Raw genomic sequence first — 113,933 nt, 5'->3', positions numbered from 1 at the left:
ATCTAGATTCGTTGGCTTTGGATGAAGAGTGGCCCACCATTTCTTCAATTCATCGATAAATTCATAAAAGTAGCGTTCGAATCTTTCTGCCCATTCTGCCCCTTCATCACCAGAAGTCTTTTGCATCATACTCCAGGCCTCCATCGCTGTTTCGAAATACTCATCAATAATCCTCATGTGATGCTCCTTCCTGAATGCCATAGGGACGGTTCTCGTGGTTTTTTTACCAAAAGAACCGTCTTTTTCGCCATAAAATGATGATTTTCCGTATATGATATACTATTTAATCGTTTAGTTAAAACGGGCACAAACCCATTTATATAGCTATTTATTTCACAAATCGCATAAAAAGATTGTCGGCCAACCTTCCGCAGAATTCTCCTCTTATTCTACAAAATAATCCATATTTCTCTCAAATCGACTTCTATCTCTTTTATTCCTCCACATTCGAATGTAAACAAACGTTTAATTAAAAGAAGGGTGAATACTTTACATCAGTGGCGTAAGGCAAAAAAAATTGTCGAGATTGGCTACATCCTCATAAAAAAGTGCCACCAGAACCGTCCCCTTGGCACTCTGCATCACTTTAGACCCTTAGCTCGCCACGGAAACCCCTTGCAGCATAGTAGGATTCTGCTCCATTGTGGTACACAAAGACGGTGTCGTAGCGACGATCACAAAAGAGGGCCCCGCCAAGTTTTCTAATATTGTCAGGTGTTTGCACCCAGCTTGACGTTTTTAAATCAAAGTTTCCAAGTTTCTGCAGTTCCCGGTATTGTTCTTCCGTTAAAAGCTCAATGCCCATGGCAGTTGCCATATCCATCACGCTATTTTCTGGTTTATGTTGTTTTCTTGACTCCAATGCTTTACGGTCGTAACAAACACTTCTGCGACCTTTAGGACTTTCCGCTGAACAATCATAAAAAATGTATTCGCCCGTCTCTTGATCATAGCCAACAACATCCGGTTCACCACCAGTTCCCTCCATTTCATTGAGCGACCACAGTTTTTCCGTATGAGCCTCGAGCTTAGCTTGTACATTAGCCCATTCAAGACCTTCATGTCGGTTCATATTTTTCTCAAAACGGGCTTTCAATGTACTGAGTAGTTCTTCATGTTGTTCTAGTGATAACTCCATTTTTCTCTTTGTCATATTCGTTTCCTCCTTGTTTTTACTCATCATTGTTAAGGTCTTAACTTGTTGAAAGAACAAGTGTCATTACCTAAATTCTCCAAGCTTCTTTTAATAACTTAATTCCTGTAATGATTTCAGTTTCCGTTAGTCCCCCAAATCCAAGTAAGATTCTAGAACCTACGCTAGTTGTTCCGTTGTAATATATTGATAATGGATATACCTTTACACCAACATTCATAGCAGTGTTAATTAACTCTTCTTCCTTCATATTGTTTTTTACTTCCAAAACAATATGAAGTCCTGATTTTTCACCGATAATGTTTACTTTTTTTCCAAGAGAATTGTTAATGGCTACCATTAAGGTACTTTGCTTTTTACGATAAAGCGTTCTCATTTTATTTAAATGACTTTGCCAAAATCCTTCCTTCATAAAACGAAATAGAGTATCCTGGTGAAGACGCGAAACGGTCTGCTTATAAATCGTGAAGTGCTCCTGATACTTTATCAGCAGCGAAGATGGTAACACCATATAGCTAATACGGATTGATGGGATCAATGACTTCGAAAATGTTCCTAAATACACGACACTTTCTTTTGTACTCAGCCCTTGTAAGGACGGAATTGGCTTACCTTTATATCGATATTCACCGTCATAGTCATCTTCAATAATATATCCGTTACTTTCTTCTGCCCATTTTAACAAATCCATTCTTCTTGAAATGGGCATGATCATCCCATAAGGAAATTGATGAGACGGTGTCACATAAACAACATCGGCATCCGAATTTTTTAACTCGTTTATAATGATCCCATCTTTGTCGAGAGGGATAGGAACCGTATTTACTCCTAGATCTTGTAAAGTAATTCTCGTTCTATGGAAGCCAGGATTCTCAAGAGCAACGATATGCTCTTTACCGATTAACATACACAATAATCCAATAAGTACCTGGGTACCCGCACCAATTATGATTTGTTCGGCAGAGCATCTAACACCTCTAGAAGCATAAACATGAGCTGCAATTTCTTCACGTAGAAGCAGTTCACCTTGAGGATCTCCATTATAAAATAATTCTCCCTGATCTTCGTACAATGATTGAATGGTTAGTTTTCTCCAAGTAGAGTATGGAAAGTGTTCTAAATCAACATTACCCGAATTGAAATCTACCTTGGCATTGACTTCTACTTGCTGGCTTTTTGAATCCATTTTTTCAAGACTTTTTTGGTTAAAGATTATGTCGTTATCAAAGGTTGCAACAAATAGACCCTTTCGAGGTTGACTTTCTACATACCCCTCCGCACATAACTGGTCGTATGCGGACTGAATAGTATTTAAGCTTAGTGCAAGGTAATTCGATAAATTTCGTTTCGAAGGCAACTTTTCTTTTGGTTTGATTCTTCCGGATAAAATTTCTTGTTTAATATAATTGGCTAGTTGTAAGTACAATGGTTCACCGTTTTTACTATCCAAAACAGGTGTTATTTCAATCATATTTCTTCTCTCCTACAACGAAACTGGAACCATTAAAATTCTTCTAACTGGTACTTTAGATTATACCAGATTTTGATTTAATAATAGGTAAGAACCTTATAAGGAGATGAACAAAAATGCTAAATCAAACAGAAATTTTAATAAAGGATTTGAAAAACGAGAAGGAATGGAAAGAAGCCTATCCAGTGATGAAACAATTGAGGACCCGCTTAGATGAAGAGCAATTCCTTCAATTGGTCCAAGAAGCTATACAAAAGAACGATTATAAAATGGCTGCTTTATATGATAATGAAAAATTGGTAGCAGTGACCGGATTTATGCCTATGATCACCTTGTACAACGGAAGGTTCATCTGGGTTTGTGATTTAGTTACAGATTCAGATTGTCGTTCAAAAGGATATGGCGAAGCCCTCCTAGACTATGTACATAAGTGGTCAAAGGAAAATGGCTATGATATTGTCTCGCTCTCATCAGGTTTGCAACGAATTGAAGCCCATCGCTTTTATGAAAATAAGATGGAATATGACAAAGTTAGCTATGTTTATTTTAAAAGACTTTAATTCATAAGAAAAGCTTAAGCACCTTGGTCGGCCCCGACAGGCAAATGTTCTTCGGAAAGCAAAGTCGCTCTTTGATTTTTTTTGCCGAAGACTATTTGACCCGAGGGGCTAGGCGCTGGAGCTGGACAATTCTCGAAGTCATTTTTATACTTTCTGATTAATTAAGGAAAAAGACCCAAAGAGGGTCCTTGCATCTTGGAGTCTTTCTTGCATTATTTCTTTTTGTTTTTGAAGTTTTAATAATTCCTTCTATAGTACTTCCTAAGTAAACCAAATAAATAGTAAATAAAATAAATTGGCACATTTACAACAAGCAAAGAGGCAATTAGAGATAACAGATTTATGGACATAGGATTTTCCCAGGGAGAAGAAATAGACATAACATAAGGGAATGGTGGGTCATAACTGGATAGGTCTTGATTAACAAAAGGGAATGGAAAACCAAATACAGCATTTTTAAGATCATCATAATTGCTTACGGAACTTTTGCTGACAAATGGTGAAAGTAAAACTAAAAGGTTTGCTATTAAAAATAAAAGGACTAAAAATTTCCTCTTAATCATCAAACTTTATCTCCTTTCCACTTCCAAATATTACTTTTTCTTTCAAATAAATTATATCATTTATACAAAGAAATTCTGGGTACTTTTTGAATTTTCTTCAACTACCCTCCATAAGTAGAACAAGAAAAGCTGCCAATATGACAGCTCCAATCTTAACCTCTTGCATCCAGTTACTTCAATTTTTAAAGCCCCCTGTTTATTGAAGCATCGATATTTCCCTTTATTGTACATTTTTTTAAAATTATATAATTTTGGTAAAATATGAAGTTTGATCAGAAAAAAAAATGTACATTTTGTTTCTTTTATGTAATAATTTGGATATTTTTATATAATCAAATAAAGGATGGTGGTGTAATTTTGAAAAAATGGTTAATATCCTTAGGCCTGTCCTCACTGGCAGTTATTTTTACCCTTGTAGGTACTTATTTTTACATTGATTATATTACCTCTAGCATTTCATTAACATGGATATCATACTTACCTTTTTTCGGTATACTTTTTTTTGTAATCCTCTACAGCTTAGTTATCCGAAGACATTTCATAAAGAGTAATAACGATACAATAAGGTTTGTTTGCTCGATAATAGTGACGTTTATTATTGGTTATGGTGCATTTTTTTTTATATTTCTATAGTAAACTAGTACGATTAAATTACTTTGGGTCTGCCCTAGCCCCAATGTTCTATACGCCGCAGGACATCCTGTTAATTTAATGGGCCAGTCACTTCAAGGCACCTTCCATTATACGCATCAATCCTAACGGTTAGTTCTTCACCATTATTAGTTTTCAGCGTTACACTCAACTCACGTTGATTCGTGATTTGATTAAAAAAACCACTCTTTTTATCAATGGAAAATTTCTCCGGTGTAATGTCATTCCAATTAATATCCACGGTTTTTATTCCTAATCTTTTTGGTGGGGACTGCAAACACAGAGCTGCATAATCAGTGGCTTTCCCAGTTGTCAATATTGGCTTTTGGTATGCATATGCAAAACAAATGATAAGTAAAACTAAAATGTAAAAAACTTCTTTTTTCAAGTTTGTGGCCTTTAGCACGTTTCAATCACCCCATCCAATATCATATAAAACGTAAATATTTTCTTTCTCCAAGCAACTTAACCCATTAGTTGAACAGGAAAAAGATCCGGCTAATTTACTTTCGGATCATAAGTTCTTTGCCCGTTATTCTATATTCATAACGATTTCAAGACCTGTTGGTTTCTCCCTAAAGGGGTCGCTATATTCCCTAAAAACTAATTCCGCCTTTGAAATATCGTCAGGTAACGGTGGAGAGACGATGAAGTTGTATGTAAAATGTCTTGATGATCCTCCTGCTCGGTCCTGTCGGCAATCATATTGTTCTCCTAAAAATAACTCAAACAAAGAACATATTTGCTCATCGATTTTGATCAATCGTTCATCAGAATAATCTGTTGGTCTTTCAAAAGGCATTCGTTTCATTTTAATTCCCTCCCTAATCACCTTTATTTTACCACATATTTACAGATAAGGAGTTGCCTTTCTTCAACTAACTCCCATTACTTGAATAAAAAAAGAACGACCCTTCTTACTGAAGAATCGCACCCTTTTCAACAAAATATGAAAAATTACAACCCGTTTATTTCTCCCAAAGCTCGACCAGTCGACCTTCAGGATCTTCAATCCAAATAAACTTTCCAAATTCACTAATCTCTTTTTTCTTTGCAAGAGGTACACCAATTTGTTCAAGATGCTTAATAGTCTCGTTTAGATCATATACTTGGAAATTTAACATCACTTGCTGTTCTGTTGGAAAATAACTGTCATCTTCAGCAAAGAAAGAAAAAATAGTTTCATTTCCTGAATGGGGTTTAATAATAGTCATATTCCAATTATTAATTTCAATTTTCAACACTTCACTGTACCATTTTTTTATTACTTCAAGATTCTTAGTTCTCCAAAATACTCCTCCGAAACCTTTTATCATCTTATCTAACTCCTGTCTGTCATCAAATTTTTAGCTATTTCCTTTTTCAACAATACTGTTTCGTTCGTTTAATAACTTCAACAAAAAGGTGCGTAATCCTCCTCGGATCAACGCACCAGATAGTTTAAGCAAGTTACTTCACAATATCATCTCTGTATATTACACTCCCGGGATTACATAAAACAACGGGAAAACCAAACTGTTCCAAATAATAATTCAATCTATCTTAAGTCCCTGTCAAACGCTATTGGCGGGGATTCCACCCAGCCTTTATCAATTAAGATATTCATGCCGTCGTCAACAAATAAGCCAATGTTCTTAAGCGTTCTTCCATACAAGAAATTTATATCTCTTCTTGCCGTTACCGCCAGAGAGTTTCCAAATGACCTTATCTTCATGGCGAACATGTCCACTTTATGGAACAACATTATTTTATCGGAAAAAGGTGAATATGTAGATGTTGTAACCAAATGGTCTAGGAAAGCAGGTGATTGAAGGTGTTCTAAATGCAGTTTTTCTTTATACTGCTTCACCGCTTTATCAGTCATGTCTAACCCTCGTTTAAATAAAGCCTTTATCTTTTGATCTTGAACTGTCTGATGAAATCCCAATAATAATGCCATACTTGTTACGTTATTCTCAATGTTATCCCAAAGATGTATGAGTTCTAATGCCTGTAATGGTCGGACATCTCCAAAAAAACCATTTAAGTAACTTTGTTTATCAACTTTTTCAATTCCATCTGGTGTTGGTATGATTGGAGGTGCAGCAATGTACTTTTTTTCCATTAAAACATCATTAATTTGTCCTAAAAAGACCATAGTACATTGATTACAATAAATAAAATACTCCCTTATGTCCTCCCGCATGACCAATGGAACGGCTACTGCGTAAAGACTCATACCTGCCTTAGCAGCATATTTTAAATAGTGAACGTAAAATTCATCCTCGTATAAGCGGGGGGCACCAAGATTGACATCCTCTTTAGTAAATCCAATGGGGATAGGAAAATTTTCATTTTTAAAAAATCCTTCTATCCTCTGCGTGAAATCCTTTGATAAAGCTAAACCATTTTCCAATAGCATCTTAATATTTTCCTCCTCGCAATGCTGAAGAAAATAACTTAAGAGTTGTATAGACATACTGTTCCCCATATAGGTAGCCCAAAGTTTACCCATTTCAAAAGCCGTTAATGGTTGGGTCTCATCTAATATTTTTGGATTTATATTTAGTGGTTTCATCACATTCATTGGATTTAAATTTTTATCGGTGGTCATACCTAATCTCCTTTTCCCGCACTTTCGCTTAGGATAACCATTGTAAAAAAATTAAATTCAAACGCCGCCATATAATGGTAGTTAATATTTATATATCAAACTGACGTTTAAATTCAAAAATCTCATCAACAGCCCGGTGATATCCACCCGCTTTTTGCATGGATTCCTTTATATTTGAAACAGCTTTATGGAAAGATGGGACGTTTAACACATAATCTGCGGCTTCACGTAGCTGATTTGCAGTCAAGCCTTGCATATTTAATTTTATACCGGCTCCGATATTGGCAACTTGTCCGGCAATAATCGGCTGATCCGCACTTTGTGGGAGAACAATGAGCGGAACCCCGTAGTAAAGACCCTCATTGGTACTATTCATTCCACCATGTGTGATAAATAATTTAGCGTATTTTAGCACTTCCGTTTGTGGAACATAATTTTTTACAATGAAGTTTAGGGGAATCTCTCCTAATTCATTTAGTGAGGATTGGTTCCCGATCGACATGACCACCGTGTGATCGCAATTTCCAAACGCTTCAAAACAAAGCTTATAAAAATCAATCGCTTGGTTAAAGACAGTACCCAATGAGATGTAAATTACGCTTTTTCTCTTGATGGGTGTAAGGTCAAAGTTTTCTTGAATCCCGCGTGAAGCTATGGATGGACCTATAAATTTGAAAGTTTGGTCGAATGCTTCACCAGTAGGTTGAAACTCCCTAGTTGTATAAACGATGGTAAGTGGCGCAGGATTACAAAAAACTTCGTAAGGTGAATGGATCTCGATATTATATTTTTCCTTCACAATTGTGGTCAATCTTTGATATTCATCGTTTATTTGTTTAGCCACTTCTGGAGGAATATTTTTAGAAAGCTGTTCCAACATGTTATCGAATGATTCCTGTGTCTGTGCAAAAGAAGTACAAGAATTGATGGCCGGCAGCTTAAGGATTTGGGCAAGTAAATGTCCACAACCAAACATGGAATCATGGATGATGTAATCAAACTTTTCTCCCTCAATCTGTTCAAGTACGCTAGGTATGACAATATCTGCCGTTAGTAATAGACCGTTAATTCTTTCAACTAAATAATTTCTTCCACCTGAGATAAAGGCTTTTATAAATTTTTGACCGTCCAAGGTTCGTACAGTAGCTCCCGTCTTCTCCAGTCGCTCTCGGAAGGCTTCAATTGTAAAGTACACCACCTCTTCGCCGCGCGAAATAAGCTCTTGCACAACTCCAATAGTTGGATTGATATGTCCTTCCGATCCGGCATTAATAAATAAAACACGTGCCATTTTTTCCACTCCTTCGGTAAATAAAAAAGAGATCCTTTGTTATTGAAGGACCGTAAAGGTTTTACCAATTTTCGAACTAGATGGCCGTTCCTTTGACGCCCAAAAAGCCAATATTCGCTACAAATCCCTATGTGCTATACTACTCAAACGTTTGATTAAAAACGCTAGGAACTGCTTAATTTCTGTATTTCCCACAGAACTATGCGCAGAAGTTTGTCGCAGGAACTAGCAGATATCCCTCGAAAATTCTCCAAAATAAGTGAGATTTCTCGGGAAATGACTTTTTTCGTTGTCATTTTCCATTATTCGATACTAATCAAACGTTTGGTTAGTATCGGGCTGAACTAGAGTAAATAAAGATTTCTTGCCGTTTACGTATTAGAAAAAATGTCGAAGATTTGTTTTTAAAAAGAGAGATTTCAATATGTTGGTATGCCTATTCGGCTCAATTCGGCCGACTGTTCAGCATTAGAATGAAGAAGTAAATCATGCGGATTAACAAAGTAGCAAATGATTTCCTTAAAGTTGTAAATGTCTTTTCAGTTTAGCTAATTCTCTTTCATTTTTAGCTGCCTTTTCCCAGATATGATCCTGGTCAGCTCGCATATCGGTAAGGATACGATTTGTTACTACCTGTTCTTTTTTCACTTCTCCTACATCTTTTTTAACGTCTTGTAGTTCTTGCTTCATCACTTGAAAATCATTGCTCAAGGTACCTACAATTTTGATGAGATTTGTAAGCATGTCCTCCATTCGATCAAGTTGCTTCTGCTCCATGATTTCACACCTCCATTTTATATAATTATACTACTCATTTTCTCCAATATCTATCAAATCTCGACTAATATCCTTATAATGGGGACAGTCCTCCGGCGCTTTAAAGCAGCGGGGGACTGTCCCCAAATAAATAACATAAGGATTTTCAAGGAGTCGTACCGCGGTCAATTCAATTTGTAACAAAATTTATCCCATATAAAAAACAAAGTCTCTGAGCCAAAAGATCAAAGACTTTGTTTTATTGATACTATATTACATCTCAAGATCAGTGAATGCATAAGGTAATAATTCCTTTAAGGTCAATTCTAATATATCTTTCTTTTCATTGGTTAAATAGACTGGCATATCAGGTAAACAGAATTCTGCTAAAACTTGTCTACAAATACTACATGGTGGGAGAAAATCTACCGTATCACCAGCAACAGCTATAGCTAGGAAATCTCCCTTTTTATAACCATTTGTTATTGCAGTGAAAATAGCTGTTCTCTCAGCACAATTAGTTGCACCTAATGAAACATTCTCTACGTTTACGCCATTAATAACTGTACCATCTTTTAGTAACAATGCTACACCCACAGGAAACTTGGAATACGGTACATAGGCAGCTGTTTTCATCTTACGTGCACTTTCCATTAATTGTTCTTTGTTCATATCATCCATCCCTCTCAAACAAGAATGAACTTTTCACAGTCCCCTTAACGCCAACATTTCGTTGGCAGGACTTTTAATATAATATTATTGCAAATTGTTTGTCAATATCAATATAAGTGGATGGTGCTCAAAAACAGTTAAAATACGAATAAATTATATACCGCCATTCAAAAAAGGAATGACAACATTTCCCGATTGGCAAAATAAAAGAACTCCCATAGAAGGATAGTTTCTAACATGTTCTCTAATTTGTGGACAATTTTTAAAATATACCCATTTCGGTACCGTTCGATACTTTTTGCTATCCGTTAAGAGATAAGAATTAATATTCCAATCATTTTTGTACATACTATGAAAAAATAAAGGAGTATTGAGTAAAAATGGAGCATAACCCGAAACTTGTTTCATCAGAGGTTGCCGCATTGTGGAGTGCTTATATGCAGAATTCAATGGTTTATTGCATAATTCAACATTTTGGAAGTGTAAATGAAGATGCAAATGCTACAGACATTATTCAGACCGCTTTAACTAATTGTTTATATGTTGTAAATGAAGTCAAACAAATCTTTGAAAAAGAACATCATGCAATACCTATTGGATTTACACAAGAAGATGTAAATATAAAGGCGGGTCGATTATATTCCGACTTGTTTGCCTTGAGATACATAAAATACATGGCAGCTGCTGGAACAGCCGCAGCTGCAGCTTTACTCGAAGTATTGGCACGTAACGATATAAGAGAACTTTTTTCAAAAATATCCGAAATGTTCATGAAACTTTACAACGATGCTTGTGATCTGCTACTCAAGAAGGGTGCTTTTGTTCGTTCGCCTACCATCGCTCCGATGGAAAAAGCGGAATACCTTCAAAGTGAATCTTTTTTATCAGGTTTAATGGGTAAGCACCGACCTTTGACTGCCATTGAACTTGCCCATATTTCGAAAAATACAGAAACAAACTCCATTGGCAGAACTTTTGTAGCTGGCTTTTCCCAAACGGCTAAATCACCTGAAGTCAGAAAATTCATGGAGAGAGGGACCGAGATAGCATCAAAGCATGAAACTGTGTTTAGACAAATTTTAGTTGAAGATGGGGTACCGATGCCAAGCACTTGGGATTCGACGATTTCACAATCCATTGATGCCCCATTTTCAGATAAGTTAATGATGTTCCAAACCAGTAGTCTCACCGCCATCAGTGTAGCTGGTTATGGGGCAGCGATTGGGGCAAGCCTTAGAAAGGATTTAGGAGGCCATTACACAAGATTAGTGACTGAAATACTCCAATATGCAAATGATGGCATTAAATTGATGATTGAAAACAGATGGATGGAACAACCACCACAAAATGTTGACAGGGAAGCATTAAGAAATAGAAAGGTGTAATATTCAGTGATAAGGACGAAAACAGCGATTTGCATTGGCAGGTCGCTCTTAATTTTGTTTTACACCAAAATTGCAGATTGTGACTACCTTTTACTTAAACGAACGTGTGCTTAATTAAGCAAGAAATTGCGGCGGTTGGTCCCAACGATTAATGTCCCATTTTCACAAGAATTCGAAGTACCTCCGAGGTTAGAATAATGATGATGGGATATTTAAGAATTAACTCTAAATGGAGGCATATGTATGAATGACAAATTAACAGAAAGTGAGTTTCAAGAGATAATCCGTAGAAGAAGTACCGGCGAGATAAGCTTCCCTCAATTCTTAGATGAATTGTCCCAAAGCGGCATAAATGAATACGAAATAGATGTTGCTACGGGTCGTGCTACATATAAAGGAGTCCATTCGGAGTTTAAAACTGATCCCCAAGTAAGCTTGGTTATCTCAGATAAATTTAATAGAAGTAAGGTGCTTGAGGCAATTGCTGACATCTCTCTCCCATTTTTAGACTTTTTAAAAGAGATTGCTAAGGCTGGAATAGTAACCTATCGTGTGTACATAACTGAGAAAAAGGTTACTTATATTGGTATCGGAGAAGAAGAAATTGAAGAACTGCTTAAAGTCAAAGGATAATACATGTCATAACCATTATAAATGGAAAAAAGATCATACCTGTACAAAAGTAGATATTTCAAAAAAAATGACCTATTCACTTATGCGAATAGGTCTTCGTTTTCATATGCATTTTAACTTTTGTCCATCTAAAGAGAACTTTCTCCCCCGTTATTTAGTAAATAAAATCCCCATTAAAACAGGACTGACTATTACTCAGCCCTGTTATTCCTATTTCCCCCATCATAGCAAGAGCAATGGAACTAAAAAAGTTTCCTAAAGCCGCTAATACTTCCACCATTCTTGCCACATCTCCTTTTTTATTAATTCTCTTAAGCATCTTCTATTTAAAATTCTACGAATTTATTAGAAATACCTTTTCAATTTTTCCCCATTAATATAGAGGGTGATTTATTTTGTGACAGGCAAACTTGGACTTTCGTATAATGAACATGGATGGAATACGATCATAAATAAGAGGGTGAATTTGATATGAGAATAGATTTATCAGAGAGACAAATCATGGAAATAAAGCGAATAGTTCAAAAAGAATTTTTGATAAAAGGAATAGAACCAACAGATGAATATCTATTTATCCACTGTTTTTCGAAAGTAGAGAAAGAAACCGTCTATTATCATCTGCTAAGAGAAAATAATACGTTGGTAATCCGCTGCTATGCACGAGTGTTTGACAACATAAGTCTGAGCGTGAGTATTAGACGCTTAGCAAAAAATGTATTTAAATACCTTCAAAACCAAACCGGATTACAAAACACCATCTATATAGAAAACGGTAAAGAGGGTTAAGTTTCATATTACTGTCTGATAGGCTACTATTACTGTCACTTGGCTATCCATTATTTTCGGATGAACGCTTTAATCCAAAACTCGCCACCATTCCCTATGTGCTATATTATTCAAACGTTTGATTAAAATTGCTGGAGGTTGCCATATCACTGTATTCATAAAAAATAGAAATATATCATCCTGAAGAAGATTTATCTTTAAGAGAAAAATACCTTGAGAGTATATTGGAATGCCATTTCAGTATAATACAGATGTCTGTACAGCATTATGATGAAGGATAACACGTGGATTAACAAAGTAGTTTGTTATTTCATTAAAGATGTAAATGTCTTTTAAGTTTAGCTAATTCTCTTTCATTTTTAGCTGCCTTTTCCCAAATATGATCTTAGTCAGCTCGCATATCGGTAAGAATACTGTTAGTTACCGCCTGTTCATTTTTCACTTTTTCTATATCTTTTTTTACGTCTTGCAACTCTTCCTTTACATCTTGTATTTCTTCTTTCATACCTTGCATTTCTACCTTCATGCCTTGCATTTCTACCTTCATATCTTGCATTTCTACCTTCATCCCTTGAAAGTCACTGTTCAAGGTACCTACAATTTTAATGAGATTTGAAAGCATGTTTTCCATCCGATCAAGTTGCTTCTGCTCCATTCGTTCTCACCTCCCTTTTATATGATTATACTACTCATTTCCTCCAATATCTATCAAATATCGACTAATGTCCTTATATTCCCATTCTAAGAGGGGACAGTCCCCTCTAGTTCATCTCACTAACAGGTTTTCAAGGATTCTTTGTACCTCCGCCCCTTCACGAAAGGAGACAATAGAGGCGTCTTCATTATTTAGCTTTTTAACTATCTCATCAATAAAGATTTTTAGATGATTACCTTCCGATAATTGAATGGTTTCAGGTGATGATGTACTAGTTTTTATAGATAATGAACGCCAGTTTTCAAGAGCCATCACACCCTTATCCCCCATTATGGTAAAGGCGATCTCTTCCTTTTGACCGATTCCAGCTATTCCATTAAATAAGACAGGTATTTGACCATTAATCTGTCCATGAGCTATGAAACTCGTCTCGCATTTTTCCGTATCCTCCGGGAATGTTACCGATGAGTATTGAATGTCCATCTCACCAAACAACATTTGAACCATTTGGATATAGTGAGGGAACACTTCCCGTATAAATCCACCTTGCTCCCTTGAACTGATCCAGTTATTCTGTTGCCACGGTCTTGGCCATTCTGGAAAATAACATTGAATTTCGACCCTTTGCACATCCCCAATATACCCATTGGATAGATATTCTCTTAATGTGGAGAAGCATTGTCTGTAGATGGTTGGAAAATTCATCACATGAATAATATTTCTCTCTTTCGCTAATGAAAAAAGCTCCTCAGCTTCATCCAAGGAATTGGCCAATGGTTTCTCACAAATAACATGTTTATTTCTTTTGATTACCTCCATGGCTATGGAGTGGTGATACTTAGGCGGAACGGCGATATAGACAAAATTGATTCTTTCATCTTCAATAAGATCAATATAATGCTCAAACATAGGAACATTATATTTCTCACTTATTTCATTCAATCTGGATGGGGTTGTATCATAAATACCGATCACATCAGTTCTCGGATGATGTAAAAACTCCCTTAAAAGAATTTCCCCTACTCCGCCTACACCTATGACTCCTACTCGAATATCTTTTTGCATTTCTACTTCCCCTCACATTCTTCGGAACTTTGTTTAATCACATTCTCACATATCAATGGACTGATAAAAATCGAAAAGTCCGTTAATTATTTTCGAGTTTTTTTTAAAAGGCTTTGTTAAAGAACAGTGTTGATTTTTACACCCTGTTGATTGGAGCGAAAGGCACGAAGACTCCTGTGGGAATATGGTTCAGGGGAGACCCCGCAGGCGTAAGCGCCGAGGAGGCTCGCCGAAACACCCACGAACCGCTCGTGCCTGGAGCGGAAATCAACAGGCAAGTTTAACAGTGCCTTTTAAAAAGGATGGGTGTCTACGACGATACTCAGAATATCTTATTGTTTTTTACATAACATATGGACATTTAGGAGGTGAACAAATTGTCTAAACAAGAAAAAAATAACAAAAATGTTTCAGAAAACATTAAAAGTGGAGCAGGAGCCGTGTTTCATTCGATCCATAAAGGACTAGAAGCCACGGAAAATGCTGCAATGAATGCTGTTGACGCAACTGCAAACGCAGTTGACAACTTAACAGACAACGATAATCGATAGGACCGCAAAACATAAGACGCCAGTATTTGGCGTTTTTATTTTTCTACAAGCTTACCGGAGAAAAAGAGCAGGACGGTAACTTCGGAAGCTCTTCTAAAAGCAACATATTTTCCAACCACTCCTAAATAAAAAAAGCGTCCCTTTATAATAGAAACGCCTAAACTACACAGAAATTATTTTTATTGAAGAGCAATATCGTGAAATTCTTTAAAAGTAGCCAATTCTTTTGTTAAGGTTTCCTTCATTTTCATTCCGCATTTTTCACTACATATTGAAAATATACCATCAGTTCCTTGTAATTTGGCTTCTGATCCTTTCGCTGTGACAATCATAGGAACAGTAGTGTTTCGAATGCTTAGACCTATTTGAATGATTTTCCCTTCACTTTCAGTATAATCGATTCCCTCTGCGAACTTAACACTTAAACCAAATACTGGCCGGTTATTCTTTATGATTTTCATACACCAAGCACATCTCAGCATATAGACCCCTCCCATTACCTTAATAAATATATTTATAAATTGAAGAGGTCCAACTAGTAATGGTAATTGATTCTCTCTATATTATATCCATATCTTTAACAAAAAATAGGCCCAACATATATGGAGTGGTTTTTTGTAAAAAATAATATTGTTTAAGAATAACTGGAGGAGTACTTCTATGTAACAGGATCAACAACTTAATAGAATAGCCCCAATAAAATCTTAGAAAAAAATCTTATACAATAAAAATATCCCTCCAATAATTAAGGCTAAAAAGAGAAATAGAAGGATTAAGCCAGGTACACCAATATTTGAAAACATATTTATCCCCCTCAATTATCATGAATGATTCTTTTACTCAATAAGAAACGTTCATTCCAAATCCTATTTTACCTCTAAAGCGAATGCATAAGAGGCACTTCCATTTGAAAGATGTTCATCCTTTTCATCCATCCACCATACTCCGTAAGAATAATAATATATCCCTTTTTCAACAGGTGCGGTAAACCGATTCTTCTCTACATTGAAATCAATTTCGTGATTATTATTCATCTGAGTTAAATGGAATTCGTTTGGTTTTGGATGATAGTTCATCACAAAAGTTAACACTTCGCCAGGTCTTACTTCTATAGGCTTTTTCCCTTTTAATTGCTCAACTGGTCCAAGTGTATCCACGCATGTTCCTTGACCATTTGCATTCCAGCAATAAGACCCTAGCTTCATCTCATATGTTTGCTTCCCAATTTGAATCATAGATTTTGGAGGCTGATCTCCTTCCATTCCATTACTTGAACAACCCATGAGAGTAAATAGGATAAAAAGTACAGGTGCAGCTAACCATTTAGACAATAATTAATCCCTCCTATATTAATATAATAGACGTTGAGACCCAAATAATGTCACAAGGGATGTTCTTTACTCATTTTGATTCTTTCTATTTATCCTTAACTATCAACTTAGCAATTACTATACCAACAATAAACAGTCCACCTGCATACATACCGTGATATATTGGTTTATCCCATACTATGAATGCATACGAAATAGTAATTAACGTAATTACCCAAAACACCGTAATTAATAATTGTGGGATGCTCAGTTTCTTACTTAACACAACTCCCTCCCCCATTTTCAAATGACTTTTTATAATCAACCGGCCTCATAAATTCACCTAATTAAATCATATCATTTTTGTCATTTAATTCCATATAAAAAATAGGATAGCCGCAGCCATCCCATCTTTAACATAATGAATCCTTTCAGTTCCATTATAGGAGTGTTTTAGTCATGATAAAGTCCGTTTGTTCTTCATCACCCATATAAAAAGAATGGGCTCCAGTTTGAACGAACCCCATTTTCTTATAAAAAGCAATCGCATTTTCATTCTTTTCCCATACGCCCAACCAAAGTTTCTTTTTATTACGTTCCATCGCAAGTTCCATAGCTTGATTCAGCAGATATTTACCAAGCCCATGTTTTTGAAATTTACTCTTTATATAAATTCTCTCGATTTCGAGCGAATCGTCACCCATTTCTTCAGACTGAGCATCATTGGTATTGACCTTTAAATATCCAGAAACTTCATTATTAAAATAAACAAAAAAGAAGTGTGAAGAATGATTGGATAATTCTTTTTCTACTTGTTTTAAGTTAAATGCCCTTTCTAAGTAGGCATTCATATTCTCGGGTGTATTCTGGTGCTTAAATGTATCATTAAATGTTTCATAACTAATTTCTTGAAGTGTGTGTAAATCTTCAAAAGTGCACTTTTTTATATTGATAGTCATTTTTATATGCCGCTCCTTCAATAATTTCTCTTGTTTCCTTTTTTGACAAATTCCCAGTCTATTTCTACATTTTTTCTTACTCTTTGAAGAAGAGTAAAAATAGTTTCTACTTCTGTTTCAGAAAGTCCCTCTAATGCAACAATATTGGAATAATCATTTTCTCTTTTTATAAAAGGATAAACATTTTTTCCTTTTTCTGTAGGAAAAAGCTTTTTAATTTTTTTGTTATGTTGATCTTCTTTCTTTTCAATAAAGCCATTCATTTCAAGTTTTTGTATCGCACGAGCTGCCGTTGTTCGATCTACTTTTATCATCTCAGCTAGTTTTTCTTGAATGATGCCTGGGTTTTCACAAATTCGCACAAGGTACAAATACTGCCCTTTTGTAAGGTCATATTCTTTAAATTCTATATTACTGATAGAATCTAATGCCCTTGCAATCATTCCAATTTCACGAAGAATCTCCTTCATAATGAACTCCTTAGTGTGAATTTTTGTTGCAAATGCAATAAAAACTTCATACATTAAATTTAACCTACTTTTGTTGCATTTGCAACAAAATTAATGGATAAAAACAGGGACAGTCCCTCGCTGCTGTAAAGCAGCGGGGGACTGTCCCCAACTAACTAAAATAGTGACATAATAGATAGATAAATACATAGAACCGAACAAGCAAAAAAGAGGCTAGCTGTTTTAAAATTCCTTCTAAATTTAATACCGTACGCACAAAAGAAGATAGCGGCTGCTAATTTGGAGACACTTTGATAAAAAGCCGTATCTGCAAAAAATGAACTGCTTAAAATGATTGCGATAAGTAATGTTGTAGGAATAAGTATTTTAAACCACAAAGGCTCATATAGAAATTGTTTAAAAAAGAATTTCATCCGCTGCACGACTATATAACTCCCTTCATGAAACAAGTATTCCTTCTAAACATATGGTGTAAGCCTCAAACTATTAACTTATTTTACCATAAATAATAAACGATTTAAGAAAATAATAGCTGAGCAGCAAAAATAACGGTTATTCGTTCATTCTAATGCAGTCAGTTGGATTGGAAGTTAGTTTTCAGTTTTTGTAGAATCCCCTCTCTAATTTGTAGAATAAATTGAAACTTTGTAGAATTAGTCCTTAACTTTGTAGAATAACTCTGGCACTCTATCTTTTTGAGGTGAAGTTGGAAGTTTATTTCCTAACTTTGTAGAATCCTTCCACGATTTTGTAGAATTAATTAAAATTTTGTAGAATTCCTCTTCATTTTTGTAGAATTCCTCTTTCCATATATAGAATTCCTACAAAACCTTACTCAAACATATAAAATTCCACGAATCCGGCTACTTTCAATTTAAAAAAACCGACCTTTCTTATATAAAAGGCCGATTTCAAGCTTTAAAAATGAATATTAGCCACTTTGCTTTTCAACTGTCTGAAGGATGTGTTTAAAAGTAACTTCTGTAATGATAAATCGTCGCCGCCAATGTAATCACGGTATCATTTTGCCTTTTCTTTTCCACCTATACGTTCAGGAATGGGTGAACCCATCCATCACTTTTTAACTTTTACTTTCTTAGGTATAGTCGTCCAGTACTTGGGGTCTTCTAAGCCGAGCCGCCAAATCCCAATTCCTTGTAAGTTATATTTTTCTACAAGGTCAAGCTTAAACCGCAAACTATAGCTATTCTCAAACCATGCCTGGTGGCTATGATTTTTTTCATCAACATAACTGAAATGAGGTGTTTGCGAATGGGAGTCCCATATAACCTCCGCTTTATATTTTGTTTTCTGATCCATTAACTGTGAATAGGAGCTATACGTGGCTTTGTTTGTTGTTGTATCCCAGTCCCATCCATAACCAGCGATACCGAGTAACATTTTCGAGGATGGCACTCCCTGTTTCAACGCATAACGAATCGTTGCTTCTGTCCAATCGACTGATGCCGATGCCCCTGGTTTTGTTCTTGGGTTGTGCTCATCATATGTCATGATCATTAACCCATCAGAATATTGACCAAGCTTTTTATAATCAAACCACGGTGACCAGGGATTAGCCCGGGAATCACCTGTGTTTGCCGGGACTGAAACCGTCACTACTTTTCCATCACGATGAAGTGCATCAGACAAGTTTTTTATCATCAGACTAAAGGAATCTCGGTCAGTCAAATGCAAATTTTCCATATCAATATTAATACCGTCATATTTAAACTGATTCATTTCATTTCGTAGGTTCTGAATGAACACATTGCGGTTTGTACCATTATCGAGAACAGTACTCGCTACCTGCTTGCCCTTCTCCACGGTTTCATAAAAGAGATTATGTACAACCATATATACCTTCAGGTGGTTTTTATGGGCACTCTCAATAACCTGTCTCTTATGATCAGCTGTAACGGAAGCTATCAGGCTGCCCGGACGTTTATCGTCAAGCTTATACCAAAAGGGGGCAATAATGCTCAAATTGGCGAATTGCGAGTTCACTGTAGGTTGCGACCCTGGATACGTTCCTTCCTGCTCTGTGTAAAAACCTAAAACTTCACGGGGCGTTTTATTCTTATGATGTTCCTCTTTTCTTTGCACCTGATTACAGGATGACAGTAAAAATAATGCCATGCTCAAAGAAAGGATGGTCAATGACCAATAACCATTTTTCGCCATAATACACCTTCTTCTAATATGTATAGTTCTTAAGTTGGTATGAAAAGGGGTAACTTATTCACGAAATGAAAGGGTTCAAAAAACGGGGACAGTCCCCCGCTACTGTAAAGCGACAGGGGATTGTCCCCAAACCCGCAAAGTTGCGAGGTTATATGCAAATATTGTTAAATAGAAATAGTTACTTTTAATAGAATGTGAATTTAGAAATATTGGAGTGAAGAGTATGCACAGAAGTGAGAAGCTACACTCATTTTTATTAAGCAAAGCCCGACAATTAACAGAGGATTGGTATAACTCTTTAGATAAAAGTGATCCAAAGGGTGTATATGCCTCAAATGACCCAAAGGTGATTGAGAACTTAAAAAAAAAAAACTATGAGTTCCATTTACATGCATGTGAAATCTTTATCCTTAAGGAATGTGAGTTTTTTACCAATTTCCAAACGTGGATAGAGGAAGTGGCACGTGATACCGAACATCAAAGAACACCAATTCATTTTATTATTAGAGAATTTATGAGGACACGTGAACAGTATCTGGATTTTATAGATGAATATGTTTCACTATACAAAGAAGAAGTAACACCACAAGACGTGAAAACGTGGAATAGATTGATTACCAAGACGTTTGATACAGTGATTCTGCGTTTTGCAGAAGAAACACACAATGCTTCCACTTCCCAGCTTTTCGCACAACAAGAGCTGATCAATGAATTAAGCTCACCGGTGATTACCTTATCAAAGGACTCTGCCTTACTTCCATTAGTTGGGGACATCGATACGGCTAGAGCGAAACTAATACTAGAGAATACACTTGAACAATGCGCAAGTAAAAATGTGAACCAACTATTTATCGATTTATCTGGAGTCATCATGATTGATACCATGGTCGCTCATCAAATCTTTTTATTAATTGATGCCTTGAACCTAATAGGCGTGGAAACAACACTCTCAGGATTGCGCCCTGAAATCGCACAAACAGCCGTACAACTTGGACTCAACTTTAACAAAGTCACCATCAAATCAAATCTCTCAAAAGCACTTTCGCTTGATTAATGTAAAAAATGGGGACAGTCCCCCACTGCTGTAAAGCGGTGGGGGACTGTCCCCAAAATTTAAAGATTCCTATCTAATAATATCCCTACTTGTTCTGCCACGACTTGGGTCCGTTCAGATAATCCATTGGTGATCCATGCTTCTACTATCTCTACGATGGCTGCTCCAAAAAATTTAAGAACTAACTCCTTATTTAAACCTTGATTTATGCCTTCGGTTATATTTACATCACCCTCTAACTCCTCGATGACAAATTCAAGGAAATGACTTCGAAAAGCAGGGGCTCCTTTACTCGCTAACATAGTTGAAAAGAAGGAAGAATTACGTTCAAAGTATTCAAACCAAATCAGATTTCCCTCAACAAAACTCAAATCAGCTGCCGATTCGCACAATTTCCTTAGTTCGTTAATATGTTTTTCGATAAGCTTATCCAGTAGGTCATATTTATCCAAGTAATGAAGATAAATCGTTCTTCGGCCAACATTCGCCCTGTCGGCAATATCCTGTATCGTTATTTCATCCAAATTTTTTTCAGACATCAGTGCAATAAAAGCTTTTTTTATTGCTTCTTGAGACTTGATTATTCTTCTATCAACCCTAGACATGGTCAGCGTCACCAAACTTTCTTAAAAATAATACACAATTTTAATCGATTTGTGCGCTAATACACGAATCGTGGTCAATTGGTCATTGAAGACATCCTCATTGCGATTATAATTATACACAATTGTGCAGTAATGCAACAATATGCAAATTGATTCAAACATTAGATTTACTATATGTGGAAGATATTAAGAAAGGGTGTCATTGATTATGTCTACTATTCAAAATCAAGCGGTCATTATAACGGGGGCTTCTAGTGGGATTGGTGAAGCTACCGCAAAAGAACTAGCATCTAAAGGAGCAAAGTTGGTGCTAGCGGCTCGTCGGGAGGACCGATTAAAGAAATTGCAAGATGAGATACAAACGAGTGGTGGGCAAGCTATCTATAAAGTGACAGATGTAACTTCTCATGAACAATTGGAAGAACTCGCTGCCTATGCACTTAAAGAGTTTGGAAAAATCGACGTATTAGTTAATAATGCTGGAGTGATGCCCCAAGCTTTTCTTTTTAAGAAAAAAATTGAGGAATGGGATCAGATGATTGATGTCAATATTAAAGGTGTTTTGTATGCCATCGCCGCCGTTCTTCCATCAATGCGTGAACGTAAATCAGGTCATATCATTAACCTATCCTCTGTTGCTGGCCATAACATCTATCCAGGTGGAACAGTTTACTGCGGTACCAAACATGCAGTACGAGCGATTTCAGAAGGTTTACGTCAAGAAGAGGCAATGAGTGGCACCAATATCCGTGTAACGAATGTTTCTCCAGGGGCTGTTAACAGCGAATTATTAGAAACTACTACAGATCCAGAATTAAAAGCAGGCTTAGATGAATTTTACAAAGTGGCAATTGATGCGGACAGCATCGCTCGTGCGATTTCCTTTGCCATTGAGCAACCATCCGATGTAGCCATTAATGAATTGATTATTCGTCCAACTGTTCAAGTGGGTTAATAATTAAGAATTTTAGAAAGTAGGGATTTTATAATGAAAAATGAACATTTAAAAAATAGCACGATCTTCCCATTGGGACAAAAAGTAGATGCAAACTTTATCGGTGATGCCTACCTACAAATGGTGTTTTCCGATCCAACACCATTAAACACAGCCATTGGGAATGTAACCTTTGCTCCCGGAGCGCGCAATAACTGGCACTCTCATCATGCTGGCCAAGTTTTGATAGTTACTGGCGGTGAGGGGTGGTATCAAGAGGAAGGAAAACCAGCTCAATTACTAAAGACGGGTGATGTGGTCAATATTCCACCGAATGTGAAACATTGGCATGGGGCGACAAAAGACAGTTGGTTTGTCCATTTAGCCCTTACTCCAGGACCAACGGATTGGTTAGAATCCGTCGAGGACGAATGGTATACGAAATTATAAGTAGAACGGAAGCCGTTTTTCCAAGTTACTATCAATTCTTACCTTCTTTACCTTATGTGCAGTCCGCTCAAACTCTCGGGATACTCCGAGAGTTTTTTGTAAATAATAAGATAGTTAAACAATCGAGTAAGGAGGGCTTGTATGAAACAAAATCAACAAGCGAAAGAGAGTATGGGTTCTATCATGAAACCAGAATTCGCAGGAACGGATGCACAAGAAGTAAAAGGACAAATTCAAAAAGATGTTAGCCAAGGACAAGGGGCAATGACTTCCCGAGAGGCAGGATCCATGCGCGATTAAAAAACCACTCTGAGTGGTTTTTTTTAAAAACAAGTTTTCTTGTATCAGAAAAAGCGATCCTTCGTTAATTGAAGCATCGCACCGTTAATGTTTTAGGATTTAGCTTTGATATGGCTTTTACTTGGTGCAAACCAACCAATTAGAGCGATAGCAACTAATACTCCATAAAATATTAGTGTCCAAGTGGTACCGTGGGGGAAATGATGATCTAAGACACCAATATCCTCATGGGCAAGGGTAATTACTGCAAGTTTGACACCAACCCAGGCTACAATGGCATATGCTGTTGTTTCCAAAGCTGGGCGTTTTTCTAGAAGTTGCACAAACCAGGTTGCTGCAAACTTAATCAAGACAAGGCCAGCAATCCCTCCAAGAAGAACAACAATGAACTGTCCTCCATCCATACCCCCGAAATTGCCAAGCGGTGAATCTGTAAGTCCAAGGGCCAGAGCAACCGCAGCTAGAATCGAATCAATTGCAAAAGCGAGGTCAGCTAATGCAATCTTCCCTACTGTGGGCCAAAAACCTTTACCTACTGATTCCTTTTCATCGTCCTTATGAATATTCTCATTTTCTTTTCCGAACTGCGCCTTAATGACATGCTTTAATCCTAGGTATAGAAGATAAGCTGCTCCTATCGCCTGGATTTGCCAGACGTTTGCAATAAAAGAAATGACAAAAAGTGCAGCAAATCGGAAACTAAATGCCATAATGATTCCATAATTTATAGCTCTTTTTTTCTGATCTGCGGGTAAATGTTTGGCTATCACAGCTAGTACAAGAGCGTTGTCAGCCGATAACAATCCTTCTAATCCGATTAGAATTAACAAGGTCCATGCATATTCAAGCCATAGTGAATCCATCCACTTCTCACCTTTCAAAAACAAAAATGTCATGCAAAAATTTTGTTAACAATAGAATTCCCCATTGGGCTACAGGTAAACCTACTGATTATAGGCTATTTACTTGTTAAGATTAACTTTCGTGTTTTGGCATCATATATTTTATAACTAATTTCAACCATATGGTCTTTTGTAACTGTCACCTCACAATAATAAGGGATTGCCTTTCCATAGGCATCAAGTTCAGGAATATCTCTGAAGCTAAATATTTCATCTGTATCGGGCATTTCAAAGTCCGCTTCAGAAGAACGACCTGATGAATCTATTTCGATAACACATTTCCCACTGACGACATCGTATTCCTTTAGCACAACATATTTCAGGCTTGGGAGCGTAACTGCTAAAAGTAAAACACCTACTAATAAGCTTCCAAGGCTTTTACTTACATTTAAAAATGAATAGTCTCTATCACTATACATAACAATAAAGGCAATTACTGCGCCTATTACAAACAAGGCTCCAAGTATGAGCATTAAATAATAAAAGAACATTTTTTCACTTCCTATAATGATAAAACTAGTCTTGAATAAGCCTTTCAAATATGATCTCATATGACATAGGTTTCCCGTGTCCATTATATTCCAGTGGCAAGACCTGTACTAATTTCCAACCCTCTGATGCATAAGCATTAATGGTTTCTCTATGTTTTGGAGAAGAAAAAAATCCCCCAAGAGAAGTTTCTACAAACTTATATTCATACATACACTTCCACCTCCAAGTCACATATCTTTAATACGTTTTACCCTAAGAAATGTTTCAACTTATTATAATGCTAAACTGCATGTTAGCTTAATAAAAAAAGCCGCCAAAATGACAGCTCGATCTTCAACACAAGCACCCGCTATCTTAGATACAATAGTTCACAATCTTGCATTCTTGGATATAAAAGGTTTTTTGTTTAAATATTTTAAATATGTAAAAAAGCTTACTCAAAGAGTAAGCTTAACCGCTATAAACAGTATCACATGTTCCAGGTTTTGGTTCATAAAAACAATGTTCTTTAAATTGACCAGTATGAGGTTGACCGTACCATGTGGGTGGGCATGGAGCATGTGGATTAAAATACCAAAGGGCGAATTTCGCTGGGTGGTCTCTCCAATAATCCAAATTCTGTTTTGCTAATCTTCTTTCAGAAGTTCTTGCTCTTTGATAAAATACATTCCCTTTTTGAACAGCTTCAAAGGAAAAATTTCCTCCTTGTACTTGAAAAACAACTTGGTTAACTGTTCTTAAACCTTTAAAGTCTAAACAATTTGCTACAAGACGATTCACAATGACATTTCCAACATATAACATTCCCTGTTTTCCTTCACCTTCGGCTTCTGCTCTCATCATCCTTGCCATTAAGTCAACGTCTGAACTTCGGTAACTTACTCTTGGCATTTTACCACCCCCAAAATATAATATGAAAAAATGCCTACATTCATGTCAGTGTTTATATAATGAGAATGCCTAGTTTTTAAATATTTAGGGGACAGTCCCCCGCCGCTTTAAAGAGCTGGGGGACTGTCCCCACTATTGGTTCCAATAACAACTGTAGCGTCCCGTTCTGCGTCTCTAACTACTTTAGTGACCAATCCAGAATGAGCAAAAACCTCAATAGTTTGTGGTGCCTGCATTTCGCTCGTCTCGATGAGTAGGTGTCCTCCCGGAGCGAGCCAATCAGGGGCTTCTTTTACCACTCTTCTTAAAATGTTAAGGCCATCCACTCCTCCATCCAGAGCCAAATTTGGTTCATAAAGACGGGCCTCCAAGGGAAGCAGTTCCATTGCTTTCGTGGGAACATAAGGTACGTTAGCAACCAGTATATTTATACGGCCTCTCATCCATCGTGGTAAAGCCTCATACAAGTCTCCTTCAAAAACATGACCACCGAATTTAGTTACGTTTTTTCTTGCACATCGTGTTGCGATAGGGTCGATATCAGAACCATACAACATTATGTCTCCCATAGCAGCTGCCAGTGCGGCACCTATAGCCCCTGAACCACAACAGAGGTCAACGACGAGATCACCAGAACATGCTAGGTCTTCCGCCTGACGAACAAGAAATTCTGTACGGTGCCGAGGAACAAAAACTCCTTGTTCCACTTCAATCCGAAGACCACAGAACAGTGCCCATCCAATTACGTATTCAAGTGGTAAACCCTCGACTCGCATTTCGACCTTTTTTGTGAGATCCTCTAAAGATTGTGCTTCTGAAACAAGTAACTGAGTCTCCTCTTCTGCAAATACACACCCCGCACTACGGAGCTTGTAGACTATCGATGTTACCGTATGGTGGTCTACTAAAAAATTTATCCCAATCACCCTTTTAATTTTGGATTAACAATAATTTTTACAGACATTATGAAATTAGCGTTTTATCTTTTTGTTTAATAATGGAATGTACAATATGGATGGAGTCCCATTCTCCCGAGGAAAAAGACATAATAGGGTATTTTTTTGGAAACAAAGTATGATTAATCTCGTCTGGGTTCTTTCCTTCATCATGAAGCTTTAAAATCGTTCCTTGCAGATTCAGCAGATATTCCAGCTTTCTCTTTAACGCTGTACGCCCATTGCTTAAATATCCTGCGTGATTGCAAAACACATCATCAAAATCATAAGTTAAGACTTTTTTTAATGATTCGATAAGCACAGGGATATTTTCCTCTCTAAGAACAACCTTTGTTTTTTCCTGACAATAAAGGTCTCCCGTAAAGAGCTGACCTGTTGCTTCATTTAAAAATGCAAGATGATCAATGGAATGGCCTGGTGTTTTGATTACCTGCCACGTGGCATTTTGTGAATGAAAAGTTTCACCAATTGGTTCTGCGCGAAAGGGTCTACGCCTTCCCCAAAACAGTTGACGATATAATGGATAATCAGCCTTCTTCATGCAGGATTCAAGCATGATGCCATCCATGAAAAGGGGAACCTGGAGATCTTTCTGCAGGAAGGAGGCACAGCCTGTATGATCTTCATGAAAGTGGGTGATCACTACTTGATCAATATCAAGTTGCTTAAAATATGACGTAAAAAACCTTTCCAGTGACTTTGCTCCAGTATCAATTAAAACACCATCAATGAAAAAGCAATGAACATTTAACTTCACACTTTGGAAACATAGGGTTCCATTACCCATCTGCACCCCATTCACACTCTTTTGCTCAAAATTCTTCTTCATAAACATGAACTCTTCTCCCAACCTATTACAAAGTCATTAAAATATATTCATAATATTCAAATTATATCAATCATAAAAGTAGAAGTACACTTGTTAACAAAAATAAGGGGACAGTCCCCCGCTGCTGTAAAGCGCTGGGGGTCTGTCCCCAAACTCTTTATGTATACTTTTTCTCCGATAATCTTAAAATAACAATAAAAGAAACCTAAACAATAATTGGAGGCATTCCTTTTGGGGATTTTTAATAAGAAAACGAAGACTAATTTCTTAACGGTCTCAGAGGTTTCTGCTCTTTGGCTCCAATATATGGGCGACAGCATGGCCATCTGTATGTACAAATATTTTCTCAAAATTGTTGAACACAAAGACATAAAGGAAATAATTGAAATATCTTTACGATTATCCGAGACCCACATCAAGAAAATCACCGAATTCTTGAGGAGTGCTCATTTCCAAGTGCCAATCGGCTTTACAGAGGCGGACGTCAATTTGAATGCCCCGCGTCTGTTTTCTGATCAATTTATCCTTTTTTACTCCTATATTATGAGCCTACACGGGTTACCAGCGTATAGCTTAGCAATTACAACCTTAGAGCGACAGGACCTTCAAAATTACTTTTTTGAATGTACGAGACAAACGAACGAGTTGTTCCAAAAAATCCAGCAACTGGCGAAAGATCAACCGAAATTTTCAAGCGTTCCCTCCATTCCTTCCCCGCATGGACCGGAGTTTGTTGAATCAACAGGAATCATTGATAATTTAATCGGAGACAAAAGACCACTGAATAGTTCCGAAATCAGCACCCTTTTCTTTAATTCAAAAAAAACTGGATTTATCCGGTCGTTAAGTATTGCTTTTAGTCAGGTAGCAAAATCGGAAGACGTTCGAAATTTTATGATAAAAAACGTGAAATTGGCGGGGAAAGATGCGGATAGCTTTGACGCTATCTTAAAACAAGATCATCTACCTATTCCCGAAAAGTGGGATGTAGAGATTACAGATTCAACCATCAGTCCATTTTCGGACAAACTGATGATGTTTCACGCAGCGTTTTTGGTTAATGCAGCTCTGTCATATTATGGGGCAGCATTGGGTTCCAGCTTACGGTCGGATATCATGCTAAACTACTATAAAGTATTCACCCACGCCATGGAGGCCGGCACCTTCTGTTACACCATCCTCGTGAAACACGGCTGGTTAGAAAAACAACCCGAAACCATTGATAGAAAATCCCTGGCCAAGAAATCATAGTGAAAAATGGGGACAGTCCCCCGTCGCTTTAAAGCGGTTGGGGACTGTTCCCTTTGAATTTATAAATTTATAGAATTACCCTCGAAAAATCACCTTTTAAGACCTCTTTTTCATTCTGATTTTTACATAAAAAAGACGCAATAATAGCCGTTCTATTATTCTCTTGCCGTTCATATTTTTCAATTGTAACTTCACAAATGATGGTATCCCCCGTGAACACAGGTCGCAAAAACTCAAAATTCATATTTCGGGCCAGTACGTTATGATCCCCACCTACTTTTGTCGGTAGTGTTGCAGTCAACAGCCCTTGCACGACAAGCCTTCCCTGTTCATCTGGGATTATATGATGAATTCCTTCATCACCTGATACCTCCGAAAATAACTCAACATCCCTTACCGTAAAAATCCGTTCAAACGTAATGATATCTCCTACTTTTAATGGCATATAAATCTCCCCCTGTAGGTATAGTGATTATGAGTAACCCCAAAATTAGCCTTTAAAGGATAATCCTAGTTCCTTCAAAGCCGCCCTAAGTCTGGGCAACGAAGCCGGTCCCACACCATGAAACTGCAATATTTCCTTTTCACTATAGGTTGATAGCTTCTCTAGAGTAGTCACCTCATTGTTTTCCAAGGCCCGTCTTGCCGGTGCTGATAGCAATGCAAGAAACCCTCTTTCAGGTTTACGCTCCTTCTCACAAATAGGACAGGTTGGACAATCGCTACTCTTATAATAGGTATGGCCTTTGCTGCAAACCTTTTGATTCTTATTCGGATTGGTCATAGTAAGATGTCTCCTTAAATTTGACATTTGCTAGTTATTCATTATTTAGGATTCAACTTTGGTTTTACATTTCCTTCTTAAAATATATTGTGTTTTACCATTTTTCAGCAAACGATCTTGCCCTTCCTGTCTACTCATGCATAAAAAACAAGTTCATCACCATTCCATATGGACTATACTAATCAAACGATTAATTAAAAACGGGAGAAATATCTATATTACTGCTTTTCTCGTCACTTTAGATCTTTTACTCGTCTAAATTCATAAATTACTCGTCAACATCAAAACTTTACTCGTCATTTTCTCCATTTACTCGCCAATTACAACACCCACCCACTGTTAAGCAATTCTTAGGCAAAGAATAATATAATACTTCTCGAAAAAATTGTCATAAAATGGACAATACATATTCAATGTCTTTACTTTTAAAATAGTAATTAGGTCTTTCTTACCAATTTAATCATTCAAGAGCATGTGAAGGGGTACAATGATGAGCTTTTATCATGAGGTAATAGATACTTCTCTTATTACAGTGGTAGCGTTATTCTTTACATTTTATATTAAAAATAAATTTCTAGATAAAATTAGTCCTAATAATAAGCATCAGAATGAATTTGAAAAAAATTATCTGGATACCCTTAAAGATCTTCAGGATTTAAAATTTGCCTTAGACGAGTCCAATCTTGTTCAAATCGTCGATAAATCGGCCAATATCTTATATGCGAATGAGAAATTCTGCCGCCTTTCCGAATACTCCTTTGAAGAACTAAAAGGAAAAAACATGCGAATTTTAAATAGCAGCTATCATTCCAAAGAATTTATTAGAGATCTTTGGACTACTGTTACTCAAGGAAAAGTATGGAGTGGAGAAATTAGAAATAAAACAAAAAGTGGTACATACTATTGGACATCTACAACGATTGTTCCATTTTTAGATAAAAATAATAAGCCATTTCAATATATTGTCATTCGAAATGACATTACAAAAAGCAAGGAGCTGGAGAAAAAGCTAGAATACCTTTCAAATGTGGATGGGTTAACCTCCTTATTTAATCGAAGGTATTTTGATAAGATGCTGGATTATTATTGGCAGTCCCTCTATAAAAGCAAAAACTCTCTTTCAGTCATTTTGTTCGATGTCGATTATTTTAAATGCTACAACGATCACTACGGTCATTTATTGGGGGATCAGTGTTTAATAGATATATCCAATCGGGTCAAGGATATTATGAATTCGTATGAGGCCATCTGTGCAAGATATGGGGGCGAGGAATTTGCCATTATCCTGCCAAAAAAGGATGCACATGAAGCTCGTTTCCTAGCAGAAAGAATCCGACAAGAAGTTGAGCAATTAAACATTCCTCATGAATGGTCTAAGATCAATAACTCGGTAACCATGAGCTTTGGCGTGGCTTCCCTAATTCCCACCAAAGATAAGAATCCCCTGGAATTACTAGAATTAGCCGATAAAGCCTTATACCAAGCGAAAAATAACGGGAGAAATACAGTAGCTTAATAGGCAACAAAAAAGGGGGTCAGTCCCCCGCTGCGTTAAAGCGCCGGGGGACTGTCCCCCAAAAATTTATATTAGGCTCTCCACCTCTTCTTTGCTCGGCAGCGCGGAGATTGCTCCTTTTCCTGTTGTGGTGAGGGCGCCGCTTGAGTTCGCAAATCGGAGGATATCGGCTGCATTTCTTCTAAGTACTTCTTCCACGTTACCCGGGTTTGCCTGTAATTCTAGCAATTGATATAAAAATCCACCAATGAAAGCATCCCCTGCTCCGGTTGTATCCACCGGTTCCACCGTGTATCCGCTCGATTTAAAGATCTCATCCTTTAAATACAAATCCGCTCCGGCCGCGCCCTTTGTGTAAACGACGGCCTTCACGTTTCCAACGAACAACGATTGAATCGCATCGAACTCCCCTTGTATTCCCGTAATAAACGAAAGCTCTTCATCCGACACCTTGACGATGTCAGCTGCCGGTATAAATTCGAGAATGGCCTTCCGACAGTCCTCTGGGTCATCCCAAAGCGGAAGCCTCACATTGGGGTCAAAACTGACCAAGCCTTCCGCAGCAGAAACCGCCTCGATGGCTTTCGTATGCGCCTGCTTCATCGGGCTTTCCACTAAATCAACCGAGCAAAAGTGGAGGATATCCCCCGCTTGAAACCAATCCAGCTCGATTTCTTCCTCGCTCAACAGCAAATCAGCCGAAGGATTCCGGTAAAACGAGAAATCACGTTCCCCGTTTTCTTTTAACGAGACAAAAGCCAAGGCAGTATTCGCTTCCCCCGTCCGGTAAATTTTGTCCGTCTCCACACCCGCCTCGACAAGCTTCTCGACTAAAAAGTCGCCAAACGCATCGTTCCCTACTTTCGAAATCATCGCTGCTTTCTGCCCATATTTGGCAACGGCCGCAGCCACATTGGCCGGTGCACCCCCTGGCGCTCTCTCAAACGCAACCACATCCTTTAAGGCCGCTCCCTTTTGAAGAGGAATAAAATCGATTAACATTTCACCAATCGAAAAAAGCTTTCCCATTCTGTCACCTCTGTCCCTCTTTAATCTCCCATTTAACCGCCGTTACCTTCGTTTGGCCCCCACGAGCAAACACACGGATTCCGTTACTATTTTCACTAGGGAAAATCCTTCCTGTAAAAACTTCCTCTCCATCATTTACAAACACCTCAACAGAGGAAACATCCACAAAAATTCGGAACGAAATCGTCTCAGCGTCCAACGTACATTTTCGAACGGTACCAAACTCCTCAGCAAAGGCTTCGCCGGATTGCGTCCGATCAAACACAACCTTATTCTCCACTGCATCATATTTAATGACGGTTTTCTCATCTTCACCGACCCTGAGCTCCAAACCAAACTCCTCGGCAGTAAAATCAGAGAAATCCACAAGAAGCTCATACATGCCTCCCTCAAAATCCTTTAAAGCAACATGTTCATTCACGACCGTTTGGCTGTTTTCCACCTTTTTACCGCGAAGTAATTCAAGCTCAGTGACTGGCTGCTGAATCAGCTTTCCTTCACGAACCGAAAGTTCCCTAGGAAGGGTTAAACAGTGCGCCCAGCCATTTATATCAGTCGGATAGTCAATCTCCGGCAAACCCATCCATCCAACTAAAATCCGACGTCCCTCGGGATCCACCGTCGTTTGCGGTGCGTAAAAATCAAACCCGCGATCCAACTCATGAAAAGCTCCATGTTTTAGTTCGTTATTCTCTAAATCTATAGGACTTCCAATGACATACCCTGATTGATATATATTTTGATAGTGGTCGCCTTCCACTTGTAACCCTTGTGGAGAGAAAAGGAGCACGCCTTGCCCGTCCAACTCAAAATAATCCGGACATTCCCACATATAACCGAAGTCTTCACCTAAGCCAGTCTTCACTTCGCCTGCAAAATGCCAATTTTTCAAATCCGAAGAGTGATATAAAACGACACACCCCGTTTCATTTTCCCTTTGCGCCCCAATCACTACAAAGAAGGAATCCCCCTGCTTCCACACCTTTGGATCACGAAAATGGTCGGTATAGCCATTTGGAACCTCGCCAATCACCGGCGCATCCATTTTCTCGATGCTTCCATCCGGATTCATCACTGCCAGACATTGATACGGGTGTCGGTGCCACTGTTCATCGCGAGTGTTACCCGTGTATAGTAAGTATAATTTTCCCTCGTGCTCAATGCCGCTTCCGGAATACACCCCATGACGATCAAACTCATTCGACGGCGCAATGCCCATTCCGACCTCTTCCCAATGCACAAGGTCTCTAGACTTCGTATGGTACCAATGCTTCAACCCATGAACCGGACCGAGTGGAAACCACTGATAGAATAAGTGATATTCCCCATTAAAATAACTAAAGCCATTTGGGTCGTTTAGCAATCCTGTCACCGGCTGAATATGAAAAGCCTGACGCCACGGACATTGATTCACGAGTTTCGCTAACCCTTGAATTTCCTCTTCGTTCACATCGTCCATGCTTCTGTATCGTTGCTCTTTTGTCCATTCCATGCTGATACACTCCTAATACAGAAAGGAGAATCACGGGATTCTCCTCTTTTTTATTATGCTGCTCTTTGGTCAGATGATTGTTTCATGCCCTTTTTTTCGTTCCTTTTTGCTAAAACAATCGTGACAATAAAGGCGACGACAAATGCTATAGCCATACCGATAATATAAGAAATAATCGTATCCGGGCGAATGGAGATCACTCCTGGAATTCCAGCGGCTCCTAACGCCGTCGCTTTCACCTTGAACATCGTTACAAAGCCAGATCCGACGGCAGAACCCGAAATCGCCCCGATAAATGGATAGCGTAACTTTAAGTTCACTCCAAACATGGCAGGCTCTGTAATTCCTAACAACGCAGAGATTCCCGCTGCGGAAGCCGTTCCTTTGATTTTTGCATTTTTCGTCGTCTTAAGCACGGCCAGTGTCGCAGCACCTTGCGCAATGTTAGACATCGCCGCAATAACGAAAATGAATGATCCACCTGTTTTGGCTACATCGGCTAGCAATTGTGTTTCTACTGCTATAAAACTATGATGCATACCTGTAATAACAATCGGAGCATAAAGCAGGCCAAAGATAATTCCGCCAATGATCCCAGTTGTGTCATACAACCAAACGATTCCATCTGTTAATAGATTACCAGCTGATCGTGTAAGCGGTCCCACTAAAGTGAACGTTAAAATCCCGGTAATAAAGATCGAGAATAACGGGGTTAATAGATTGTCTAAAGCAGATGGGACAACCTTCCGCAGGTAGGTTTCAATTTTTGCTAAAATAAATGACGCGGCAAGGACCGGAAGAACGGTTCCCTGATAGCCTACTTTTTCAATTTCTAAGCCAAAAATTTTCCAAACAGGAACTTCATGTTTCAGTAACGCAGCACCGTAGCCGTACCCATTTAACAAGTCTGGGTGAACCATCAGCATTCCAAGTGTCGCGCCAAGGAACGGATTTCCGCCAAACCGCTTCGTGGCTGAAAATCCAATTAATATCGGTAAAAAGACAAAGGCTGCATTGGCAAAAGTATTAATGAGTGCCGCTAAATCCACCATTTCCGGATTGGCATCCACTAAGGATTTTCCCTCAATAAACAAGTCTGGGGCTGTTAAAATATTGTTGATCCCCATGAGTAAACCGCCAGCGACAATTGCTGGGATAATCGGAACGAAAATGTCTGACAGCATTTTGACAAATTGCTGAATCGGATTCAGTTTCTTCGACGCCGCGTCTTTCACATCACTCGTGGACATTTCTGTTTGACCTGACATCGCTGCCAAGTGCTTATAGACCTCGTTCACCGTTCCCGAACCTAAAATAATTTGAAACTGACCTCCCGTCGAAAAGGTCCCCTTCACTGCGTCCATTTGATCCAACGCTGCTTGATTCACGGCTGATTCATCTTGTAAAACTAAACGTAGACGTGTGGCACAATGCGCTGCAGCTGCTAAGTTTTCCTGACCACCAATAGCATCGAGTACTTCCCGTGCAATTTTCTTATGATCCATCTTAATCCCTCTCTTTTTTGTTTGGATTCGGTTTTAGGAACCGGTTCCATTTTGGCGCAAAAATAAAAAACTTTCGTTTGTGGAACCGGTTCCGTTTTTTGTTAAAAAAATATGAAATGAAAAGAGAAACCGAATCCGCTTGTGACCAAGTGATACGGTTCTCTCGTTTGGAACCGGTTTCGTTGTTTTTATTATAGGGTACGCTTAAAGCGATTGTCAACGCTTTCTCTTTCGACTATTTCAAATTTAGAAACAATTATTTTTTCCACATTGCGTTCATTGACTAACTCGACCATTTGCCTTGCAGCTGTTTCTCCCGCTTCCTTGTAAAAAAACTTCGCAGTCGTTAAGCCCGGATGGATGATTTCTGTCACATCATAGCCGCCAAAACCCGTTACCGCTAAATCCTCGGGAATTTTGGGCCCCTCAGTATACGCTGCCTTCAGAACCCCAAGGGCAATATTATCGGTCGCACAAACAATGATAGAGGGCTGGAATTCACGGATGATTTCCGTTGCACTCGCTTGCGCTGCTGGAATCTTGAACAAAGTCTCATAGAATCGAACCTCGCAATCCGCTACTTCTTGAATAGCCTTTGTAAAGCCCTGCTTTCGCTTCACCCCAACAGCAATATCCCGTTCGGTTACGCCTAGATAAGCAATTTTCCGGTATCCCTTTTCAAGGACATACCTTCCCATCTCATACCCAGCGTTGAAATCATCATGGATCAGACTATGAAAGTCCTCATGCTCTTGTCCAATTAACAGGACAGGAACGTTAACCGTTTCAAAGGCCTTGATATGCTGATCCGTGATTTCAGTCGCAAGCAAAATAATCCCCGCCATTTTTTGATTGGCGAAGCTATAAATGCTTTCAATCTCTCGTTCCAGACTTTGACTGGTATTGGAGATTAGCATTTGATAATTTAGTTGCTTTAATTGTTCATCGATGCCAATTAACGTCTGCGAAGAAGCATAGGAATCCAGCCTGGGGACAATCGTGCCAATAATATTGGTTTTCTTTGCTTTCAAGCTTTGCGCAAACGGATTGGGAGTATACCCGGTCTCCTTGATTGCCTGTTCAATTTTCTTTTTGGTCGCTTCCCCAACAGAACCACCATTCAAATACCGAGACACCGTACTCTTCGCCACACCCGCAAGCTTGGCAATATCCAAAATTGTACTCATGTTCCTCAACCTCGTTACATTTCAATTTCATATATCTATAATATCATAAAACGGGGACAGTCCCCCACTGCTCTAAAGCGGCGGGGGACTGTCCCCAAATTTTTATTTACCCATGGTCACCCAAAACATGGATAATGCCGGGAAGAAGGTGATGATTAGTAGGTCAACGACCATGACGACAATGAAGGGTGCAATCGATCGGACCAGTTTATCGTAGGAAATGTCGGCTATCCCTTTTACAACAAAGAGGTCTAATCCTACTGGCGGTGTGATGAGTCCGATTGATAGGTTAACGACCATAATGAGTCCAAAGAACACCGGGTCAATTCCTGCTGCTATAGCAATCGGCAGCAATAATGGTGTTAAGATTGTAATCGCCGCAGATGCGTTCAAGAAGCAGCCTGCGATAAAGAAAATAACCGTGAACATAAGCAGGATGAGATAACGATTATCAGAGAATCCAGTTACTAGATTAACAAGTAGCTGCGGAATTTGTTCAGCGGTTAGCAGCCAGCCAAATAGATTCGCAGCTGCAATAATAAAGACAACCATCCCTGTCATTTTACCTGCTTTAATAAAAGCCTCCGGTACATCCTTCCAATCCATATCCTTATAGACAAATTTATTGATAATAAAAGCATAGGCAGCAGCAATCGCACCAGCTTCCGTCGGAGTAAAAATACCTCCCCTTATTCCAAAGATGATAATTAATGGAAGGATTAAGGCCAATATTCCTTCAAAGAAAGTCTTTTTGAAAGAAGAGAATTCAAACTTCGTGTTCTCTTGAGAATAGTTATTCTTTTTTGTCAGCCAATAGTTTAGCATCATAATCGACAAACCAATTAAGATTCCAGGGACAATCCCGGCTGTGAACAAATCCCCAATCGAAACGCCTGCCGTTACTCCGTATACAATCATAGGAATGGATGGCGGAATAACGACTGCGATGGTTCCTGCACTCGCTACAGTAGCAGCGGCAAATCCTTTATCGTAGCCTTTTTTCTCCATCATTGGGATCATCATTTTACCGACAGCCGCCGTATCTGCTGCACCTGATCCCGAAATTCCTGCGAAGAACATACTTGTTAACGTCGAAACCTGTGCTAAACCGGCACGCAGCCAGCCGACCGATGCAAAAGCAAATCCCGCAATCCGTTGTCCCATACTGCCAGACATCATAAATTCACCCGTCAGCATGAAAAAGGGAATAGCTAGAAGTGGAAACGAATCTACAGAGGTTAATAATCTTTGAGGAACGACTTCTAATGGAACATAGTAGATACTAGATAAAAAACCGGAAATGGATGCTAATATTAACGAGATAGCAATAGGAACACCCAGAAACATCAGTACAAACAGGACAACCAGGACAATAACTGCTACTGTCATTCAACTTCCTCCTTTTCTATCCTATATGGGGATTCTCATTTGCCACTTCTACCTGAACAATCCGAGCCTTTTCCTCTTTTCCAACTACCAAATTAAGTATGTTAACAAAAGAATGAAGAAGACAGATGAGCGAACAGACGAGGACAGAGCCATAAATCAGCGTCATATTCAGTCCCATTGAAGGGGATATTTGTTGACTAGTAAATTTTAAGATGCTAAAGCCATATACGATTAAAAATAGAAAGACAGCGGAGTTGATGACTTCAATGAGGACTTGCAGCTTACCTTTCAATTTTTCAGGCAAATAATGAAGTAAAATTTCCACCTGTGCATGTTCCTTGCTTTTATAAACAATTCCGATCCCTAAAAAAACAATCCAGACAAACATGTAACGAATGAGCTCTTCCGCCCAGCTTAAATTAAATACGGAAAAATCAACCATTGGAAGCGTCTTTTGCACGATGGAACTCTGTAAAACGAACCGGGAAAACACTTGATACACCGTAGCCACGAAAGCAATAACGAAAAAGAAGATTAAGAGAAATTTGCTGGCTTTATCCACTTTTTTACTCAGTTCCGTCATAAACCCTTTCATTGAATGCACCTCCACATGATTATTTTAAGCTTTCTATTTTTTCCAGCAGATCTTTTCCAATGGAGCCTTCAAACTCTTTGTATACTGGTTTAACCGCTTCTCTAAAGGAGTCTAAGTCAGGGTTTTCCTCGATTTGAATATCTGTTTTTCTCAGGTCCTCAAGCAGTTGTTTCTCATCCTCTAAAGCTACTTTTCTCTCATATTGAATTGCCTCTTTGGATGCTTTGGTGATCACCTTTTGCAAATCCTTTGGCAGCGTGTCATAGGTGGTTTTACTCATAATAAAAACAGCGGCATCATAATTATGAGCGGTTAACGTCAAATACTTTTGAACTTCATTAAATTTGTTTAAATAAATCTGCGCAAGCGGATTTTCCTGACCATCTACGACATGCTGCTCGAGCGCGGTGTAAAGTTCCCCAAACGGTACCGGAACAGGAGTTGATTTCAGTGCCTTCACAAACGAAATATAGGGTGGCGATTCCTGGACTCTAATTTTCATACTTGCTGCATCTTTAGCAGTTTTAATTGGCTTGACATTATTGGTCATATGTCTCCAGCCGTTTTCCATAAAACCTAAATTCATTAACCCACGATTCGCCAGGTCTTCTCCTAGTTCCTTACCGATTTCTCCATCGAGAACCCTAAAGGCATGCTCACGACTTTCAAATAAATAAGGAAGATTGAGTACATTAAACTTCGGGGCAAAATTAGTCACTGGTGCAACGGAACCTATGTGGAAGTGAATCGATCCGATTTGGGCTCCCTCAATCTGGTCCCTCCCGTTTCCTAACTGGCTGCTAGGAAAAATATCAATTCTAATTCTCCCTTTTGATTCTTTCTCAACTAGCTCTTTAAACTTTAAAGCTCCCTTATGATAAGGATGAGTTTCTGTCTGCAAATGTCCGAGCCTTAAAACATACTCTGCATCTGTGCCTTTACTTGTTGCCGTACTGGTACTGGAACAGCCGGTAATCATGAATAAACAGGTTAACACTATGAGAACGAAGACAGAAGCTTTTTTCATTTCTTAACCTCCCTACCAATTTGTAAGCCCTTTCAAATTTTTAAAAAATCAACCTGGTTAGCTAGTAATAGTATGTACTCCTCCCTCCTAATATGGTTCAGTCACCCAACCACTAAATTAATTATATTTCAATTTTCTAAAAAATCAAATATTATTTTTCCTATTAAAAATATTTATTGCTTAGTAATAATAAAAATGGTTTAATGAAAATACACTGGTACTGGTTGGGTCACCTAACCAATAAAATCCAAAAATTGATGGAAACCATTTACAAGTTATTTACTGAGTGCTTAAATAAAATTAAGAGCAACTAGTATAAAGGTACTAGATTATTAAAAACATAAAGTGCGCTTCGATTTTAACGGAGGGAGCAGTGATAACGTGGAATTTAATAGAAAAGGAATTTCTGAACAGGTAGCAGACAGTATTAAGAGAAAAATTCAAGCTGGAGAATACCAAGTCGGGGAACGAATACCAGGAGAAAGAGAGATGGGGATCGAGCTTTCCGTCAGTAGAAATACGGTGAGGGAAGCCTACAAAATTCTCGAAGCCTATGGGTACCTACAAGTGAAGCATGGAACAGGCGTATTTGTTGCCTCACCCGAACATCAAATTCAAAAGGTGACGGAAGCACTTTTTGTCTCAACTGAACAGATTAAAGACTTTTTCTCTGTCCGAAAGATCCTCGAAGAATGGACCGTCAAGTGGGCAATTGAAAACTCGACTAACGACCAATTCACTGAGTTAGAGCATATTGTGAATGAAGCAAATGAAATCGTCAAAGGAAAAATAGATTATACGAGATTAGCTGAATTGGACCATAAATTTCATATAACAATAGCCAATAACTCAAAGAATACCGTTTTAACCGGGATTATGAATTATCTAATTGATTTATTGTCTGAGTCACGAAGTAAAACCATGCAAATTCCTGGTCGTGCCTTACAATCCGTTCAAGAACACACGAGAATTTTACAAGCAATCAAACAGAAAAATTCAGAGTTAGCACAGCAATGTATGAAGGAACATCTAGAAAGCGTGGAACGTTCGATTACGGAAAATGCGGTAACTGAGGCATAAGGAAAAATAATAGACGACACTAGAAATGACGTATGAATTAGCATACGTCATTTTTTTATTGCTGCTTTTGCTATAAGTGAGGCATAAATCTGAGAGCCTTTTATATTTGGATGTACGCCATCTGAATAAAAGTATGAATCTTTTCCCATACTCGCATCATACCAATTCACCAAAGAAATTCTAGAGGACGATGCCGTAACCTCTCTTAGAATTGAATTCACCTTACTTTCCCAAGGACGGGGTACCCGTGAGTTCACTAAAATAATTTTCTTTCTATTACCCAGAGAGTCTATTAAAGAAACAAGCTGATTTTTATCAATTGGACCATTTGTTCCTAATTCTATGATCACTTTATCACCTAATTTACCTTCTGATTTTAAGCGTTGTATGACAGTAGAAGCATCTCTCATTTGACGCCCAACTTTTGCATCTATGACAATCTCCGGAAACTCTTTTTTTAAATAAGGAGCCACCATAAGCATAACGGAATCTCCAATTGCTGTAATGCTTGTTTCATCTACTCCTGACACAGGACCCGACTTTTTTTCCTCCACTTGACCATTATTCGCTTCCTTACTAGGAGAACTATTGTTCTTTTGCTCATTGTCTTTATCCTGCCATTTTTTTCGTTCGGTTGTTATTAACTGAATATCATTTGTCCTGTGATTCTTGCTTTCGGAAGCAGACGACGACATTCCCCAAAAGGAAATTCCTATGGTTAAAAGGGACAAAACCAATAGAAGCTTTTGAAGAAGAGAAACCTGTTTAAACAATGGTTTTGTAGGTTCACGATTGTTTAGAAATTTACCAATAGCTCCACGTCTTATGGGATTTTCTATATAACGCCATGACAGTGCAGATAGTAAAAAAATTCCGAAAACCTGTAATGTCATACGAAGAATATTTAATTCTTCATTATTAGCTACAGGATTGCTTAAGACAATAATGGGATAGTGCCAAAGATACATGGAGTAGGAACGAACACCAATCCATCGAAGCGGCTTGAATCCAAGTAGTTTACTAAGATGACTGCCTGGGTGTGCCAATGTAGCAACCAAGATTAATGCCGCTAATGACGTTAGGACCATTCCGCCTCTATATAGAAACGCTTCAAACTGGTTGGTTTTCCAAATCATTACTATTAATATGACAAAACTTAAACTACCTGCTACATCTAAAGTAATGATGGCAAATCTTGGCGCACGTTTGGAGAGCTTTCGACTAGGCCAAATCAATGCAAGAAATGCTCCAAATAGAAGCGAGAAAAGCCTTGTATCTGTTCCATAATAAATTCTACTTGGGTCTGTCCCTACTTTATAATTCAATCCCATAAGAGATATAGAGATTATTGCGATGATCAGTGTGACCCACAATATCGATGTTCTTCGTCTAAAAACCTTTAAGCCCAAAATTAATAGCAATGGCCAAAGGATATAAAATTGTTCTTCCACTGCTAAAGACCATAAATGTGTAAAGGGAGATGGCGTTCCGAAACTAGAAAAATAAGAGATTTTATGAAAAATAAACCACCAATTGCTTATATAAAAAAGAGAAGCTAGTAAATCACCTCTTATATTTGGGATGATGGCACAATTGAATAGAGTAATCCACGCCATGACTACAATCACCATCACAATTAGTGCAGGAAATAACCTTCGTATTCTTCTATGCCAGAATTTTTTTAGATTAATAGAACCATTTTCCTCCCACTCCATAACGATAAGATCTGTAATTAAATAACCTGATAAAACAAAGAATATCACCACTCCTAATAACCCACCTGGAGCCCAACTTACATTTAGATGATAGGCTATGACGGAAAGGACAGCTATAGCCCTTAATCCATCAATCCCAGCAATGTACCGCTTGTTTTCTTTTATAGGAATAGGCAAAATAAACTCCTCCTTAATAAAATCTCATTCCATCGAGGGGATCGATTCATCCCATTAGAAAAAACGAGCAGTTCTTACAAAAAGTTACAATATTTTCTAAAAAATATCATTTTTCTACTTGAGCGTCATTGTTTTGCTCCCTCTCCAAAAAAGAAAAAGCCACCATTCTCTGGTAGCTTTTGTTCTTGTCTTGAATTTCTGTATGAATGTCACTCAGTATGGACAATCTCAGCAGATCGAACAATTTGTAAAATAGTTGTTTCATCCACCAAATTAGCATCAAAGTGCAAATCGTAAACGGCCTTTTTAGGCTCAATGAACATGTATATATGGGTCTCCGTTTTTGTTTTCGACCTCACCGTGTCACTGCTGGTAGTTACTTGATACGCATCAAATGGTAGCTGTGTTAGTTTCTGTTTGTCAGTTACAATGGATTGATTGGGTAATACCGCCTCTAATGAATCAGCGTAGGCCAGCCCCTCAATGATACCTACCGATTTACCTTTGATTGAAAAAGCTGCAGAATCTATCCCTTTATTGACACTCCATTGGCTGCTTACTTTTATTTTCAAATGATCCAGAAGAACTTCCTGTGTTTCTTTTGCTGTACTTTCATTTGTATGATTCATGATCTTCTCGTTTTCGTTGACAGTATTTTTTTCTAGACCGACCTTCTTGTTAGGCGAGGATCCATTTCCACACCCAGAGATTACAGTCATTATGAGTAACAGCGAACTAATCATAATTCCAATCTTCATTGCTTTTCCTGCCTTTTTGGGATTATTCATATTTTAAGTCAATTTTCATTAAGTTAAAGTGATTGCCTTTTTCCTCATTGGTATCCCTAACAAACACGATGCTCTTCCCGTCTTTTGACCAGCTTGGCTGCCAGTCACTATATTCACCGCTCATGACAACATTCACTGGCAAATTGTTTGTCGCTGATTTGGATGAGGAAATGAGGTTGTTTAACTCTCGTTCATTTAATTTTGACTTTGTTAATTGTGATTCGCTTTTGCTTTCCACATGTAAAGCCAAGATCTCACGATACGTAACAACAATTTGAGCTTTTTCCGTACCCACTTTTTCATTAGTGGTTGTATTCCTAGCAAAAGTGAGAAATTGACCATTTGGTGACCACTTTGGCTCCATTCCATCGGTTAATTTTTTCGGATTGGAACCATCCGTCTTGATTATCCACACTTCTTTTTGAATCGATTCCCCTTTTATTCGGGTCTTAGTGTAAGCGATATTCTTGCCATCTGGTGACCAGCTAGGTTCAGAACCATCAGTGATTTTTCTTAACTTGCCAGCCCCGATATCCATTAGCCATATTTCCTCGCTTGTTTGAGTTACCCCATCTGAATCATTCAATTGATAGCTTTGTTTAGCAAAGGCTAGCTTCTTCCCATCCGGTGACCAGGTTGGATGGTCATAAAAATCATCAGGGGAACCCGGTGCTGCTAGTTGACGTACGTGCGATCCATCTTGTTCCATTAGCCAAATCCCAGCATTCTTGGTTTGATAACCGGAAAATGCTATGGTCTTCTCGTCCGGCGACCATGCTGGATTTCTCATATATTGAAAACTATTCAAAGGAAATTGTTTAAACGATTGATTGCTTTGGTTCCAAATAAAAATTTTTTCATCTTTTTCAAAGCCAACCGATTTTCCATCTGACAGCATAGTTGGGAAATTAACCTTTGAAACACCCAATGAAACTAACTGTTGCTCTTTTACCACACGAATCTGTTCTGCCTTTGCTTTTTGATTAGGAAAAAAAGTCGGAAGACAAACGGATAAAGCAACTAAAGATGCAGCAACTACCGGCAAAAAATGTTTTTTCCATGTGCGTTTTTTGAGGGTCTTTATCTCAACCACTTTTTTCCGTGTTTTCTCAACCTCTTTTTTAATTACCTGGATTCCTTTTTCTTCAAAATCAGGTGTCGGCATGTCTATTATGTTGGAAAGTTTAATCAGATGAACGGTATCGAGCATTTCAGTCCATGCTTGATCATCCGCTTTGTCTATGTTTATTCTTCCGGTTTGATTCAATCTATCAATATATTGGGAAAGTCTATCTTGCTCGTTTGATAAACTCATCGCAAAGCCTCCTCCAAAAATTCCTTTTTCATTAGGTCCTGAACCTTCTTTATCGCGCGAAATTGTATGACTTTTACGAAGGCTTCCGTCTTCCCCAGCAGTTCCGCTGTTTCTTTGATCGACAGTCCCTGCAAAAGCCGTAATACAATTACTTTTCTCTGATCCTCATTTAATAAGTAAAGGGCATGTTCCACTTGTTCCTTTTGTTCGATGATTTTTTCTAAATCACTTCCTATATCGGTTAAGAACAGTTCGGGTTCAAGACTTAAGGGTTCTTGCGTTTTTTGCTTTTTTCTCCATATGTCAATGATCAGGTTTCTAGCAATGGTTTTTAAAAGGGCTAATATATTCACATTATCTTCTAAATACCTATCCTCTGCCCGGATAGCTTTGATAAAGGTTTCCTGCGTGATATCTTCTGCTTCCTGCTTATGACGAACCCGTAAAAATACAAATACATATACTTCTTTCCAATAATCAATCCATATCTTCTCCCAATCCATTTATTAAGCTCCTTTTTCCTTCAAGACGTCTATACTAATCAAAACGTTATAAACCATAAGAAGTTACATGCGGAAAAATATATTCTATGTATCTAGCTCCTTGAAGATAAAACACAAAAATGGTCAACCAGAAAAATCTGGTTGACCAATAAATAGGACGCGGGCTTGCGTTTAAAACGCGGATGGCTGTAGCGGTCTTTATTACTCTTTACTTATAGATCCTCTTATGATGATTCGTTGAATGAATTCTTTAGTCTTTCAATTAAATTTGTACACCACTTTATATAGAGTTTTTCATATTCAATTCCGAATTCCACGACGGACATGCTGGACAGAATAGGATCCCTAGAATTTGATGGATTTAGCATTTCTTTAAGTTCATTTACCTTGTCAAGATATATTGTCAACTTCTCCTCATGTTCCTTCTTTTTCTCTTCCAAACTGGGTATCATTTGTTCAGATTCAACAAGCCAAGAATTATAAGCCTTCAAAAGGAATTCATCCCGAATTATTTCTGGTTCAGTAGGCTCGGTTGTCCAACGAATTAGTTCTTGCTGCCCACTTTCTGTAATTCTATATACTTTTCGAGCAGGACGGTAATCATTTTGCTCTACTTCATGGAGTACTACTAGTCCTTCTTCATCCATTTTTGCCAATTCAGGATATATTTGATTACTTCCTGCTTTCCAGAACGGCCCCATTCGACTATTCATCTGTTGCTTAATATCGTATCCGCTTAGCGGCTCCCGCGCCAATAATGTAAGCATGGCATAACGAAAGGAACTCATCTAACCACTCCTTTATCATAGTTGTTTTTATAGGTTCATTTTAATATATATTCGCATGTAATTTTTATCAAGTAAACCGAGATAATTATAGGTTAAACTTAACATATATTTTAGTTGATTTATAAAAACTAATATGTTAATTTTGTAATAGGTTAATTTTAACATATAAAATAAAAGGGAGAGAATGATATGGCAAAAGGTTCGTTACTCGTTGGTTGGGGTGAAATCATACCGGGGCGTGAAAAGGCGGCAAAGGCCACGCTCAATAATGCAATGGAATACTGTATTCGATTGCAACAGGAAGGAAAAATCGATCGTTTCGAGGTAGTTGTTCTTGAGCCTCATGGCAGTGATCTCAATGGCTTCGTCCTTATCACCGGAGACAAGGAAACCGTTGCCCGCCTGCGAGCAGAAGATGAATTTGTCTCGGTTATGGTTGGAGTGCAGTTGGTCCATAGGAATGTGAGGGTGGTTGGCGCTTACACAGGATCCGAGATACAATCTTTGTTTGCGATGTGGGATGAACAAGAAGAGCAGCTACTCGGTGAATGAGCAGCAGTAAAGAAGTTAATGGGGTTCTTTTAAACATTATAACGGGAAGCGTTAGTACACTAACAAAAATCGTGGTTGTTGTAGTAAACGAGGTCACTTTTTGTAAACAAAGGATAGATGTTAATCGGATTCTACCGGTTCATCTATCCTTTTTATTTTATATTTTTTCCAATGATAGAGGCTCTGGAAACGGGACATAATACTGTTCCGCAAGCTTAATGAGTTCCTCTTCTACACTGGACGACAATTCAATTCCTGCTAATTGGCGCAGCTCCCTATCCCTCTTTCTTCTTTCCCCTGGGTACCTGATTTCATTCGTGCCCGGTGCTTTCGGAACTTCCTTCATCTCTGTTAACAGATGTTCGAGCGACTCAAAAAAGGTTGATAGGTGCATAAACTTTTCGATATCCAGCAATAGGAAGAAATGCCCCACATTGGCGTGTTCCGTTTCCGCTTCATTATAAATATTTTTCACATAAGGCCCAAAAGCAGCCCCAGTCAGAATCCCCGTTAAGATTTCTACGGCTAAAGCTAAAGCGGATCCCTTCGCTCCGCCTAATGGCAGGACAGAACCCCTTAATGCCGCTTTCGCATCATTGGTAGGAAGACCGTCTTCATCCATCGCCCACCCATCTGGAATAGGCTGTCCCTGTTTGGCTGCTAAAATAATTTTCCCCCTAGCGACAATGCTAGTCGATAAGTCAATGATCACGGGCTGATCGTTGCCCGTTGGAAACCCAAAAGCAATCGGGTTTGTTCCAAAAAAGGCATTTTTCCCTCCCCATGGTGCGATGCCTGGCGGCGAGTTGGTGAAACCGATACAGGCGAGGTTTTGCTCACAGGCCAGCTGACAAAAATAAGAGGCGGTACCAAAATGATTGCTATTTTTTATCGCAATGGCGGTAATCCCGCTTTGTTTCGCCATTTCTGTTCCTTTTAAAATGGCCTGATAACTAACCACATGGCCAAGGCCATTATCTCCATCTACCAGTAAAACAGATGATGTCTGCTCCGTTATTTTAATTTCAGGATTCAAATTAATCCTATGATCTTTAAACCGTTTGACGTAGATGGGAAGACGGCTGATTCCGTGGCTGTCCACACCTTCAAGGTTCGCTTTCACTAATGAATCTGCAGCCACAGAGGCATTCTCTTGGTTCATTCCCACGCTTACTAGCAGGTCTTCGCAAAAACTTTTAAGATCCAATTCACGATAGGTTCCCATTCGTAAAAACTCCTTCTTATAAAAAAGTGAACTCCCTACGCATAGCTATGTGTAGGGAGAAACGGTTTAAGCACTGCGATATAGTTTTGTCATGACAAATTCACGATGGCCTAATGCCTCTGCACAAGTAAGACGGCCATTGACTGTACGGCAAATCATTTCCATTAATTGATCCCCTGCTTGTTCCAGCGAGATGTTACGTGATAGCAAGCCTTGCACGTCCACGTCAATGTGTTCACTCATCGTAGCAGCCGTGATCGGATTAGCCGTAATCTTCACAACCGGTTCAATTGGGTTACCAATAATATTACCTTGGCCAGTAGGGAATAGGTGAAGAACCGCTCCACCTGCAGCCATCAAGGTGATACATTCTGCTGCTGCAGAAGAGGTATCCATGAAGTAAAGACCAGGGCCATTTTCTGGTTTGTCAGCAGGGTCTAGGACACCTACAACTTCCTTCGTACCTGTTTTTGCGATATTCCCCAAGGCTTTCTCTTCAATGGTTGATAAGCCGCCGGCGATATTTCCTTGAGTTGGCTGTGAGCCTAATAAATCTACACCTTTAGATCCAATTTCACCTACATAATCATCATAGATGGCCATGAATCTCTCTTGAAGTTCCGGTGTAGCCATCCGCTCGCGGATAATATGCTCACCGCCGGTTAGTTCAGAGGTTTCCCCAAAGAATACCGTCGCACCAGCATCAACCAAACGATCCACTGCCTGAGAAACAGTTGGACACGAGCCCATGCCAGTTGTTGTATCGGATTCACCACATTTAATGCTGATGGTTAAATCCTTTAATTCAATTGGTTCCCTTTGAAGTTCAGTGGCCCATTGAACATATTCCTTCGCCTTCCAGCTTGCTGCGCGGATCGTTTCAAAATCACCATTTCCTTCGATAGAAAAATAGGATACTGGTTTACCAGTTTCGGCAATCCCATCAGCGATTTTCTTCGTCCAGTTCTGTTCAATACCGATGACGATGACGGCTGCAACGTTCGGGTTAGAACCTGTTCCAATCATCGTTCTGAAATGCAAATCCAAGTCTGGACCATACTGTAGTCTGCCGTACGCATGCGGAAGAGCTAACGTACCTTGAACTTGTCTTGCAACAGCTTCACAAGCTGCGTTAGAAATATCATCTACCGGTAAAATAATCACGTGATTCCGAATGCCAACCTTACCATTTTCTCTGCGATATCCAAAAAGCTGTTGTCCCATCTCCTACCACCTCGCCGTTTTAATATTGTGGGTATGAACGTAATCGCCAATTTCCCACTTTTCTGTTGTTACCCCAACTTGCACTCCATACTTTAAAACTGGTTCTCCTTTTTCTAAATTAACTAAGGAGATTTTGTGGCCTAGAGGAATATCCCCTTTTGACACTACTGTTACATCGGAATTGTCATCCATATACACGCCGATGACTTTTTCTCCTTTTTGAATGGGAGTAGTAGCCACTCCTACATGATCGCCACGATGATGGATTAAAAATTTGTGAGTGCTTACATTTCCAGCCGCCTCTGGCTGTTGTTCCGTGAGAGTATTTGCTTGACTGTTGATACTCATTTGAAAGCCTCCTTTTTGGTTATGGTTGTGGTTTTGGTTGTTGCGGTTGGTGATTGTGGTTGAGTGACCCAACCAATTTCTATAACCTTATTAAAACACCTAATAACTGGATAGTCAACAATAATATTTTAATTTTCTAAATATTTTGTTTAGACAGTGCATAAGGAGCGTTCCCCATTGACTACTTTTATTACTTCCTTTGCAACTAATAACGAGGTTCTGATTTGAGATTCGTCGGTGAGTCCTGCAATATGTGGTGTGATTGTCGCAGTTTCGCAGGATAAGAGTTGATTAGATGGTGAGATTGGTTCTACTTCAAGGACATCTAAAAAGGCCCCGGCAATTGTTTGGCTATTCAGTGCAGTCGCCAGTGCCGGTTCATTTATGATGCCTCCTCTAGAGGTATTGATGATATACGCTGTTGGTTTCATCTTTCTCAATTCGAATTCGGAGATTAAATAGTGCGTCTGAGGTGTTAAAGGAACATGTAAGGAGATGAAATCGGACATGGTTAATACGTCATCTAAGGAGTTTTTAAGCTGGATTCCGGTTTCGGAAACAATGTGGTCGTACTCGGTGACAAATGGATCATAGCCAATGACCTTCATGCCAAAAGCAAGTGCCCGCTTCGCTACACGATGCGAGATTTCACCTAGTCCAATTAATCCAAGTGTTTTGTTGGCGATTTCGCCGCCCGTGAACCGTTTACGGTTCCAATTTCCGGTTCGAATATCTGCATCTGCTAGATAGAGCGGCCGGTTCGCAATTAACATGGCCGACAGCACATATTCCGCAACAGAGGTCGCATTCGCATGACGCCCATACACCACTTGAATCCCTCTTGCTTTCGCAGCTGGGATATCAATGTTATCCATTCCCACTCCCAGGCGGCCGACTACCTTCAAGCGGCTTCCGGCATGTAGTAATTCCTGATCCACCTTGGTTTGATTCCGAACAATTATTGCGTCGTACTCTTTGACCATCTGGAGTAGCTGTGCGCGATTGTTCCATAGACTCTCATCATAGTGCACCTCAAACCCTTGGCGAACTAGTTCCTCAATTCCTTCATTCCAAATTAGTTCTGTTATCAAGGCTTTCATAAATTGATTACCCTCCCTTGTTTATGGCTCAGTGACCCAACCACTATGATTATATTAAATCACCCGCGGCTAGTTTGGTCAATAGATGACCGGGTTTGAGAAGGGGTCTTTTCTTTTATTTTGGCTGTTTTTGCAAGATTAGTATTTATTTTCTATGAAGTCTCAGATTTTCGGATAGAAAGGCATTTGGAAAAAGAAAGGTTGTCCGGTCCTATCTTGATTCGGTCAAGGCTTGGCTTTGGTAAAGGAGCTCTGGCCGAATCTAACCTTAATACGGACAAGGTTTGGCTTTGGAGAAGGAACTCTGTCTGAATCCAACGTTGATTCGGACATGGTTTGGCTTTGGAGAAGGAACTCTGGCCGAATCCAACCTTGATTCGGACATGGCTTGGCTTTGGAAAAGGAACTCTGTCTGAATCCAACCTTGATTCGGACATGGTTTAGCTTTGGAGAAGGAACTCTGGCCGAATCCAACCTTGATTCGGACAAGGCTTGGCTTAGGAGAAGTAATTCTGGCCGAATCCATCCTTGATTCGGACATGGCTTGGCTTTGGAAAAGGAACTCTGTCTGAATCCAACCTTGATTCGGACAAGGCTTGGCTTAGGAGAAGTAATTCTGGCCGAATCCATCCTTGATTCGGACATGGTTACCCTTGTAATGAACCAAGCTGTCCGAATTTGCCTTTTATGTTAGAAAGAGCAACAAAATTTACGAAAAGACCTTTCATTTTTGTGGTGGAGCATACAAACCACCTTCACCGCAGTAAAGCAGCGGGGGACTGTCCCCCAATCCTGTCCCCCAATCAACCTCCCAAATACTCCCTTAATGCCTCAATAAATTGTTGCAAAGCCTTCGTTTGGTAAGGCGAATGAGTTAAGATAGAGAAATTCCGTTTAAACGGCAATCCTTCCACGTCAACAATATCCAAATAGCCATACATCAGTTCTTTTTTTATGGCCCATTGGGAAAGTAAGCTGATCCCTAGACCGGCCTCAACCGATTCCTTGATGACCTGTGTACTTCCAAACTCCATCACTTTCTTAGGGGTAAAATCCAAACTATCAAAGAGGTGTTCGGCAGCCTCCCTTGTTCCTGAGCCCTTTTCTCGTAAAATCCATGTCTCCTCCCCCAGCTCCGCTATTTTCCCCCTACGACCCTCTTTTAGCAATGGAAGCTGTGGTGAAGCTACAATGACCATTTTATCTTCAGAAACGATTTCTACATTGGGTACCTTTTCGTTAATATGCCCTTCTACAATACCGATATCTAGTTGGTGAGTTTGGACGAGGTCAATGATTTCTTTAGTATTGTGAATCTGAATCGTCGGTGTAATAAGCGGGTACTTTGCCTGCAGCCTAGCGATAATGTGCGGCAAAATGTATTCGCCAAAGGTATAGCTCGCACCAATCGCGATGGGTCCGCTCGCTTTGTTAGTGAGATCATCAATTAAATATTGCATATTGGAGTAGAGGGCAAGAATCTCTTTTGCATGATGAAAGACAATTTCGCCAGCCTTATTCAGACGGACAAATTTATTACTCCGTTCCAAGAGCCGGGCTCCAACCGATTCCTCCATGACTTTAATGTATTGGCTGACCGCCGGCTGGGTCATGTGAAGATCTTCTGCAGCCTTTGAAAAATTCCCCTTTTCCACAACCTTTACAAACACCTCTAAATAGTGATCCATGGTAACCCCCACTTCATGTATATAGATTTACTTATGATAACTATTATATATCATTATTTTCCTTATCAACAAAACGAGAGTAGGATGAAAGTACAAAATAAGTTGTGGGGTGATTGAATGAGTAGTCAATCAGCAAGAGCCTTATCTTCACACGAAATAGCTGGCCAGCAACAGCAGCAAAAAAAGCCAGAGCCAAAATCCAAAGCCGGTTTGTGGGTAGGCGGAATCGCTTTTACCATTGTCATTGCGGCTGCTGGATTTGCGCTTTCGGCCATACCGGGCTTTAACCGAGTCGGACCGATGGCCTGTGCGATTATACTAGCCATCATTTACAGGCAATTTTTTGGATATCCTGAAAAAATAAAGGCAGGAATCCAATTTTCAGCGAGATATTTCTTACGGTTTGCGATTATCTTATATGGATTAAAATTAAATGTCGATGTAATTCTGAACCAAGGTTTGGGGTTGGTGGTCCGGGATGCTGGAGTCATCGTCTTTGCGATTCTAGCAACGGTTTGGCTTGGTAAAAGACTGAAAGCGGATTCATCTCTATCGCTACTTCTGGGAGTCGGAACCGGAGTATGTGGGGCAGCAGCCATTGCAGCGGTAGCACCCATCATCAAAGCAAAAGAAGAGGATACGGCGATTGGGGTCGGAATCATCGCTCTAGTGGGCACCATTTTTTCCATCGTCTATACGATTATCCGCCCGCTTCTTCCCTTATCCGCGGTGGATTACGGGATCTGGAGCGGCAGCAGCCTGCATGAAATTGCCCATGTGGCTTTAGCCGGTGCGCCTGCGGGTCCCGATGGATTGGCCATGGCACTCTTGGCCAAGCTTGGACGTGTTCTACTGCTTGTTCCATTATGTTTTATTTTGATGTATTGGATGAAACGAAAAAGTGCAGATGCCGCAGGAGAAACAAAAGTTGATTTTCCTTGGTTTTTGGTGGGGTTCATACTCATGAGCTTGTTCGGCAGTTATGCTGTAGGCACGTGGGTCCCTGTACCAGCAGCCGTTCTAGACGGCATCTCAACAGCAACCACCTTTATCCTTACATCAGCCATGGTCGGACTGGGCCTAAACGTAAGCCTTCGTGACCTCCGAACAAAAGCCCTAAGACCACTAATAGCCATGCTGATCACATCTATCTTTCTGTCGGTTATTACCTTCTTTATTTTATAAGTATAAAAATGGTGCTCAGTGGGTCGATTCATCGATGCTTGAGCACCATTTTCTTTTTTGGGTATCATTTTTGCTGAAAACCCTTATTGAAATACATCTAATGGAGAACAGTGAGAGTTATTTGGGTTACAAAACCTAATAGACATACATAGAAAAAGGAGGAATCTCTTCTTACTCGTCAGTTTGCTCCATTTACTCGTCAAAATCGAATTTTACTCGTCTTTTTAACTAATTACTCGTCACTTTATCCAATTTACTCGTCACATTCCCCTTTTTACTCGTCAAACCTCTACTCGAAGGTTTTCACAGCAACAAAATTGGGGACAGTCCCCCGTCGCTGTAAAGCAGCGGGGGACTGTCCCCAAACTTCTTCTTCTACTAACACCTTACATATTTGCGTTTGAAACCAAGTCTCCCTTGATCGATTCCCTTTTGAATAATTTCGGAAGCATTCAGAATACTGCTTTTTTTGTTATCCCGCTTAATTTCCACTAGGCCTACTGCCTTTGCGGTTTCAACCGCCTTCTCATGGAGCGGCACATAAGAAACCCCGACTGTGTATATAAAATTATTCATAGAGGATTTCGTTCGTTCGGGAGACTCATGAATTGTGTTTTCCACCTGTTCAAGCATATTCGCAAGCTTACTCGAACTAAACTCCTCGTCCTTGCGATTACCCAAAAGCCAGCAGTAACAGCTCCAGCCAGCCGACATTCGAAGCTCTTCCCCGCTTGCGATCCATTTATCGGCAACAGCTTGTGCCAAATCGCTTTCTGCTAAAGTGACGGCAACCACATAATCAGAAAGCATATAAAAATACGCACCATCGATCCAACGATCAAAATCCGCCTCAGTCATTGCCTTGGGGTCCGCAATGATGCCAGCAAAATACATGGCATCGTAGTTCCCTGTGGCATAAAGCTGCTCGGCCAACGGCTGATTCTTCTTGATTTTCTTTGCCATCGGCTTCATTGCGCCTGTAGCCACGCCAAAAACTGGCTCGTGTGCCCCATTGCTTATGTACATCTTCTTACTTCGCTCCTTGCCGAGCGATTCCAGTTCCTGCATAACCATTTCGAAATTCATCGCTTTGCACTTCCTTCCTTAATATTCATCTCTCTTCATTGTGCCACAGCGACGTTATCGTGGCAAAAAAAGGGACAGTCCCCCAACGCTTTAAAGCGCCGGGGGACTGTCCCCAAAAAGACCTCAAACTATTACATTACCTTTTTCAAGTCTTCCTGCGTATCATTACTCTCGTCCTTGCTTGCTACATCATATTTTTCTGGATTTTTAGCGACCTTGATTAAGGCAAAGACGGTTAGTAACCCTAATATGAGTGCAGGTACGCCTCCTAGATTCGAAAGCATTTTAATCCCGTCAATCTTAGCGAAGCTGATCATGATCCAAGAAATAATCCCAATTGCAGATCCCCAAACCACTTTAATACCCAATCCCGATTCTGGGCTCTCAGGCGTAATTCCAGTAGAACTGATCCCACCCATGGCCGAGATATTGGAGTCGGATGCCGTAACGAAAGAGATAAAGACAACAAATAGATAGAAAGGTATAACTAAACTAGACAATGGTACATCAGCTAAAACCGAATATAATACGGATTCAGGTCCTTGGTTCGTTAAGATATCCCCAAGTGTTCCTTCTGTCATCTGCTTGTGGATCGCCGTCCCACCAAAGATCGTCATCCACAACGCACCAAAAGCAGACGGGAATACAAAGTTAACCATAATAAACGCTTTTACAGAATAACCATATGAAATTCTTCCTAAGAACAAGGCTGTAATCGCTGCCCATGCAAACCAGTTAGCCCAATAGAACACCGTCCACCACTGTGGCCACTGGTCTCCGGCTGCGGCTCCAGTAAATAAGCTTTTTTCGAAGAAATGAGATAAAAAGTTACCAAAGGATTCCGTTCCTAGATTAACAATATAAGCAGTCGGTCCAGCAACAAACATAAATAGAACGATGACAATATAAACCTTCATATTGATATCTGATAAAATTCGGATTCCCTTCATTAGACCGCTGGAAGCAGAAAGAATAAACGTCACCATAACCACGACAGAGATAATTGCCCAAAGGGTTGGATTACTAGCGATACCTGATAGGTAATTCACTCCACCCGCTAAGTTCAAAATACTGGTTCCCATGGCTGCTGCCATTCCTAGTGCCAATGTATATAAACATAAGGCATCAATGGTTTTTCCCCAGCCGCCAAATACTTTGTCGCCAAAAAGCGGTGCTAACGTGGAACTTAAGCTGAATGGTTTGCGCATATTATAATAAGCAAAAGCAAACATAAGTGCTGGTACACAATAAATAGCATATGGCGTAACCGTCCAGTGAAGATACATCGTTGACATCGAGAAAATAGCAGATGCTGGGCTATTTGGTTTAATTCCTAAAGACTCAGGCGGAGCCGTTACATGGTAGATTGGCTCAACAATTCCCCAAAATGTAACACCTGATGCAATCGTCGTACAAAGAGTAATTGCCAGCCAGTTTGACAACTTAAGCATCGGCTTTGCATTTTTTCCACCAATTTTTACTTTCCCCAGTGGTGAAAAATAGACCCCTACAACCGTTAATAGCATAATCAAGCCGCCTAAGCTAAATAACCAACCGACATTTGCGAGTAGCCAGTTATTAGCATCCGTTGCCATTTTAATAAAACCTTCCCTGTTAAAAAAGCTAAATAGAGCGGCAGCAATCAATAATAAAAACGGCGGCCAAAAAACGCTGTGCCTTAAATTTTTCATCCAATAATCCCCCTTGTTTTTCAAAAATTTAGAAATCTCTTTATATATTGTCGCCAGAACCTAACAAGCTTTCACACTTTGTACGTTCCGGCTTCTTGATGACTCTAATATAGTAAGATCTTAGTTGAAGATGGGATAAGTCAGCTTAAAAATTTCATCTGTATGTTTTCTTACCTGTTTAACGACCGTATCGTTCACGGTATTATAGAGCACGTGATTTTCGGGATTTGGTAAAAACGTTTTTTCAGTTTTGACCATTTGATTTGCCGCTTCATAGAAGTCACTATAAATAGATAAATGCTGACAGACACAAATCGCGGCTCCTAGACAGGCAACACTGCTGCCTTCGCGTCTATGGACAGGTAATCCATATAAGTCGGCAATGATTTGCATCATCAAGTCACTTTTCGAACCCCCGCCGATGACGATTACCTCATGTAACGTGACATCTATTTCCGCTAACATATCATCAATATTGTTTTTAATGTTATAGGAAATCGCTTCCAAAATTGAGCGGTAGATATGAAACTTGGTGTGTCGCTGATCAAACCCCATCATAATCCCTTTTCGATAAGGTTCAGATGGTGTCGATAACCAATCGAGAATCGTAATCAGGCCGTCACTGCCTACAGGCACCTCTTCTGCTTTCCTGTTCATGAATTCCTCTTCCGATACACCGAGCTTCCCAGCTTCCGTAACAAGCTCTTCACCGATCAGCTTCTTAAACCAGCTCACGGTCCACATCCCGCGGCGAATGCCATTGGATTCATACACATATTTAAAGGGAATACAGGCAAGCGTTGGGAAAAAATTCACTGCATTTTCCTTATATTCATTTCGTAACAACATCGACGAAATAAAGGTTCCAAGAGAAATCATGATGGTCCCATCATCCTTGATGCCGGAGCCCAAAGCCTCAACCGCTTTATCATTCGCTGTGGCTACGACAGGGATGTCCGGGTTCAACCCAAGCGCATCCGCTAGTTCACCACGAAGCGTCCCCAGCTTTTCACCCGGTTTGACAAGCGTAAAGACCATTTCTCTTTTCAAACCGTACGCCTTAAAAACTTCCTCATCCTTCGACCAATCAAGTGTTTCACGGTCCAACGGCCAGTGAACTTCATAATTAGCAGCCGTGTCCTTGAATTCCCCTGTCAATCGAAAGCCTAGATACCCGGAAGTAGTCGTTACATATTTGACTTGATCATCAGAATGAACATACGGTTTGTTCAAACGGGAATCCATCCAGCTGATTACAGGATAAGCTAGCTGGCCCTCTTCGTTTAACAACACCCGACAACATCTAATGGTACAAAGGCCAATCCCGGCAATCTCTTTCGGATTGCCGGTAAAAGTAGCCAAACAATTTTTTATCGCTCCATATACACTGTCCCATAAATCATCATCGGGATGGATGACGACACCTGGTTCAGGGGATAACGTTTCTTTTAATTGATAAGAGCCAAATGCAACCTCATTGCCTTCGAAATCATAAATGGCAACTTTCGTGCTTTGCGAGCCATTATCAATCCCCATTACATAACCGCTCATATAGCCAGCCACCTTATGTTATCCTTTGATATATTTTAGGCCTTCTTCTTGAGGGAAGATGGTGCCAAAATTCATGATGCCATTCGGGTCAAACGCTTCTTTTAATTTTTCTAACATATAGTAAGCAGAACCATGCTCTTCTAGTGTCCACTCGCTACGGTATTTTCCAATACCATGGTGGTGACACATCGAACCGCCAAGCTTTAAGGTTTCTTCAACAATAATGGCTTGTATAGGATGATGATAAATTCTCATTTCATCCTCTGGCGCACAATTAATATTGTAGTTATAGACAAAGTACATATTGGTTCCATTTAGATAACTATGGGATGAGTGGCCGCCAAGCATCGTGATATCTTCAATTCGGTCAAACTCTTCCCTTACTCTTTTCATGACATTGTGATAAATCTTGGTGATGCTTTCCCAGTCAGCGGATACTTCCGTTGTATAACCATCATGTTTATGATGCTGAATCATCGTTTGGATTTCATTGTCAATATGTCCTTGCGTCCAGTTCAAGTTGTTGAACCAATTTTCGATATATTGGTCTTCTACTTTTTCAACGATGCCATCCTGGAATATAGCCACCGCTTCTTCAATCGCTTCATTCGTTGCTTTGACTATCCCTTTTGGTCCTTCAGCCATAAAGATCAACACACATTTGTCTTTATAGAAGTGGGAAAAATGTTGTCTTGCATCTTGTTCGGAATAGACACGTGCCACCGATGGTCTAAAGCCGTTTGTAATGACTTCTCTTAAAATATGAATCCCTGTATCTACATCCTTGATTAAATAACCGTGGAAGACATTGTTTTCAGGGTAGTATTTAAAAATTTTCACTGTCACTTCTGTGATGTAGCATAACGTTCCTTCGTTACCGATGACAATGTGTCTAATATCCGGTCCGCCCGCTCTTCTTGGCACATTTTTGATTCTAGAAACATGTCCGTCTGGGAATACACATTCTAAACCGACCACCATGTCTTCAATCGCACCGTAAAGAGTGGAGAATTGACCAATACTTCTTGTTGCTAGCAACCCGCCAAATTGTGCTACTGGCTTTGACTGTGGAGAGTGGCCTGTTGTATAACCAATTTTTCGCAGCTCATCTTCTAAGGTTTGTAGTTTGACACCTGCTTGAACCGTTGCCTGCATGTTATAAGGATCGATTTTAATGATTTGATTCATTTTCGAGCCATCGATGACGACTGCGATTTCTTTCCAGTTTTCAAGACCGCCTTCCGTAGCTGTTTTCCCGCTTCGAGGAATCACATTGATCTTGTGCTTATTGCAGAACTGCAGAAGTGCCTGTACTTCTTCTGTAGAGTGTGGATACACAATCGCCATTGGCATCGGAACATCAAGAACTTTTTTTGCCTTTGCATATTTTTTATATCGGTCCGCTGCTGCATCATAGAGTGCTTCGTGATCGGTATTGATTTGTCCTACTGAAATAATAGACTCTAATTCTTTTACTAACTGTTCTTTCCGCATCGCTGTTTCTTCTTTGATTAATTGTTCATTTGTCATCGCTGCATTTCTCCTTTACGATCCATTTCTATCTTTCGTTATCGGACTAAATAGCCGCCATCCACATTTAAGAGAGTACCATTTACATAGTTGGAAGCGTCTGAAGCTAAATAAACAACTGCACCCATTAAATCTAAGATATTGCCCCATCGATTAGCTGGAATATGATCTAAAATACGTTGATTCGCCTCTGGATTCGCTCTTGTCTCAGCTGTAACCGCCGTAGCGAAATACCCAGGTGCAATTCCGTTCACTTGAATATTGAATTGTGCTAGTTCGTCACAATAGGCTTTTGTAAAGCCGGCTAAACCATGCTTCGTTGCTGCATAAGCTGGTGACCATTGACCTCCGAGGTAGGAAAACAAGGAACACGTATTAATGATTTTTCCGCTTTGTTGTGGAATCATGTACTTTGCCACTTCATGTGATAATTCAAAAGCTGCCGTTAAATTGATTGAGACCATTTTATCCCATTGAAGTCTAGTAAACTTTGTTACATCTGGTTCATTGATACAAATACCCGCATTATTCATGAGGATATCGATTTTCCCAAAAGTAGAGATGCATTCTTCCACAATTCTTTGGCAAGCGCCTTCTTGCGTGACGTCTGCAATCATGAGATGATACCGAACACCTTCTGCTTCTATGAGGTTTTTGGTTTCTTCATTGTCACCAGCAATGCTGACTGCAAAAATGTCTGCGCCAGCTTTTGCTAGTGCTAAAGCAAAGCCTTGCCCTAATCCAGAATTTCCTCCAGTGATGATGGCCACTTTTCCTTTTAAGCTAAAAAAATTCATTGAGAAGTCTTTGATATCAGCTTTTTGAGTTGTCATGTTTAACCCTTCTTCTTAGAAAGTTTTTAATATTATTAACGTTAATTTACTATAAACAGTTCCTTATGTAAACGATTTCTATAGAAAATTTTCTATATTTTTTAAAAACATTTTATATTGTGGAAAATTTTCCACTTTGATATACTTTCATTACAGACTATTAGGTGAAGCGAGGGAATGACCATAAATATAAATCTTAATAAATTAAATGACCTGGAGCTTGCGGTCCATAGCAAACTCTCTGAAATTATAAAAGAAAATGATCAGCTGAAAATTTTAGAGGCTGCTGATTATTGTCAGGTGTCTTCGTCAAAAATTTCCAAGCTAGTAAGAAAACTTGGGTTTGAAAGCTTTAAACAATACAAGCAATTTCTGAGTGGTCAGCCTATCATTCATGAAGATCGAAACATTTCTAGCGAACTTGAACGATTAAAAGACTTTATCGACAATTTTGATCCCACATTAGTGGATGAGTTTATCACCCTTTTTAAAAAGTACAACCGAATCGTTCTATTCGGCTTGGGTCCATCCTTTATATGTGTGGAATACTTTGCATATAAGCTCGCTCTTGTTTCTGGCAAAAATATTTTGGTGTCCCAAGGGGAAGATCATGCGCAGCATTTGGTGGATGAGGATACTTTACTAATTGTTTTTTCCGTAACCGGTAAATTCGCTTCTTTTGAAAATCTCTTCAATAGCGTGAAGGCTAAAGGGGCGGAAAGCTTGTTGATTTTGGAGGAATACGACAATACCTCAGCCTTAAAAGCAGATCATATCTTCTACTTAACCCAATCTGCTCAAAGTGAGAAGTTGTTACCGTATGAAAAAACGCGAACCGTATTTTTTATATTCATCGAAGAAATACTGGCAAAATTATTGGTGGAGCGAGATTCATAAAAATAATGGGGACAGTCCCCCACAGCTGTAAAGCAGCGGGGGACTGTCCCCATTTTTAATGTTAGATTGTTACTACACTATCAGAACTATCTACTACTTCCTTCTGTTCCTGTGATGAAAACTCAACTACTGTTCTGCCCACGTTGATGCAGTTGCAGTCATGGAAGCTGTCGAATGCTTGATTGATATCATCTAGTTGAATGCGATCAAGGATAAGCTCATCCAGCATAAATTTGCCATCGAGATAAAGCTGGGCAATGGTAGGGAAATCACGGTATGGTTGTGTATCGCCATAGAAGCTGCCCTTTAAGATTTTTCCTACACGGTGGAAGCCGCCAGCTGGCAAATTAACGGTCATAGCTGGGTTGAACGCGCCAACTACAACTACAGTACCTCCCTTTCTTGTTCCTTTCCAAGCACTTTCTGTTGCTCCTGTATGGCCGGAGCAGTCGATTGCGAAATGAACACCGTATCCACCAGTCAGCTCTTTTAACGTTTCTTCCGCATTTTGTTCGGCAACATTGATTGTATGAGTAGCCCCGAATTTTTTCGCGATTTCAAGGTTAGCCGGCTTCATATCACAGGCAATGATCTTTGCCGCTCCGGCAATACGTGCTCCTTGAATGGCATTAACACCGACTCCCCCAATCCCAAATACCGCAACGGTCGAACCTGGCGTTACTTTTGCAGCGTGAACGGCAGCACCGTAACCTGTCGCTACACCGCAACCGATTAAGGACGCTTGAGCAAGAGGCATGGCATCAGGAATCTTCACACATGAAAGCTCTGGTACAACAGCATATTCTGCAAAGGTAGACAATAACGAGTTGTGATAAATCGTTTCTCCATTTTTACTCAAACGAGAGGTTCCGTCCAAAAGCGTTCCTTCAAACATCGGACCGAAGGCTGTTTCACATAAATGAACATTCCCTGTTACGCAAAACTCGCACGTTCCGCAATAAGGAGCCCAGCTTAATGCCACCTTATCCCCCACTTTTACTTTCGTTACATTCGATCCAACCGCTGCTACAATTCCTGCTCCTTCATGGCCAAGAACGGTAGGCTTCGGCGTGGTTTCGTCTCCTAAAGCATTTAAATCACTGTGGCAGACACCTGTTGCCCCAATTTTCACAAGAACCTCATTCGCTTTTGGCTCTGCAAGTTCCACTTCTTGAATTTCTAATGGTGTTCCTACACCCGTCATGACTGCTGCTTTCATCAACATGTTCATTTCCCCCGTGTCCCCTAAATTTTAGTAAGCAAACCAAATCGCTTTTTGTTTTGTATAAGATGCCAGGGAATGAATCGCGTATTCTTTCCCCCAACCGCTTTGTTTCAGGCCACCAAAAGGACTGGCAAAATCATAACATCCATATTTATTTACAAAAATCATACCTGCTTGAAGCTTATTGGCCACACGGTGTGCCCTAGATACATCATTCGTCCATAGACCCGCACCAAGACCATAAATCGTATCATTCGCCATGGCAATGACTTCTTCTTCTGTTTCAAAAGGAATAATGCAAAGAACAGGTCCAAAGATTTCTTCTTGGGCAATCTTCATCTTATTGTCTACGTCTGCAAAAATCGTAGGACGAATAAAGAATCCGTTGGCATTTTCCCCTGTTAGATCACGCTCGCCGCCGGCTACTAATCTAGCACCCTCGCTTTTTCCACTTTCGATATAGCCTAAAATACGCTCCATATGGGCTTCAGAAACCTGGGCACCTTGATGACTTCTTGGATCGAATGGGTCTCCTACTACATAGCTGTTGGCTAGTTTCGCAATGTCTTCGACCACTTTGTCGTACACATCCACATGGGCGAACAACCGTGTAGGAGCCGAACATTTCTCCCCTTTGTGTGTGAACAACCCATAAAAGGAACGTTCAATCGCTTGATCTAGATTTGGTGGATCATTAAAAATAATGTTTGGAGATTTTCCTCCCAGTTCAAGTGAAACAGGCTTTAAGTTAGAGTCTGCTGAATTGTGGACAAGCTTCTTCCCAATATCTGTGCTTCCTGTAAAAGCCACTTTATCAACGCCCATGTGTGTAGAAATATTCTGTCCTGTCTCTCCATCCCCAAGGAGTAGGTTGATGACTCCCTTTGGTAAAAGGTTTGCTTCATCAATTAATTCGAACAAACGAATCACCGAAAAAGAGGTTTTCTCTGACGGTTTTAATAGGACCGTATTTCCCATCGCCAATGCTGGTGCAAGCTTCCATGCAGCCATATCTAAAGGAAAGTTGAAAGGAAGGATTTGTCCGCACACACCGATCGGATCTCTGGTTGTAATGCTTAGAAAATTCCCTTCAACCGGATTGTTTTCTCCATAATATTTGTCTGTCCAGCCTGCATAATATTCAAAAATATCGACGGCTTCACCTACGGCATCATGATAGGATTCCGTGTATAGCTTTCCGTTATCCAATGTTTCAAGCGTAGCAAGCTCCGCGCGATGCTGATCCATTAAATCGCTGATTTTGCGCATGATTTTGGCACGTTCTTTTCGTGACATCGTACTCCAAGGTCCATGTTCAAAGGCTACGCGTGCTGCCACTACCGCCTTGTCCACATCCACTTTTAAAGCGGCTTGGAAGGTTCCAACCACTTGGCCGTTGGCCGGATTGATCGATTCTATTAATTGATCAGACGAACTATCCACCCAATCCCCGTTGATATATAGTTTTTTGGTGGTCTTGAGCCATTCCTTCGCCCATTCCAGTTTCGGCTGTTCGATTCCTTCAAATACGTGACTATTCGTTGCTTGTGTCATATTCAAACCCTCCGTTTTGGATCAGATTTTTTATCTCTTCATTTCCTTTATCCTTTGCGAGTCGAGCGGCGGCTGTATAGCCTACCTTTTCTTTTAATTCCACCACAAGCGGGATAAAACTATTGGACAGCTCCTCACATCGCTCTCGATTCGCTTCGATTTCTCTAATACATTTTTCCGTAAATGTGACCAGTGCTTTTTCAAGCATCCCCATCGCATCTAATATGTTTACACCTGCTGCCCCTTCAAAGACGTTAAGACCTAATTCTCCATGTTCGAGAGTGGACTGCACAACACTGTCACAGCCAATCACTTGGAAACAGCATTGAATCAACGTCTCTGGTATGACAGGATTCACTTTTCCAGGAAAAAAGGAAGATCCAGCCTGCACAGCCGGCAACTGAATTTCCGCGAATCCTGCTTCAGGCCCTGATGAAAGGAGGCGTAAATCCTTAGCCAACTTGATCAAACAGGAAGCTAGTATGCGTAGTTCACTTGAAACCCTCGCTAGGTCATCGATATTTTGTGCAGCATCATATAAATTTTCACGGTGGGCAAGATCGATCCCTGAAACTTCACAGAGTTTGGATACTACTGTGTCCCGGTAGGCTTGCGGAGCACCGACCCCGGACCCGATCACCGTTCCACCAAGATTAATAAAGTGAAGTTTGCTAGTCGCTTCTTCTAATGAAAGTAGCCTCCGATTGATCACTTGACTATACCCGCTGAAGGTATCACCAAGCTGCACCCTCATCCCGTCTTGCAAGCAGGTACGAGCAATCGTGGTTACGTCCTGAAACTCAACTGCTTTTGATTTTATGGCCTCAATTAGTTGGTCTAACGCGGCAAAAAGCGGCTCAGATCTTTTCATGATGGCTAGCCTGATGGCCGTATGGCACACATCAGATGTCGACTGGGAAGCGTTTACTTGATCAGCGGGATGAATGGGAGAATAACTTCCTCTTGGAGTCCCAAACAATTCATTCGCCAGATTGGCAATGACCTCATTCATGTTCATATTGGTGCCAATTCCACCGCCGCCATGCAAAATATCGATAGGAAAATGCTCATGGTAATCACCTTTGATTAAGCTGTCGCAAGCAATCATGATGGCGTTTCCAATGATGTTATCAATAATTCCTGCTTCCTGATTGGCGAGAGCAGCCGCTTTTTTGACCAGCGCGAGCGATTCGATATACGTTGAATATTGGCTCAACGTACGACCAGAAAACGAGAGATTTTGCATGGTACGCACCGTCTGAATCCCATACAAGGCATCCTTTGAAATTTCCACTGCACCAAACTGATCTGATTCTTCCCTCATGAAACCATCTCCAAATGAATCTATATTTCTATTTGTTTTATATTTAATTTTGTTCACATCGTGAACATCTTGTTCACAATAAGAACTTTAATGTCATTGTAAAATGGAAAAACCTTCATGTCAAACACAAAATGAAACTTTTTTGAAAATATCAAAAACATTAGATTACGCTCTTAAACTTAAGCTATAATGAGAACTATGAAAAAAAATAATGAATTACAAAACAACGAAAAAAATAAACAAGAAAATTCATCCGTTCAAGCAGTTGGCCGTGCCTTATCCTTGCTGGAAATCGTCGCGGAGAGCATCCATTCAATATCCATTGGAGAATTAGTAGAAAAATCAGGTATGAATCGAACGACTGTCTGGCGTCTGATAGGAACTCTTGAAAGTTTCGGGTATGTAGAACGTGATCCGTTAACAAAAGGGTACCAACTTGGATATGCTGCCAATCGACTAGCTGCGCAAGCAACCAACTACGGTTCCCTCATCCGACGGGCACGTAACAGTATGGAGAAATTGAGAGAGGAAACACAAGAAACCGTCTTGCTGAGTGTACCTAAACATTATGGAACATTAACCGTTGATCAGATTGATCCCGAACATAGTATCAGACTGGTGGATTATGTGAATGCTTACCTCCCCCTTCACTGTACGTCTAATGGGAAACTTCTATTAAGCTTGCTCCCTCCTGAAGAACTAGACATTCTATTGGGACAACCGCTTGAACAAATGACACCGTTTACCATTACAAATCGGGATGAACTACTTGAAGAAATTCAAATGGTCCGCAGAAGAGGAATTGCGACAGCAGTTGGAGAACTGGATGAAAATGAAAACGGCATTTCCGCTCCTATTTTTGATAAACGTAAGAATCTGATAGCCTTTATTAGCGTATGTGGTCCAAACTTTCGATTTACAAAGGAAAAAATGACAGCCTTAACCGACCGCATCATCGGTGCCGCAAAAGAAATCTCAAAATATCTGGATTAAAAAAGGGGACAGTCCCCCGCTGCGCTAAAGCGCTGGGGGACTGTCCCCAAAATAAGCAATCTTCAACTCACAAAGTAGGATTGGTCATCAAAACTCCACCTATCTCGATTCAACTTATGTTTAAGTCTATGTAAGGCTCGATGAAGAGTGACTTTGACTTTGCCCTCATCACATCCTAGTATATCGGCAGTCTCAGCGATGGAATATCCTTTAATCTTTCGTAAGATAATAATTTCTCGGTAGGGTAACTTTAACTCCATTATCGCTCTGTGCAAAATTCGTGTTTTTTCCTTACGATCTAACACTTCTTCAGGAACCAGCTGATTCTGGTCAGGTAATGACAAATCTATTAACCTATCGACCTTTCTCTTTTTTCGATAATAATCAATAATCACGTTACGAGCAATAGAATATAACCAAGTCTTATAAGACGACTCTCCCCTATAATTGGGTAATCCGCGGTAAGCATTAATAAACACTTCTTGTGTTAAATCCTCCGCTTCCTCTTTACATTTCGTCACAAATAAAATATAGCGGTAAATAATAGGGCTATATTGATGAAATAGTTCCTCCAAAACAGATTCTTGCAACCCCATTTTGATGTCCTCCTTCACCTATCAAGCTATCAATTTTGAAAAAAATCCTTAATCATCGCTTGAAGCTGCTCAGGTTGTTCGACCACCGACCAATGACCGCAGTTATTAATTTCCCTTACCTCAATATGAGGGATATAGTTAACTAAGACTTGTTCCAAGATTTCAGGAGTAATGATGTCCTGGTCACCTTGTGCAACCAAAATTGGGATGTTACTAAGCTTATTAGCATCCTTTGAAACATCATAGTTTTCCGTAATGTCTTTTCCTATCCATTCATTTACCCTGGCATTTGATTGGGTTTTCGTCTTTTTCGTTAAACTTTCAGGCGAGTACACATAATACGGATCGATGATTTTAAAAATCTCTGCCACGTCAACCTCTCCCCGGTCCACTTTAGGTGATAACTCTTCCAGCCTTATCCTTTCATCCTTTGTTAATCGGTTCAGCAGTTCTTTTTCAAAACGAAAATATCCATCCTTTGTCGCACCAACCGCGGCTGTCATAAATAGTTTGTTCACATGATTAGGGTATTTGGCGGCATATAAAAGGGCTAACATGCTCCCCCAAGATTCACCAATGAGATTAAGTTTATCTATTTTGAAAAATTGACGAAGAGCCTCTAACGTTTCAACCTCTCCATCCATCGTATACTCCTCATTTATTGCATTTTCTGATTGCCCGCATCCTCTTTGATCATAAAAAATCAGTGTAAAGTATTGAGATAAATCTTGTAAATGAGGTAAAAAAAAGCGATGTTCCCCACCTGGTCCACCATGTAAAAAAATCAAGGGTTCCCCTTTTCCTATGATTTTGGCATATATCTTCTCATTTCTAACCGTAATATACCTCTCTTCTCCCAAACGAATCCCCACCTTTCTTTTAAAATAAACCGACTGGATAGTTTATTTAAATTAATTATATCCAATATTTTCTAAAATGTATAGTGAAAGGTGAACCAAAGGGACGGTTGTGTGGTCTTAACCAAGACTAGCAGCATCCCTTTCACCCTACCTTTCGTCATTTCTTTAACAATTTCCCTATAGGCTATACTAATTAATCATTTAGTTAAAACGAGCATAAACTCATTTATATGGCTATTTTCATCACAAATGGGATAAAAAATTTGTCGGCCATTTTTCTTCCTATTCAACAAAATAGTATTACTTTCTATAAAATCGACTTATTTCCCTTTTCTCCCCCTAATTCGATAGTAATCAAACGTTTGGTTAGTAGTAGTTAAAATCCACGCTATCATTGGTTTCTTGCTAAAAAAACAGCAAAAAAATTGTCGATACCAGGCTGCATCTACGAGGAAAATACCCAACTACTCGGTCCCTAAAGGTTTACTATGACTTACTAAGCAGGTTTATAGAATACAGGAATAGAATAGTTTATTAAAAAGGTAGCTGCCATGGATACGGAAGAAAAAAGAGCCTGTAAAGTGATTACAAACCTAGGAAACTATCAGGACACCAAACACCTACATTAGCATATCGTTTACGGAACACCATTATGATAGCTAGGAAGAATATTGACAGGAGGTAGGTTTAAATATGAATGATCAGTATTATGTTAGCTGGGGTACCTTAGCACTAATCAATGCTGGGTTAGCTCAAGGCAAGAACAGAAGTGGATTAAATTGGTTCTTATTATCCTTACTAGTAGGTCCCATTGCCACATTTATTATAGTGGTCTGGGATAAAAAATAATGTAAGTTTCGCCTTTCTAGACTAACGGGGACGTTGATCCAGCAGGGATGAAAGCTTTTTTAATGGAGTAATAGAGGTCCACAGGGATAGCCCCCCATCTCTTTAAAGCGACGGGGGACTGTCCCTTGGTCCTCGTCATGGTAGAAATGGAAGAACAAGAGGCGGAAAGATATGAATAGATTAATTATAAAACTATTTGTGGTAAAATTTAACTGTACTATTTTAGATAGATTGAGAGATGAGGGATGATAAGTGGGGATTGATTTTCACAGTAAGAAAAATGGCATTACTTATACAACTCGAAAGGCTGACAATTCATGGATTAAAGCCATAAAAGACCTTGTACCAATCGAGAATATTTCTAAGGCTTTGGACATTGGATGTGGTGGAGGAATTTATTCCAAGGCATTATCAAATATGGGAGTGGTTTCTGTTACTGGTGTCGATTTTTCCGAAGCAATACTTGAAGGGGCAAGAGTTAACTGCAAAGAATATAAAAACATATATTTTAAGCAAGGAAATGCTTTGGATACTGGCTTAGAAAGTAACAATTTCAATTTATTGCTTGAAAGAGCATTGATACATCATATCGAGGATCTACAAAGTTGTTTTAACGAAGCATATAGATTGTTGAAGGACGACGGATTTTATATTATTCAAGACCGTACGCCTGAAGATTGTTTATTGGAAGGTAATGATAACCATATAAGAGGGCATTTCTTTGAATTCTTTCCAAGATTAATTGAAAAAGAGACTAAACGTCGACACAAGAGTCAATTCGTAATCGAAACCCTTAAGGAAGTTGGATTTAGAGAAATTCAAGAAGTTAAGTTATGGGAAACAAGAAAAGTGTATGAAGGTAAAGAGCAATTACTTAAAGACTTAAGCGAAAGAACTGGAAGAAGTATTTTACATGAATTAGATGATAAAGAATTAAAATTATTAATAAATCGTATAGATGAGTCTATTTCAACAAATAAAAACATAGTTGAAAAGGATAGATGGACAATTTGGAAAGCCGTTAAATAGCTTAGAAATTACTTTTGTTTAATTGCAGCATCGCTTGGTGATATTTTTTAGTAGTGTAAGAACAAAAGGCGGAAGCGCCTGCCCAGCCCCGACAGGCAAATGTTCTTCGGCGGGAAAAGTCCGCCTTTTGACTTTTCTTGCCGAAGGTTATTTGACCCGAGGGGCTAGGCGCTGGAGCTAGATTCAGACTACTAGTTCTGTTATCCACACTCGGACCTTTTTATTATTTCCTAACCAACAAAAAAAGCTAACATGGAGTGTTAGCTCTTTTTATTAGCTTACTTTGTGATGATTAGCCTTTCTAATCAATTTACCTCCCTCAAAAAATCTACCATTCCAAGCGTTTTTTTAATGTTTACCTTTTTTAGTTAGAACCCGTTAGGTTCTAATTTCATTACTGCACCAAAATAATGTTGGGCTGTGGTAAAACTAATGAAGGCACAAAGCTCACTAATTTCATTCTCAGAAAAATACTCGTTTAATATTTCAAACGCGAAATCTGGGACCATTCCTTTGGGGTATTTCAAAAATACCTCCGCAAACCCTACTGCAACAGATGTACTTTCATCAAACGTACCAGGCTCAGGCTTTCCTTTTGCTTTGCAATACTCACATCCATTGCTTTGTGCCAAAGTTCTTCTAACTTGCTCTTTTAATTTGGACGACAATAGCCCGTCTTGTTCTAATGCTTCTCCTAAATCAGACCACGCCTCCATAACTTTTGCATTATGACCCAATAGCTTTTGAAAAGCTGTTTTCCCAAAATTTGATTGATTGATTCTTGCCATTTACATTACCTCCTTGTTATATTAAATATAAAGGATAAATCGTATAAATTACATTAAATTATAAATGGTTTTTCGTTATATATTTTAAATAATTAACAAAAAAGAGAGGAATTCATTTAAAAATGAAAATTGATGATATTGATAAAAAAATAATAGTTGAATTATCTAAAAACAGTCGTTTATCAATGAGCGAACTCGGAAGAAGAATTAATTTATCCTCTCCATCCGTAACTGAACGAGTAAGACAAATGGAGTCATTCGGAATAATAAAAAAGTATACTTTAGAAATTGACTACGAAAAACTAGGACTACCTATTCAATGTATAATAGAGGCAACGGTAAAAAATGGGGACTATAAACGATTTAAGAATTACATAGAAAGTCTTCCTAATGTTGATTTTTGTTACCGAATAGCGGGTAATGCTTGCTATATGCTTAAAATGCAATTTGAAAATTTTTCTAAAGCAGAAGAGTTCATTGACACTGTAAATCCATATGCTTCAACTGTTACACATTTTATTTTTTCAGAAGTCCAGACAAATTTGAACGTTAATTCACAGTGATCCATTTCACGATTAAAAAAGTTCATCAATATTTTGACGAACTTACTTAAGAAATCAGTTAAATTTCTTCTGCAAGGACTGTTTTTTCATTACTAATTAATGTTCCAACTTTTTCCCCCAGACAAATTCTTTTCATGACTCTCTTTTCATTAAAATCAAATATATGTACAGGTATAGCGAAGTCTCTAGCAAGTAATAACGCTGATTGATCCATAACTTGAATATGGTTTTTTACTACATCATCGTAGTTTAAATTCTGATACAATTTTGCATCTGTTGTTAATTTCGGGTCCGAAGTGTAAACTCCATCTACACCTTGCTTAGCTACAAAGATGGCATCACTATTCATTTCAATTGCTCTTTGTACACTTGGATAGTCTGTTGTCACAAAGGGTTGCCCATTTCCTCCGCCAAAGATGACAATATACCCTTTTTCCAGATGGTGAACCGCTTTTAACCGTATATAAGGTTCAGCAACAGATGGGGCAGGTACAGAAGTCATTACTCGTACTTCTTTATCAATTTTCGACTTTAACACTCCTCTTAGCATTAAACTATTGATAATGGTACCCAATGTACCGATATTGTCCGCTTCAACCCGATCAATTCCCCATTGAGTTGATAAATTACCTCTAAATATGTTTCCACCCCCGATAACAATAGAAACTTCAATACCAATAGAGGTTAATGAAATAATTTCATCAGTTATATGTTCCAAACTTTCAGCACCAAAGCTATCCCCATTTTCACTTGCCAAAGCACCGCCACTTATTTTTATCAATACTCGTTTATACATCACTATTTACCCCCCGTATTTTATAAAGGTGTCGAAACCCAAATCTTCTATATAATATCAAAAAATATTGAGTATTCAAATAATTTTTTGAACTAACCTAGAAAATGGCGTCCTTAGTACCCTTGTATTATTAAACTGCCTAAATCTATTTAACTGCTATTTCTTTCTGATATTTTAGTTGTCCCTGCTCATAGATTAAGGCAGGAATCTGAACCCGGTAATTTTTAAGAGTACTTCTTTCTATTGGGATAATAAAAGCGATCTTTCCTGATATTTGTTCTTTGGGATTCAATTTACGGTCATCAAACGACGGGTTTTGAGACTTTAAATACTTATAATATCCAGGATTCAAATCTGCTGTCCAATTTCCCATAAGCAACCGATAATTACCAATCTTGATGAACTTTGGTTTATTGCCTTGGTTCTGAATCTTCACATCAATAATGGCATAGGTTAAGGCCGGTTTGAGGGTTTTAGATTCATTTGGCAGCTTGTTTTCATAGGACACCTTGTCGATCGTAGTAGCTATCCCTCCAGATACTACTGGTTCCCCAAGAGTAAACACCTTGATATTATTGGGCTTGTTTAATAAATCAGTTTCTCTCTTCTCAATGAAAAAGATAAGACTACCAATGAGATATAAGAAAAGCAAACAAAACAAAATCAATAACTTCACTTTCTTTGTCATTTTTATTCCCAACCTCATACGGTTTGTTTTGGTTTGTTATGGCTAATAATTTTCCCATTTTCAATCATAAACTTTTCATCAGCAATAAAATCCAATTCTTCTTTATCATGACTTGCAATGAAAATAGTTTTTCCACGTTCCTTTAAGTTTAGTAGCAGGTTTCGAACCATTAATATACCTTTTTCGTCCAAAGCGTTTGTAGGCTCATCTAAAACGATTATATCTGGATCTTCCATAATTGCTTGGGCTAATCCTAATCTCTGTTTCATTCCAAGCGAATACTTTTTAAACTTGCGTTTATCTTTTGGGTCAAGCCCTACAATGCTTATGGCTTCATATATATCGTCAACCGTTACCCTCTTCTGGATAGAAGCTAACAGCATAAGATTTTTTAAACCTGTATATTGAGGAATAAAACCTGGGTATTCAATTAAGGCACCGATATTTCTTGGAAATGAAATGTCTTTCCCAATTATTTCACCATTGATTACTATTTCCCCTTTTGAACAAAGAATTAGACCGCAAATAGCTCGTAGGAGCATCGTCTTCCCCGACCCATTCTTTCCTTGAAAGCCATAAATTTTTCCTTTGTCAAAATCTAAAGTAATGTTTTCTAAAACATTAACACCCTTAATTGTTTTAGTTACATTTTTAATATTTACATAACTTTCAATCATTGTTTTCGTTCCTCCTAATCAATATCACTTTTGACAAAAATATCTTTGCGGTGAAAAAGCCTAGCTCCAATTATTAAACAGATGCCGGTAAGAAAAGAATTATAAATCATTGTCCCTATCATCATTAATCCGCTATCCATGAAAAGAGTATGTTTCATTATCATGGAATGTTCACCAGGCAGATAGCTGGATTCATAAAATAATGAGACAAACAAAATAGTAACGATACCTATGTAACTATAAATCGGTTTCATGATCTGCATTAATGTTAAATGAATCATTGAAATAGCTATGGAGGATGTTGTCAGCAGAACAAAGCAATAGGCAACAAACAGCCAACTAGAAATGGACTGATTCATTCTTGGTAATTCAAATGCCTCTGCATAAGAACTCCAATCTGAAGCTAAAGGCGATGCTAAATCAGTTATCATAATCACCGTAGAAAACCCGATTAGGTAATACAAAGTTACTGAAAAAAGGACATATATCGTTTTGCTATACCACCATGCGCTACGTGAACCAGCTCGGATTAACGAATATATGCCACCGTCAACCAACGCTTTATCAGAGTAACTGCCTACAATAAATACGGCCAACAGCTGCACCATTAACCAGATAATTTTTGAGAAGGGGTCTGTCGGATCATTGCCTCTAAAAACAGAAAAAATGATATCAAACAGATTAAATTGAACCTTTTCACCGTTTAACGAGGGATGTGAATTAAAATTATAGAGATTTATTGTGGTAATAACAGAAAAAAAGACGGTGACAAACAAATACTTCCACCGATTCGACCAGATTCCGTTCAAAATATCCTTCTTAAATAACTGGCTTGCTATCCTCATACTACTAGTTGAACGATCTTCCTTTCGAATTTCATATCTATTCATCTCAAATAATCCTTTGTAAGGGTTAAATACCTGCCAATAACATACATAATAACGAACAGAAATAGTAAATATAGAAAGCTTAGAAACAAATTTGATAGACTCAACCACTCAACAATGTCTATACTCATATGATTGTATAAGATGGGGACATCTTCAAAAGTCTCAAACAACCCTAAACAAAATAAGACGATATATCCCCATACTTCATTAGCAATGAACTCGTTTATGATCATCGAAACATAGACAGCAATCACTAGTCCTAATGTATTCATTACTATCATTATTCCGATCACCATTTCCGTGTGGTACCAATTAAAATAACTAAACCAGTTTTTCAGCAATTGGGAGTGAGGTTGATGATAAAAGTCCAATAAAGCCGCCTTATATAAAACTCCTCCTTTTGACATCCATGTGTTATCCACTGATAGAACAAAAACGGCAATGGTCGTCTCAATGAAAATTAAAGTGATAATAAATAGAAAAGCATATTTAACTACTTTCATGGTTTTTATGTTCCAAATATCACTTCTATTTTTATATCTGAACGTATACAAAATCTCATCATCAACCCTTACTAACCCTGATATCAGATATATGAATAATGGTGATAGGAATATTGGAACCACTGGATTTACAAGCACGATATGAATACCATCTAATACACTTAATCGAACATCAATGCCTAGTTTTTCATACTCAGTGGTTAACCATTTCGTTCTAAAAAAACAAAATATAATGACTACAGATAAACTGAAAAATAGCCTTACTGGTACTCGTTTCATATCATTCAAAATCTCAATAAGATTATTTTTTATGTACCTAGTAAGCCTCACTTTTCCATGCTCCTGTAAAGAAAATCAATGATGACAACATCCATAGAGGGAACCAAATGGTAATGATCTTAGTTACCGTAAGACCGATCACTCCCTGTCCCGGTTTTAGGAAAAGGAAAGGACTATATTGCTCTAAACCAGCCAATGGAAATATGACGAACATGACTAGGTACACCATGAACGGGGCAAGCAACACAGCAAATTGCTTCTTTACAGCAACAGATACTGCCAGACATATTATCGCTAATGTCCCCGCGAATACAAAATCAATGGCTAAGTATCGACTTACATATAGATAAGGATGCTCATAATACAAATCAACCCACATACTACTATCTACTAGTGGTGCATTTCCCCATGTTGGGTCTTGTGGCGTGTTGGGCAACAGCCAGGAACATATTAAAAAATTAATCATTAAAGGGATAAGAATCACGCTGCCGCCAGAAATAAAGGTGACGAAATATTTACTTAGCAAATAATTACCCTTCGAACTCCTAGTCATGATCCCTTTTAAGTATCCGCTTTTTTGATCAAGGTAATATGAATCGCCAAAAGGAATGGCTGCTAAAATTGGCAAAAGTAAATATAACAAATTTGTCGTAAAGGAAGTGTACTCAAACCCTATCCACCTGGTCCATGGTGTTAACAATGGATCCCCTTCCTTGCGTGGATAATCAAAATTGATCGATGGCATTATTTCTTGCTTTACATGTAGGATGGAGATTAATATCCCTATTAATAGGACAAAAAAGTATGGCCAACTAATAAAAGCACGTTTCATCTCCATTTTAATCAGCTGTTTCAACAAAAAAACTCCTTCCAAATAGTTATTCATTTACATAACAACTCAGGAAAGAAAATGTATACAAAAAGACAAAAAAAGTTTCCTTTGGGGACCATGGGGACGTTTCTTGTGGGTCACATTGACCTCAGGGGGGACCATGAGCACCGTCCCTGTGGAGTCCCGTTTCTTAATTCATTATGTGCCTCTGCCAACCATGGGTGAACAATCTTTAATGTTTCTTTTCTCTCCCATAGATAATTGATATAAGAAAATGCCGCATGTTCGAGTGATAGTTCAAGTTGTGATTTAATTTCATTAATGTATGGTGGTATACCGGGTTGGTCCCATTCAATTTTATCTGCTACAAACAAAATTTTGTCCGTTTTAGTAGCTTCTTTTCGTAACGTAGTGTGACACTCTATTGCACTTAATATCTCTTCATCTGAAATATTAAAAATCTCCTTAGCCATCACTCTAGAAATTCGTTGATGAGCGATGAGTGGAAATATTTTTTCTTCCTCTAATACCTTTAACCCCAATTGCTCGACTATAACTGCTCTTTCGTTATTGGGGAATACAATACTTATATCATGTAATAATCCCGCTGTTTTAGCAGCAATCTCATTACCATTGTATTTGTAAGCTATTCGTTCAGCTTCTTTCCCTACCCTAATGGAATGTTCAGCTGTTTTAGAATAATTATTATTTTTTAAGAACGTAACCACATCATGTTCAAGATCACCCGTTAATTCAAAATTTTTCATGAATTTTTTGAATTGCTCTCTCAAATTGTTGCTCCTCTCTTATAGTTATTTAACATTTGCACCCTTGGATGATGCCTTTATATATCGCAAACTCTTTAATAGTTAAAGAACTTGCATCCATCGGGTTCGTCTTTGTAGTACAAATTAAGGAAAAAATTGGTATAATTAATGGTATCCACTGAATTAAAAGGAGACAAAGAAATGACAATAACAAAATTAAATCACGGTATTATTATTTTATTAGAGTTTTATCCGTCTTGGTTAGCTTTACCTCGTAAAAGAAGAAGAGAACTAGCAGGTGAATTTTATTCAATAATTGAAAAATACCACGAAGATGTTAAGGTGAAGTTTTTTGATGCTGATGCTTTTGGTGACGGTACTTATACTGATTTTATTTTATGTGAGACAGAAGATTTAAAAAAGTATCATTTTATGTGGGAAGAAATACGTGATACATATGCTTATTCTAATGGTTACCTTAAAATAAAAAAAGTTATTATGGGTGTCCAAAATGCATATCAAAAATTTGAAGAAGAAGTTTTAAAAATGGATTCTGAATAAAACTTAAATCTAGCCGCAAAAAAACCGATGAAAATTTTCTAAGCCGTTCTCTTTTGATGTACCAGCAGAGATAAAAATAACTAAAAAAGCAAAGCAATTCGCTCCTGAATTCGCTTTGCTTCTTTATTAATATATCAGGGTTTTCCTGGGAATTGAGGTTAAAATTGGAAGTATAACTGGTTATACTTTCACCCGTTAATTTAAGTGTCATGCTTCACATTTTTTCTCTTAATAAAAGGTTACTTTTTGTCTTAATCCAGTTTTGTTTAGTTAGAACATAATGAACTGCATTTAGTTCTACATTATATTAACTAACTTAGGTTAATATTTATCAGTTACGATTCCCAAGGATGATGCCTTAATAAATGGAAGACCCTTTAATTTAATTAAAGATCTAGCATCTCCAGTTACCACTACCCCTTGAATTTTAATATCTTTATTATCAATAATCCCATCTTTTCCGGCTAATTGTTGGTAAATGTCCTTCATATCTGCTTTTTGTAAGGCGGACTTGAAGTATTCTTCAGGATCTTCAAGCTTCTCACCGTATTCATTAATCGCATGAAAACCATATGCCCGGTCTTCATAACAAATGGAAGGAAATTCTTCACGATTTTCTACCATTCCATTTTTACCCTGTTGTTTCAGTATCTTAAAATCGACATTTTCTTTTTCTTGTTTATTTAGTACATCAACCCAATACCAGGTTAAGTTCATACCTCTAGGTAGCAATTTATTTATTTCATCCATTGTGTATAACTTGTCAAAGGAAATCCCCATTTCGATGTATTTGTTATCGCCAATTTCGGCTACCTTTGATAGATCATTTTTATAAAATGTCTTGTAGTCAACAAAAGGATAATAAAACTCCATCAAACGCTGCTCTAAATCATTAAACTTAGGTCTCAAAAATAGCTCTTCCTTATTCATTCTTGTGAAATCGATCCCGCCTCCTGCGATTGATGAATACCTTCTGCCGGTATACCCCATCACGTTATATGTATAACCGTGAGTTCCAGTGAAAACACGTATTCCATTGACATACTTGAAGGTGGTATACTCCGCTTCCCCTGAAAAGGTATTATTTTTAGTCCAGAACGTACCTGTAAATGTATTTGCACCCAATGCCATATGTCGATTCATAATTTCAGTTGTGAGCTGTTGTGAATTTTTTTCCACTCTTTTACCTGATACATAAGAAACAGCCAACCCCAGCAACAATACAGTGACAATACTTATCAATATTGTCCGGAAAAAGGATTTTATTTTTGCCTTTTTAACTGTATTTTTCATTTTGTCATTAAAAACATGATCGAACTCAAAATTATTATCATCGAAATCTTCATGATAATTCTTATCTTTCATTAAAATTGGCCTCCAAATCACTTTTCTCTAATGTCCATAACTGTTTAAACTTTAGTCTTGCTCGATATAAATATGTTTTTACTTGTTTTTCAGGCATATCTAGAATCATAGAGATTTCTTGGTAAGATAACTCCATCATATACTTAAAAATCAGCAAAGTTCGAAAGCTATCACTCATTAAGTCAAGTACTTTTGTGATTTCTCGTGCAGACTCTTTTGCCAGCAATTGATCTTCTAGCAAATCACTTTGAATCAAAGTAGATGTTAGTTGTTCATCTAACTGAAGGGTTCTTTGCCTTTTATTCTTTTTATAGTTATTGTAATACTGATTAATTGAAACCCTGATTAACCATGCAGTCAACTTATCCTTTTCAATCGAATCTATATATATAACTGCTTTTTCAAGAGAACCCTGAATAATATCCTCGGCATCCTCTTTAGAAGCCCCCAACTTCATTAGATACTTGAAAACAATCCTGGCTTGCTGCATTAGCAAATGTGTGAGTTCATTTTCCATATCTAACCCCAATATTGTTTATTTAATAGTTGCACGAAGTCAAAAATTATTAACGGTAGGTAATCGCTTGGCTCCCCATTTGTTCCCAGCCAGCAATGAAACCCTCTTTTGGTGCTTTTTCTGTTTGACCAGTTAACGGATCATTGAAATAGACTTGATTTTTGTCATACCCAATGACAAGTACACTGTGTTCCTGATAAGTAACATTAATAGGACCTTCTGAGGTTTCCCATGACTGCCATTCCCCTTCAGAGAGGACATCATATTTAGCATTTTGTATCACCCACACTGGTTTCTTCTCATCTAAATGGGTAATCACCTCATCAAATCCTTTTCCGGAAAGGTTAATTATACGGTTTGGCAGATACTGATTAGCAAGCTGTTCAATTGGTCGATTATAAACTCCGAGTCCTGGTTGATTAAAACTATACATATCTCCTACAAAACCATCATTTGGATTACCTTTTAAACCTCCGTTTTCAAATGGGACTTTTGTTAATTGCTTTGCTAGCTCTAACTTACTCACATCTCGACCAGCATGTTGCAACATCATAGCTAGTGCTGTTACTTCACAACCCCTGGGTAGTTCAGGTTTTTGGGCTATTGTTGGGACTGCAATGTAAACCTTTTTATCATATATCCCTGACCATAATGATTGGACATCATCCTTAAACACATATGAAAAACCTAACAGTAATACAATGACTAATAATTTTTTCATTTTTTCTCCATAACCATCCTTTTATTGTTTTCACAAACTAAACAATTTAAGGAGAAAAATGTATACAACAATTAAGAAAAAAAGTTAAGATATTCATATTTAGAATCCCAGTTAGGTTCAACCTTACAGGTTTACGTATTCTATAGATAGAAAACTCGACTTTTCATTTACAAGCTCAATATTTTTCAAATCAACCAAAAGAGAGAAAAATCTCCCTCCTATCTATTAATAGAGAGGTCTAAAGTTTATCGGTGTATATATAGTAAAACTGGTTACGTTCTTTTATACTTTAATCTTAATCTAATCAATCTAGGTCTATTGTACCTTTGAATTAAAATGAATGGAATTTGAATCAGAAAATTAACGATAGCAAATATTAGTGCCATCAAAGCATACGAGCTTGGATTAACTAATATACATGCAAATCCAAACACAGCGATTCCTAAATGTCCAATTTCTGCATAATACGTTTCCAAGATAAATTTATCAATATATTCTATACTAAGTTCTTTTTTTAAGTTTTTCTTTTCAAAATTTAAAAATTTTCCCCATTCCGGAAGTTTATCTTTCCAGCTAGCAATATTTATTTTTTTATATAAACATCTTTCAAAAAATTTTTCTTTAAAAAACCATCTACTCTGATTATATAAAGATTTTGGTACGGCTCGAACTATCCAAGCCATTCCAAAATAACACACAAACCAAAATGAAGTATTAATTAGGAACATCCATACAGTCATCCACGTCATTCTACTAATCTCCCTAACACATAAATTATCTGTTTAACATTAATTAACCCAAGAGTACCTCTTTAAAAATTTGTTATTTATAAAATTTTTTAAAACGTATTCCTATTTTTTACAATTTTGAATTCCCTTTTTCGCAACTGCATTATACACCAAATAAAAAGGTCAACTGAAAATCGGTTGACCTTTAATGCAAATCTTTTGCGATTTGATATCCCTTTTTAAATGTTTTTTTATAATTTATACTCGAGAACAGAACCCGTTAGCGAAACAGCCTTTTTACGTGAACATATAGTACAATACGTTTAGTTTGTAATTTCCTTTGTATGTCGATTTAAAATATGAAAATAAGTTAGTGCTGCCAGTAAAATACAAAACAAACCACTTAATAACAAAGCAAGGAACAAAACTTTACCACCTATCGTAGGCGAAGTAAAAATAAAATAACTTAGGAAAAATAAACCACCACCTAAAAAAGACAGATAACAAGTAAACCATTTGTACTGCTTCTTAAAGAAATGGAATCCTATTAAAATCATCAAATATAAACAGCTTATGACCATAATGACGGGAAAAGTAGGTTGAAATTTAACCGCATAAATAAAGTAGTCAAGTTGTGATATATCGCTACTATTTTGTACTTGTCCATATAACAATTGAGAAAATGGTGTTGAATACTTCCATTCCCAAGTGTTTTCTACTATTGCACTACCTTCATACCAAGAAGCAATCGTAGAAAACAAAAGGAAAATAGAGGCTAACCCAATTTGAAAAAGCAAAAACATTTAACTCCTCCTCAACTTCCTTTAGATTATTTCACTTTATTCCCTTAAATACCATTATAAACCGTAATGTAAGGATAAGAATATTTTAACCTTCTTTAACTAAATGGCTTCTTTAATTTATTAGTGCTATTCCAATAAAAACAGACGTTTGAATAGATGAAACGGTTACAATAATAAATAAAATTTTACTGTTGTTTGTTCTTGCTTACGCTATTTTAACTCGTAATAAAAATACTTGACATTTCCAAATATGTATATTATTGTTTTCAACAAGATCAAATCACAAATCTAATTAGGCTATGATAAGGACATGAATCATTGGTACATTTTCTTACAAGAGAACAGGGTCATTGGCTGGAAGCCCTGAAGAAAAGTGAAATGATTTACCACCTTGGAGCTATTATAGGGAAATGTATCATTTAAAGTATCTATAATCGGTAAATCCGTTATCTTTTTGAGCATAAAGCATTCTTAATGGTGTTTTATGGAATCAGGGTGGAATCACGACCACACTCGTCCCTATTATTGGGATGGGTGTGGTCTTTTTTTATAAAAATTGGCTGTGTTAAAGAACATTGTAGATTTTTTACCCTGTTGATTGGAGCGGAAGGCGCGAAGACTCCTGTGGGAGTACGGTTCAGGGGCGATCCCGCAGGCGTAAGCGCCGAGGAGGCTCGCCGAAACGCCCACGAACCGCTCGCACCTGGAGCGCAAATCAACAGACTAGTTTAACAAAGCTAAAAAATTAAATAGTTAGGCGTTGAAAAGGACATGAATCATTCTTCGTTTTCTATCAGAGAACAGGGTCAATGGCTGGAAGCCCTGAAGAAAAGTGAATGATTTACCACCTTGGAGCTATTATAGGGAAATGTGTCATGCAAAGTATCTATAATCGGTCAATCCGTTATCTTTTTGAGCATAAAGCATTCTTAATGGTGTTTTATGGAATCAGGGTGGAATCACGACCACACTCGTCCCTATTATTGGGATGGGTGTGGTCTTTTTTAATACAACTTAAAATCAGGAGGAATAAAAATGTCTAATCAACTGGAAGCTGAAAAAAGAAATCATCGAAAGCTAGGTCAAGAGTTAGAACTATTCACTTCGATGGATGAGGCTCAAGGAATGCCTTTTTTCTTACCAAATGGAATGGTGATTCGGAATGAACTTGAAAATTTATGGAGAAAGAAACACAAAAGGGCAGGCTATCAAGAAATTAAAACACCTATTATGTTGAAACAGGAACTTTGGGAACAATCAGGCCATTGGAATCATTATCACGAAAATATGTATTTTTCCAATGTGGATGATCAAAATTATGCCATTAAGCCAATGAATTGTCCTGGTGCTATATTAATTTTCAACAGCAAACGAAGAAGCTATCGAGAATTACCGATCCGTTTTGCAGAACTTGGATTAGTTCACAGACATGAACTTTCGGGTTCTTTAAATGGACTTTTAAGAGTACGTTCCTTTACTCAAGACGATGCACATTTATTTGTTCGAGTTGATCAGATTGAGTCCGAAATTGATAAAGTTCTTCAGCTAGTAGATGAGTTCTACTCCCACTTTGGTTTTGAATATAAGGTAGAGCTTTCTACGAGACCAGAAGAGTACATGGGATCCGAAGAAATCTGGGATGAAGCTGAATTAGCGTTGGAATCTGTTTTGAAGAGTAAAGGAGTTAATTTCCAGATTAATCCTGGTGATGGAGCATTTTATGGTCCGAAAATAGATTTTCATATTTTAGATTCACTAGGAAGAAGCTGGCAATGTGGTACAGTCCAATTGGATTTTCAAATGCCTCAAAAGTTTAATTGTTCTTATGTAGGTGAAGATAATAAACTTCATCCTCCCGTTTTGATTCATAGAGCCATCTATGGTTCCGTAGAGCGTTTTATGGCAATCTTAATTGAACATTTTGCTGGGGAGTTTCCACTTTGGCTGGCACCTGTTCAAGCAAAAATAATACCTATTTCTGATTCCCATGCAGTTTTTGCAAATGAAGTGAAATCCCAATTGGAATCAGCAGGATTGCGCGTGGAAGTCGATTATAGGGCTGAGAAGATGGGATTGAAGATTAGAGAAGCTGAAAAACAGAAGATTCCTTACATGCTTGTTATCGGTGATAAAGAGATGGAGAACCAATCCTTGGCGTTAAGAAAACGACAAGAGGGAAACCTTGGTGTGATGAGTGTACAAGAAACAATTGAACGGTTCGTTAATGAAATTAACTGTAGTAGATAAACTACATTCAAATCCCGAAAGGATTATATTCCTTTTGGGATTTCCCCTTAAAAATATCCCAAAGATTGGGCACGCAACTAAGCAATTCATCACATTTTTTCTCCTTATTAATTTCACTTTTATCAAAAGTTTTCCTGTTCCTATATAGCCTCGGTATAAAGTTTAAATTAACTATCATTTGTTAATCATCCCTTGTCTACTCCTGTACTTTGGAACAATTAACTTCCCAGTCGCCCAGCACAAAACCAAAAGGTAAAGGCCATAAATTAAAACAAACAAGATCTCTCCTATAAAGGAACTGATCCCGTTTGTTATTTTACTCATTAATTTACCAAACAATAAAACACCAATAAACCCTAAACCCACACAAACGCGCCTAAAAACACAAATAATAAGCCAGAAAGAACAAAACGACCATGCTTTTTCATTTAACACTCCCCCTGCTAGTTAATGACCTGCTTTATATTTAAATAACGAGTTTTTAGTTGTTTATCCTCGGATTTTAATCTCTACATTACTTTTTATTAGAGTTAGCTTCTCTAACCGTCCCTGTGAGTTCTTCCCACTCTTCTAGGGACAACTTTTCCGTAATATGTTTTAATTCATTAGGAACTTCGACATAACACATCAATTCTAAACTATTACCATCTGGGTCATCAAAGTAAACCGAAGCATTTCCTTGATTCGGTCTTACGAAAGGCTCAATCGATGTTCGACTTCCAAATGGAACAGCTTCAACTTGTATGGATTCGAGCCATTTTATAGACTTTTTTAAATCCATATAAGTTACTCGAAAAGCAATATGTCTTAAAGAAGGGTGGTAAAGAGTTTGGTACTCTTTTCCTTCCCACAATCCTAACCAACTTTTACCTTCTTCTATCCAAAAGAAAGCATTACCTTCATTACGCCAAGCTAACCCCAAACCTAATTTTCGATAAAACTGAATTGACAATTCTAAGTTTTTTATAGGTAAGTGTGCTTCATATAATCCCTTTATCATTTCTCCCACGCCTTTATATCAGAATATATTTCCAATTAAAATCCTTTGTCAAGCTTCTTATTAATAGTAATATAGTATTTATTTTTAAATAACTACGTTTTTAGTTGTCTATCCTCAGATTTTAATCTCTAACATTACTTTTTATTAGAGTTAGTTTCTCTAGCTCAATGTATAGTTTAGATTTCATTTTTTCTAATTCATCCTCACTAGGCCTTACCTCTTCTGCATACATTAAATTCCTATCTACCCACCAAACGGGCCCTTTTACTGGAGCATCATTTTCTCTACGTGGAAATAGATGCCAATGCATATGGGTGTCACCGTTCCCAAGTAGCTCATAATTTAACTTTTCAACATTAAAGGCATGATAAACGGCATCTGCAACCTTGCTCATTTCAAACAAATAATTTTTTTTAAAATCCTCATCCAAAAAATGAAGTTCTGTCTTATGCTGTTTACAAAGAAACAAAGTGAAGCCCTTAAAAAACTGATGATCACCAATTACGACGTATCCTGTTTCTAACTCTGCTACATAATAGGGTTTTGTTCCTTCCTTAATCATATTAATTCGCTACAAATCAAACAGCTGTCACTTCTCAAAATTTCAACCTCGATTCTTTTGATAATAACAATGACGTTTAACAATTCTTACTCTAACTCAACTGCTAACCTGCAGATAATTGGCACTCTCCTTTTTATTAACACGAGTTGTTCTAATCCATATCACAATAAGCATTATAACTACAAACCGAAAGGAAATCCCTACAATCCCTCCTTCTGGGCCATATAATCCGCCAGATAGCCATGAGTGATCCAGTAGGTTTAACTTTAATATTCCTTCTACCTTAAAACCACTAACAGGAAATCCTAATATGGGTGCTTGAACATAATTCCAGGCGAAATGGAGTGCCCAAGGGAACCAAATTTTTCGTGTATAGATAAATGCTAACCCATACATAACCCCACCTAGTCCATTGCTAAATGCAGATAATAGTGTTGCATGGTCATTATCATAATGCACATAGCCAAAGTAGATTGATGTAATAAGTATTGCAAACCATGGTTTTTTGAATAACTTAACGAGAATAGTCAAAAGGATACATCTGAACACTAATTCTTCATATCCTGCTGATATAAAAATAAGTCCTGTATAATAAACCAAGGTTTGTAGATTTAAGTCGAAATTTGTTATGTCTAATAGTCCACAAATTTTACTTACTAAAAATATACCGAACATCGCAAAAGTCGTGATTCCTAGCCCTGCCAAAATATCATTCCTTGAATATATATCAAGGGTTAACGGCGTAACTAGTGTTTTCCATTTACTCTCTTTAGTCATAATAATCTCCTTACGTTTCATACTTTTATCCTACTCTAGTTTTCTGGATAAAAATCACACCACAATATTAATTTGGATAATTTTAACCACCTCACCTCTTTGGATGTAAGAAAAGCGCAAGCGCCTTGGTCAGCCCCGACAGGCTAATGTTCTTCTGCAAGAAAAGTCGCTCTTTGACTTTTATTGCAGAAGGTTATTTGACCCGAAGGGCTAGGCGCTGGAGCTAGACAATTCTCGAAGTCGATTTTTATACTCTCTGATTAATCAAAAAAGCTAACCTGGTTGGTTAGCTCTTTGTCTTAACCTACTTTGTGATGATTAGCCTTTCTAATCAACTTACCACCCTGAAAAAATCTACCATTCTCTATCACGAATTTCCCAGCCTCATCCGATGACGGTATTGTTTCGGTTAGTTTCCATGTATGAAAGTAGGCCTTCACACTTCCACTGTAAAAAATCCAACTAAAAAATCTCCTTGAAAAATTATGAAAACCTTTTGTTCTGAAGTTATTCATTAGCTTAGGGTCTTTCCAAACAGTAAGAGTTTGACCCACACCACCTTGCAGCTGCCCAGTCAATTCAGCATATAAAAGGTTCTCATTCTTCGTTAGAGCTTTCATAATAAACTGATTTAATAAACCATTTATTATCAATCTAGGAATATTAAAATTTTCCCCTCTTGTGACAGATACAACTGCTCCTTTTGGCAAACTTACACTATTATCGCCCAGCGTAAACGTTGCCCCATATTTATTATTCGGGTCTTCATGCCTTACCCATTTCTGCATCGCTATATCTCCCCTAAACTTATTAATTTCCTCTGACCGAACTATTTTCAAATTCGGAGGGAGCGTTTAATTTTTCAAATTTTATTCCGGCTACGATAAATCCTGCACCTGTGAAAAGAGAGCCAATAACCTCAATGATCTTCTGGATGTCGCCGGAAACACTTGCCGCTGCAAACACGATGGTACCAATCAATAAAAGATAACCCGAATATGCAGGAAATACCTTTCCTCTAATCATCGATACTCCTACTAATATCATTCCTAAAACGAATAGAAGTGGTCCGAACGAATAGATTGGTTCCGTAACAGGTGTGGAAAAAACATGGTCAATCTTTTCCCCTGAAGCCTGTGCTATCTCCACAAAGACAATGGCTGTTACAATGATGTTTCCAATGTTCCCAAGAAGCATCGCGAAAAAACCCAATAGGCCATTTCCATCCCCCTGTTGTGTGTACAAGCCGAAAAAAGCAAAAACGAGTAATAAATGGGCGACAAAAACAAGCAGAGATCCGAGAACGCTCCCTTGTTCCCCACCCCCAAGGTTTACAGAATGAGCACACACAAGAAGAATTCCGGCAAGAATCGAGGTAATTTTCCCCATACGAGCGATAGATTTATTCATTTTTTCACACTCCTTTTTATTTTAGGTGCTTTTCTAAAGGATTATTATTTTTTAAATTGGTTTTGTGAAAAACAAACCGTTGTTATAGAAGCTGATTGGAGCGGAAATCAATCACGCTTCTCTTTAGAATATGACGATCAAAACTTTACTCTCGGTTAAAATTGTTTTACTATTTAAAATATAGTGGGATTATTTAATAATGTAAAGGATTTTTTTCCAATTATTTACGACATGAGCATCTTGGAGGTCATTTTTGTGAGAAGAGAGAAAAATAAGGAATTTACGAGAAATTTACTGATCAAAAGTGCAATGGAGCTATTTAAGAAGCAGGAATACCAAAAAACAACAATTGAAGAGATCACGAAAGCGGCAGGCGTTAGCAAGCCCACCTTTTTTGCCTATTTTAAATCCAAAGAACAAATCTTATATGAATTTGATCAGCAGCAACTAAAGACATTCGAAGTTACGATGAAAAGCCAGGTAAACAACCATAACAATCTGCTCATCAACTTAAGGAAGGCAATCGTCTATATGGCAGCCAATCTTCATACTAGTTCCATGATCACGCAAAATATGATGCACTTATTAACAATCAATGAGGACTATAAAAGGTTACTTTCTGACACGTTCGTTATGTTTCAGGCGGTCACGAAAGAAATAATTGATTACGGTCAGCACCACAAGATAGTTACCATGGATATTACATCTGAGGAGATTGCAACTGATATCGTAAATATTTATCTAGGTTCGTTGGTCAATTGGGTTATATCAAATGGATCCGAATCACTTGTGTGTCGTATGGGTGATACCCTGGATCATTTTTTGAGTGCTATCACCATAAAAAATTAAGTAAAAAGGAGTGGAAAAACAACTGAATAAAGAAGTGTTTATGGGATTAATTCTAAATTAGCCATCTCGAATACCCAAACATTTTGGAGCTCAATCCCTTCAACCGCTTTGCTTTCGGCCCGCAATCTAACTGTCTACGCTTAAAGACTAAAGTTACCTTTAGCCCTCCAAGACTCGCTACGAGTGAATGACTAGTTCTATCTCGGCGGGAGTCCCACCCGCTCCGAGATTTATTCCATAATCGCAAATGAACCACCAGAACCGCCACCATGGACTATTAACTTTACTTTACTTCAATCCCTTATAATAATTGATTTTTTCTTCAATCTTGAAAAGGTTATTTTGTAAGTCTTTTATTTGTTCCAGTACATTTTTTTGATGATTTTCTAATAATTCACGACGCAAACTTATTGTAGAATCTCCTTGGCTTCGCAGATCAGAAAACTGTTTCATTTCAGAAATCGGCATACCCGTTACTCGTAAACGAATTAAAAAATTTATCCAAGAAATATCTGACTCCGTATATTGACGATAGCCATTTGCATCTCGGTCTACTCTATTAAGTAGGCCAATTTTTTCGTAATAACGCAACGTGTGCACGGATAGTCCTGTAAAATTTGAAATTTGATTAATTGTAAATTTTTCCATAAATTAATTATAGCATATTAAAAAAGATTTGCTTTAGAGTGCACTCTAAAGTGTAAATTAATTTAGTGAAATACTTATTCAAATGAATGTAATGCTAAGGAGGAAAAAAGATGTCAAATGAACGATACCAGAGAGGTTGGGAAAAGCTTATGGAAATAGACGGAGAAGGAGGCGAACGAGTCATTGAATCATTAAAGGCTGTTGCCCCCGACCTCGGTAAATATGTTGTGGAGTTTGCCTTTGGAGACATATATTCCCGAAAGGCATTAGACCTAAAACAACGTCAACTCGTAACAATTGCTTCACTTACTACTCAAGGAGGATGTGAACCACAACTTAATGTCCATATCAATGCTGCCCTTAACGTAGGCCTAACACCTAATGAGGTGATTGAGGCAATTACTCACTGTGTCCCGTACACAGGTTTTCCCAGAGTGCTTAACGCTATTTTTGTAGCTAAACAAATTTTTGAAGAACGTAATTTGAAGGTAACTAATTAAAAAAATTTGGGGTGACGGATAAGATGGTACCCTTTTTTTATTAACCATCTTAGGAGTAGAATATAAATGACTCCAGTGCAGCCCTGGAGTCATTGTTTCTAATTAACTGTATCCCATCTCTTATACTCCGGTTCAAGTACAATAGTTAGCAAGTCCTCAATTGCCTTTCTCTTACCTAAATTGCTTCCATCTAGAGTTTGAAACGGGAAGAATACCTAGTTTACTTAATTCTGTTTCATAGTATCTCTCCATTAATCTCACCTAATTTCATCCCATTATAGTTACTATTACCAATCACTCTGCCTGATCCTATTGTCCATAAGTATGGCAAATAAATACGACGGAGCTTGGAGCCTCTGTAATGGTACAGTGTTTTCAAGTGGTACAAACTGAAAACCACAGGGACGGTGCTCATGGCTTCGAACAAGAACACGAGAACTGTCCCATAGCATCAAAGAGCCACTGGAGCCGTCCCCTTGGCATTTATGTGGTCTTAACCAAGACCAGCAGTCGTCCCTTTCACCCTATCTTTCGTCATTTCTTTATCATTTTCCCTATAGGCTTATACTAATTAATCGTTTAGTTAAAACGAGTATAAACCCACCTATATGGCTATTTTCATCACAAATAGGATAAAAAATTTGTCGGCCATTTTTCTTCCTATTCAATAAAATAGTATTACTTTCTTTAAAATCGACTTCTTTCCCTTCTCTCCACCCTATTTCGATAGTAATCAAACGTTTGGTTAGTAGTAGTTAAAAACCCCGCTATCATTGGTTTCTTACTAAAAAAACAACAAAAAAATTGTCGAGAACTGGCTGCATCTACGAGGAAAATACCAACTAATCTTTCCCTAAAGATTCCTATGACTTACTAAGCAGGTTTATAGAATTCAGGAATAGAATAGTTATAGGAACAGTTAATCAAAGGAATCGTGTAGGAGAGCATTATGACTCAGGATTTTTATTGTAATGAGGTATTATGTGGGAAAACAGAAATGGATAGGAGGTAGGTTTACATATGAATGATCAATATTATGTTAGCTGGGGTACCTTAGCACTAATCAATGCGGGGTTAGCACAAGGCAAAAACAGAGGTGGATTAAATTGGTTTTTATTATCCCTACTATTAGGGCCAATAGCTACATTGATTTTAGTACTTATGGATAAAAAATAAGCGATAACCAAAAGAACGGTTTCCCTGGCCACTCCGGTACCAGTCCCCCGCTGCTGTAAAGCAGCGGGGGACTGACCCCATTTTTAGTCAATTACATTGCCATACCAGACAGTGTCTCTTTGTGTTCCATTTGCTTGCTTATATAGGTGAAGTCGGTGATCCGTACTGAAATAAGCAATAGCCACACCCTTCACTCGATTGCTGCTGTCCCAAGATAGTAATAATTTAATATATACCTTTTCTTGGCCTAACTCGATTGGATTTAACATAGTGAATCGGTTTCCATTCGGTTCAAATACTCCGCTGTCAGGGGTTAAGAAAGAGTATTCCCAATAGTAACCCTTCGAATCTACCGAATAATGGTCTCCTAAGGCTTTCGCTACTTCTTCTTTTGCCTGGCCAACAGAAACCATCTTTTTCAACAATTCCACATTGCTTGTAATCAATTCATTACCAGGATATTTGATGCGGTTATTTTCATAAAAATGTCCGATCGCTACAACATTATGAGCCCATCTGCCATCTGGTAAAAGATAATAAGATTCGGCGCCATCCTTCATCCACCCGCTGGCCATTTCACCAGAAGATTTAAAATAGTACCAGCCATAGGAGTGATCAAACTCTAAAAATCTCCACCCAGTGACCATTTGACCCGAAGGAGCAATATAATACCACTTACTGTGATCCTTCACCCAGCCAGTGGCCATATCTCCCTTTTTGACAAAGTAGTACCACTTCCCCTTGTCTAATACCCATCCTATTTTCATGACACCGCTTTTATCAAAGAAATACCATTTTGAGTTAACTTTTTTCCATCCGGTAGTGTAACCACCGAGATTGTTTACATAGTACCAATAGCCATTTTTTTGAACCCAATGGTAACTAGTAATCTTCGAACTGCTGCTGACTGTCGTATTCGCAAATGAAACCGTTGGTGACGCCATCATTAATAAACCTGCTGTTAACGTAAATGCTTTTGCAATTTTTTTCATGTTACACCCCATTCTCTTAATTTATGAACCTAATAAAACATGGTTTTATGTACCACACCTCTACCATTATATAACAAAATAAAGTGAATATGGTTAATTTATCCAATAACAGACCCCTTGGGGACAGTCCCCCATTGCTGTAAAGCAGCGGGGGACTGTCCCCAAGGTTCTATGGTTTTGTTTCACCTCCCCCTAATTCGTTATCAATCAAACGTTTGATTAAAAGAAGGATGAAGACTTGCTACTTATGGGTTCTTGCATGGAAAATAATAAAAAGATTGTCGATTAATAGTCCTTTTCACCCATCAGTACCACCAGAACCGTCCCCTTGGCGCCATTTATTTAATGAAGACATTTAAGACTTTCACGATGGAAGATTGAGTTGCCACGAGACTCCAAACCGATCATTTAGCCAACCAAATCTCTGACTAAAACCATAATTACCAATTGGCATAAGAGCTTGTCCACCCTCGATAAGTTTCTGGTAAAGTTTATTAATTTCTTCCTCCGTATCACAAGTAACAAAAATGGAGAATGAAGGAGTAAATGAAAAATGATGCTTCAAATTACTGTCAATGCACATAAATTCTTGACCTTTTAAGGAAAAGGTAGCCTGCATGACAGTCCCTTCGTCTCCAGATTCATTCGCTCCATAACGAACAATACTTGTAATTTCTGAATCCTCAATAATTGATATGTAATGATTCATCGCTTCTTCTGCTTTACCTTCTTGAAACATTAAGAATGGTGTAACTTTTTCCATTAAAAATCATCTCCTTAGTAACTTAATAACCCGTTATTTTTCTCCCATAGCTCAACCAGTTTACCTTCAGGATTTTTAACCCCCTTCTCTATCTTCTATCATTTTTCGATTTAATTACAAATTCAAGAAATAAAAACAAATTCCTTCTTCAACCAACGTGTCTTGTTACTTAAACAAGAATAAAAGGACCGTAGGGCTACGATTCTTCTTAAACTCTTGCAGCCGCCGAAAGTTAATAGCTCAAACCACATTATCACCCTTCAGTACCACCAGAACCGTCCCCTTGGTTTTACCCTTAGTTTTACCCTTAGTTTTAATTTTTGCTATAATGACCACAATATAGCTGTTTAATAAATTGGGGAGTGGAGTATGGAGAATAACGTGTTTGAACAGATGGCAAAAAGATATGATACCGAAGAAAGAATGGAATTAGCTAAAGTGATAGTGAAGGAAGTAAGACCTGAATTAAAAAATAGCAAATCAAAATCTTTAATTGATTATGGAAGTGGAACTGGTCTAGTTAGTTTGGAATTATCAGATTTAGTAGATTCCATTTTGTTGGTGGATTCATCTGAACAAATGTTGGAGGTTGCGAAAGCGAAAATTTCTCACAAGAGAATGACCAACGCAAACGTGCTTTATTCAGATTTCACTCAAGGAACGCCTGAACTAAAGGCAGACATCGTGTTAATGTCGCTTGTCCTTCTTCACATTCCGGATACAAATAAAATTTTACGAGAACTGTTCAACATTTTAAATGATGGTGGCAAGCTAATTATTGTCGATTTTGACAAAAACGATAAAATACATCATCCGAAAGTTCATAACGGTTTTTCGCATGAGGAACTGAAAAAAAGCTTATCTGAAGTTGGATTTACATCAATCGAAATGAAGATATTCTATCATGGTAATCGGATATTCATGAATCAAGATGCCTCCATGTTTATATCTAGTAGCATAAAATGATTTCACAACCACAGGGACGGTTCTCCCGGTTTTAACCAAGAGCCACTAGAACCTTCCCCCTGGCACCCCACCGGCACCCCTCTTTTCAATCAATTATTTAATATCAAAATTAAATATATTTATTTTTACTTAATAAAAATTTATATTTTTTAATTACGTTATTTATTTTTTAAATAAATTGATGTATGATTGATTTATAAATAAAGAAGGAGGGAATTATGGCTTATCCTCTTATTTCAGAGTGCCCTGTTTGTAGTAAGCAATTAAAGATTACAAAGCTACAGTGTACTCATTGTCATACCACAATTGAAAATGAATTTGAACTCTCTAATTTTGCATCTCTTAGCAAGGAACAGCTTAATTTTATTGAAACGTTTCTAAAGTGCCGTGGAAATATTAAAGAAGTGGAAAAAGAACTTGGAGTATCCTATCCCACCGTGCGTGGAAAATTAGATGACATTATCTCTTCTCTTGGATATTCCACCACTAAGAAGGTTGAAAAAGTTGATCGAAAAAAAGTAATTTTAATGCTGGAGAAGGGCGAAATAACAGCCGAAGAAGCTATCGGGCTATTAAATGGGGAGGAATCTTAATGAGTGACGAAATTTCAAGAGTATTAACAATGGTTGAAGAAGGAAAGTTGAACAAAGAGAAGGCTGCTGAATTAATTGAAGTACTGCAAGGAAAGGATAATCAGGTTGTTCTAACTAAACGGACCTCCACCTCCTACTTAAACAAAATACTGAAAATCCGTGTTACTTCTGAAAATGGTGACAATGTTAATGTTAATCTGCCAATAAAACTCATAAAAGCTGTTTTAAAAGTAGGAGCAAATATTGCTAAAATGATTCCCGAATCCGAAAAGTATGTAAAGGATATCGACGTGGAACTTTTAATTGAGGCGATTGAAAATGAATTGGACGGACAAATTGTAGATGTTACTTCAGCAAAAGGTGACAAAGTACTAGTTATTATTGAGTAATATGATGAAGATAAAAATTAAAGTAAGAGACAGACGATTTATTATTCCAGTCCCGTATGCTTTTTTACATCTATCCATTGGGATCCTCACTTCAAAGCGAATCCTGGTGCTAGTAAATCGTGCAATTGAGAAAAAAGCAAAGAAAAAGTTTCAAATTCCTGATATAAACAGGAATGATTTGAAGCCTTTGCTAACAGAACTTTCAAAGCAAAGAGGTCTACTGCTGCTTGAAACAAGCCTTAAAGACGGAACAGAAGTTTCTATTAGGTTATAAGCACAATTCCTTTGTACTGGAATTGTGCTTTTTTGCTGCTATTGGTACGGTACACCAGACTTTATGTTTTAAAGGCCAGAAATTCCTTATTGCATTAACAGGTTAGCACAAGAAGAAAGCCGCCAAAAATATCGCTGGATCTTCAACTCTTGCACCTGGTTTGCTTAATAAGAGATGTAGCTTTCTATTTATTACTCCTTCGGCATCTTGCTCATATCCATATACAACACATTCCAGCGATGACCATCTAAATCAGCAAAACCGCAGCCGTACATCCAGCCATGGCTCTCTGAGGGCTCACTAAAAATTGTACCTCCTGCCTTTACTGCCCTCTTTGCTATTTCATCTACTTCATCCTTGTTCTCTGCATCAATGGAAAATAATACTTCAGTAGCTTGCTTTGTATCGACTATTTCATGTTTGGTAAAATTTTTGAAAGTGGAAACAGGAAAAAGCATTACGGTAGCATTATTATCTCCGATAACTAATTGCAATTGATCGCTACTGCCAAATGGGGTATTAGTCGAAAATCCAAGTTTGCTATAAAACTCTTTTGATTTATTTATATCTTCAACTGGCAAATTGATCCAAAATTGTTTTGTCATAGTTATTTCTCCTTTTTAATTTAATTCTGCTCTCCCATATATTCTTCGGTAAGGTATCAAACGCCTTCTTTCACAAACCTGCAAGTTCGTTTATGTGCAAAAATTCACAATATATCTCATACGGACATATTCTTCAACATTGCAGGTACTATTACTTTGTGAACTTTTTTAACAATAAAAAAGTACAATTTTCCTATCCAATTATGAAAATATACTACAGTCGAAACAGTTAAGTAATTTAATCCATTCACTTCTTCTACTAAAATGGACACACGAAAATTCAAATGGCGATCATCTTCACCTAGTAATATCTCATGTGAACTACAATTCAATACACGGAATATTCCTATTCTACTTCCCTGTTCTAGTTTTATATTTTCCACTTTAGACCGACTAGATGTCTTTAACCCAATAAAACTGACTATTCGATCACGCACTTTCATTAAGTAAGAAACCCAAGAAGGAACAGTAGTTAAAAACTTTTTGGCTATAAATTTTACATCATAAGCTGATTCACTAGGAAGTAAAACTTTATATGCATCCGAATAATGAATATATGATAAGGATTCGTTTGCTATAGAATTTTCAGGAACTGACACCTTTTCAACAATGTATTTCCCCATATTATCACCCTTCATAAAAAGTTATTTATAGAAAAAGGTCGGGTTTTATAACATAAATTCGTTAGTTAAATTTGTTTGGTTTTAACATCATGTTCTATTAATATAGGGAAATTCTCTAAATTGCTGCAAATTTAGTGGGCTTGTAGATATACATGTTGTAGTTTTTCTGGATTCCTCACAATATAGATTTCAGTAATTTGATCGTTTTTAACATGGAAACAAATAACCATTTTGACATTGTCAAATCCCTTTACCAAGAGCCCAGTTGCACCATTTACATTAACGATTTTTACAACGGTTTGTTTCTTATCGTTATGTGACAGTAAGTTTCTGATAAAACGGACAACTAGATCTTTGGAATATACTGGCTTTAAGGCAGCATATACTTTTCCGCCACCATCGGAATATAGCGTAACATCCTGACGCAATAATTCTTCAATCTTCTGGATGTTTCCCTGATGTAGTGCTAACACGAATGTCTGTATAATTTTATCTATTTTCGGATTATTCGGGGCTTCCACCTCTTCTTTTATCATCGGAAATTTATTCTTTACCCGGCTGAATACTTTTCTGCAATTAGATTCGCTGCGATTCAAAATTTGCGAAATTGCCGAATAATCATAATCTAGCACTTCCCTAAGGATGAAAACAGCTCTCTCTACGGGTTTCAGTTTTTCCAGCAGCATCAGAATGGCAAATGATATCGCTTCTCCGTTCATCACTTCAGTAATAGGATTGTTATCGTTTAAGATCAATGGTTCTGGGAGCCAGGGACCAGTATATACCTCACGTTTATGCGCGGCAGATTTTAAATGATCAATACATTTGTTTGTAACCATTTTACAAAGGTAAGCCTTCTCATTTTCCACATGCTCCATCGTTTTTTCTCCTGCCTGCAAGTACACATCATGAACAATATCTTCTGCATCAGAAACAGTGCCGAGCATCCGGTAAGCGATCGAAAATAAAAGTGGCTGAAACTGAGAATATAGTTCCTGAAGCTCCATACCTTTACCTCCTCCCTTTAGTGAGTAATACTGGCAACATTCCATGTATACTCTCTTATTTTTTCTGCCAATTTACCTGAAAGTACGAAATCAACTCCCCATTTTTGCGCCCATACAAAACCATCGTTCGGACCGAGTCCTATACAAAGAAAATCAGGGTAGGTTTGATGGCAGGTTGCTTGAAATCCCTGAAGATGTGCCTTCATAATTTTAGAAAGTCGTTGAGCCTGGGAAATAGCTTCTTTGCAGCTCATTGCTGCAGCTTTTCCACTTATAGGGTCAACCACATGAACACAGTCTCCAATGGCATAAATATTCTCACTCTCTACTAAACGATACCATGAATCCACTTTTATTTTTCCTTGTTCTGTAAGGGAGAGACCTAAATCGAAAAGGCTAGGATGAGGCTTCAAACCGACTGTCCAAACACACGCATCCGCTTCAAGTTCGGATTTGTCAGAGAAAATGACTTTACCATTTGAGAATTTTTCTGCCTTTTTATTGTGCATTACCTGTATACCCTGTCTCGTTAGCCTGTTCTCAAGCCGTTCACTGATTTTCACTGGAGCTTCATCTATTAATCTCTGTTTATTATTAATAAGAAATATTTCAATGCTCTTCTGCTTCATCCCTTCTTTTTTAGTTTCATTTTTCAACCATGATCCCACTTCTGCCGCGGTTTCAATTCCTGTAACCCCACTTCCTACTATTGCCAATCGAAGTTTACTAGCAGGTGATTCCATCATTCTCAATATATGCTTCCGAATATATTGGGCATTTTGTAAATCATTGAGCGTTATTCCTCCACATTCTGAATTCACTTCACGCAGCACACTGCCCATGGCAAGCACCAAACGGTCAAAATCCAGTTGAATCAATGTTCCATCCTCCCTGATAATGTGAACGGTTTGCTCTTTAGGATAAACTGCTGTTAGCTTCCCCTGAATAAACTCAATATCAGAGCCGCAATAATGCTTTAGAGGAACATTTAAATTCGACAAATTTTCATTTACAATCCCCTTAAATAATTTAACCTTTTTAAAATGGAAAGTATTTTTATCAACCAGGATAATCCGTATGCTTCTTTTTAGCTCCTTATGAAACTCTTTCTTAAGTGCTTCGATATGGTTGATCCCAGCATACCCGCCACCTATGACCACGATTGTTTTCTCATTTTTCATTTTAATCGTCTCCTTTTCATCGTCCTAATCACATGACGATTAAAGAATCCATTTTGTGACATATCGGTACCAGAGGGACGGTTCTCATGGTCTTGTTCCACCACATGAACCGTTTTCCATCATTTTTTGACTGTTTTCCCTATAGGCTATACTAATTAATCGTTTAGTTAAAACGAGCATAGACCCAATTGTAAAGATGATTTCTTCACATTTGACATAAAAAGATTGTCGGCCATCTTTCCGCGAGTTTCCTTTCTATTCTGCAATAAAATAGTTATTTCACTCTAATCGACTTTGTTCCCTTTTCTTCCCCCTAATCCGATATCAATCAAACGTTTGGTTTAAAGTAGGATGAATACCTGCTACTTATGAGTTCTTGCATTGATAATAATAAAAAGATTGTCGAGAATTATTCCATTCTTACCAATCGGAACCACCAGAACCGTCCCCCTGGCACCAGGGATCTGTGTCTGTGAAAAGTGTCAAGATATAAAAGAAAATGACGATGGAAATTACCTGTATATTTGGAAAAAACTGCTATAATTCTCTAGGTAATGTCAATTGAGGGGGAAGTAGCATGAATTTAAAAAAGATTAGTAGTATTTTAGCGCTATCGTCAGGAATATTATTGTTGGGCGGTGTTAATGCAAAAGCTGCATCATCTTATGACTCTTTTAAGGAACAACTTGTTAAAGAAAAAGCACACGTTCAAGTAGAAAAGGTAAATGGGTTTGAACATTCTAAACTTGAAAGATTGTTACAATCACAACAATCTAGGGATTTATTAAAATCGCAAAAATCAGGCGTATCAAAATCACAAAAATTTATTAATGGCTATTCAACTCAAGACCTTACTGGCAATGGTATTTATGAAGTTGAACCAAATGATTTTGTTACCGAAGCTGATTATCTACCACAAGGTGATATAATCCTAGGTACATTTTATCATCAATATGACCTTGATACCTTTGCCATTGAGATTCCTCAAAGTGCTACAATTGCCATCTCCGGGTTAATGTCTACTACTTCATTATCTAATATTGGCTTTGTTCTCACAGACGAATTTGATAATATGATTGATCCTATTGCAATACAATTTGATGACCATCAAATGACAGCAGGGTATAGTCTATCAAGAGGTGTTTACTTTATTCGTGCTCTTAACATTGGGGATTATGTTACGAACGATGTATATGGTTTAGCGTGGGATTATATTGATCAAACACCTACACCAGATGTTACACCACCACCTGCCCCACAAGTTAATCGTTTTGACGATAACGATACACTCTTAAAAGGTAAAGCAGAGCCAAATTCTACAGTTGAAGTTTCCTTGAATGATATGGTTATTGGAACTGGAATAACAAATGCAAGTGGTGATTTTGAAGCATACCTACCTTCTACATATTCAGTTGGCACAGTTTTAAACGTTACTGCAACTGATCAAGCAGGTAATACAAGTGCTGTAACAAGTGTTACTGTTGTTAGTTCTATTCTAAATGGGTGGATTGTCGAAAATGGGAAGACCTATCATTATTCGAATGGCGCAAAGGATAAAGGTTGGTACGATGACGCTGGCAGTTGGTTTTTCCTTGATAAAAAAACAGGCGTAAAGAAAACTGGTTGGGTATCTGATGGTGGTAGGTGGTATTATCTAAATCCTTATGGTGTTATGCAAACAGGCTGGATTTATGATGGAGCGTGGTATTATTTGAATAGCAATGGCTCTATGAAAACAGGCTGGCTTAAAGATGGTGGAAGCTGGTATTACCTAAAATCATCTGGGGCAATGGCAAAAGGTTGGATTCAAGTTGGGACAAAATGGTACTATCTCTATAATAATGGGAAAATGGCACACAGCACTTGGATTGGTAAATATAAAATAGGTGCAGATGGTGCTTGGATTAGGTAGGTAACCCACAGGGACGGTTCTCTTGGCTTAAAAAAATTCTTCAAAGAGGCAAAAAGCCAGCAGAACCGTCCCCTTGGTCTTCCCCTTGGTCTTCTTTAGCCGATCACCCAATTTGAAGTTAAAGTGGCACGAGGTTCATGATGAAGATCCCCGTTTTCAACCTCAATGAGATCCGCATGACGGAAGAACATGGTTGGTTCATGCATTCGATCACTTGCTCTTCTACCTACAAACGATAATTCGAGTTTCTCTGCTTCTTCATCAACTCCACCTTTAGCATATAAACGAATAATAGAGTCTGGAAGAACACTATTAAAAAGACGTAATCTTAAACAGCCATCTTTAGGGATTGTAAATAAATCGGAGGATTCTGTTCTTTCAGTTGTTGAGTCTGGAGGACAAATGTCTGCAAAAATTTGCACCCTAAAATCTTTGGAAGTTGGATTTTTAATTGTGATAGCAACCTCATCTGGAGGACCGCCAACGGGATCGCCTGTTATTTTCCTAGGAACCAGCATCGGTCCTGTTGTAAGAATTTTTGACATGGTTTATCACCTCTTTCTTTTTGGCATTACTATATTGGATGTATCAAATGGATCGTTTGCAAGGGACAAACCCCTTTTTTTAAAAACTAATTCTCAATCATTCAACGGAATGCATAAAACCCGAATATAAGACTCTTAAAAGTAGTAAGAAAAACCTTAACCGATAATGTTATTTTTCTTTAATAATCGAAGAGCAGTTTGGATATCAGACACATTCAGGATGAAAGAATTCACCCCCGTATACGTAGCAAACACTACGACATGCTGGAACAAAGTTTGAAGAGTTTCGCCTAAGATTCCCGGTGTTCCAGGGTTTCCAATCAACTGGATGACCTTCTCCTGGTCGTACTGTATACCTAATGAGCGAAGAACATCCTGTGCAACCAGGTTTGCTTTGGAACTATTTGAACTGTCAGGTCCGACAACAAATCGGACAAAGTTAACATTCTTCATATTAATCTTTGTTATGGTAAAAGCGGCTATAGTTACGCCACCAGCTGCGATATTTTTTAAAATGGTGTTGAGTACTTCATCGTTCGCATAATAAGAAAATTCCTGTCTTAACGCCACCGTTAACTTTTTAGTCATGCTGTCCACTGACTTCACTTCTCTTTCTACTAGACTACAATAGTTTATTCGCATACCACATGGACGGTTCTAGTGGCCTTTCAGCGAACAAACTCGTGACCGTTAAAACAAAACACTAGAAGAACAAAAGGCCCAGCAGAACCGTTCGAGACCAGTGAAAAAGCGGGGACAGTCCCCCGTCGCTGTAAAGCGATGGGGGACTGTCCCCAAAATCCACGATTCCCCTCTTGAATCTGCCTATACATCAGTGAAAGGTTGTACATAAATTAAAGTAAAGTGAATGGTTTATTGGAGGTGATTTTCTTATGGGTGACAAAAAAAAGTGTCAGAAGTGTAATTCTTTCCCTTGTGGTTGTCCAATAAAAATTGAACATTCTATAAATATCAATCGTACCGGTCTTCTTCGTGATGAAATTGTGCAGTTGTTTTCTTATACACAATCGATGGATCGTATGTCCATATTAACTCCAGTTGAACATACGCTATTATCTCTTGATGTCACAACAACAGAATTGGGCCAAAGAGTGAAATTAGATTCCATGGCTGTTATTCAATATATAACGAACACAGGCGGAACGTCTTATTCCCTTGCCGGACAATATTTTTTATATCGCGACGGAATACTGATTTCCTTTGTCGACATTACTTTTAATGAATCGAAACCTGAAAATATTATGATAAGGGAAGATTTATACCCAAATCTCACATGGGTGGATGTACCACCTACAGCAGGAACACACAGATATGAACTACGAATAAGGCTGGAATCTGGCAATATAGAAATACTAGATGCATTAACTCGATCACTAAATGCCATGGTCTTCAGACAAGCCATTTAGCACTAAAGAGGGACAGTCCCCCGCTGCGTTAAAGCGCCGGGGGACTGTCCCCATCTTTGCCATGCAAAAAAACCTTCTAATATGTAAAACTACTTATAATAAAAATGATAGACATAATTTTTGTGTCCTGAAGGAGTACTTAAGTTTATTCTGCCCACATAGTAACCAGGCTCTTTGGGCAACATTACTGTCTCGAGAAATTCATCCTTCATATCCTTGACAATTGATTTTATTTCACCTGGCCCCAGACTCTTACCATCTTTTGTATAACTGCTGCTGACTGTCCTTCTCACTCCACCGGCAGGGCCAGACTTGTCTTCGAGTTCCCCAGAAGACTCGATATTTTTTATAGTTAGAACAGCCTCTTTATCAAATGAAGCCGCTGTATTTCCTTTCAGCGCTTCTTCCTCTGTTACAGCTTCACAAGAACTTGGACCTATTTCCGCCCTTTTTTCCTTATTGGATCCCTTTTTACACTGCCCATATTCATATATCTCTAGCTGTCGCTCACCTACACGAACAATAGGAATGTACTTCAAGTGTGCCAAGTCCTTCTCCTTCTCTTTCTTTTCCAACACCTGTTTATAACCTAAAAAAACTACCAATGCTGCTATACCTACTATTACCACAAACAAAAAATACCTTTTCATATGTCCCCCTATATCATTTGATTATAGTTATAAATTCTCTACAAGTTGGCTATAAACCTTCAACAGAAAGAAAGGGATTGTAAAAATTCCCATTTATCTACATAGGCAAGTATCTACGCCTTCTTCAAAATGGACACATACACTAATTACGAACAATTCGAGGAGGAGTGAAACATGCAAAGATTATTCGTAATGGGGTACGGAGGTTATCTTGGTATGGGTTTCGGAGGTGGAATGGGATACGGCGTTTCCTCTAGAATGGATTACGGAGATTACAGAATGGGATATGGCGGGTACCGGCCTGCGTCTAGAGTGATTGAGGTTACTTCATTTAAACTTTCTGCTTCTACCGTTGCCTACCAAGGCAGCAGAGTTCCTGGTTACACAACAATTGAGTTGCAAACCAGCGTGCCAACACGCGGGTACCTTCTTATTGTTGGGAATAACGTACAAACAAAAATTAATTTATCGACTACGGCCTATAAAACCGTACACAAAGTGGATTGGGTGCCATGGGATGATACGAAAAAAGCACCTCTTCCCGCAGGCACGTACCAAATCAAGGGATATCTCACGGACCAGGAATACAATCAAATACAAGGATATCCGCTTGGGAACCTCACAGTTGTCTCGGAATCAAGTCCCAAGCCATTGATTGATGGCGTTTCTCCAAATCCAGCAGTGTTTTCACCTAAATACGGACAAACACAAACAACATCGGTCCAAATTCCTTTCAACTTAAACCGTCCTGCTGAAGTTCAGCTGACAATCCGAAATATAAACGGAGATGAAATATATACCGGCAGCAAGGAAACCCTATCTCCTAGAAGCCGTACTGTAAGCTGGAATGGCACAGATAAAACAGGAAGGATTGTAATGGACGGTAGTTATGAGATTGTTTTTAAAACAATCGAAACAGCCTATAACTATCCTTCCACAACACCGTTAATCTTGCGATCCGGCACGATTACAATCAAAGACGCCGATTATTATATTCCGGTATCCAGATTAAAAGAAATTGTTACAGATGCTTCCTTCCAATCGCCATCCTTTACTCCTGATGGAGATGGAATAAACGATAAGGTCACTGGACAATTTACACTTGCAGTACCTGCGAAATTATCCATTTATATCGCAAATGCTGCCGGAGCCCATGCCGCTTTAGCAGTAAGTGAACAAACATTTGAAGCTGGTACTCATACGTTTGAATGGGATGGCTCAGACATCATGGGCGGAAAAGTACCAAACGGAAGCTACTTTATCAAGCTCAATGTGGTAGAAGGCCCAAATAGCGGCTATATTACGTTTCCAAGCGCTGTGAAAGTGGAAAACATGTACGAAATCAAACCGATGCAGCCTGAAAAAAGAGTACGCGTGATCAGCGAAACAGCAAAAATGAGCGTTGATCCTGCAGGGCAAGAATATACTGCTATAAAAGGAGACACTTTCCCGCTTATGTCGGAAGCGATAGAGAATGGAAAATACACCGTTCTTGTTAAAGAAGGGGTCACAGGAACAATCAGTGCGAGTGATGTTGAACTTGTCACTGAACCATCTTCGGCAAAGCAAACGATTGATTATATAGTCGTTAGTGGCGATACCTTATGGAAGATTGCATCCAAGTTCAACACGACCAGCTCTGAAATTGTTACCTTGAACAACCTTGATCCAAACAGTTATCTATATGTAGGACAAAAATTAAAAGTCCCTGCACCTGTATCTCAACCTGAACAGCAAGCGGCAACCACTTATTATGTAGTATCTGGTGATACGCTTTGGAAAATTGCTCAAAAATTCGGCGTAACCCCACAAGCAATTGTCGATGCCAATAAACTGGATCCAACTGCGTACCTTTATGTTGGCCAAAAGCTGATCATTCCAGGAGTAGCGCAGCCCGAATTGCCAGCGGTAACCACTTATGCTGTTGTTTCCGGTGATACGCTTTGGAAGATTGCTCAAAAATTCGGCGTAACCACCCAAGCAATTGTCGATGCCAATAAACTGAATCCATCTGCGTACCTTTATGTTGGCCAAAAGCTGATTATTCCGAGTGTGGCGCAGCCTGAACAACCTACGATAACCACTTATGTAGTTATTTCCGGTGATACACTTTGGAAAATTGCTCAAAAATTCGGCGTAACCACCCAAGCAATTGTCGATGCCAATAAACTGGAACCAACTGCATTCCTTTATATTGGCCAAAAGCTAATCATTCCAGCAAAACAGTAATAGTAAAAGGTAAGCGAACGTTACAATCCCGCTTACCTTTTTCATTGCCAATATGTGCCCTTAATGTGATGTGGTTACGCACCCGATGATTTTGAAGAAGAGACCAGTCCAACAAAAGCAGCAATTAGTTATTTACGAATTTAATTTCTTTTATTGGAAAATAAACAACATTTGTTGTCCCTATTACCTTTTCTAAATTGACCGCTCCAATCTCACGGCTGTCTTTGCTTTTCCTTCTGTTATCTCCCATAACAAACAAACTATCTTTAGGGACAGTATCACTTCCTACAGCGGTCTCCTTTAAAGTGAAAGAGCCTGTTAAAGTTCCACCATTAAGTCTTTTCTTATATTTTTCTAAATAAGGTTCGTTGTATGCCTTCCCATTTATATATAAAACATCATTTTTATATTCAATACTGTCACCAGGGAGTCCGATTACACGTTTGATGTAATCCCTACCGTCTGGGGCGTGAAACACAACAATATCAAATCTTTTCGGTTCCCCAATTTTGGTTACAACCATACGGTCCTTGTCCTGAAGAGTGGGGTTCATTGATTCACCGTCAACAACAATGGGGGTAAAGAAAAAAGCGCGAATAATAAATGCTATAACAAGAGCACCCAATAGTGATTTAACCCATTCAAACGTTTCCTTTTTCTTCTTTGTCATTACTCATCCTCCCTCTAAAAATATGATGATCTTACGACTTGTTTGATTTAACTTTATTTAATATTTCAGAAACAGCAATGGCTATACTTGCATTTAGCATTCCAAATATAGAACCATAAAAAATAGGTGCCTCACGATCATTGCTAAAGAAAAACATTACAAAGAGATACAAACAATACAAAAATACTACTACTCCAAAAATAGATAAGAATTTACTCATTACTACACCATCCGTTTCTATACAACTTCTATTTACTAACAAAACTCATCCTTTTAAGGGACTCTTTTTAATCCTATATCTGAAATATATTGTTAAGCTAAAATAAATTATTGCACCAATAATCAAAAATATAATTTTATGAAGTAGCAACCCGAATGCTAAAGATAGGAAAAGAATAATGAATCTTATTAACTTTTCAGCTTTTTGATTGTCCATGAATTTAGTCTCCGTTCTTTCTTCATACTACGTATTACCCATTCTCACAATATAGCAATTTCCATAATATTATATTCCTATTATTCAACATAAAATCCCTACTTCCTGCTTAGAAGTAAGGATTTCATACAAACGAATGTATACTAAACTGCATCTATTTGAAAACAGACCCTTTTGTTTATTTATATATCATCTGGCTGTTCTTCAAGTACCCAAGGAATACTAGCAACGAATTCTAATTGAAGGACCGGAGAGGGAGACCCTTCTGGGACAACATCTAAAACTTTTGAAAACCCTAATGTAAAGTTCTTAATCTGTACTGTGTTTGTATCCTTCCAGTTAGAGGGTGTACATACTTCTCCCTCTAATACTGTTCCCACTAAATGATAATTCCCCATGTACTCACGTAACCCATCTTCCATTGTCTGATCAGAAAGATGTCCTGGCATCGCTGGATCAATTCCTAAGCTAATAAATATTGAGGCTACGGCTGTATCTAATTGCTTACAAGCCTCAATAAAATTGTTACAGTACAGACATTTGCAGACCTCTGTACCTTTATTATAAAATTCTCGTGTTTTTTCCACATCCACTTCTAATAACCAATTTGCGATTCTTATCTGTTGCGGCATTATTCTTCCCCTTCACTTCAACTCTCCTCAGAAACCACGGGCAGAAACCACGGGGACGGTTCTCATTGCTCTAATCTAATATCAATCCTAAGTTAAAAAACCACCAGAACCGTCCCTATGGTCTGGTCTGAATCCATATGTTTCCCCCATTGTAAATACTTCGCAGCATCAAGATGTTCACTAGAAACACTGCTTCCGAGTGTATTTCTCTATCATTCTAAGCTAATCAAAATAGACTAGACTTTGTGTTTTTTAATTTGTCCCCAAATTTTTCCAGTACACTTTTTCTTTCCTGATAACTCTCATCAGCGGCATCCTCCCATGGCGCAAGGTCTGCACCTTTTCCAATTAGCTGTAGCGCCTTTTTTTTAACCGGGGCAGTCAGTGCCTTATGTCTCATTTGAAGACCTGCGAGAGAAATGAACAGAATGGATTCATCTGCCTGCTTATCCTCTTCATCATCATAATCGGATAACTCTTCCTGCCACGATTTAAGAATGATCTTTGTAGCTTTTCTTGGACTTACCCCTTCATCCATCAGTTCATTCCATTCATCTTGGATATCGCAAGATAAATCATCTTCCCATAATCCAGTACCCCAAGCTCCCATCCTTTTCCCTCCATTCCTAATCATCCTCCAGTTCGATGTTGCGTATATATTTCAACAAAAATAAGCGTCAATCCTTCTTGGATTAACGCACCTGTTCGTTCAACTACGAGACAATCTTCTTTAATCCCCTCGACGCTTTAGAATAACATCCTCAACAAATTGTTTGAATTTCTCCTCGGCTTCAGAATGTAGTCTTACGGTAAAAAGTAAATTATCCTCAGTGTGGCCCTCTTCCTCTGGATTATCTTCAAAAAAAATATCCCACATTCCTTTGTCATTTTTAAACCCAATTGCTTCTATGTATTCATCTTTTTCTTCGATATAATAGCCAATATGCCAATGGCGACCTTTTAAATGTTCCAGTATTTCTTCAGCATACTGTTCAAATGAAGTCTCCACATTAATTAATTCCATTCCTTGAGAAAGTTTATTGCTTTGGATAGGGATAGCTTCAGGAAGTTCTTCATTGTCATATAAGATTCCTGCCAAAGAGAAAGCTAAATCTTTTTCTGCATTTTTTAGTGCTCTACTTCTTGTTTTTCCTCGTGATAAGGGATAATCCCACCCAGCTTCCTGAAAGAGAGTAGGGAAGTAAACACCAAACATTCCTCCTTCAGCTTCCTGTTGTACGAAGGCTGGAAACATTAATTTTCCAAAACTTATCATAAACCTCACATCCTAGTAATAAGGTTTCTTTTACACCGCCCTGTAAGTAAAAAAGCGACCTTACAGTCCGGAAACCCCTTATGCACTAAAGAATAAGGGGTTTCCAACAAAATCAATTAGAATGCCCAATTTCCTTTACGGAAGATTGGCTCACGTGTACCATCCGGTAATTCACCATCAATATCCATATCCGCACAACCAATCATGAAATCAACATGAGCTATGCTCGAATTAAGTTCTACTTCCTCACGCTGCTCCTTCGTCATTTTCTCTCCACCTTCAATACAGTTAGGGAAACCGAATCCTAATGCTAAATGGTTTGCAGCATTTTCATCAAATAATGTGTTTAGGAACAGTACGTTTGTGTTAGAAATAGGGGAATCATGTGGAACCAGGGCTATTTCACCAAGATAATGGGAGCCTTCATCTGTTTCTACTAGGTTCTTTAACACTTCTTCTCCCTTCTTAGCTGTAATTTCAACAATTCGACCATTTTCAAAAGTTAATTTGAACTCATCAATTAAATTACCTGCATAGCTAAGTGGTTTTTTACTCGAAACGAAACCATTAACACCTGAACGTAATGGCGAAGTGAATACTTCCTCAGTTGGCATATTCGCAACAAATTGAACACCATGTCGATTTTGGCTTCCACCACTTTTCCATAGATGTAGGGGATGAAGCTCAATCGATAAATCTGGGCCTTCAGCTTTGTAATGTAACTTCTTATATTTCTTTTCATTCAGATAGGTAGACTTTTGAAGCAAGTTTTCAATATGATCTTTCCATGCCTGTACAGGTTCAACTTCCCCTATACGTACTGAACTGAAGATAGCCTCCCAAAGTTTGTCCAAGCTATTTGTTTCGCCTGGAAAAACCTTATTTGCCCAGCCTTGACTTGGAGCTGCGCAGATGACCCAACTAACATCATCATGCTGCTCTCGCCATTTTACCATGGCTTCTCCACTTACTTTTTGGTAATTTGCAATACGATTTGGATCAGCTTTGGACAATAAATCCGGATTGTCGGAAACGATAAATAAAAATGCCGCATCCTTATCAATCAACTTCTCACGTTGAATTCGCTCCCATTCAGGAAACTCTGTAAAAACATCATCAGATGCTCTCAAATAGCGTGAGAGTGTGATTTCAGGATCACTATAGTCCACATACACATTTTTTGCACCTGCATTGTAAGCCTCGTGAGCGACAGCTCTTGCAAATGGAATCGTATCCACACTAGCTCGTACATAAAGGATTTGGTTCGGTTGAACGTTTAATCCCACTTTTACAACCAATTCTGCATAGCTTTTTAATTTTTCCTCAAACGTTTTCAAAAATATCCCTCCATTCATTGTTATTTTATCATGAGTTTTTTGAAAAATTGTATTATTTATTCCTTCTACTTTTCTAGCACTTACGACTCAATTCTTCATTGGATATATCAATTCATCATTCAGTTTAAGAATTATTAAGGAAATACAAAAAATAATCCCATCTCATTATTTGAGATGGGATTATTCATAATTCAATACCTTAGAAAGGTCTACTAAATTTTTCAAAAAAAGGACGCTCCATAATCGCATGGGAATGATAACCCCATTTATTCACCTACTAAGCCATCACCATCTCGATCATCCATATATTTATAAAGCCATGAATCTCTCGTAATTGGCATTTTAAAGCCAGCAGCCTTGGCTTCAGCGATCGTAACTTGTCCATTATGATTGGTATCCACCTTACTAACATCTTCATTACTACTTACCGTTTCGTTTGCTGGAACATTGTCTGTTTTCGGTGGCGTACTGCTCGTACCTGTCGTGTTCCCTAAATTCTTGTTCACTTCATCTGGGTTTACATTGTCAAATTCATCTGTAATGGATCTGCCTTGAATTTTGTATGTGAATTTATAATGGTTAGGAATTTGCGTCTGAGTATTTGGATATTGAATCACTGCTACGAAATCAGTACAACCTCCTGCATCTCGAATCACTTTTTCCATATAAGCTTGATCCCCGTGCCTATTGAGAATGCTGTCTTGAGGTGTAATGTTATATGCGTTAGAAACTCCCCCAAGCGAGTCAGCAATCACATGCCCTTGATCTAATTCTGGACTCTCTGTACCTGGAACCCTTGCTTCATCAGCATAGTATCTCCCAGACGATAAAACATGTTCAGTTTTCGGATTTTGGAGTGTTATATTCTTCGCCTCGACACGAATTAACTGACCGTATTCATTTGTATACGCCCAATATTCCCGATCGCCAAATCCGACATCTACTTTGACATTCGGCTTTCTATATCCTGACATATCCCCGCCGTTTACTACAATTAGGGTATATTTGCTGTAATTAAATCCGTCCGTTGTACCTGTTGCCTTTATAGTGCTAGATGCAGGAACACTTTTGTTGGATTCACTGTCACTCGTTGGTTTTTCTGTGTCAATGGCAGATGTACTCTTATTGGCTTCAACAGTCTTGGAAGCCGTGCTCGTTGTGGATTGCACATTTTTTGACGATGTATGTTCAGTGATTTTTCCGCAACCCACAAATACAAATATTAAAATCACACTAAATAAAATCAAAAATATTCTTTTGTTCACACTTCTGCACACCTTTCTTATGTTTCTACCATAGACACTCATATTATAAAAATAACACATTTTGATCTTTTGTTGGAATATATCTATCTTTGGTATTGAATCCATATTTAACTAAACTGCTTTATTTCAACAAGAAAAAAATGACCGCCGCAGCGATCATCATCCTTAACAAAAGCACCCGTTTACTTAAGTGTACCACTTAAAAAGTTACATCGATTTTAACATATATACATTGAAATTTTTCTTACTCACATTTCATTTTATTTCATATAGAGCACCTCCCTGAACAAAAGGTACTCTATACACACGAATCATTGAACTCCTTGTTATTCATTTCTGCTAATCTCTAAAATATTTAAACCCTCAGATGCCTCTGGTGTTTCAAAAAATTGAGTAACATGAATAAACACCGCTTCCGTGTCAAAGGCTTCTCTTTCAGGTTGTTCGATACGCCTTTGTGCAATTTGACGTAAGCATTGCTCGTTAGTTAGATTAAGGAAGATGAGTTGATGGGTTGCATTGACCTCTGACGCCATATCCAAAAACCACTTTCGCAGTTTTTTAGTGTTACCTGGAAAATCCATCACTACATCAGTACCCACACATAATATGTTTTGGACATGCTTTTTCACCAACGGTTTGAGCTGCGCTGAGAATTTTAGGTAGTCCTCAAATGATGCAATCTGATTGGGATAAAGAGATGAAAGCCACTCATCCTCAGATAACAGTACCGCATGTTTATCTATCGCCCATTGTTTTGATTTAGTTGATTTTCCAGCTCCCATTTTTCCACAGAAAAAGTATAGCGTCCCCAATTGTTTCATATTTTTTAACCCCCCGCGCTTATCTTAGTTTAAACTTTTTACTTCGTTAGTTCCCATCGACATTTTCCTCTTGTTAATATCTAGGCGTTAAGATTTATATCACTTTTACTTATTCTACCAATTCTATTTATATTCCTTTTTATAACAGACCTGCACCGCTTGGTTATAATTAGGTGGTCCTAAAAAACAATGTGGTAAAATAGGAATAAAACCCGTTGACGGAGGATGGCTATGATTTGGCTTTTGTTGCTTGTTTTTATTTTTGCTTTAGTAATGGGATTTTTCCAGGTTCCGATTTGGATTATGTTTGGCGTATTGGCGGTCATGATTGTTTTCTTTTTCATCCAAAACCCGCTTGTATTTGGAAAAGATCCTGAAAAGATGATGGCGTACCTAAAAAAATCAAAAGCGCCTCAATTGCAATTCCTATACCATTTTCTTCAGGGAGACCTGTCGGCGGCAGAACATGAGCTGGGGAATATCCGCTCGAAAAAAGCGAAACAGCACTCCGAATTGATGCTCTTAAGGGAAAGAAAAGAATACGGAAAAGCAAAAGATCTCCTTGCGAAAATGAGTGTACATAAGACCAAGTGGTACATGTTGGCAGATATCGCTATTCAGGAAGAGGACGCCGATTCAATCAAACAATATAAAGAGAAAATAAATGACGCGTTCCTATTAAACATGCTGGAAGTCGATCAAGCCGTTTATGATGGGAAAAAGGATGAGGCTGTTGCGTTGCTCGAAAAAATGATTCCTAAGTTAAGAGGCTATAAATTACTGTCGGCCGTCCAACTCCGGAAGCAAATCCTTGAAGGAAAAATCTAAAAGTCCGAAAGCATTGGCTTTCGGACTTTTATTTAATCAGCACTATAATTGTCCTGTTACTACACTTTCAAAAACCACGGGGACGGTTCTCCCGGCTTAATAATACCATCCTTGAAAAAACCACCAGAACCGTCCCCATGGCCCAGGTTCTCACTGAGGTGGATTTTCAACCCCCAAATGGATCCAATCTTCTTTCGGTGGTCCATAAACTCCAAATGGTTTCAATCCCGCCTGACGCATTAGAACAGTAATTTGTCCACGGTGATGAACAATGTGCTTGATTAAACCCATTAGGATTGAGGCATTTGATTCTTGCCTTCCAAAAGCAACTTGTATTTGTTTCAGAGAATCATCCGTCCACTGCTCTTCGATCACTTTAGCAGCATTGACACTTATCCTTTTAAAAGTTTCAGCAATGTCTTTTGCTGAGGTTGGAACGTTTTCCGCATTTTTTACTTTCTCTATCGTTAACCCAAATGCAGCCAAATATTCTGGAATAGATATGGTTAGATGCCACGCAATTCTTCCTATATTACGACCTTCTTGATAAACTTGTTGTTTTAGTGAATCATCAGTCAAACCATCTAATATGTTTTGAGTTAATGTAGCTTCCTTTCTCCATTCTTTCATAAAGTCTGTAATTGTAACATACATGTATAATTCCTCCAAAATTCATATTTAAAGATAGATCACGAAATGGTTGTTTTTTAATTCGGATTAAACCCTCCTTATTCTTTATCTATTTGTGATTATATATTATAATGGTGACACTTTATGTCACTGTTATTTTTTGTGGAGGAACGTATGACTAGAGCAAAAAGATTAAATGAAATGATCATGATGGTAAATCGAAAAAAAAGATTTACGGTTAAAGAATTAGCACAAGAATTTGGGGTATCAAAACGAACCATTTTAAGAGATTTACAAGAATTAAGTGGGATGGGAGTTCCATTATACTCAGAAGTAGGTCCACATGGAGGGTATCAAGTCTTAAACGAAAGAATTCTTCCTCCAATAGTATTTAGTGAAGATGAAGCGGTTTCTATATTTTTTGCCATTCATGCACTAAGACATTATATATCTCTTCCTTTTGATATTGAGTATGAGTCAATAAGAAAGAAATTTTATTTAAATCTGTCCGGTGATATTAGAGATACAATTGATAAAATGCAAGATAGAGTTGATTTTGTATATGTACTTCAACAAGAAGAAATCCCATATTTAAAACAGCTTTTAGATGCGGCCATTCATCAAGAAGTTCTAATAATTAGTTATGAAACAAGTGGAAAGACAAGTTTAAGAAGCATTCAACCGATTGGTATTTACGCAAAAGAAGGAAAATGGTATTGTCCATCTTATTGCTTTTTTAGAAAAGATTATCGAGTATTCAGATGTGATCGTATAAAATCTGTAGAACACGATGAAAAGAATGCTCCTATTGACTTATCGAGTATCAATTTAAAGAATCGCTTTTCCATTCTGAATCACAATAAAGAAACAACAGAACTGTATGTGGAGTTAACTAAACATGGAGTAGAAAAATATGAGTCCGTTAATTGGCCAAATATTTATTTAAGAAAAAGGGAAGATGGTTCTGGATTCATAAAAGGGATTATTGCTAAACAGGATATAAATTTTTTATCAAACTACTTTATCACGTATGGAGAAAATGCGATTATTAAAGAGCCGTTAGAATTAATTGAAAGCTTTAAAGAAATATTAAACAAAGTTTTAAATCAGTATAAATAATCTCCACAAAAATAAGCGTTCATCCTTTTTGGATCAACGCTTCCGTTACTTTAACAGCCTATTAAATTTGAACATTCTCAAAGTGTTCAACTACTGGGAACGGGTCATAGAAATGATGTAGTTGCTTTTTCCATTCTTGATACTCTTTCGATTGTCTAAATCCTACTGTATGGTCATCTAATGTCTCCCACTTCACCAACAATAAATATTTCCCCTTAACTTCCATACATCGTTGTAATTCGTGAGATATGTAGCCTTTCATTGATGATATAATTTTTGATGCCTCTCGAAATGCTACCTCATATTCTCCTTCCATGCCTTCCTTAACTTGTAACATTACAGCTTCTAAAATCATTTATTTTCCCCCTTTTTGAAACCACGGGTGAAACCACGGAAACCACGGGACGGTTCTCCCGGCTTATATTAACAACCTTGAAAAAAAGCCACCAGAACCGTCCCCATAGTCTTGTTAAGACCAATCAACGCCACTCCAAGAGGATTGCAACTTTCGCAATAGAACGATTTGGCCGAAATGATATGTATCGTGCATCATGATATTGCTAAGTAAACGCTCAATCGAGTAACTGTTAGCTGCATACGGAGCTGTTAACTTTTCATCGTCAAGGTCCGCAATGACCATTTTTAAATTATTCATGACTTCATGAAGGCGCTGCACTGTCTGGGACCACCCAAGTTCGTCTTCTGAATCCCCTGGATTTCCAAAGGTTTCTTCATTGCTTTCTGCTTTATGCGAATTCTCTGTGCCCTTAATTCGATGGATCACGTCTTCATTCCAAAATATCAAGTGGTTGACAATCTGCCAAATCGAATTGCTGTTTCCCGAACATGTCCATGCTGCCTCAGCTGCAGTGACTCCCTGAAGCGCTTGATCCATGGTTGCAAACCACTCATTCTCATAGCAATGCATGTCGAGTTGTTCTAAAAACATTTTGGCTACAACTTGCATAAAACCACTCTCCTCACTGTTTAGTGTAAACTATCAAAATCTTAGTATAGTAACAGCCATTCATACGCATCAAAATCATCTTCATTTGCTACTGTCGACCTATAAAAAATGCTCTCAATGACATCCTCTAATAATTATTTTGAGAATACAACAAAACCAAGTTCACTATAACTTATTCGAATCATCCAGTTTAAATTCCTTCTCATGTACCTGACTACAAATTTATTGTCTTTAGTAATGTTCGCTTCTTTTTGTATGATTACAGCGGGTTTCCCAATTTTCAGTAATTACAGGAATACTGCTCCGTTCAATAAGTCGATCCTTCGTTTATTAAAAAATCCCACCTGCTAGTTCAACAAAAACCTTAATTTAAATCCACTCTTTTCTATATTCAAGAATGAATTTTATATCTTTTTGATAATGTTCAAGATGCCCTTCATCTATCATCTTTTGAAAAGCAATGTCACCTTCACTGGCTTTTCTTGTAATTGTTTTACATAACCCTTCTAATCGCAGTAATACCATTTCCATATAATCTTCTTTTATT

General features: G+C 38.2%; 129 protein-coding genes and 1 pseudogene (2 of these 130 running past the window's edge). 34 read left to right on the top strand and 96 right to left on the bottom strand.

The window, feature by feature from the left end:
- The 3 genes from RCG25_RS03085 to RCG25_RS03075 all read right to left on the bottom strand — a co-directional run.
- Positions 1–177, bottom strand: the 5' portion of a protein-coding gene (locus RCG25_RS03085; protein ID WP_308082218.1) for a hypothetical protein. 123 nt of this gene lie to the left of the window's left edge; 177 of the gene's 300 nt are visible here — the first part of the coding sequence; its start codon is at positions 175–177; its stop codon lies beyond the left edge, outside the window.
- 409 nt (positions 178–586) lie between these two features.
- The gene (locus tag RCG25_RS03080; protein WP_308082217.1) at positions 587–1,153 is read right to left on the bottom strand and encodes a DUF4256 domain-containing protein; all 567 of its coding nucleotides are present in this window, start codon (positions 1,151–1,153) and stop codon (positions 587–589) included.
- Positions 1,154–1,223: 70 nt separating this feature from the next.
- Positions 1,224–2,624 (bottom strand): MocR-like pyridoxine biosynthesis transcription factor PdxR, encoded by a 1,401-nt coding sequence (locus RCG25_RS03075; RefSeq protein WP_308082216.1) that lies wholly within the window; start codon positions 2,622–2,624, stop codon positions 1,224–1,226.
- A 116-nt stretch (positions 2,625–2,740) separates the two neighbouring features.
- Between RCG25_RS03075 and RCG25_RS03070 the strand changes: the two genes are divergently transcribed.
- A complete protein-coding gene (locus tag RCG25_RS03070) occupies positions 2,741–3,184 on the top strand; it encodes a GNAT family N-acetyltransferase (RefSeq protein WP_308082215.1) in 444 nt (147 codons plus the stop codon).
- A gap of 236 nt (positions 3,185–3,420) precedes the next feature.
- On the opposite strand, the gene RCG25_RS03065 is transcribed toward RCG25_RS03070, so the two are convergent.
- The 9 genes from RCG25_RS03065 to RCG25_RS03025 all read right to left on the bottom strand — a co-directional run bounded on the left by RCG25_RS03065 (position 3,421) and on the right by RCG25_RS03025 (position 10,118).
- Positions 3,421–3,747 carry a hypothetical protein gene (locus RCG25_RS03065; protein ID WP_308082214.1) on the bottom strand — a complete coding sequence of 109 codons (327 nt, stop codon included), beginning with the start codon at positions 3,745–3,747 and terminating at the stop codon, positions 3,421–3,423.
- A gap of 703 nt (positions 3,748–4,450) precedes the next feature.
- A complete protein-coding gene (locus tag RCG25_RS03060) occupies positions 4,451–4,804 on the bottom strand; it encodes a hypothetical protein (RefSeq protein ID WP_308082213.1) in 354 nt (117 codons plus the stop codon).
- 126 nt (positions 4,805–4,930) lie between these two features.
- Positions 4,931–5,209, bottom strand: coding sequence for a hypothetical protein (locus RCG25_RS03055; RefSeq protein ID WP_308082212.1), 279 nt, complete (start codon positions 5,207–5,209; stop codon positions 4,931–4,933).
- Between the two features lie 157 nt (positions 5,210–5,366).
- Positions 5,367–5,714, bottom strand: coding sequence for a VOC family protein (locus RCG25_RS03050; RefSeq protein WP_308082211.1), 348 nt, complete (start codon positions 5,712–5,714; stop codon positions 5,367–5,369).
- A 221-nt stretch (positions 5,715–5,935) separates the two neighbouring features.
- On the bottom strand, positions 5,936–6,991 hold the full coding sequence (locus tag RCG25_RS03045; protein ID WP_308082210.1) for a DUF3231 family protein: 1,056 nt from the start codon (positions 6,989–6,991) through the stop codon (positions 5,936–5,938).
- An 88-nt stretch (positions 6,992–7,079) separates the two neighbouring features.
- Positions 7,080–8,282, bottom strand: a complete 1,203-nt coding sequence (locus RCG25_RS03040; protein ID WP_308082209.1) for a macrolide family glycosyltransferase — start codon at positions 8,280–8,282, stop codon at positions 7,080–7,082.
- A gap of 519 nt (positions 8,283–8,801) precedes the next feature.
- Entirely contained in the window at positions 8,802–9,059 is a 258-nt protein-coding gene (locus tag RCG25_RS03035) for a hypothetical protein (RefSeq protein ID WP_308082207.1), read from the bottom strand.
- Positions 9,060–9,311: 252 nt separating this feature from the next.
- On the bottom strand, positions 9,312–9,710 hold the full coding sequence (locus RCG25_RS03030; protein ID WP_308082206.1) for a cytidine deaminase: 399 nt from the start codon (positions 9,708–9,710) through the stop codon (positions 9,312–9,314).
- A 153-nt stretch (positions 9,711–9,863) separates the two neighbouring features.
- On the bottom strand, positions 9,864–10,118 hold the full coding sequence (locus RCG25_RS03025) for a hypothetical protein (RefSeq protein ID WP_308082205.1): 255 nt from the start codon (positions 10,116–10,118) through the stop codon (positions 9,864–9,866).
- 29 nt (positions 10,119–10,147) lie between these two features.
- On the opposite strand from RCG25_RS03025, the gene RCG25_RS03020 reads away from it, so the two are divergent.
- Together RCG25_RS03020 and RCG25_RS03015 are read left to right on the top strand one after the other, a co-directional pair.
- Complete coding sequence (locus RCG25_RS03020; RefSeq protein ID WP_308082204.1) at positions 10,148–11,095, top strand: DUF3231 family protein; 948 nt, start codon at positions 10,148–10,150, stop codon at positions 11,093–11,095.
- Between the two features lie 243 nt (positions 11,096–11,338).
- The gene (locus RCG25_RS03015) at positions 11,339–11,728 is read left to right on the top strand and encodes a DUF1398 family protein (RefSeq protein ID WP_308082203.1); all 390 of its coding nucleotides are present in this window, start codon (positions 11,339–11,341) and stop codon (positions 11,726–11,728) included.
- A gap of 154 nt (positions 11,729–11,882) precedes the next feature.
- Here the strand turns inward: RCG25_RS03015 and RCG25_RS03010 are convergent, their stop codons facing one another.
- Complete coding sequence (locus RCG25_RS03010; RefSeq protein ID WP_308082202.1) at positions 11,883–12,008, bottom strand: hypothetical protein; 126 nt, start codon at positions 12,006–12,008, stop codon at positions 11,883–11,885.
- Positions 12,009–12,199: 191 nt separating this feature from the next.
- Between RCG25_RS03010 and RCG25_RS03005 the strand changes: the two genes are divergently transcribed.
- Positions 12,200–12,514, top strand: a complete 315-nt coding sequence (locus RCG25_RS03005; RefSeq protein WP_308082201.1) for a hypothetical protein — start codon at positions 12,200–12,202, stop codon at positions 12,512–12,514.
- 385 nt (positions 12,515–12,899) lie between these two features.
- Here the strand turns inward: RCG25_RS03005 and RCG25_RS03000 are convergent, their stop codons facing one another.
- Positions 12,900–13,169, bottom strand: a complete 270-nt coding sequence (locus RCG25_RS03000; protein ID WP_308082200.1) for a hypothetical protein — start codon at positions 13,167–13,169, stop codon at positions 12,900–12,902.
- A gap of 111 nt (positions 13,170–13,280) precedes the next feature.
- Entirely contained in the window at positions 13,281–14,234 is a 954-nt protein-coding gene (locus RCG25_RS02995) for a Gfo/Idh/MocA family protein (RefSeq protein WP_308082199.1), read from the bottom strand.
- Between the two features lie 377 nt (positions 14,235–14,611).
- On the opposite strand from RCG25_RS02995, the gene RCG25_RS02990 reads away from it, so the two are divergent.
- Positions 14,612–14,785: a hypothetical protein gene (locus RCG25_RS02990; RefSeq protein WP_374121031.1), complete on the top strand. Its 174-nt coding sequence runs from the start codon at positions 14,612–14,614 to the stop codon at positions 14,783–14,785.
- A gap of 179 nt (positions 14,786–14,964) precedes the next feature.
- Here the strand turns inward: RCG25_RS02990 and RCG25_RS02985 are convergent, their stop codons facing one another.
- The 5 genes from RCG25_RS02985 to RCG25_RS02965 form a co-directional block, all read right to left on the bottom strand.
- Positions 14,965–15,267: a hypothetical protein gene (locus tag RCG25_RS02985; RefSeq protein ID WP_308082197.1), complete on the bottom strand. Its 303-nt coding sequence runs from the start codon at positions 15,265–15,267 to the stop codon at positions 14,965–14,967.
- Positions 15,268–15,651: 384 nt separating this feature from the next.
- A complete protein-coding gene (locus RCG25_RS02980; RefSeq protein WP_308082196.1) occupies positions 15,652–16,116 on the bottom strand; it encodes a hypothetical protein in 465 nt (154 codons plus the stop codon).
- 419 nt (positions 16,117–16,535) lie between these two features.
- Positions 16,536–17,054 carry a spermidine/spermine N(1)-acetyltransferase gene (locus RCG25_RS02975; RefSeq protein WP_308082195.1) on the bottom strand — a complete coding sequence of 173 codons (519 nt, stop codon included), beginning with the start codon at positions 17,052–17,054 and terminating at the stop codon, positions 16,536–16,538.
- A gap of 17 nt (positions 17,055–17,071) precedes the next feature.
- Positions 17,072–17,524 carry a MarR family winged helix-turn-helix transcriptional regulator gene (locus RCG25_RS02970; protein ID WP_308082194.1) on the bottom strand — a complete coding sequence of 151 codons (453 nt, stop codon included), beginning with the start codon at positions 17,522–17,524 and terminating at the stop codon, positions 17,072–17,074.
- Positions 17,525–18,598: 1,074 nt separating this feature from the next.
- A complete protein-coding gene (locus tag RCG25_RS02965; protein ID WP_308082193.1) occupies positions 18,599–19,705 on the bottom strand; it encodes a glycosyl hydrolase family 18 protein in 1,107 nt (368 codons plus the stop codon).
- A 223-nt stretch (positions 19,706–19,928) separates the two neighbouring features.
- Between RCG25_RS02965 and RCG25_RS02960 the strand changes: the two genes are divergently transcribed.
- Positions 19,929–20,759 carry an STAS domain-containing protein gene (locus RCG25_RS02960; protein ID WP_308082192.1) on the top strand — a complete coding sequence of 277 codons (831 nt, stop codon included), beginning with the start codon at positions 19,929–19,931 and terminating at the stop codon, positions 20,757–20,759.
- A gap of 59 nt (positions 20,760–20,818) precedes the next feature.
- Here RCG25_RS02960 and RCG25_RS02955 read toward each other — a convergent pair whose 3' ends face one another.
- The gene (locus RCG25_RS02955) at positions 20,819–21,364 is read right to left on the bottom strand and encodes a TetR/AcrR family transcriptional regulator (protein WP_308082191.1); all 546 of its coding nucleotides are present in this window, start codon (positions 21,362–21,364) and stop codon (positions 20,819–20,821) included.
- 208 nt (positions 21,365–21,572) lie between these two features.
- Here RCG25_RS02955 and RCG25_RS02950 point away from each other — a divergent pair, with 208 nt between their 5' ends.
- The 3 genes from RCG25_RS02950 to RCG25_RS02940 all read left to right on the top strand — a co-directional run bounded on the left by RCG25_RS02950 (position 21,573) and on the right by RCG25_RS02940 (position 23,048).
- Positions 21,573–22,319 carry an SDR family oxidoreductase gene (locus RCG25_RS02950; protein WP_308082190.1) on the top strand — a complete coding sequence of 249 codons (747 nt, stop codon included), beginning with the start codon at positions 21,573–21,575 and terminating at the stop codon, positions 22,317–22,319.
- Between the two features lie 33 nt (positions 22,320–22,352).
- Complete coding sequence (locus RCG25_RS02945; protein WP_308082189.1) at positions 22,353–22,748, top strand: cupin domain-containing protein; 396 nt, start codon at positions 22,353–22,355, stop codon at positions 22,746–22,748.
- A gap of 141 nt (positions 22,749–22,889) precedes the next feature.
- Positions 22,890–23,048, top strand: coding sequence for a hypothetical protein (locus tag RCG25_RS02940; RefSeq protein ID WP_308082188.1), 159 nt, complete (start codon positions 22,890–22,892; stop codon positions 23,046–23,048).
- Positions 23,049–23,140: 92 nt separating this feature from the next.
- Here RCG25_RS02940 and RCG25_RS02935 read toward each other — a convergent pair whose 3' ends face one another.
- From RCG25_RS02935 to RCG25_RS02910, 6 genes are all read right to left on the bottom strand, one after another.
- A complete protein-coding gene (locus RCG25_RS02935; RefSeq protein ID WP_308082187.1) occupies positions 23,141–23,911 on the bottom strand; it encodes a TerC family protein in 771 nt (256 codons plus the stop codon).
- Positions 23,912–24,006: 95 nt separating this feature from the next.
- Positions 24,007–24,489 carry a hypothetical protein gene (locus RCG25_RS02930; protein WP_308082185.1) on the bottom strand — a complete coding sequence of 161 codons (483 nt, stop codon included), beginning with the start codon at positions 24,487–24,489 and terminating at the stop codon, positions 24,007–24,009.
- A complete protein-coding gene (locus RCG25_RS02925; RefSeq protein WP_308082184.1) occupies positions 24,467–24,652 on the bottom strand; it encodes a DUF4177 domain-containing protein in 186 nt (61 codons plus the stop codon). Before RCG25_RS02925 ends, RCG25_RS02930 begins: the two co-directional genes overlap by 23 nt.
- 240 nt (positions 24,653–24,892) lie before the next feature.
- Positions 24,893–25,333 carry a cell wall hydrolase gene (locus RCG25_RS02920; RefSeq protein WP_308082183.1) on the bottom strand — a complete coding sequence of 147 codons (441 nt, stop codon included), beginning with the start codon at positions 25,331–25,333 and terminating at the stop codon, positions 24,893–24,895.
- Positions 25,334–25,440: 107 nt separating this feature from the next.
- Positions 25,441–26,250 (bottom strand): putative protein N(5)-glutamine methyltransferase, encoded by an 810-nt coding sequence (locus RCG25_RS02915; protein ID WP_308084086.1) that lies wholly within the window; start codon positions 26,248–26,250, stop codon positions 25,441–25,443.
- A gap of 46 nt (positions 26,251–26,296) precedes the next feature.
- On the bottom strand, positions 26,297–27,124 hold the full coding sequence (locus RCG25_RS02910) for an MBL fold metallo-hydrolase (RefSeq protein ID WP_308082182.1): 828 nt from the start codon (positions 27,122–27,124) through the stop codon (positions 26,297–26,299).
- A 225-nt stretch (positions 27,125–27,349) separates the two neighbouring features.
- Between RCG25_RS02910 and RCG25_RS02905 the strand changes: the two genes are divergently transcribed.
- Positions 27,350–28,369, top strand: a complete 1,020-nt coding sequence (locus RCG25_RS02905; protein WP_308082181.1) for a DUF3231 family protein — start codon at positions 27,350–27,352, stop codon at positions 28,367–28,369.
- 67 nt (positions 28,370–28,436) lie between these two features.
- On the opposite strand, the gene RCG25_RS02900 is transcribed toward RCG25_RS02905, so the two are convergent.
- Together RCG25_RS02900 and RCG25_RS02895 are read right to left on the bottom strand one after the other, a co-directional pair.
- Positions 28,437–28,814, bottom strand: coding sequence for a hotdog domain-containing protein (locus RCG25_RS02900; RefSeq protein WP_308082180.1), 378 nt, complete (start codon positions 28,812–28,814; stop codon positions 28,437–28,439).
- A 45-nt stretch (positions 28,815–28,859) separates the two neighbouring features.
- Positions 28,860–29,153 (bottom strand): RNA polymerase alpha subunit C-terminal domain-containing protein, encoded by a 294-nt coding sequence (locus RCG25_RS02895; RefSeq protein ID WP_308082179.1) that lies wholly within the window; start codon positions 29,151–29,153, stop codon positions 28,860–28,862.
- A gap of 487 nt (positions 29,154–29,640) precedes the next feature.
- On the opposite strand from RCG25_RS02895, the gene RCG25_RS02890 reads away from it, so the two are divergent.
- Positions 29,641–30,669, top strand: a complete 1,029-nt coding sequence (locus tag RCG25_RS02890; protein ID WP_308082178.1) for a sensor domain-containing diguanylate cyclase — start codon at positions 29,641–29,643, stop codon at positions 30,667–30,669.
- Between the two features lie 66 nt (positions 30,670–30,735).
- On the opposite strand, the gene RCG25_RS02885 is transcribed toward RCG25_RS02890, so the two are convergent.
- From RCG25_RS02885 to RCG25_RS02855, 7 genes are all read right to left on the bottom strand, one after another.
- Positions 30,736–31,698, bottom strand: a complete 963-nt coding sequence (locus RCG25_RS02885) for a carbohydrate kinase family protein (protein WP_308082177.1) — start codon at positions 31,696–31,698, stop codon at positions 30,736–30,738.
- 4 nt (positions 31,699–31,702) lie between these two features.
- On the bottom strand, positions 31,703–33,190 hold the full coding sequence (locus tag RCG25_RS02880; protein ID WP_308082176.1) for a glycoside hydrolase family 32 protein: 1,488 nt from the start codon (positions 33,188–33,190) through the stop codon (positions 31,703–31,705).
- Between the two features lie 53 nt (positions 33,191–33,243).
- Complete coding sequence (locus RCG25_RS02875) at positions 33,244–34,695, bottom strand: sucrose-specific PTS transporter subunit IIBC (RefSeq protein ID WP_308082175.1); 1,452 nt, start codon at positions 34,693–34,695, stop codon at positions 33,244–33,246.
- A 191-nt stretch (positions 34,696–34,886) separates the two neighbouring features.
- On the bottom strand, positions 34,887–35,882 hold the full coding sequence (locus RCG25_RS02870; protein ID WP_308082174.1) for a LacI family DNA-binding transcriptional regulator: 996 nt from the start codon (positions 35,880–35,882) through the stop codon (positions 34,887–34,889).
- Positions 35,883–35,984: 102 nt separating this feature from the next.
- Entirely contained in the window at positions 35,985–37,271 is a 1,287-nt protein-coding gene (locus RCG25_RS02865) for a TRAP transporter large permease (protein ID WP_308082173.1), read from the bottom strand.
- A gap of 16 nt (positions 37,272–37,287) precedes the next feature.
- A complete protein-coding gene (locus RCG25_RS02860) occupies positions 37,288–37,866 on the bottom strand; it encodes a TRAP transporter small permease (RefSeq protein WP_308082172.1) in 579 nt (192 codons plus the stop codon).
- 19 nt (positions 37,867–37,885) lie between these two features.
- A complete protein-coding gene (locus RCG25_RS02855) occupies positions 37,886–38,893 on the bottom strand; it encodes a TRAP transporter substrate-binding protein (RefSeq protein ID WP_308082171.1) in 1,008 nt (335 codons plus the stop codon).
- A 381-nt stretch (positions 38,894–39,274) separates the two neighbouring features.
- On the opposite strand from RCG25_RS02855, the gene RCG25_RS02850 reads away from it, so the two are divergent.
- Positions 39,275–39,973, top strand: a complete 699-nt coding sequence (locus tag RCG25_RS02850; protein ID WP_308082170.1) for a FadR/GntR family transcriptional regulator — start codon at positions 39,275–39,277, stop codon at positions 39,971–39,973.
- A 47-nt stretch (positions 39,974–40,020) separates the two neighbouring features.
- On the opposite strand, the gene RCG25_RS02845 is transcribed toward RCG25_RS02850, so the two are convergent.
- The 5 genes from RCG25_RS02845 to RCG25_RS02825 all read right to left on the bottom strand — a co-directional run bounded on the left by RCG25_RS02845 (position 40,021) and on the right by RCG25_RS02825 (position 45,259).
- Positions 40,021–41,865 (bottom strand): acyltransferase family protein, encoded by a 1,845-nt coding sequence (locus RCG25_RS02845; RefSeq protein ID WP_308082169.1) that lies wholly within the window; start codon positions 41,863–41,865, stop codon positions 40,021–40,023.
- A gap of 209 nt (positions 41,866–42,074) precedes the next feature.
- On the bottom strand, positions 42,075–42,623 hold the full coding sequence (locus RCG25_RS02840) for a hypothetical protein (protein ID WP_308082168.1): 549 nt from the start codon (positions 42,621–42,623) through the stop codon (positions 42,075–42,077).
- Positions 42,624–42,645: 22 nt separating this feature from the next.
- Positions 42,646–43,968 (bottom strand): hypothetical protein, encoded by a 1,323-nt coding sequence (locus RCG25_RS02835; protein ID WP_308082167.1) that lies wholly within the window; start codon positions 43,966–43,968, stop codon positions 42,646–42,648.
- Positions 43,965–44,471, bottom strand: a complete 507-nt coding sequence (locus RCG25_RS02830) for an RNA polymerase sigma factor (protein ID WP_308082166.1) — start codon at positions 44,469–44,471, stop codon at positions 43,965–43,967. Before RCG25_RS02830 ends, RCG25_RS02835 begins: the two co-directional genes overlap by 4 nt.
- Positions 44,472–44,695: 224 nt before the next feature.
- Positions 44,696–45,259: a PadR family transcriptional regulator gene (locus RCG25_RS02825; protein ID WP_308082165.1), complete on the bottom strand. Its 564-nt coding sequence runs from the start codon at positions 45,257–45,259 to the stop codon at positions 44,696–44,698.
- A 189-nt stretch (positions 45,260–45,448) separates the two neighbouring features.
- Here RCG25_RS02825 and RCG25_RS02820 point away from each other — a divergent pair, with 189 nt between their 5' ends.
- Positions 45,449–45,811 carry a hypothetical protein gene (locus RCG25_RS02820; RefSeq protein WP_308082164.1) on the top strand — a complete coding sequence of 121 codons (363 nt, stop codon included), beginning with the start codon at positions 45,449–45,451 and terminating at the stop codon, positions 45,809–45,811.
- A 157-nt stretch (positions 45,812–45,968) separates the two neighbouring features.
- On the opposite strand, the gene RCG25_RS02815 is transcribed toward RCG25_RS02820, so the two are convergent.
- The 5 genes from RCG25_RS02815 to RCG25_RS02795 form a co-directional block, all read right to left on the bottom strand.
- Positions 45,969–47,036 (bottom strand): Ldh family oxidoreductase, encoded by a 1,068-nt coding sequence (locus RCG25_RS02815; protein WP_308082163.1) that lies wholly within the window; start codon positions 47,034–47,036, stop codon positions 45,969–45,971.
- 66 nt (positions 47,037–47,102) lie between these two features.
- Complete coding sequence (locus tag RCG25_RS02810; RefSeq protein WP_308082162.1) at positions 47,103–48,260, bottom strand: UxaA family hydrolase; 1,158 nt, start codon at positions 48,258–48,260, stop codon at positions 47,103–47,105.
- 3 nt (positions 48,261–48,263) lie between these two features.
- The gene (locus tag RCG25_RS02805) at positions 48,264–48,608 is read right to left on the bottom strand and encodes a UxaA family hydrolase (RefSeq protein WP_308082161.1); all 345 of its coding nucleotides are present in this window, start codon (positions 48,606–48,608) and stop codon (positions 48,264–48,266) included.
- A gap of 149 nt (positions 48,609–48,757) precedes the next feature.
- Positions 48,758–49,708, bottom strand: a complete 951-nt coding sequence (locus tag RCG25_RS02800) for a hydroxyacid dehydrogenase (protein WP_308082160.1) — start codon at positions 49,706–49,708, stop codon at positions 48,758–48,760.
- A gap of 803 nt (positions 49,709–50,511) precedes the next feature.
- Positions 50,512–51,396, bottom strand: coding sequence for a LysR family transcriptional regulator (locus tag RCG25_RS02795; protein ID WP_308082159.1), 885 nt, complete (start codon positions 51,394–51,396; stop codon positions 50,512–50,514).
- A 117-nt stretch (positions 51,397–51,513) separates the two neighbouring features.
- Between RCG25_RS02795 and RCG25_RS02790 the strand changes: the two genes are divergently transcribed.
- Complete coding sequence (locus RCG25_RS02790) at positions 51,514–52,581, top strand: YeiH family protein (protein ID WP_308082158.1); 1,068 nt, start codon at positions 51,514–51,516, stop codon at positions 52,579–52,581.
- 378 nt (positions 52,582–52,959) lie between these two features.
- Here RCG25_RS02790 and RCG25_RS02785 read toward each other — a convergent pair whose 3' ends face one another.
- The 5 genes from RCG25_RS02785 to RCG25_RS02765 all read right to left on the bottom strand — a co-directional run bounded on the left by RCG25_RS02785 (position 52,960) and on the right by RCG25_RS02765 (position 59,272).
- Positions 52,960–53,667, bottom strand: a complete 708-nt coding sequence (locus RCG25_RS02785) for a DNA alkylation repair protein (RefSeq protein WP_308082157.1) — start codon at positions 53,665–53,667, stop codon at positions 52,960–52,962.
- A gap of 131 nt (positions 53,668–53,798) precedes the next feature.
- A complete protein-coding gene (locus tag RCG25_RS02780; RefSeq protein ID WP_308082156.1) occupies positions 53,799–55,358 on the bottom strand; it encodes a BCCT family transporter in 1,560 nt (519 codons plus the stop codon).
- Between the two features lie 120 nt (positions 55,359–55,478).
- The gene (locus RCG25_RS02775; RefSeq protein ID WP_308082155.1) at positions 55,479–56,909 is read right to left on the bottom strand and encodes an FGGY-family carbohydrate kinase; all 1,431 of its coding nucleotides are present in this window, start codon (positions 56,907–56,909) and stop codon (positions 55,479–55,481) included.
- Between the two features lie 18 nt (positions 56,910–56,927).
- On the bottom strand, positions 56,928–58,439 hold the full coding sequence (locus RCG25_RS02770; protein WP_308082154.1) for an FAD-binding oxidoreductase: 1,512 nt from the start codon (positions 58,437–58,439) through the stop codon (positions 56,928–56,930).
- A gap of 38 nt (positions 58,440–58,477) precedes the next feature.
- Entirely contained in the window at positions 58,478–59,272 is a 795-nt protein-coding gene (locus RCG25_RS02765; RefSeq protein WP_308082153.1) for an SDR family oxidoreductase, read from the bottom strand.
- Between the two features lie 177 nt (positions 59,273–59,449).
- On the opposite strand from RCG25_RS02765, the gene RCG25_RS02760 reads away from it, so the two are divergent.
- Complete coding sequence (locus tag RCG25_RS02760) at positions 59,450–60,169, top strand: MurR/RpiR family transcriptional regulator (protein ID WP_308082152.1); 720 nt, start codon at positions 59,450–59,452, stop codon at positions 60,167–60,169.
- A gap of 61 nt (positions 60,170–60,230) precedes the next feature.
- Here RCG25_RS02760 and RCG25_RS02755 read toward each other — a convergent pair whose 3' ends face one another.
- From RCG25_RS02755 to RCG25_RS02745, 3 genes are read right to left on the bottom strand one after another with little or no spacing between them, the layout of a single operon-like run.
- Positions 60,231–61,400: a Zn-dependent alcohol dehydrogenase gene (locus RCG25_RS02755; protein WP_308082151.1), complete on the bottom strand. Its 1,170-nt coding sequence runs from the start codon at positions 61,398–61,400 to the stop codon at positions 60,231–60,233.
- Between the two features lie 21 nt (positions 61,401–61,421).
- The gene (locus RCG25_RS02750; protein ID WP_308082150.1) at positions 61,422–62,948 is read right to left on the bottom strand and encodes an aldehyde dehydrogenase family protein; all 1,527 of its coding nucleotides are present in this window, start codon (positions 62,946–62,948) and stop codon (positions 61,422–61,424) included.
- Positions 62,929–64,272 (bottom strand): lyase family protein, encoded by a 1,344-nt coding sequence (locus tag RCG25_RS02745; RefSeq protein WP_308082149.1) that lies wholly within the window; start codon positions 64,270–64,272, stop codon positions 62,929–62,931. The genes RCG25_RS02750 and RCG25_RS02745 overlap by 20 nt, the downstream gene beginning before the upstream one ends.
- A gap of 198 nt (positions 64,273–64,470) precedes the next feature.
- Here RCG25_RS02745 and RCG25_RS02740 point away from each other — a divergent pair, with 198 nt between their 5' ends.
- Positions 64,471–65,265, top strand: coding sequence for an IclR family transcriptional regulator (locus tag RCG25_RS02740; protein ID WP_308082148.1), 795 nt, complete (start codon positions 64,471–64,473; stop codon positions 65,263–65,265).
- A gap of 62 nt (positions 65,266–65,327) precedes the next feature.
- On the opposite strand, the gene RCG25_RS02735 is transcribed toward RCG25_RS02740, so the two are convergent.
- Both RCG25_RS02735 and RCG25_RS02730 read right to left on the bottom strand, forming a co-directional pair.
- Positions 65,328–65,861: an RNA polymerase sigma factor gene (locus RCG25_RS02735; RefSeq protein WP_308082147.1), complete on the bottom strand. Its 534-nt coding sequence runs from the start codon at positions 65,859–65,861 to the stop codon at positions 65,328–65,330.
- Positions 65,862–65,890: 29 nt separating this feature from the next.
- Entirely contained in the window at positions 65,891–66,721 is an 831-nt protein-coding gene (locus RCG25_RS02730) for an alpha/beta fold hydrolase (protein ID WP_308082146.1), read from the bottom strand.
- A 533-nt stretch (positions 66,722–67,254) separates the two neighbouring features.
- On the opposite strand from RCG25_RS02730, the pseudogene RCG25_RS02725 reads away from it, so the two are divergent.
- From RCG25_RS02725 to RCG25_RS02715, 3 genes and pseudogenes are all read left to right on the top strand, one after another.
- Positions 67,255–67,350 (top strand): annotated as a pseudogene (locus RCG25_RS02725) (HIT family hydrolase); the annotation flags it as partial.
- Between the two features lie 64 nt (positions 67,351–67,414).
- On the top strand, positions 67,415–67,570 hold the full coding sequence (locus RCG25_RS02720; RefSeq protein ID WP_308082145.1) for a hypothetical protein: 156 nt from the start codon (positions 67,415–67,417) through the stop codon (positions 67,568–67,570).
- A 252-nt stretch (positions 67,571–67,822) separates the two neighbouring features.
- Positions 67,823–68,599: a class I SAM-dependent methyltransferase gene (locus RCG25_RS02715; protein ID WP_308082144.1), complete on the top strand. Its 777-nt coding sequence runs from the start codon at positions 67,823–67,825 to the stop codon at positions 68,597–68,599.
- 368 nt (positions 68,600–68,967) lie between these two features.
- On the opposite strand, the gene RCG25_RS02710 is transcribed toward RCG25_RS02715, so the two are convergent.
- Entirely contained in the window at positions 68,968–69,387 is a 420-nt protein-coding gene (locus tag RCG25_RS02710) for a carboxymuconolactone decarboxylase family protein (protein ID WP_308082143.1), read from the bottom strand.
- A gap of 122 nt (positions 69,388–69,509) precedes the next feature.
- Between RCG25_RS02710 and RCG25_RS02705 the strand changes: the two genes are divergently transcribed.
- On the top strand, positions 69,510–69,950 hold the full coding sequence (locus RCG25_RS02705) for an Lrp/AsnC family transcriptional regulator (protein ID WP_308082142.1): 441 nt from the start codon (positions 69,510–69,512) through the stop codon (positions 69,948–69,950).
- 58 nt (positions 69,951–70,008) lie between these two features.
- Here RCG25_RS02705 and pyrH read toward each other — a convergent pair whose 3' ends face one another.
- The 7 genes from pyrH to yqeK form a co-directional block, all read right to left on the bottom strand.
- Positions 70,009–70,746 carry a UMP kinase gene (gene pyrH / locus RCG25_RS02700; RefSeq protein WP_374121030.1) on the bottom strand — a complete coding sequence of 246 codons (738 nt, stop codon included), beginning with the start codon at positions 70,744–70,746 and terminating at the stop codon, positions 70,009–70,011.
- Between the two features lie 145 nt (positions 70,747–70,891).
- Positions 70,892–71,434: a DUF4352 domain-containing protein gene (locus tag RCG25_RS02695; RefSeq protein WP_308082141.1), complete on the bottom strand. Its 543-nt coding sequence runs from the start codon at positions 71,432–71,434 to the stop codon at positions 70,892–70,894.
- 14 nt (positions 71,435–71,448) lie between these two features.
- Entirely contained in the window at positions 71,449–72,111 is a 663-nt protein-coding gene (locus RCG25_RS02690; protein WP_308082140.1) for an ATP-binding cassette domain-containing protein, read from the bottom strand.
- 14 nt (positions 72,112–72,125) lie between these two features.
- Positions 72,126–73,001, bottom strand: coding sequence for a hypothetical protein (locus tag RCG25_RS02685; RefSeq protein WP_308082139.1), 876 nt, complete (start codon positions 72,999–73,001; stop codon positions 72,126–72,128).
- Complete coding sequence (locus RCG25_RS02680; protein ID WP_308082138.1) at positions 72,998–73,834, bottom strand: hypothetical protein; 837 nt, start codon at positions 73,832–73,834, stop codon at positions 72,998–73,000. Before RCG25_RS02680 ends, RCG25_RS02685 begins: the two co-directional genes overlap by 4 nt.
- Positions 73,821–74,639, bottom strand: a complete 819-nt coding sequence (locus tag RCG25_RS02675; RefSeq protein WP_308082137.1) for a hypothetical protein — start codon at positions 74,637–74,639, stop codon at positions 73,821–73,823. Before RCG25_RS02675 ends, RCG25_RS02680 begins: the two co-directional genes overlap by 14 nt.
- Positions 74,640–74,752: 113 nt before the next feature.
- On the bottom strand, positions 74,753–75,382 hold the full coding sequence (gene yqeK, locus RCG25_RS02670; RefSeq protein WP_308084084.1) for a bis(5'-nucleosyl)-tetraphosphatase (symmetrical) YqeK: 630 nt from the start codon (positions 75,380–75,382) through the stop codon (positions 74,753–74,755).
- Positions 75,383–75,583: 201 nt separating this feature from the next.
- Here yqeK and RCG25_RS02665 point away from each other — a divergent pair, with 201 nt between their 5' ends.
- Entirely contained in the window at positions 75,584–75,943 is a 360-nt protein-coding gene (locus RCG25_RS02665; RefSeq protein ID WP_308082136.1) for a darcynin family protein, read from the top strand.
- Positions 75,944–76,264: 321 nt separating this feature from the next.
- On the opposite strand, the gene RCG25_RS02660 is transcribed toward RCG25_RS02665, so the two are convergent.
- The 5 genes from RCG25_RS02660 to RCG25_RS02640 all read right to left on the bottom strand — a co-directional run bounded on the left by RCG25_RS02660 (position 76,265) and on the right by RCG25_RS02640 (position 80,077).
- Positions 76,265–77,308 carry an anti sigma factor C-terminal domain-containing protein gene (locus tag RCG25_RS02660; protein ID WP_308082135.1) on the bottom strand — a complete coding sequence of 348 codons (1,044 nt, stop codon included), beginning with the start codon at positions 77,306–77,308 and terminating at the stop codon, positions 76,265–76,267.
- Positions 77,298–77,825 carry an RNA polymerase sigma factor gene (locus tag RCG25_RS02655; RefSeq protein WP_308082134.1) on the bottom strand — a complete coding sequence of 176 codons (528 nt, stop codon included), beginning with the start codon at positions 77,823–77,825 and terminating at the stop codon, positions 77,298–77,300. Before RCG25_RS02655 ends, RCG25_RS02660 begins: the two co-directional genes overlap by 11 nt.
- Positions 77,826–77,874: 49 nt before the next feature.
- Positions 77,875–78,546, bottom strand: a complete 672-nt coding sequence (locus RCG25_RS02650; protein WP_308082133.1) for a C39 family peptidase — start codon at positions 78,544–78,546, stop codon at positions 77,875–77,877.
- Between the two features lie 272 nt (positions 78,547–78,818).
- Complete coding sequence (locus tag RCG25_RS02645; RefSeq protein WP_308082132.1) at positions 78,819–79,295, bottom strand: glycosyl-4,4'-diaponeurosporenoate acyltransferase CrtO family protein; 477 nt, start codon at positions 79,293–79,295, stop codon at positions 78,819–78,821.
- A gap of 302 nt (positions 79,296–79,597) precedes the next feature.
- Positions 79,598–80,077 (bottom strand): YjdJ family protein, encoded by a 480-nt coding sequence (locus RCG25_RS02640; RefSeq protein WP_308082131.1) that lies wholly within the window; start codon positions 80,075–80,077, stop codon positions 79,598–79,600.
- 1,035 nt (positions 80,078–81,112) lie between these two features.
- Between RCG25_RS02640 and thrS the strand changes: the two genes are divergently transcribed.
- Complete coding sequence (thrS, locus tag RCG25_RS02635; protein ID WP_308082130.1) at positions 81,113–82,324, top strand: threonine--tRNA ligase; 1,212 nt, start codon at positions 81,113–81,115, stop codon at positions 82,322–82,324.
- Between the two features lie 514 nt (positions 82,325–82,838).
- On the opposite strand, the gene RCG25_RS02630 is transcribed toward thrS, so the two are convergent.
- The 5 genes from RCG25_RS02630 to RCG25_RS02610 all read right to left on the bottom strand — a co-directional run bounded on the left by RCG25_RS02630 (position 82,839) and on the right by RCG25_RS02610 (position 86,073).
- Positions 82,839–83,324, bottom strand: a complete 486-nt coding sequence (locus RCG25_RS02630; protein ID WP_308082129.1) for a VOC family protein — start codon at positions 83,322–83,324, stop codon at positions 82,839–82,841.
- Between the two features lie 121 nt (positions 83,325–83,445).
- Entirely contained in the window at positions 83,446–83,886 is a 441-nt protein-coding gene (locus RCG25_RS02625; protein WP_308082128.1) for an HIT family protein, read from the bottom strand.
- Between the two features lie 96 nt (positions 83,887–83,982).
- Positions 83,983–84,684, bottom strand: coding sequence for a CPBP family intramembrane glutamic endopeptidase (locus RCG25_RS02620; RefSeq protein WP_308082127.1), 702 nt, complete (start codon positions 84,682–84,684; stop codon positions 83,983–83,985).
- Between the two features lie 278 nt (positions 84,685–84,962).
- A complete protein-coding gene (locus RCG25_RS02615; RefSeq protein ID WP_308082126.1) occupies positions 84,963–85,451 on the bottom strand; it encodes a hypothetical protein in 489 nt (162 codons plus the stop codon).
- A gap of 22 nt (positions 85,452–85,473) precedes the next feature.
- Positions 85,474–86,073 carry a hypothetical protein gene (locus RCG25_RS02610; RefSeq protein WP_308082125.1) on the bottom strand — a complete coding sequence of 200 codons (600 nt, stop codon included), beginning with the start codon at positions 86,071–86,073 and terminating at the stop codon, positions 85,474–85,476.
- Positions 86,074–86,328: 255 nt separating this feature from the next.
- Here RCG25_RS02610 and RCG25_RS02605 point away from each other — a divergent pair, with 255 nt between their 5' ends.
- Positions 86,329–86,922, top strand: a complete 594-nt coding sequence (locus RCG25_RS02605; protein ID WP_308082124.1) for a TetR/AcrR family transcriptional regulator — start codon at positions 86,329–86,331, stop codon at positions 86,920–86,922.
- Between the two features lie 288 nt (positions 86,923–87,210).
- Here RCG25_RS02605 and RCG25_RS02600 read toward each other — a convergent pair whose 3' ends face one another.
- Complete coding sequence (locus RCG25_RS02600; protein WP_308082123.1) at positions 87,211–87,570, bottom strand: MerR family transcriptional regulator; 360 nt, start codon at positions 87,568–87,570, stop codon at positions 87,211–87,213.
- Between the two features lie 110 nt (positions 87,571–87,680).
- On the opposite strand from RCG25_RS02600, the gene RCG25_RS02595 reads away from it, so the two are divergent.
- Together RCG25_RS02595 and RCG25_RS02590 are read left to right on the top strand one after the other, a co-directional pair.
- Positions 87,681–88,070 (top strand): carboxymuconolactone decarboxylase family protein, encoded by a 390-nt coding sequence (locus tag RCG25_RS02595; protein WP_308082122.1) that lies wholly within the window; start codon positions 87,681–87,683, stop codon positions 88,068–88,070.
- A 1,020-nt stretch (positions 88,071–89,090) separates the two neighbouring features.
- Complete coding sequence (locus tag RCG25_RS02590) at positions 89,091–89,246, top strand: hypothetical protein (RefSeq protein ID WP_308082121.1); 156 nt, start codon at positions 89,091–89,093, stop codon at positions 89,244–89,246.
- A gap of 83 nt (positions 89,247–89,329) precedes the next feature.
- On the opposite strand, the gene RCG25_RS02585 is transcribed toward RCG25_RS02590, so the two are convergent.
- Both RCG25_RS02585 and RCG25_RS02580 read right to left on the bottom strand, forming a co-directional pair.
- Positions 89,330–90,238, bottom strand: a complete 909-nt coding sequence (locus tag RCG25_RS02585) for a hypothetical protein (protein WP_308082120.1) — start codon at positions 90,236–90,238, stop codon at positions 89,330–89,332.
- Between the two features lie 364 nt (positions 90,239–90,602).
- Positions 90,603–91,001: a VOC family protein gene (locus tag RCG25_RS02580; protein WP_308082119.1), complete on the bottom strand. Its 399-nt coding sequence runs from the start codon at positions 90,999–91,001 to the stop codon at positions 90,603–90,605.
- A gap of 369 nt (positions 91,002–91,370) precedes the next feature.
- Between RCG25_RS02580 and RCG25_RS02575 the strand changes: the two genes are divergently transcribed.
- From RCG25_RS02575 to RCG25_RS02560, 4 genes are all read left to right on the top strand, one after another.
- Complete coding sequence (locus tag RCG25_RS02575) at positions 91,371–91,967, top strand: class I SAM-dependent DNA methyltransferase (RefSeq protein ID WP_308082118.1); 597 nt, start codon at positions 91,371–91,373, stop codon at positions 91,965–91,967.
- Between the two features lie 218 nt (positions 91,968–92,185).
- On the top strand, positions 92,186–92,560 hold the full coding sequence (locus RCG25_RS02570; protein ID WP_308082116.1) for a DUF2089 domain-containing protein: 375 nt from the start codon (positions 92,186–92,188) through the stop codon (positions 92,558–92,560).
- On the top strand, positions 92,560–92,949 hold the full coding sequence (locus tag RCG25_RS02565) for an SHOCT-like domain-containing protein (RefSeq protein ID WP_308082114.1): 390 nt from the start codon (positions 92,560–92,562) through the stop codon (positions 92,947–92,949). Before RCG25_RS02570 ends, RCG25_RS02565 begins: the two co-directional genes overlap by 1 nt.
- 1 nt (position 92,950) lies before the next feature.
- Positions 92,951–93,223, top strand: a complete 273-nt coding sequence (locus RCG25_RS02560; protein ID WP_308082113.1) for a hypothetical protein — start codon at positions 92,951–92,953, stop codon at positions 93,221–93,223.
- A 191-nt stretch (positions 93,224–93,414) separates the two neighbouring features.
- Here RCG25_RS02560 and RCG25_RS02555 read toward each other — a convergent pair whose 3' ends face one another.
- The 4 genes from RCG25_RS02555 to RCG25_RS02540 all read right to left on the bottom strand — a co-directional run bounded on the left by RCG25_RS02555 (position 93,415) and on the right by RCG25_RS02540 (position 96,639).
- Positions 93,415–93,828, bottom strand: a complete 414-nt coding sequence (locus RCG25_RS02555) for a VOC family protein (protein WP_308082112.1) — start codon at positions 93,826–93,828, stop codon at positions 93,415–93,417.
- 116 nt (positions 93,829–93,944) lie between these two features.
- Positions 93,945–94,451 carry a DUF2867 domain-containing protein gene (locus RCG25_RS02550; RefSeq protein ID WP_308082111.1) on the bottom strand — a complete coding sequence of 169 codons (507 nt, stop codon included), beginning with the start codon at positions 94,449–94,451 and terminating at the stop codon, positions 93,945–93,947.
- 131 nt (positions 94,452–94,582) lie between these two features.
- On the bottom strand, positions 94,583–95,458 hold the full coding sequence (locus RCG25_RS02545) for an RNA polymerase sigma-70 factor (RefSeq protein WP_308082109.1): 876 nt from the start codon (positions 95,456–95,458) through the stop codon (positions 94,583–94,585).
- Positions 95,459–95,475: 17 nt separating this feature from the next.
- A complete protein-coding gene (locus tag RCG25_RS02540; RefSeq protein ID WP_308082107.1) occupies positions 95,476–96,639 on the bottom strand; it encodes an NAD(P)/FAD-dependent oxidoreductase in 1,164 nt (387 codons plus the stop codon).
- Positions 96,640–97,216: 577 nt separating this feature from the next.
- Between RCG25_RS02540 and RCG25_RS02535 the strand changes: the two genes are divergently transcribed.
- The gene (locus tag RCG25_RS02535) at positions 97,217–98,551 is read left to right on the top strand and encodes an Ig-like domain-containing protein (protein WP_308082106.1); all 1,335 of its coding nucleotides are present in this window, start codon (positions 97,217–97,219) and stop codon (positions 98,549–98,551) included.
- A gap of 95 nt (positions 98,552–98,646) precedes the next feature.
- On the opposite strand, the gene RCG25_RS02530 is transcribed toward RCG25_RS02535, so the two are convergent.
- Positions 98,647–99,096 carry a hypothetical protein gene (locus RCG25_RS02530; protein WP_308082105.1) on the bottom strand — a complete coding sequence of 150 codons (450 nt, stop codon included), beginning with the start codon at positions 99,094–99,096 and terminating at the stop codon, positions 98,647–98,649.
- 156 nt (positions 99,097–99,252) lie between these two features.
- On the bottom strand, positions 99,253–99,684 hold the full coding sequence (locus tag RCG25_RS02525) for a hypothetical protein (RefSeq protein WP_308082104.1): 432 nt from the start codon (positions 99,682–99,684) through the stop codon (positions 99,253–99,255).
- A 305-nt stretch (positions 99,685–99,989) separates the two neighbouring features.
- On the opposite strand from RCG25_RS02525, the gene RCG25_RS02520 reads away from it, so the two are divergent.
- Complete coding sequence (locus tag RCG25_RS02520) at positions 99,990–100,523, top strand: hypothetical protein (protein ID WP_308082103.1); 534 nt, start codon at positions 99,990–99,992, stop codon at positions 100,521–100,523.
- Positions 100,524–100,612: 89 nt separating this feature from the next.
- Here the strand turns inward: RCG25_RS02520 and RCG25_RS02515 are convergent, their stop codons facing one another.
- On the bottom strand, positions 100,613–101,173 hold the full coding sequence (locus tag RCG25_RS02515) for a hypothetical protein (protein WP_308082102.1): 561 nt from the start codon (positions 101,171–101,173) through the stop codon (positions 100,613–100,615).
- 174 nt (positions 101,174–101,347) lie between these two features.
- On the opposite strand from RCG25_RS02515, the gene RCG25_RS02510 reads away from it, so the two are divergent.
- Positions 101,348–103,402: a LysM peptidoglycan-binding domain-containing protein gene (locus RCG25_RS02510; protein ID WP_308082101.1), complete on the top strand. Its 2,055-nt coding sequence runs from the start codon at positions 101,348–101,350 to the stop codon at positions 103,400–103,402.
- 124 nt (positions 103,403–103,526) lie between these two features.
- On the opposite strand, the gene lepB is transcribed toward RCG25_RS02510, so the two are convergent.
- The 8 genes from lepB to RCG25_RS02470 all read right to left on the bottom strand — a co-directional run bounded on the left by lepB (position 103,527) and on the right by RCG25_RS02470 (position 109,842).
- Positions 103,527–104,072, bottom strand: a complete 546-nt coding sequence (gene lepB, locus RCG25_RS02505; RefSeq protein ID WP_308082100.1) for a signal peptidase I — start codon at positions 104,070–104,072, stop codon at positions 103,527–103,529.
- A 31-nt stretch (positions 104,073–104,103) separates the two neighbouring features.
- A complete protein-coding gene (locus RCG25_RS02500; RefSeq protein ID WP_308082099.1) occupies positions 104,104–104,292 on the bottom strand; it encodes a hypothetical protein in 189 nt (62 codons plus the stop codon).
- A 398-nt stretch (positions 104,293–104,690) separates the two neighbouring features.
- Positions 104,691–105,140: a hypothetical protein gene (locus tag RCG25_RS02495; RefSeq protein ID WP_308082098.1), complete on the bottom strand. Its 450-nt coding sequence runs from the start codon at positions 105,138–105,140 to the stop codon at positions 104,691–104,693.
- Between the two features lie 226 nt (positions 105,141–105,366).
- Positions 105,367–105,750: a MarR family transcriptional regulator gene (locus RCG25_RS02490; protein WP_308082097.1), complete on the bottom strand. Its 384-nt coding sequence runs from the start codon at positions 105,748–105,750 to the stop codon at positions 105,367–105,369.
- 120 nt (positions 105,751–105,870) lie between these two features.
- The gene (locus tag RCG25_RS02485; RefSeq protein ID WP_308082096.1) at positions 105,871–106,416 is read right to left on the bottom strand and encodes a type II toxin-antitoxin system HicB family antitoxin; all 546 of its coding nucleotides are present in this window, start codon (positions 106,414–106,416) and stop codon (positions 105,871–105,873) included.
- Between the two features lie 116 nt (positions 106,417–106,532).
- On the bottom strand, positions 106,533–107,753 hold the full coding sequence (locus tag RCG25_RS02480) for an aminopeptidase (protein ID WP_308082095.1): 1,221 nt from the start codon (positions 107,751–107,753) through the stop codon (positions 106,533–106,535).
- Positions 107,754–108,019: 266 nt separating this feature from the next.
- Positions 108,020–109,018: a DNA/RNA non-specific endonuclease gene (locus tag RCG25_RS02475; protein ID WP_308082094.1), complete on the bottom strand. Its 999-nt coding sequence runs from the start codon at positions 109,016–109,018 to the stop codon at positions 108,020–108,022.
- Positions 109,019–109,344: 326 nt separating this feature from the next.
- The gene (locus tag RCG25_RS02470) at positions 109,345–109,842 is read right to left on the bottom strand and encodes a P-loop nucleotide/nucleoside kinase family protein (protein WP_308082093.1); all 498 of its coding nucleotides are present in this window, start codon (positions 109,840–109,842) and stop codon (positions 109,345–109,347) included.
- 231 nt (positions 109,843–110,073) lie between these two features.
- Here RCG25_RS02470 and RCG25_RS02465 point away from each other — a divergent pair, with 231 nt between their 5' ends.
- A complete protein-coding gene (locus RCG25_RS02465) occupies positions 110,074–110,670 on the top strand; it encodes a hypothetical protein (RefSeq protein ID WP_308082092.1) in 597 nt (198 codons plus the stop codon).
- A gap of 150 nt (positions 110,671–110,820) precedes the next feature.
- Here the strand turns inward: RCG25_RS02465 and RCG25_RS02460 are convergent, their stop codons facing one another.
- Positions 110,821–111,324, bottom strand: a complete 504-nt coding sequence (locus tag RCG25_RS02460; RefSeq protein ID WP_308082091.1) for a DinB family protein — start codon at positions 111,322–111,324, stop codon at positions 110,821–110,823.
- 150 nt (positions 111,325–111,474) lie between these two features.
- On the opposite strand from RCG25_RS02460, the gene RCG25_RS02455 reads away from it, so the two are divergent.
- A complete protein-coding gene (locus RCG25_RS02455; protein ID WP_308082090.1) occupies positions 111,475–112,419 on the top strand; it encodes a helix-turn-helix transcriptional regulator in 945 nt (314 codons plus the stop codon).
- Between the two features lie 61 nt (positions 112,420–112,480).
- On the opposite strand, the gene RCG25_RS02450 is transcribed toward RCG25_RS02455, so the two are convergent.
- From RCG25_RS02450 to RCG25_RS02440, 3 genes are all read right to left on the bottom strand, one after another.
- Entirely contained in the window at positions 112,481–112,774 is a 294-nt protein-coding gene (locus RCG25_RS02450) for an antibiotic biosynthesis monooxygenase family protein (protein ID WP_308082089.1), read from the bottom strand.
- Between the two features lie 114 nt (positions 112,775–112,888).
- A complete protein-coding gene (locus RCG25_RS02445) occupies positions 112,889–113,386 on the bottom strand; it encodes a DinB family protein (protein ID WP_308082088.1) in 498 nt (165 codons plus the stop codon).
- Positions 113,387–113,755: 369 nt separating this feature from the next.
- Positions 113,756–113,933 carry the 3' portion of a phosphotransferase gene (locus RCG25_RS02440; protein ID WP_308082087.1) on the bottom strand. Its footprint extends 590 nt past the window's final position, so the window shows 178 of its 768 coding nt (coding positions 591–768); the start codon falls outside the window, past its right edge; it ends in the stop codon at positions 113,756–113,758.

Origin of the sequence: Neobacillus sp. PS2-9 (assembly GCF_030915525.1) — a bacterium.
Lineage (GTDB): Bacteria > Bacillota > Bacilli > Bacillales > Cytobacillaceae > Neobacillus.
Note: the sequence above shows the minus strand (reverse complement) of the source record. Positions and strands in the feature narration are given on the sequence as shown.

Coding starts and splice junctions, on each gene's coding strand:
- RCG25_RS02660 (WP_308082135.1), bottom strand. CDS start 77,308: ATGAAAGATAAGAATTATCATGAAGATTTCGATGATAATAATTTTGAG.
- RCG25_RS02745 (WP_308082149.1), bottom strand. CDS start 64,272: ATGAGGGAAGAATCAGATCAGTTTGGTGCAGTGGAAATTTCAAAGGAT.
- RCG25_RS03065 (WP_308082214.1), bottom strand. CDS start 3,747: ATGATTAAGAGGAAATTTTTAGTCCTTTTATTTTTAATAGCAAACCTT.
- RCG25_RS02870 (WP_308082174.1), bottom strand. CDS start 35,882: ATGAGTACAATTTTGGATATTGCCAAGCTTGCGGGTGTGGCGAAGAGT.
- RCG25_RS02515 (WP_308082102.1), bottom strand. CDS start 101,173: ATGAAAAGGTATTTTTTGTTTGTGGTAATAGTAGGTATAGCAGCATTG.
- RCG25_RS02950 (WP_308082190.1), top strand. CDS start 21,573: ATGTCTACTATTCAAAATCAAGCGGTCATTATAACGGGGGCTTCTAGT.
- RCG25_RS02885 (WP_308082177.1), bottom strand. CDS start 31,698: ATGGGAAAGCTTTTTTCGATTGGTGAAATGTTAATCGATTTTATTCCT.
- RCG25_RS03010 (WP_308082202.1), bottom strand. CDS start 12,008: ATGGTGGAAGTATTAGCGGCTTTAGGAAACTTTTTTAGTTCCATTGCT.
- RCG25_RS02940 (WP_308082188.1), top strand. CDS start 22,890: ATGAAACAAAATCAACAAGCGAAAGAGAGTATGGGTTCTATCATGAAA.
- RCG25_RS02910 (WP_308082182.1), bottom strand. CDS start 27,124: ATGTTTATGAAGAAGAATTTTGAGCAAAAGAGTGTGAATGGGGTGCAG.
- RCG25_RS03040 (WP_308082209.1), bottom strand. CDS start 8,282: ATGGCACGTGTTTTATTTATTAATGCCGGATCGGAAGGACATATCAAT.
- RCG25_RS02785 (WP_308082157.1), bottom strand. CDS start 53,667: ATGAATTTCGAAATGGTTATGCAGGAACTGGAATCGCTCGGCAAGGAG.
- RCG25_RS02920 (WP_308082183.1), bottom strand. CDS start 25,333: ATGCCAAGAGTAAGTTACCGAAGTTCAGACGTTGACTTAATGGCAAGG.
- RCG25_RS02835 (WP_308082167.1), bottom strand. CDS start 43,968: ATGAGTTTATCAAACGAGCAAGATAGACTTTCCCAATATATTGATAGA.
- RCG25_RS02775 (WP_308082155.1), bottom strand. CDS start 56,909: ATGAGCGGTTATGTAATGGGGATTGATAATGGCTCGCAAAGCACGAAA.
- RCG25_RS02500 (WP_308082099.1), bottom strand. CDS start 104,292: ATGAGTAAATTCTTATCTATTTTTGGAGTAGTAGTATTTTTGTATTGT.
- RCG25_RS03045 (WP_308082210.1), bottom strand. CDS start 6,991: ATGACCACCGATAAAAATTTAAATCCAATGAATGTGATGAAACCACTA.
- RCG25_RS02880 (WP_308082176.1), bottom strand. CDS start 33,190: ATGGAATGGACAAAAGAGCAACGATACAGAAGCATGGACGATGTGAAC.
- RCG25_RS02855 (WP_308082171.1), bottom strand. CDS start 38,893: ATGAAAAAAGCTTCTGTCTTCGTTCTCATAGTGTTAACCTGTTTATTC.
- RCG25_RS03035 (WP_308082207.1), bottom strand. CDS start 9,059: ATGGAGCAGAAGCAACTTGATCGAATGGAGGACATGCTTACAAATCTC.
- RCG25_RS02545 (WP_308082109.1), bottom strand. CDS start 95,458: ATGGAGCTTCAGGAACTATATTCTCAGTTTCAGCCACTTTTATTTTCG.
- RCG25_RS02770 (WP_308082154.1), bottom strand. CDS start 58,439: ATGACAAATGAACAATTAATCAAAGAAGAAACAGCGATGCGGAAAGAA.
- RCG25_RS02540 (WP_308082107.1), bottom strand. CDS start 96,639: ATGAAAAATGAGAAAACAATCGTGGTCATAGGTGGCGGGTATGCTGGG.
- RCG25_RS02780 (WP_308082156.1), bottom strand. CDS start 55,358: ATGAAAAATTTAAGGCACAGCGTTTTTTGGCCGCCGTTTTTATTATTG.
- lepB (WP_308082100.1), bottom strand. CDS start 104,072: ATGACAAAGAAGAAAAAGGAAACGTTTGAATGGGTTAAATCACTATTG.
- RCG25_RS02720 (WP_308082145.1), top strand. CDS start 67,415: ATGAATGATCAGTATTATGTTAGCTGGGGTACCTTAGCACTAATCAAT.
- RCG25_RS03050 (WP_308082211.1), bottom strand. CDS start 5,714: ATGATAAAAGGTTTCGGAGGAGTATTTTGGAGAACTAAGAATCTTGAA.
- RCG25_RS02485 (WP_308082096.1), bottom strand. CDS start 106,416: ATGATAAGTTTTGGAAAATTAATGTTTCCAGCCTTCGTACAACAGGAA.
- RCG25_RS02825 (WP_308082165.1), bottom strand. CDS start 45,259: ATGAGTTCCTTTCGTTATGCCATGCTTACATTATTGGCGCGGGAGCCG.
- RCG25_RS02800 (WP_308082160.1), bottom strand. CDS start 49,708: ATGAAAGCCTTGATAACAGAACTAATTTGGAATGAAGGAATTGAGGAA.
- RCG25_RS02445 (WP_308082088.1), bottom strand. CDS start 113,386: ATGCAAGTTGTAGCCAAAATGTTTTTAGAACAACTCGACATGCATTGC.
- RCG25_RS03025 (WP_308082205.1), bottom strand. CDS start 10,118: ATGAAACAAGTTTCGGGTTATGCTCCATTTTTACTCAATACTCCTTTA.
- RCG25_RS02495 (WP_308082098.1), bottom strand. CDS start 105,140: ATGCCGCAACAGATAAGAATCGCAAATTGGTTATTAGAAGTGGATGTG.
- thrS (WP_308082130.1), top strand. CDS start 81,113: ATGTCTAATCAACTGGAAGCTGAAAAAAGAAATCATCGAAAGCTAGGT.
- RCG25_RS02550 (WP_308082111.1), bottom strand. CDS start 94,451: ATGGGGAAATACATTGTTGAAAAGGTGTCAGTTCCTGAAAATTCTATA.
- RCG25_RS02995 (WP_308082199.1), bottom strand. CDS start 14,234: ATGCAAAAAGATATTCGAGTAGGAGTCATAGGTGTAGGCGGAGTAGGG.
- RCG25_RS02450 (WP_308082089.1), bottom strand. CDS start 112,774: ATGATTTTAGAAGCTGTAATGTTACAAGTTAAGGAAGGCATGGAAGGA.
- RCG25_RS02600 (WP_308082123.1), bottom strand. CDS start 87,570: ATGGAAAAATTTACAATTAATCAAATTTCAAATTTTACAGGACTATCC.
- RCG25_RS02965 (WP_308082193.1), bottom strand. CDS start 19,705: ATGGCGAAAAATGGTTATTGGTCATTGACCATCCTTTCTTTGAGCATG.
- RCG25_RS02740 (WP_308082148.1), top strand. CDS start 64,471: ATGAAAAAAAATAATGAATTACAAAACAACGAAAAAAATAAACAAGAA.
- RCG25_RS02650 (WP_308082133.1), bottom strand. CDS start 78,546: ATGAAAAAATTATTAGTCATTGTATTACTGTTAGGTTTTTCATATGTG.
- RCG25_RS03000 (WP_308082200.1), bottom strand. CDS start 13,169: ATGGAGCAGAAGCAACTTGATCGGATGGAAAACATGCTTTCAAATCTC.
- RCG25_RS02945 (WP_308082189.1), top strand. CDS start 22,353: ATGAAAAATGAACATTTAAAAAATAGCACGATCTTCCCATTGGGACAA.
- RCG25_RS02490 (WP_308082097.1), bottom strand. CDS start 105,750: ATGGGAGCTTGGGGTACTGGATTATGGGAAGATGATTTATCTTGCGAT.
- RCG25_RS02900 (WP_308082180.1), bottom strand. CDS start 28,814: ATGCCATTAAAAGTAGGAGATATCATTACGTTTGAACGGATTTTTACG.
- RCG25_RS02755 (WP_308082151.1), bottom strand. CDS start 61,400: ATGAACATGTTGATGAAAGCAGCAGTCATGACGGGTGTAGGAACACCA.
- RCG25_RS02760 (WP_308082152.1), top strand. CDS start 59,450: ATGACCATAAATATAAATCTTAATAAATTAAATGACCTGGAGCTTGCG.
- RCG25_RS02655 (WP_308082134.1), bottom strand. CDS start 77,825: ATGGAAAATGAACTCACACATTTGCTAATGCAGCAAGCCAGGATTGTT.
- RCG25_RS02735 (WP_308082147.1), bottom strand. CDS start 65,861: ATGGGGTTGCAAGAATCTGTTTTGGAGGAACTATTTCATCAATATAGC.
- RCG25_RS02625 (WP_308082128.1), bottom strand. CDS start 83,886: ATGATTAAGGAAGGAACAAAACCCTATTATGTAGCAGAGTTAGAAACA.
- RCG25_RS03005 (WP_308082201.1), top strand. CDS start 12,200: ATGAGAATAGATTTATCAGAGAGACAAATCATGGAAATAAAGCGAATA.
- RCG25_RS02960 (WP_308082192.1), top strand. CDS start 19,929: ATGCACAGAAGTGAGAAGCTACACTCATTTTTATTAAGCAAAGCCCGA.
- RCG25_RS03030 (WP_308082206.1), bottom strand. CDS start 9,710: ATGAACAAAGAACAATTAATGGAAAGTGCACGTAAGATGAAAACAGCT.
- RCG25_RS02615 (WP_308082126.1), bottom strand. CDS start 85,451: ATGCAGAAATGGGTAAGGCATGAAGACCCGAATAATAAATATGGGGCA.
- RCG25_RS02560 (WP_308082113.1), top strand. CDS start 92,951: ATGATGAAGATAAAAATTAAAGTAAGAGACAGACGATTTATTATTCCA.
- RCG25_RS02970 (WP_308082194.1), bottom strand. CDS start 17,524: ATGAAGGAGATTCTTCGTGAAATTGGAATGATTGCAAGGGCATTAGAT.
- RCG25_RS02570 (WP_308082116.1), top strand. CDS start 92,186: ATGGCTTATCCTCTTATTTCAGAGTGCCCTGTTTGTAGTAAGCAATTA.
- RCG25_RS02610 (WP_308082125.1), bottom strand. CDS start 86,073: ATGAATAAATCTATCGCTCGTATGGGGAAAATTACCTCGATTCTTGCC.
- RCG25_RS02455 (WP_308082090.1), top strand. CDS start 111,475: ATGACTAGAGCAAAAAGATTAAATGAAATGATCATGATGGTAAATCGA.
- RCG25_RS02465 (WP_308082092.1), top strand. CDS start 110,074: ATGATTTGGCTTTTGTTGCTTGTTTTTATTTTTGCTTTAGTAATGGGA.
- RCG25_RS02705 (WP_308082142.1), top strand. CDS start 69,510: ATGAAAATTGATGATATTGATAAAAAAATAATAGTTGAATTATCTAAA.
- RCG25_RS03070 (WP_308082215.1), top strand. CDS start 2,741: ATGCTAAATCAAACAGAAATTTTAATAAAGGATTTGAAAAACGAGAAG.
- RCG25_RS03075 (WP_308082216.1), bottom strand. CDS start 2,624: ATGATTGAAATAACACCTGTTTTGGATAGTAAAAACGGTGAACCATTG.
- RCG25_RS02510 (WP_308082101.1), top strand. CDS start 101,348: ATGCAAAGATTATTCGTAATGGGGTACGGAGGTTATCTTGGTATGGGT.
- RCG25_RS02460 (WP_308082091.1), bottom strand. CDS start 111,324: ATGTATGTTACAATTACAGACTTTATGAAAGAATGGAGAAAGGAAGCT.
- RCG25_RS02890 (WP_308082178.1), top strand. CDS start 29,641: ATGATGAGCTTTTATCATGAGGTAATAGATACTTCTCTTATTACAGTG.
- RCG25_RS02565 (WP_308082114.1), top strand. CDS start 92,560: ATGAGTGACGAAATTTCAAGAGTATTAACAATGGTTGAAGAAGGAAAG.
- yqeK (WP_308084084.1), bottom strand. CDS start 75,382: ATGAAAAATTTTGAATTAACGGGTGATCTTGAACATGATGTGGTTACG.
- RCG25_RS02985 (WP_308082197.1), bottom strand. CDS start 15,267: ATGCTGAGATGTGCTTGGTGTATGAAAATCATAAAGAATAACCGGCCA.
- RCG25_RS02525 (WP_308082104.1), bottom strand. CDS start 99,684: ATGACTAAAAAGTTAACGGTGGCGTTAAGACAGGAATTTTCTTATTAT.
- RCG25_RS02830 (WP_308082166.1), bottom strand. CDS start 44,471: ATGGATTGGGAGAAGATATGGATTGATTATTGGAAAGAAGTATATGTA.
- RCG25_RS03055 (WP_308082212.1), bottom strand. CDS start 5,209: ATGAAACGAATGCCTTTTGAAAGACCAACAGATTATTCTGATGAACGA.
- RCG25_RS02620 (WP_308082127.1), bottom strand. CDS start 84,684: ATGAAACGTAAGGAGATTATTATGACTAAAGAGAGTAAATGGAAAACA.
- RCG25_RS02555 (WP_308082112.1), bottom strand. CDS start 93,828: ATGACAAAACAATTTTGGATCAATTTGCCAGTTGAAGATATAAATAAA.
- RCG25_RS02470 (WP_308082093.1), bottom strand. CDS start 109,842: ATGAAACAATTGGGGACGCTATACTTTTTCTGTGGAAAAATGGGAGCT.
- RCG25_RS02815 (WP_308082163.1), bottom strand. CDS start 47,036: ATGGGAACCTATCGTGAATTGGATCTTAAAAGTTTTTGCGAAGACCTG.
- RCG25_RS03020 (WP_308082204.1), top strand. CDS start 10,148: ATGCAGAATTCAATGGTTTATTGCATAATTCAACATTTTGGAAGTGTA.
- RCG25_RS02590 (WP_308082121.1), top strand. CDS start 89,091: ATGAATGATCAATATTATGTTAGCTGGGGTACCTTAGCACTAATCAAT.
- RCG25_RS02810 (WP_308082162.1), bottom strand. CDS start 48,260: ATGGGACAACAGCTTTTTGGATATCGCAGAGAAAATGGTAAGGTTGGC.
- RCG25_RS02935 (WP_308082187.1), bottom strand. CDS start 23,911: ATGGATTCACTATGGCTTGAATATGCATGGACCTTGTTAATTCTAATC.
- RCG25_RS02955 (WP_308082191.1), bottom strand. CDS start 21,364: ATGTCTAGGGTTGATAGAAGAATAATCAAGTCTCAAGAAGCAATAAAA.
- RCG25_RS02530 (WP_308082105.1), bottom strand. CDS start 99,096: ATGTCAAAAATTCTTACAACAGGACCGATGCTGGTTCCTAGGAAAATA.
- RCG25_RS02685 (WP_308082139.1), bottom strand. CDS start 73,001: ATGAATAGATATGAAATTCGAAAGGAAGATCGTTCAACTAGTAGTATG.
- RCG25_RS02765 (WP_308082153.1), bottom strand. CDS start 59,272: ATGACAACTCAAAAAGCTGATATCAAAGACTTCTCAATGAATTTTTTT.
- RCG25_RS02820 (WP_308082164.1), top strand. CDS start 45,449: ATGGCAAAAGGTTCGTTACTCGTTGGTTGGGGTGAAATCATACCGGGG.
- RCG25_RS02595 (WP_308082122.1), top strand. CDS start 87,681: ATGTCAAATGAACGATACCAGAGAGGTTGGGAAAAGCTTATGGAAATA.
- RCG25_RS02535 (WP_308082106.1), top strand. CDS start 97,217: ATGAATTTAAAAAAGATTAGTAGTATTTTAGCGCTATCGTCAGGAATA.
- RCG25_RS02865 (WP_308082173.1), bottom strand. CDS start 37,271: ATGACAGTAGCAGTTATTGTCCTGGTTGTCCTGTTTGTACTGATGTTT.
- RCG25_RS02580 (WP_308082119.1), bottom strand. CDS start 91,001: ATGGAAAAAGTTACACCATTCTTAATGTTTCAAGAAGGTAAAGCAGAA.
- RCG25_RS02860 (WP_308082172.1), bottom strand. CDS start 37,866: ATGAAAGGGTTTATGACGGAACTGAGTAAAAAAGTGGATAAAGCCAGC.
- RCG25_RS02695 (WP_308082141.1), bottom strand. CDS start 71,434: ATGACAAAGAAAGTGAAGTTATTGATTTTGTTTTGTTTGCTTTTCTTA.
- RCG25_RS02805 (WP_308082161.1), bottom strand. CDS start 48,608: ATGAGTATCAACAGTCAAGCAAATACTCTCACGGAACAACAGCCAGAG.
- RCG25_RS03015 (WP_308082203.1), top strand. CDS start 11,339: ATGAATGACAAATTAACAGAAAGTGAGTTTCAAGAGATAATCCGTAGA.
- RCG25_RS02665 (WP_308082136.1), top strand. CDS start 75,584: ATGACAATAACAAAATTAAATCACGGTATTATTATTTTATTAGAGTTT.
- pyrH (WP_374121030.1), bottom strand. CDS start 70,746: ATGTATAAACGAGTATTGATAAAAATAAGTGGCGGTGCTTTGGCAAGT.
- RCG25_RS02795 (WP_308082159.1), bottom strand. CDS start 51,396: ATGGATCACTATTTAGAGGTGTTTGTAAAGGTTGTGGAAAAGGGGAAT.
- RCG25_RS02840 (WP_308082168.1), bottom strand. CDS start 42,623: ATGAAGATTGGAATTATGATTAGTTCGCTGTTACTCATAATGACTGTA.
- RCG25_RS02575 (WP_308082118.1), top strand. CDS start 91,371: ATGGAGAATAACGTGTTTGAACAGATGGCAAAAAGATATGATACCGAA.
- RCG25_RS02690 (WP_308082140.1), bottom strand. CDS start 72,111: ATGATTGAAAGTTATGTAAATATTAAAAATGTAACTAAAACAATTAAG.
- RCG25_RS02975 (WP_308082195.1), bottom strand. CDS start 17,054: ATGACTATCAATATAAAAAAGTGCACTTTTGAAGATTTACACACACTT.
- RCG25_RS02630 (WP_308082129.1), bottom strand. CDS start 83,324: ATGATAAAGGGATTATATGAAGCACACTTACCTATAAAAAACTTAGAA.
- RCG25_RS02895 (WP_308082179.1), bottom strand. CDS start 29,153: ATGACCAATCCGAATAAGAATCAAAAGGTTTGCAGCAAAGGCCATACC.
- RCG25_RS02645 (WP_308082132.1), bottom strand. CDS start 79,295: ATGACGTGGATGACTGTATGGATGTTCCTAATTAATACTTCATTTTGG.
- RCG25_RS02750 (WP_308082150.1), bottom strand. CDS start 62,948: ATGACACAAGCAACGAATAGTCACGTATTTGAAGGAATCGAACAGCCG.
- RCG25_RS02585 (WP_308082120.1), bottom strand. CDS start 90,238: ATGAAAAAAATTGCAAAAGCATTTACGTTAACAGCAGGTTTATTAATG.
- RCG25_RS02640 (WP_308082131.1), bottom strand. CDS start 80,077: ATGTTTTTGCTTTTTCAAATTGGGTTAGCCTCTATTTTCCTTTTGTTT.
- RCG25_RS02790 (WP_308082158.1), top strand. CDS start 51,514: ATGAGTAGTCAATCAGCAAGAGCCTTATCTTCACACGAAATAGCTGGC.
- RCG25_RS02520 (WP_308082103.1), top strand. CDS start 99,990: ATGGGTGACAAAAAAAAGTGTCAGAAGTGTAATTCTTTCCCTTGTGGT.
- RCG25_RS02925 (WP_308082184.1), bottom strand. CDS start 24,652: ATGTATGAATATAAGTTTGTAGAAACTTCTCTTGGGGGATTTTTTTCT.
- RCG25_RS02875 (WP_308082175.1), bottom strand. CDS start 34,695: ATGGATCATAAGAAAATTGCACGGGAAGTACTCGATGCTATTGGTGGT.
- RCG25_RS02710 (WP_308082143.1), bottom strand. CDS start 69,387: ATGGCAAGAATCAATCAATCAAATTTTGGGAAAACAGCTTTTCAAAAG.
- RCG25_RS03080 (WP_308082217.1), bottom strand. CDS start 1,153: ATGACAAAGAGAAAAATGGAGTTATCACTAGAACAACATGAAGAACTA.